General features: G+C 38.1%; 128 protein-coding genes, 1 tRNA gene, 1 pseudogene and 5 riboswitches (1 of these 135 only partly in view). Of the genes and pseudogenes, 116 read left to right on the forward strand and 14 right to left on the reverse strand.

The features are described 5' to 3' along the window. From QRX23_RS02790 to ribH, 8 genes are all read left to right on the forward strand, one after another. Window positions 1-225: the 3' portion of an FRG domain-containing protein gene (locus tag QRX23_RS02790; protein ID WP_330155870.1), read on the forward strand. The gene continues 831 nt to the left of window position 1, outside the view; 225 of the gene's 1,056 nt are visible here — the last part of the coding sequence; the start codon falls outside the window, past its left edge; it ends in the stop codon at window positions 223-225. Between the two features lie 391 nt (window positions 226-616). Further along, on the forward strand, window positions 617-1,201 hold the full coding sequence (locus QRX23_RS02795) for a hypothetical protein (RefSeq protein WP_330155871.1): 585 nt from the start codon (window positions 617-619) through the stop codon (window positions 1,199-1,201). A gap of 235 nt (window positions 1,202-1,436) precedes the next feature. Further along, window positions 1,437-1,796 (forward strand): hypothetical protein, encoded by a 360-nt coding sequence (locus QRX23_RS02800; protein WP_330155872.1) that lies wholly within the window; start codon window positions 1,437-1,439, stop codon window positions 1,794-1,796. Between the two features lie 820 nt (window positions 1,797-2,616). Then, complete coding sequence (locus QRX23_RS02805) at window positions 2,617-3,045, forward strand: RNA polymerase subunit sigma-70 (protein ID WP_330155873.1); 429 nt, start codon at window positions 2,617-2,619, stop codon at window positions 3,043-3,045. A gap of 188 nt (window positions 3,046-3,233) precedes the next feature. After that, window positions 3,234-3,376: riboswitch (FMN riboswitch) on the forward strand. Window positions 3,377-3,502: 126 nt separating this feature from the next. Continuing rightward, window positions 3,503-4,534 carry a bifunctional diaminohydroxyphosphoribosylaminopyrimidine deaminase/5-amino-6-(5-phosphoribosylamino)uracil reductase RibD gene (ribD, locus tag QRX23_RS02810; RefSeq protein ID WP_330155874.1) on the forward strand — a complete coding sequence of 344 codons (1,032 nt, stop codon included), beginning with the start codon at window positions 3,503-3,505 and terminating at the stop codon, window positions 4,532-4,534. Between the two features lies 1 nt (window position 4,535). Beyond that, on the forward strand, window positions 4,536-5,147 hold the full coding sequence (locus QRX23_RS02815) for a riboflavin synthase (RefSeq protein ID WP_330155875.1): 612 nt from the start codon (window positions 4,536-4,538) through the stop codon (window positions 5,145-5,147). After that, the gene (gene ribA / locus QRX23_RS02820; protein WP_330155876.1) at window positions 5,131-6,330 is read left to right on the forward strand and encodes a GTP cyclohydrolase II; all 1,200 of its coding nucleotides are present in this window, start codon (window positions 5,131-5,133) and stop codon (window positions 6,328-6,330) included. Before QRX23_RS02815 ends, ribA begins: the two co-directional genes overlap by 17 nt. A gap of 135 nt (window positions 6,331-6,465) precedes the next feature. After that, window positions 6,466-6,933, forward strand: coding sequence for a 6,7-dimethyl-8-ribityllumazine synthase (gene ribH / locus QRX23_RS02825; RefSeq protein ID WP_330155877.1), 468 nt, complete (start codon window positions 6,466-6,468; stop codon window positions 6,931-6,933). A 640-nt stretch (window positions 6,934-7,573) separates the two neighbouring features. Here ribH and QRX23_RS02830 read toward each other — a convergent pair. Continuing rightward, a tRNA-Arg gene (locus QRX23_RS02830) sits at window positions 7,574-7,645 on the reverse strand. Between the two features lie 167 nt (window positions 7,646-7,812). Between QRX23_RS02830 and QRX23_RS02835 the strand changes: the two genes are divergently transcribed. The 12 genes from QRX23_RS02835 to cls all read left to right on the forward strand — a co-directional run bounded on the left by QRX23_RS02835 (window position 7,813) and on the right by cls (window position 19,209). After that, window positions 7,813-8,199, forward strand: coding sequence for a helix-turn-helix transcriptional regulator (locus tag QRX23_RS02835; RefSeq protein WP_040760342.1), 387 nt, complete (start codon window positions 7,813-7,815; stop codon window positions 8,197-8,199). Then, window positions 8,186-8,641: a hypothetical protein gene (locus tag QRX23_RS02840; protein WP_330155878.1), complete on the forward strand. Its 456-nt coding sequence runs from the start codon at window positions 8,186-8,188 to the stop codon at window positions 8,639-8,641. Before QRX23_RS02835 ends, QRX23_RS02840 begins: the two co-directional genes overlap by 14 nt. Window positions 8,642-8,766: 125 nt before the next feature. Further along, a complete protein-coding gene (locus QRX23_RS02845; RefSeq protein WP_002827628.1) occupies window positions 8,767-8,979 on the forward strand; it encodes a hypothetical protein in 213 nt (70 codons plus the stop codon). A gap of 356 nt (window positions 8,980-9,335) precedes the next feature. Further along, window positions 9,336-10,346, forward strand: a complete 1,011-nt coding sequence (gap, locus tag QRX23_RS02850) for a type I glyceraldehyde-3-phosphate dehydrogenase (protein WP_002827627.1) — start codon at window positions 9,336-9,338, stop codon at window positions 10,344-10,346. A gap of 108 nt (window positions 10,347-10,454) precedes the next feature. Beyond that, complete coding sequence (locus QRX23_RS02855; protein WP_251940074.1) at window positions 10,455-11,675, forward strand: phosphoglycerate kinase; 1,221 nt, start codon at window positions 10,455-10,457, stop codon at window positions 11,673-11,675. A gap of 222 nt (window positions 11,676-11,897) precedes the next feature. Next, a complete protein-coding gene (locus QRX23_RS02860) occupies window positions 11,898-12,794 on the forward strand; it encodes a LysR family transcriptional regulator (protein WP_131473771.1) in 897 nt (298 codons plus the stop codon). A gap of 50 nt (window positions 12,795-12,844) precedes the next feature. Beyond that, window positions 12,845-12,946, forward strand: a riboswitch (TPP riboswitch). Window positions 12,947-13,056: 110 nt separating this feature from the next. Further along, the gene (gene thiW, locus QRX23_RS02865) at window positions 13,057-13,578 is read left to right on the forward strand and encodes an energy coupling factor transporter S component ThiW (protein ID WP_408068656.1); all 522 of its coding nucleotides are present in this window, start codon (window positions 13,057-13,059) and stop codon (window positions 13,576-13,578) included. Beyond that, entirely contained in the window at window positions 13,575-14,408 is an 834-nt protein-coding gene (locus tag QRX23_RS02870; RefSeq protein WP_330155879.1) for a PfkB family carbohydrate kinase, read from the forward strand. Before thiW ends, QRX23_RS02870 begins: the two co-directional genes overlap by 4 nt. Then, window positions 14,371-14,988, forward strand: coding sequence for a thiamine phosphate synthase (gene thiE / locus QRX23_RS02875; protein ID WP_330155880.1), 618 nt, complete (start codon window positions 14,371-14,373; stop codon window positions 14,986-14,988). The genes QRX23_RS02870 and thiE overlap by 38 nt, the downstream gene beginning before the upstream one ends. Window positions 14,989-15,226: 238 nt before the next feature. Then, a complete protein-coding gene (locus QRX23_RS02880; RefSeq protein ID WP_330155881.1) occupies window positions 15,227-16,147 on the forward strand; it encodes an ABC transporter ATP-binding protein in 921 nt (306 codons plus the stop codon). 10 nt (window positions 16,148-16,157) lie between these two features. After that, window positions 16,158-17,678 (forward strand): ABC transporter permease/substrate-binding protein, encoded by a 1,521-nt coding sequence (locus tag QRX23_RS02885; protein WP_251940078.1) that lies wholly within the window; start codon window positions 16,158-16,160, stop codon window positions 17,676-17,678. A gap of 82 nt (window positions 17,679-17,760) precedes the next feature. Continuing rightward, on the forward strand, window positions 17,761-19,209 hold the full coding sequence (gene cls / locus QRX23_RS02890; protein WP_330155882.1) for a cardiolipin synthase: 1,449 nt from the start codon (window positions 17,761-17,763) through the stop codon (window positions 19,207-19,209). A gap of 72 nt (window positions 19,210-19,281) precedes the next feature. Here the strand turns inward: cls and QRX23_RS02895 are convergent, their stop codons facing one another. Beyond that, window positions 19,282-19,908 carry a DUF308 domain-containing protein gene (locus QRX23_RS02895; RefSeq protein ID WP_330155883.1) on the reverse strand — a complete coding sequence of 209 codons (627 nt, stop codon included), beginning with the start codon at window positions 19,906-19,908 and terminating at the stop codon, window positions 19,282-19,284. 124 nt (window positions 19,909-20,032) lie between these two features. Between QRX23_RS02895 and QRX23_RS02900 the strand changes: the two genes are divergently transcribed. From QRX23_RS02900 to QRX23_RS02910, 3 genes are all read left to right on the forward strand, one after another. Beyond that, on the forward strand, window positions 20,033-20,170 hold the full coding sequence (locus QRX23_RS02900) for a hypothetical protein (RefSeq protein ID WP_164222536.1): 138 nt from the start codon (window positions 20,033-20,035) through the stop codon (window positions 20,168-20,170). Window positions 20,171-20,242: 72 nt separating this feature from the next. After that, window positions 20,243-22,066 carry a translation elongation factor 4 gene (gene lepA / locus QRX23_RS02905; protein ID WP_330155884.1) on the forward strand — a complete coding sequence of 608 codons (1,824 nt, stop codon included), beginning with the start codon at window positions 20,243-20,245 and terminating at the stop codon, window positions 22,064-22,066. A gap of 139 nt (window positions 22,067-22,205) precedes the next feature. Beyond that, window positions 22,206-22,448, forward strand: a complete 243-nt coding sequence (locus tag QRX23_RS02910) for a type B 50S ribosomal protein L31 (protein WP_002827614.1) — start codon at window positions 22,206-22,208, stop codon at window positions 22,446-22,448. 149 nt (window positions 22,449-22,597) lie between these two features. Here the strand turns inward: QRX23_RS02910 and QRX23_RS02915 are convergent, their stop codons facing one another. The 4 genes from QRX23_RS02915 to QRX23_RS02930 all read right to left on the reverse strand — a co-directional run bounded on the left by QRX23_RS02915 (window position 22,598) and on the right by QRX23_RS02930 (window position 25,290). Next, window positions 22,598-23,668, reverse strand: coding sequence for a site-specific integrase (locus QRX23_RS02915; protein ID WP_330155885.1), 1,071 nt, complete (start codon window positions 23,666-23,668; stop codon window positions 22,598-22,600). Between the two features lie 161 nt (window positions 23,669-23,829). After that, complete coding sequence (locus QRX23_RS02920) at window positions 23,830-24,483, reverse strand: Ltp family lipoprotein (protein ID WP_150222050.1); 654 nt, start codon at window positions 24,481-24,483, stop codon at window positions 23,830-23,832. Between the two features lie 50 nt (window positions 24,484-24,533). Beyond that, on the reverse strand, window positions 24,534-24,941 hold the full coding sequence (locus QRX23_RS02925; protein WP_150222049.1) for an ImmA/IrrE family metallo-endopeptidase: 408 nt from the start codon (window positions 24,939-24,941) through the stop codon (window positions 24,534-24,536). After that, complete coding sequence (locus QRX23_RS02930; protein ID WP_150222048.1) at window positions 24,934-25,290, reverse strand: helix-turn-helix domain-containing protein; 357 nt, start codon at window positions 25,288-25,290, stop codon at window positions 24,934-24,936. Before QRX23_RS02930 ends, QRX23_RS02925 begins: the two co-directional genes overlap by 8 nt. Before the next feature lie 159 nt (window positions 25,291-25,449). Here QRX23_RS02930 and QRX23_RS02935 point away from each other — a divergent pair, with 159 nt between their 5' ends. From QRX23_RS02935 to QRX23_RS03105, 35 genes and pseudogenes are all read left to right on the forward strand, one after another. Continuing rightward, window positions 25,450-25,644, forward strand: a complete 195-nt coding sequence (locus tag QRX23_RS02935; protein WP_150222047.1) for a helix-turn-helix transcriptional regulator — start codon at window positions 25,450-25,452, stop codon at window positions 25,642-25,644. A 35-nt stretch (window positions 25,645-25,679) separates the two neighbouring features. Then, a complete protein-coding gene (locus QRX23_RS02940; RefSeq protein ID WP_150222046.1) occupies window positions 25,680-26,423 on the forward strand; it encodes a phage antirepressor KilAC domain-containing protein in 744 nt (247 codons plus the stop codon). Window position 26,424: 1 nt separating this feature from the next. Beyond that, on the forward strand, window positions 26,425-26,580 hold the full coding sequence (locus QRX23_RS02945; RefSeq protein ID WP_166434746.1) for a hypothetical protein: 156 nt from the start codon (window positions 26,425-26,427) through the stop codon (window positions 26,578-26,580). Further along, window positions 26,561-26,695, forward strand: coding sequence for a hypothetical protein (locus tag QRX23_RS02950; RefSeq protein ID WP_275138274.1), 135 nt, complete (start codon window positions 26,561-26,563; stop codon window positions 26,693-26,695). Before QRX23_RS02945 ends, QRX23_RS02950 begins: the two co-directional genes overlap by 20 nt. Before the next feature lie 228 nt (window positions 26,696-26,923). Next, window positions 26,924-27,148, forward strand: coding sequence for a hypothetical protein (locus QRX23_RS02955; RefSeq protein ID WP_330155886.1), 225 nt, complete (start codon window positions 26,924-26,926; stop codon window positions 27,146-27,148). A 110-nt stretch (window positions 27,149-27,258) separates the two neighbouring features. Next, entirely contained in the window at window positions 27,259-27,630 is a 372-nt protein-coding gene (locus tag QRX23_RS02960) for a hypothetical protein (protein ID WP_150177403.1), read from the forward strand. 64 nt (window positions 27,631-27,694) lie between these two features. Then, the gene (locus tag QRX23_RS02965) at window positions 27,695-27,892 is read left to right on the forward strand and encodes a hypothetical protein (RefSeq protein WP_150177401.1); all 198 of its coding nucleotides are present in this window, start codon (window positions 27,695-27,697) and stop codon (window positions 27,890-27,892) included. Further along, entirely contained in the window at window positions 27,876-28,517 is a 642-nt protein-coding gene (locus QRX23_RS02970; RefSeq protein WP_150177399.1) for an ERF family protein, read from the forward strand. Before QRX23_RS02965 ends, QRX23_RS02970 begins: the two co-directional genes overlap by 17 nt. Beyond that, on the forward strand, window positions 28,517-29,227 hold the full coding sequence (locus tag QRX23_RS02975) for a putative HNHc nuclease (RefSeq protein WP_330155887.1): 711 nt from the start codon (window positions 28,517-28,519) through the stop codon (window positions 29,225-29,227). Before QRX23_RS02970 ends, QRX23_RS02975 begins: the two co-directional genes overlap by 1 nt. Beyond that, window positions 29,190-29,735: a single-stranded DNA-binding protein gene (gene ssb / locus QRX23_RS02980; protein WP_150222040.1), complete on the forward strand. Its 546-nt coding sequence runs from the start codon at window positions 29,190-29,192 to the stop codon at window positions 29,733-29,735. The genes QRX23_RS02975 and ssb overlap by 38 nt, the downstream gene beginning before the upstream one ends. Before the next feature lie 8 nt (window positions 29,736-29,743). Next, window positions 29,744-30,610 carry a phage replisome organizer N-terminal domain-containing protein gene (locus QRX23_RS02985; protein ID WP_330155888.1) on the forward strand — a complete coding sequence of 289 codons (867 nt, stop codon included), beginning with the start codon at window positions 29,744-29,746 and terminating at the stop codon, window positions 30,608-30,610. Beyond that, the gene (locus tag QRX23_RS02990) at window positions 30,597-31,322 is read left to right on the forward strand and encodes an ATP-binding protein (protein ID WP_330156120.1); all 726 of its coding nucleotides are present in this window, start codon (window positions 30,597-30,599) and stop codon (window positions 31,320-31,322) included. Before QRX23_RS02985 ends, QRX23_RS02990 begins: the two co-directional genes overlap by 14 nt. Window positions 31,323-31,324: 2 nt before the next feature. Then, window positions 31,325-31,483, forward strand: a complete 159-nt coding sequence (locus QRX23_RS02995) for a hypothetical protein (protein ID WP_166434745.1) — start codon at window positions 31,325-31,327, stop codon at window positions 31,481-31,483. Further along, entirely contained in the window at window positions 31,483-31,920 is a 438-nt protein-coding gene (locus QRX23_RS03000) for a dTDP-glucose pyrophosphorylase (protein WP_330155889.1), read from the forward strand. The genes QRX23_RS02995 and QRX23_RS03000 overlap by 1 nt, the downstream gene beginning before the upstream one ends. A gap of 43 nt (window positions 31,921-31,963) precedes the next feature. Next, window positions 31,964-32,245: a hypothetical protein gene (locus tag QRX23_RS03005; protein ID WP_150222036.1), complete on the forward strand. Its 282-nt coding sequence runs from the start codon at window positions 31,964-31,966 to the stop codon at window positions 32,243-32,245. Window positions 32,246-32,378: 133 nt separating this feature from the next. Next, window positions 32,379-32,525, forward strand: coding sequence for a hypothetical protein (locus QRX23_RS03010; RefSeq protein ID WP_166434744.1), 147 nt, complete (start codon window positions 32,379-32,381; stop codon window positions 32,523-32,525). A gap of 112 nt (window positions 32,526-32,637) precedes the next feature. After that, window positions 32,638-33,309, forward strand: a complete 672-nt coding sequence (amaP, locus tag QRX23_RS03015; protein WP_330155890.1) for an alkaline shock response membrane anchor protein AmaP — start codon at window positions 32,638-32,640, stop codon at window positions 33,307-33,309. 11 nt (window positions 33,310-33,320) lie between these two features. Further along, window positions 33,321-33,509 (forward strand): DUF2273 domain-containing protein, encoded by a 189-nt coding sequence (locus QRX23_RS03020; RefSeq protein ID WP_330155891.1) that lies wholly within the window; start codon window positions 33,321-33,323, stop codon window positions 33,507-33,509. Between the two features lie 24 nt (window positions 33,510-33,533). Beyond that, window positions 33,534-34,016 carry an Asp23/Gls24 family envelope stress response protein gene (locus QRX23_RS03025; RefSeq protein ID WP_150222033.1) on the forward strand — a complete coding sequence of 161 codons (483 nt, stop codon included), beginning with the start codon at window positions 33,534-33,536 and terminating at the stop codon, window positions 34,014-34,016. 273 nt (window positions 34,017-34,289) lie between these two features. Next, entirely contained in the window at window positions 34,290-34,433 is a 144-nt protein-coding gene (locus QRX23_RS03030; RefSeq protein ID WP_166434743.1) for a hypothetical protein, read from the forward strand. 187 nt (window positions 34,434-34,620) lie between these two features. Continuing rightward, entirely contained in the window at window positions 34,621-35,133 is a 513-nt protein-coding gene (locus tag QRX23_RS03035; protein WP_150222032.1) for a GNAT family N-acetyltransferase, read from the forward strand. A gap of 58 nt (window positions 35,134-35,191) precedes the next feature. Then, window positions 35,192-35,512, forward strand: a complete 321-nt coding sequence (locus tag QRX23_RS03040; RefSeq protein ID WP_150222031.1) for a DMT family transporter — start codon at window positions 35,192-35,194, stop codon at window positions 35,510-35,512. A gap of 121 nt (window positions 35,513-35,633) precedes the next feature. Further along, complete coding sequence (locus QRX23_RS03045) at window positions 35,634-36,074, forward strand: DUF722 domain-containing protein (protein WP_150222030.1); 441 nt, start codon at window positions 35,634-35,636, stop codon at window positions 36,072-36,074. A 339-nt stretch (window positions 36,075-36,413) separates the two neighbouring features. Continuing rightward, entirely contained in the window at window positions 36,414-36,659 is a 246-nt protein-coding gene (locus tag QRX23_RS03050) for a GlsB/YeaQ/YmgE family stress response membrane protein (protein ID WP_002828450.1), read from the forward strand. Window positions 36,660-36,757: 98 nt separating this feature from the next. After that, window positions 36,758-36,964, forward strand: a complete 207-nt coding sequence (locus QRX23_RS03055; protein WP_002828449.1) for a CsbD family protein — start codon at window positions 36,758-36,760, stop codon at window positions 36,962-36,964. 203 nt (window positions 36,965-37,167) lie between these two features. Continuing rightward, window positions 37,168-37,422: a hypothetical protein gene (locus tag QRX23_RS03060; protein ID WP_150222028.1), complete on the forward strand. Its 255-nt coding sequence runs from the start codon at window positions 37,168-37,170 to the stop codon at window positions 37,420-37,422. Window positions 37,423-37,505: 83 nt separating this feature from the next. Next, window positions 37,506-37,634, forward strand: a complete 129-nt coding sequence (locus QRX23_RS03065) for a hypothetical protein (RefSeq protein ID WP_275126623.1) — start codon at window positions 37,506-37,508, stop codon at window positions 37,632-37,634. Window positions 37,635-37,640: 6 nt separating this feature from the next. Further along, window positions 37,641-38,492: a terminase small subunit gene (locus tag QRX23_RS03070; protein WP_330155892.1), complete on the forward strand. Its 852-nt coding sequence runs from the start codon at window positions 37,641-37,643 to the stop codon at window positions 38,490-38,492. Then, window positions 38,485-39,765: a PBSX family phage terminase large subunit gene (locus QRX23_RS03075; RefSeq protein ID WP_150222026.1), complete on the forward strand. Its 1,281-nt coding sequence runs from the start codon at window positions 38,485-38,487 to the stop codon at window positions 39,763-39,765. The genes QRX23_RS03070 and QRX23_RS03075 overlap by 8 nt, the downstream gene beginning before the upstream one ends. A gap of 1 nt (window position 39,766) precedes the next feature. After that, window positions 39,767-41,344, forward strand: a complete 1,578-nt coding sequence (locus tag QRX23_RS03080) for a phage portal protein (RefSeq protein WP_330155893.1) — start codon at window positions 39,767-39,769, stop codon at window positions 41,342-41,344. Further along, window positions 41,328-41,900: a hypothetical protein gene (locus QRX23_RS03085; RefSeq protein ID WP_330155894.1), complete on the forward strand. Its 573-nt coding sequence runs from the start codon at window positions 41,328-41,330 to the stop codon at window positions 41,898-41,900. Before QRX23_RS03080 ends, QRX23_RS03085 begins: the two co-directional genes overlap by 17 nt. After that, a pseudogene (locus QRX23_RS03090) lies at window positions 41,893-42,097 on the forward strand (phage holin); the annotation flags it as partial. The gene QRX23_RS03085 and the pseudogene QRX23_RS03090, both read left to right, overlap by 8 nt. A 90-nt stretch (window positions 42,098-42,187) precedes the next feature. Beyond that, entirely contained in the window at window positions 42,188-43,291 is a 1,104-nt protein-coding gene (locus tag QRX23_RS03095) for a GH25 family lysozyme (RefSeq protein WP_150222007.1), read from the forward strand. Between the two features lie 625 nt (window positions 43,292-43,916). Next, window positions 43,917-44,393, forward strand: coding sequence for a TspO/MBR family protein (locus QRX23_RS03100; protein ID WP_150222006.1), 477 nt, complete (start codon window positions 43,917-43,919; stop codon window positions 44,391-44,393). 1,753 nt (window positions 44,394-46,146) lie between these two features. Then, window positions 46,147-47,502 (forward strand): Na+/H+ antiporter NhaC family protein, encoded by a 1,356-nt coding sequence (locus QRX23_RS03105; RefSeq protein ID WP_330155895.1) that lies wholly within the window; start codon window positions 46,147-46,149, stop codon window positions 47,500-47,502. On the opposite strand, the gene QRX23_RS03110 is transcribed toward QRX23_RS03105, so the two are convergent. Continuing rightward, the gene (locus QRX23_RS03110; RefSeq protein WP_330155896.1) at window positions 47,483-47,875 is read right to left on the reverse strand and encodes a ribonuclease HI family protein; all 393 of its coding nucleotides are present in this window, start codon (window positions 47,873-47,875) and stop codon (window positions 47,483-47,485) included. The two genes, QRX23_RS03105 and QRX23_RS03110, sit on opposite strands and share 20 nt — an antisense overlap. Window positions 47,876-47,972: 97 nt before the next feature. On the opposite strand from QRX23_RS03110, the gene QRX23_RS03115 reads away from it, so the two are divergent. The 30 genes from QRX23_RS03115 to QRX23_RS03260 all read left to right on the forward strand — a co-directional run bounded on the left by QRX23_RS03115 (window position 47,973) and on the right by QRX23_RS03260 (window position 77,345). Beyond that, window positions 47,973-48,353, forward strand: a complete 381-nt coding sequence (locus QRX23_RS03115; RefSeq protein ID WP_330155897.1) for an EbsA family protein — start codon at window positions 47,973-47,975, stop codon at window positions 48,351-48,353. Then, window positions 48,346-49,260: an RluA family pseudouridine synthase gene (locus tag QRX23_RS03120; RefSeq protein WP_002827610.1), complete on the forward strand. Its 915-nt coding sequence runs from the start codon at window positions 48,346-48,348 to the stop codon at window positions 49,258-49,260. The genes QRX23_RS03115 and QRX23_RS03120 overlap by 8 nt, the downstream gene beginning before the upstream one ends. Before the next feature lie 197 nt (window positions 49,261-49,457). Continuing rightward, the gene (gene pyrR, locus QRX23_RS03125; protein ID WP_131473759.1) at window positions 49,458-49,970 is read left to right on the forward strand and encodes a bifunctional pyr operon transcriptional regulator/uracil phosphoribosyltransferase PyrR; all 513 of its coding nucleotides are present in this window, start codon (window positions 49,458-49,460) and stop codon (window positions 49,968-49,970) included. A 63-nt stretch (window positions 49,971-50,033) separates the two neighbouring features. Next, complete coding sequence (locus tag QRX23_RS03130) at window positions 50,034-51,119, forward strand: carbamoyl phosphate synthase small subunit (RefSeq protein WP_330155898.1); 1,086 nt, start codon at window positions 50,034-50,036, stop codon at window positions 51,117-51,119. Further along, window positions 51,116-53,584, forward strand: a complete 2,469-nt coding sequence (locus QRX23_RS03135) for an ATP-binding protein (protein ID WP_140837092.1) — start codon at window positions 51,116-51,118, stop codon at window positions 53,582-53,584. The genes QRX23_RS03130 and QRX23_RS03135 overlap by 4 nt, the downstream gene beginning before the upstream one ends. A 69-nt stretch (window positions 53,585-53,653) precedes the next feature. Then, window positions 53,654-54,769, forward strand: coding sequence for a peptidylprolyl isomerase (locus QRX23_RS03140; RefSeq protein WP_330155899.1), 1,116 nt, complete (start codon window positions 53,654-53,656; stop codon window positions 54,767-54,769). Between the two features lie 140 nt (window positions 54,770-54,909). Further along, a complete protein-coding gene (gene purB, locus QRX23_RS03145) occupies window positions 54,910-56,205 on the forward strand; it encodes an adenylosuccinate lyase (protein WP_330155900.1) in 1,296 nt (431 codons plus the stop codon). A 121-nt stretch (window positions 56,206-56,326) separates the two neighbouring features. Continuing rightward, on the forward strand, window positions 56,327-56,566 hold the full coding sequence (locus tag QRX23_RS03150) for a CsbD family protein (RefSeq protein WP_251940098.1): 240 nt from the start codon (window positions 56,327-56,329) through the stop codon (window positions 56,564-56,566). A gap of 233 nt (window positions 56,567-56,799) precedes the next feature. Next, the gene (fabZ, locus tag QRX23_RS03155; RefSeq protein WP_040760323.1) at window positions 56,800-57,261 is read left to right on the forward strand and encodes a 3-hydroxyacyl-ACP dehydratase FabZ; all 462 of its coding nucleotides are present in this window, start codon (window positions 56,800-56,802) and stop codon (window positions 57,259-57,261) included. Between the two features lie 2 nt (window positions 57,262-57,263). Further along, on the forward strand, window positions 57,264-57,722 hold the full coding sequence (locus tag QRX23_RS03160) for a MarR family winged helix-turn-helix transcriptional regulator (protein WP_002827601.1): 459 nt from the start codon (window positions 57,264-57,266) through the stop codon (window positions 57,720-57,722). Between the two features lie 11 nt (window positions 57,723-57,733). Further along, window positions 57,734-58,705, forward strand: a complete 972-nt coding sequence (locus tag QRX23_RS03165) for a beta-ketoacyl-ACP synthase III (protein ID WP_002827600.1) — start codon at window positions 57,734-57,736, stop codon at window positions 58,703-58,705. Between the two features lie 49 nt (window positions 58,706-58,754). Further along, the gene (locus QRX23_RS03170) at window positions 58,755-58,994 is read left to right on the forward strand and encodes an acyl carrier protein (RefSeq protein ID WP_002827598.1); all 240 of its coding nucleotides are present in this window, start codon (window positions 58,755-58,757) and stop codon (window positions 58,992-58,994) included. Between the two features lie 30 nt (window positions 58,995-59,024). Further along, window positions 59,025-59,972 (forward strand): DUF561 domain-containing protein, encoded by a 948-nt coding sequence (locus tag QRX23_RS03175; RefSeq protein ID WP_251940100.1) that lies wholly within the window; start codon window positions 59,025-59,027, stop codon window positions 59,970-59,972. 16 nt (window positions 59,973-59,988) lie between these two features. Beyond that, window positions 59,989-60,918, forward strand: coding sequence for an ACP S-malonyltransferase (locus QRX23_RS03180; RefSeq protein WP_330155901.1), 930 nt, complete (start codon window positions 59,989-59,991; stop codon window positions 60,916-60,918). Between the two features lie 11 nt (window positions 60,919-60,929). Continuing rightward, window positions 60,930-61,652, forward strand: coding sequence for a 3-oxoacyl-ACP reductase family protein (locus tag QRX23_RS03185; RefSeq protein ID WP_140837086.1), 723 nt, complete (start codon window positions 60,930-60,932; stop codon window positions 61,650-61,652). A gap of 87 nt (window positions 61,653-61,739) precedes the next feature. After that, complete coding sequence (gene fabF / locus QRX23_RS03190; protein ID WP_002827594.1) at window positions 61,740-62,975, forward strand: beta-ketoacyl-ACP synthase II; 1,236 nt, start codon at window positions 61,740-61,742, stop codon at window positions 62,973-62,975. Then, window positions 62,975-63,439, forward strand: coding sequence for an acetyl-CoA carboxylase biotin carboxyl carrier protein (gene accB / locus QRX23_RS03195; protein ID WP_330155902.1), 465 nt, complete (start codon window positions 62,975-62,977; stop codon window positions 63,437-63,439). The genes fabF and accB overlap by 1 nt, the downstream gene beginning before the upstream one ends. 11 nt (window positions 63,440-63,450) lie before the next feature. Then, window positions 63,451-63,882, forward strand: coding sequence for a 3-hydroxyacyl-ACP dehydratase FabZ (fabZ, locus tag QRX23_RS03200; RefSeq protein ID WP_002827591.1), 432 nt, complete (start codon window positions 63,451-63,453; stop codon window positions 63,880-63,882). 2 nt (window positions 63,883-63,884) lie between these two features. Then, the gene (gene accC / locus QRX23_RS03205) at window positions 63,885-65,261 is read left to right on the forward strand and encodes an acetyl-CoA carboxylase biotin carboxylase subunit (RefSeq protein WP_002827590.1); all 1,377 of its coding nucleotides are present in this window, start codon (window positions 63,885-63,887) and stop codon (window positions 65,259-65,261) included. 10 nt (window positions 65,262-65,271) lie between these two features. Continuing rightward, entirely contained in the window at window positions 65,272-66,117 is an 846-nt protein-coding gene (locus QRX23_RS03210; protein ID WP_330155903.1) for an acetyl-CoA carboxylase carboxyltransferase subunit beta, read from the forward strand. 2 nt (window positions 66,118-66,119) lie between these two features. Next, window positions 66,120-66,905, forward strand: a complete 786-nt coding sequence (gene accA / locus QRX23_RS03215; protein ID WP_150177485.1) for a carboxyltransferase subunit alpha — start codon at window positions 66,120-66,122, stop codon at window positions 66,903-66,905. Window positions 66,906-67,132: 227 nt separating this feature from the next. Beyond that, window positions 67,133-67,822 carry a ribose-5-phosphate isomerase RpiA gene (gene rpiA, locus QRX23_RS03220; protein WP_164223388.1) on the forward strand — a complete coding sequence of 230 codons (690 nt, stop codon included), beginning with the start codon at window positions 67,133-67,135 and terminating at the stop codon, window positions 67,820-67,822. An 84-nt stretch (window positions 67,823-67,906) separates the two neighbouring features. Next, window positions 67,907-69,631: a phospho-sugar mutase gene (locus QRX23_RS03225; protein WP_330155904.1), complete on the forward strand. Its 1,725-nt coding sequence runs from the start codon at window positions 67,907-67,909 to the stop codon at window positions 69,629-69,631. A 430-nt stretch (window positions 69,632-70,061) separates the two neighbouring features. After that, window positions 70,062-70,631, forward strand: coding sequence for a LemA family protein (locus tag QRX23_RS03230; RefSeq protein WP_150177497.1), 570 nt, complete (start codon window positions 70,062-70,064; stop codon window positions 70,629-70,631). A gap of 13 nt (window positions 70,632-70,644) precedes the next feature. Next, window positions 70,645-71,535: a zinc metalloprotease HtpX gene (htpX, locus tag QRX23_RS03235; RefSeq protein ID WP_002827583.1), complete on the forward strand. Its 891-nt coding sequence runs from the start codon at window positions 70,645-70,647 to the stop codon at window positions 71,533-71,535. A 232-nt stretch (window positions 71,536-71,767) separates the two neighbouring features. Beyond that, window positions 71,768-73,135 carry a 23S rRNA (uracil(1939)-C(5))-methyltransferase RlmD gene (rlmD, locus tag QRX23_RS03240; RefSeq protein ID WP_330156121.1) on the forward strand — a complete coding sequence of 456 codons (1,368 nt, stop codon included), beginning with the start codon at window positions 71,768-71,770 and terminating at the stop codon, window positions 73,133-73,135. 131 nt (window positions 73,136-73,266) lie between these two features. Then, complete coding sequence (locus QRX23_RS03245; protein ID WP_330155905.1) at window positions 73,267-73,815, forward strand: cysteine hydrolase family protein; 549 nt, start codon at window positions 73,267-73,269, stop codon at window positions 73,813-73,815. 132 nt (window positions 73,816-73,947) lie between these two features. Beyond that, the gene (locus QRX23_RS03250) at window positions 73,948-74,943 is read left to right on the forward strand and encodes a Gfo/Idh/MocA family protein (RefSeq protein WP_330155906.1); all 996 of its coding nucleotides are present in this window, start codon (window positions 73,948-73,950) and stop codon (window positions 74,941-74,943) included. 25 nt (window positions 74,944-74,968) lie between these two features. Next, on the forward strand, window positions 74,969-76,264 hold the full coding sequence (locus QRX23_RS03255; protein ID WP_330155907.1) for a DEAD/DEAH box helicase: 1,296 nt from the start codon (window positions 74,969-74,971) through the stop codon (window positions 76,262-76,264). Between the two features lie 445 nt (window positions 76,265-76,709). Next, window positions 76,710-77,345: a redox-sensing transcriptional repressor Rex gene (locus QRX23_RS03260; RefSeq protein ID WP_040760308.1), complete on the forward strand. Its 636-nt coding sequence runs from the start codon at window positions 76,710-76,712 to the stop codon at window positions 77,343-77,345. A 72-nt stretch (window positions 77,346-77,417) separates the two neighbouring features. Here the strand turns inward: QRX23_RS03260 and QRX23_RS03265 are convergent, their stop codons facing one another. Continuing rightward, the gene (locus QRX23_RS03265; RefSeq protein WP_002827576.1) at window positions 77,418-78,074 is read right to left on the reverse strand and encodes a metal-dependent transcriptional regulator; all 657 of its coding nucleotides are present in this window, start codon (window positions 78,072-78,074) and stop codon (window positions 77,418-77,420) included. A 187-nt stretch (window positions 78,075-78,261) separates the two neighbouring features. Here QRX23_RS03265 and QRX23_RS03270 point away from each other — a divergent pair, with 187 nt between their 5' ends. Then, window positions 78,262-78,576, forward strand: a complete 315-nt coding sequence (locus QRX23_RS03270) for a hypothetical protein (protein ID WP_277361926.1) — start codon at window positions 78,262-78,264, stop codon at window positions 78,574-78,576. Window positions 78,577-78,720: 144 nt separating this feature from the next. Here the strand turns inward: QRX23_RS03270 and QRX23_RS03275 are convergent, their stop codons facing one another. Further along, on the reverse strand, window positions 78,721-79,260 hold the full coding sequence (locus QRX23_RS03275) for a folate family ECF transporter S component (protein WP_330155908.1): 540 nt from the start codon (window positions 79,258-79,260) through the stop codon (window positions 78,721-78,723). Between the two features lie 37 nt (window positions 79,261-79,297). Further along, window positions 79,298-79,390, reverse strand: a riboswitch (THF riboswitch). Window positions 79,391-79,609: 219 nt separating this feature from the next. Between QRX23_RS03275 and rbsR the strand changes: the two genes are divergently transcribed. Together rbsR and QRX23_RS03285 are read left to right on the forward strand one after the other, a co-directional pair. After that, complete coding sequence (gene rbsR, locus QRX23_RS03280) at window positions 79,610-80,602, forward strand: ribose utilization transcriptional repressor RbsR (protein ID WP_330155909.1); 993 nt, start codon at window positions 79,610-79,612, stop codon at window positions 80,600-80,602. A 38-nt stretch (window positions 80,603-80,640) separates the two neighbouring features. After that, on the forward strand, window positions 80,641-81,663 hold the full coding sequence (locus tag QRX23_RS03285; RefSeq protein WP_330155910.1) for a DUF3114 domain-containing protein: 1,023 nt from the start codon (window positions 80,641-80,643) through the stop codon (window positions 81,661-81,663). Between the two features lie 241 nt (window positions 81,664-81,904). Here the strand turns inward: QRX23_RS03285 and QRX23_RS03290 are convergent, their stop codons facing one another. Further along, window positions 81,905-83,260, reverse strand: a complete 1,356-nt coding sequence (locus QRX23_RS03290) for an aspartate kinase (protein WP_330155911.1) — start codon at window positions 83,258-83,260, stop codon at window positions 81,905-81,907. Between the two features lie 109 nt (window positions 83,261-83,369). After that, a riboswitch (Lysine riboswitch) is annotated at window positions 83,370-83,542 on the forward strand. 91 nt (window positions 83,543-83,633) lie between these two features. Between QRX23_RS03290 and alr the strand changes: the two genes are divergently transcribed. The 8 genes from alr to QRX23_RS03330 are packed head-to-tail and all read left to right on the forward strand — an operon-like array spanning window position 83,634 to window position 91,916. Beyond that, window positions 83,634-84,749, forward strand: coding sequence for an alanine racemase (gene alr / locus QRX23_RS03295; RefSeq protein ID WP_330155912.1), 1,116 nt, complete (start codon window positions 83,634-83,636; stop codon window positions 84,747-84,749). 20 nt (window positions 84,750-84,769) lie between these two features. After that, a complete protein-coding gene (gene lysA / locus QRX23_RS03300; RefSeq protein WP_330155913.1) occupies window positions 84,770-86,056 on the forward strand; it encodes a diaminopimelate decarboxylase in 1,287 nt (428 codons plus the stop codon). Between the two features lie 30 nt (window positions 86,057-86,086). Then, on the forward strand, window positions 86,087-86,797 hold the full coding sequence (gene dapD / locus QRX23_RS03305; RefSeq protein ID WP_330155914.1) for a 2,3,4,5-tetrahydropyridine-2,6-dicarboxylate N-acetyltransferase: 711 nt from the start codon (window positions 86,087-86,089) through the stop codon (window positions 86,795-86,797). A gap of 11 nt (window positions 86,798-86,808) precedes the next feature. After that, the gene (locus QRX23_RS03310; protein ID WP_330155915.1) at window positions 86,809-87,960 is read left to right on the forward strand and encodes an N-acetyldiaminopimelate deacetylase; all 1,152 of its coding nucleotides are present in this window, start codon (window positions 86,809-86,811) and stop codon (window positions 87,958-87,960) included. 14 nt (window positions 87,961-87,974) lie between these two features. Further along, entirely contained in the window at window positions 87,975-88,850 is an 876-nt protein-coding gene (dapA, locus tag QRX23_RS03315; protein WP_330155916.1) for a 4-hydroxy-tetrahydrodipicolinate synthase, read from the forward strand. Between the two features lie 4 nt (window positions 88,851-88,854). Beyond that, entirely contained in the window at window positions 88,855-89,595 is a 741-nt protein-coding gene (gene dapB, locus QRX23_RS03320) for a 4-hydroxy-tetrahydrodipicolinate reductase (protein ID WP_330155917.1), read from the forward strand. Window positions 89,596-89,634: 39 nt separating this feature from the next. Continuing rightward, window positions 89,635-90,816 (forward strand): aminotransferase class I/II-fold pyridoxal phosphate-dependent enzyme, encoded by a 1,182-nt coding sequence (locus QRX23_RS03325; RefSeq protein ID WP_131473747.1) that lies wholly within the window; start codon window positions 89,635-89,637, stop codon window positions 90,814-90,816. A 29-nt stretch (window positions 90,817-90,845) separates the two neighbouring features. Next, window positions 90,846-91,916 carry an aspartate-semialdehyde dehydrogenase gene (locus tag QRX23_RS03330; RefSeq protein WP_330155918.1) on the forward strand — a complete coding sequence of 357 codons (1,071 nt, stop codon included), beginning with the start codon at window positions 90,846-90,848 and terminating at the stop codon, window positions 91,914-91,916. Window positions 91,917-92,177: 261 nt separating this feature from the next. On the opposite strand, the gene QRX23_RS03335 is transcribed toward QRX23_RS03330, so the two are convergent. Continuing rightward, window positions 92,178-92,915 (reverse strand): M15 family metallopeptidase, encoded by a 738-nt coding sequence (locus tag QRX23_RS03335; RefSeq protein WP_330155919.1) that lies wholly within the window; start codon window positions 92,913-92,915, stop codon window positions 92,178-92,180. Window positions 92,916-93,150: 235 nt separating this feature from the next. Here QRX23_RS03335 and QRX23_RS03340 point away from each other — a divergent pair, with 235 nt between their 5' ends. The 12 genes from QRX23_RS03340 to QRX23_RS03395 all read left to right on the forward strand — a co-directional run bounded on the left by QRX23_RS03340 (window position 93,151) and on the right by QRX23_RS03395 (window position 105,739). Then, on the forward strand, window positions 93,151-94,344 hold the full coding sequence (locus QRX23_RS03340) for an aminotransferase class I/II-fold pyridoxal phosphate-dependent enzyme (RefSeq protein ID WP_131473744.1): 1,194 nt from the start codon (window positions 93,151-93,153) through the stop codon (window positions 94,342-94,344). A gap of 196 nt (window positions 94,345-94,540) precedes the next feature. Next, window positions 94,541-95,155 (forward strand): ECF transporter S component, encoded by a 615-nt coding sequence (locus tag QRX23_RS03345; protein ID WP_330155920.1) that lies wholly within the window; start codon window positions 94,541-94,543, stop codon window positions 95,153-95,155. 168 nt (window positions 95,156-95,323) lie between these two features. Next, window positions 95,324-96,136: a shikimate dehydrogenase gene (gene aroE, locus QRX23_RS03350; protein ID WP_330155921.1), complete on the forward strand. Its 813-nt coding sequence runs from the start codon at window positions 95,324-95,326 to the stop codon at window positions 96,134-96,136. A gap of 1 nt (window position 96,137) precedes the next feature. After that, entirely contained in the window at window positions 96,138-97,118 is a 981-nt protein-coding gene (aroF, locus tag QRX23_RS03355) for a 3-deoxy-7-phosphoheptulonate synthase (protein WP_002827554.1), read from the forward strand. A gap of 9 nt (window positions 97,119-97,127) precedes the next feature. Continuing rightward, window positions 97,128-98,192 (forward strand): 3-dehydroquinate synthase, encoded by a 1,065-nt coding sequence (aroB, locus tag QRX23_RS03360; RefSeq protein WP_330155922.1) that lies wholly within the window; start codon window positions 97,128-97,130, stop codon window positions 98,190-98,192. A 3-nt stretch (window positions 98,193-98,195) separates the two neighbouring features. After that, a complete protein-coding gene (aroC, locus tag QRX23_RS03365; protein WP_330155923.1) occupies window positions 98,196-99,374 on the forward strand; it encodes a chorismate synthase in 1,179 nt (392 codons plus the stop codon). Window positions 99,375-99,399: 25 nt separating this feature from the next. Further along, window positions 99,400-100,692: a 3-phosphoshikimate 1-carboxyvinyltransferase gene (gene aroA, locus QRX23_RS03370; protein WP_277361207.1), complete on the forward strand. Its 1,293-nt coding sequence runs from the start codon at window positions 99,400-99,402 to the stop codon at window positions 100,690-100,692. A 1-nt stretch (window position 100,693) separates the two neighbouring features. Next, window positions 100,694-101,221: a shikimate kinase gene (locus QRX23_RS03375; protein WP_330155924.1), complete on the forward strand. Its 528-nt coding sequence runs from the start codon at window positions 100,694-100,696 to the stop codon at window positions 101,219-101,221. Beyond that, entirely contained in the window at window positions 101,196-101,927 is a 732-nt protein-coding gene (aroD, locus tag QRX23_RS03380; protein ID WP_330155925.1) for a type I 3-dehydroquinate dehydratase, read from the forward strand. Before QRX23_RS03375 ends, aroD begins: the two co-directional genes overlap by 26 nt. Further along, window positions 101,920-102,618, forward strand: coding sequence for a hypothetical protein (locus tag QRX23_RS03385; RefSeq protein WP_330155926.1), 699 nt, complete (start codon window positions 101,920-101,922; stop codon window positions 102,616-102,618). The genes aroD and QRX23_RS03385 overlap by 8 nt, the downstream gene beginning before the upstream one ends. A gap of 334 nt (window positions 102,619-102,952) precedes the next feature. Then, complete coding sequence (locus QRX23_RS03390) at window positions 102,953-104,560, forward strand: peptide ABC transporter substrate-binding protein (protein WP_330155927.1); 1,608 nt, start codon at window positions 102,953-102,955, stop codon at window positions 104,558-104,560. Window positions 104,561-104,575: 15 nt separating this feature from the next. Further along, window positions 104,576-105,739 carry a metal-dependent hydrolase family protein gene (locus QRX23_RS03395; protein ID WP_131473736.1) on the forward strand — a complete coding sequence of 388 codons (1,164 nt, stop codon included), beginning with the start codon at window positions 104,576-104,578 and terminating at the stop codon, window positions 105,737-105,739. Between the two features lie 77 nt (window positions 105,740-105,816). Here QRX23_RS03395 and QRX23_RS03400 read toward each other — a convergent pair whose 3' ends face one another. The 3 genes from QRX23_RS03400 to QRX23_RS03410 are packed head-to-tail and all read right to left on the reverse strand — an operon-like array spanning window position 105,817 to window position 108,461. Continuing rightward, window positions 105,817-106,485 (reverse strand): energy-coupling factor transporter transmembrane component T family protein, encoded by a 669-nt coding sequence (locus QRX23_RS03400; RefSeq protein ID WP_131473735.1) that lies wholly within the window; start codon window positions 106,483-106,485, stop codon window positions 105,817-105,819. Next, window positions 106,478-107,893, reverse strand: coding sequence for an ABC transporter ATP-binding protein (locus tag QRX23_RS03405; protein ID WP_330155928.1), 1,416 nt, complete (start codon window positions 107,891-107,893; stop codon window positions 106,478-106,480). The genes QRX23_RS03400 and QRX23_RS03405 overlap by 8 nt, the downstream gene beginning before the upstream one ends. 4 nt (window positions 107,894-107,897) lie before the next feature. Then, entirely contained in the window at window positions 107,898-108,461 is a 564-nt protein-coding gene (locus tag QRX23_RS03410) for an ECF transporter S component (RefSeq protein WP_040760294.1), read from the reverse strand. Window positions 108,462-108,580: 119 nt separating this feature from the next. Further along, window positions 108,581-108,672: riboswitch (TPP riboswitch) on the reverse strand. Between the two features lie 172 nt (window positions 108,673-108,844). Here QRX23_RS03410 and QRX23_RS03415 point away from each other — a divergent pair. The 5 genes from QRX23_RS03415 (at window position 108,845) to QRX23_RS03435 (ending at window position 114,189) form a co-directional block, all read left to right on the forward strand. After that, window positions 108,845-109,816: a ribose-phosphate diphosphokinase gene (locus QRX23_RS03415; protein ID WP_166434906.1), complete on the forward strand. Its 972-nt coding sequence runs from the start codon at window positions 108,845-108,847 to the stop codon at window positions 109,814-109,816. Window positions 109,817-109,849: 33 nt separating this feature from the next. Continuing rightward, a complete protein-coding gene (locus tag QRX23_RS03420; RefSeq protein ID WP_330155929.1) occupies window positions 109,850-110,839 on the forward strand; it encodes an aldo/keto reductase in 990 nt (329 codons plus the stop codon). A gap of 92 nt (window positions 110,840-110,931) precedes the next feature. After that, window positions 110,932-111,855 carry a ribokinase gene (gene rbsK / locus QRX23_RS03425; RefSeq protein ID WP_131473731.1) on the forward strand — a complete coding sequence of 308 codons (924 nt, stop codon included), beginning with the start codon at window positions 110,932-110,934 and terminating at the stop codon, window positions 111,853-111,855. 2 nt (window positions 111,856-111,857) lie between these two features. After that, window positions 111,858-112,346 (forward strand): DUF1456 family protein, encoded by a 489-nt coding sequence (locus tag QRX23_RS03430; RefSeq protein ID WP_330155930.1) that lies wholly within the window; start codon window positions 111,858-111,860, stop codon window positions 112,344-112,346. A 448-nt stretch (window positions 112,347-112,794) separates the two neighbouring features. After that, window positions 112,795-114,189, forward strand: a complete 1,395-nt coding sequence (locus QRX23_RS03435) for an Nramp family divalent metal transporter (RefSeq protein ID WP_150190530.1) — start codon at window positions 112,795-112,797, stop codon at window positions 114,187-114,189. The last annotated feature ends 91 nt before the right edge of the window (window positions 114,190-114,280 follow it).

Here is a 114,280-nt window from a genome sequence, read left to right on the forward strand (position 1 = left end):
TTGTTACCAGATGGTCTTGATGATGAAGGAAATAATAATCCTGAGATAGCATTGAAAACAGCTGCTAGGGATATCCAAGAAAAATTAACGTCATTTAATTATATGAATGCTGATCTTTTTCCTGACTTTTATAAATGTTTAGAAATGATTAAGTTAAAATATACCCAGGGTAACGGTACGGAACAACCATGGTATAAAATTTTTTATCACAAAATTGAAAAATAATAAGGTACATATATATTTAAAGCCCGCTAGGTTATTTGATTGAATAGCTTGGTGAGCTTTTTTTATTGGTTTTCGACAGAAGTGTCGAACCTGACAAAACCTTTTTTGAAATGAATGGGGATGTTCAGGAACGCCCGCATTGTTAGTCATTACAGAGTTGTCCAATTTGGGGTAACAATGACCTAGATAGTAACTAGATCGTCTTTCTGCCACTGTTGATAGAAAGTGCTCAAATGTAGGTATGACATCATATATTTCTCACAGCCGAAAATTCGGTTATGAGAATTACACATTTTTACATGAAATTAAAAAATGATGCTATATAAACGTATTTAGAACCACAAAACAGCCACTAACCTATATACTTGATAGTGAAAGGGTGGTTAGAGCTATGACTTCAAGACAAGAACGGGCAAAAGAACAACAACAACATAAAAAATTTAAAAATCGGGTTATTGTAATTGTTATCTTTATGTTAGTTGTTATTAGTAGTGGTGTATTTACTTTTCATCAGTTGAATAAGCAAAATAAAATATATACGCGGGAAACAACATCCCCGATAAAAAAGCATGCGGTAGTTAAGGATAAGCATGAAGAATCTAATGTTAGCCCATCAAGTTCTGTAAGCAACGATAGTGAGGTGGCTGATGAAGTAACGAGCTCACAAAGTGGTGTGACAGAAGAAAATCAAGAAGTTAATGCTTATGGACATTCGGTTAAAGACAATCAGCAGGATAATACAGGTATTGCTGAAAGCGATCGACAACGAAATGAAGATTTAGAAAACTTAGATTATATAGTCACAGCACCTTTAACGTATGAACAAAAAATGACTCAAATGGAATCCTGGGGCTTTTCTTTTACACCAGCGCCACCATCAAAAAAATTAGTTATTTGGGGGCAAGATGTAAGGTCAAGTACTGTGTCAATTGGCATCATTTATCCGGATGGAAGTGTTGAAAAAACAACTAATTAAGATACTTATAATGAACAATGGTGATTAAGCACTAGCATTAATTTGTTAGTGCTTTTTTGCGCTTTATTATCACTTTTGTACTATATAAATAGGTTCATTGAATGTTATTGAATGTAATCGCTAGTTATCCATTTTTTAAAAAAAGGAGACGGGGCGATTAATAAAAATCAATGATATTTTTTGTATAATAATTAAGTAATGACCTATTCCATTATGGAATGAAGGAGGTGCAGAAGTGGAACAAACACAGCAATTAATTAGAGATTATTTTAGTGGTAGATTGAAAGTTAATATCAAAGCGACTAAGCTCAACATGGCTTATGAGCAAAGTACGGATGATACCAAGCTAAAGATGTATGAACATCAACTAGAAACCGTTGAAAACATGTTATCAGAATTGCCAGCTATCCAATTAAGGGCTATGACAATGCATGAGAAAGACAAAAAGACATGGCAACAGATTAGTTATCAGTTTGATGCTAAGTATAGTGTCGTAGCTAATTGGAAATATCAATTTAATAAGCAATTACAAAAGAGGTTAGCCGAGAAGTCGGCCAACACAAAGCCAGATATGGACATGGCTGTTAGAGAATAGGGTGGCAGAAGTTTCGGCCATCTCTTTTAGGTCTCGTCGATATTAACGATACCCGATCAGACATTTACAGGGTATAGCCAATATTGGGCAGACCCATTTGAGGCTTGTTTATAATTAAGCAGACCTATTGGGGGTTTGCCGAGAAGTCGGCCAACCTAATTTATTGATTAACGAGCGCAGATTTGAGCCCGGCATATTCAAACAAGTTAAATGGTCATAGCTGGCCAATTGATTAAATGCAGAATAACGAGACAATTTGTAAACGAACAAAACGACTATTTTGATGATTTAGGCAGGTACGTTTGCCTCGTTTTTTAGTAAGTAAAAGTTCGTGTTGATGTCAAGAAATGTCAAGGTAGGATGCTAGGAAATGCTAGGGCAAATGCTAAGAAATGCTAAGGTAAAATGTTAGGAAATGTTAGGATGCTATGCTGGAAAATGCTGTAGCAGATGTTGGAAAATGCTGGACTAAAATGATGGTAAATGATGGTGTGAGATGCTAGCATTTGCTAGCCTAAAATGCTAGTCTTTAAACGTTGTCGCAACGCTGTTAGATGTTAAGAAATGTTAAGGTAACAAGCTGGTTTGGAAGCTATTTGAAAGGGCTATGAAGCTCTGATTTAACAAGAAAAAGCGTTGCAACGAATGCAACAAAATGCAACGCAACGCAACAAAAACGTTGCAACGTGTTGCACTAAAACGTAACGCTAAATTTGCGTACAAAATCAAAAAGTACGCACAAAAAGTACGCACACAAAACACAAAAAGGGTGCACATAAAACGGTTATAATTTCATGATTTAATAGAGGATAATTTTTACATGTTGTCGATATTAGAACAAGAAAAAGAATTAGATGTTAAGCAGAAACAAAAGAACGTTAAAGAATTTTTTGAAAAAGAATTACCAATCATTATGATCAGGGCGCACACAAGTTATATTGATTTAGAAAGTCCGCTTATTGATGATATGCCTAAAGTTAAGCACAATGACAACACCACCGATACAAAACTAACGGTTTATATGCAGTCGAAGATATGGCTAAGTCAGATATTAGAAGCTATGCAAGCAGTACCAGAGCGGCCAAGAGCCTTTTTAAAGTATCAGTACTTACAGAGACTAAAGTGGCTAGAGATTGAAGACATAACAGGCTACAGCAGTAGGAGCGGACTACATTTTTTAAATCAGGGTTTTATATCATTCGCCAATGCTTTTGTAGACATATATGATTTTCGAGCATGGTTAAATTAGTTACTAATAATGAGTATGACAACGATAAAATGACAAATTATAAACGAGAAAAAGCCATTCACTCAATGTATCTAATAAATATGTATGATTTCCACGAATTGCTGATTATATTAAATTAATGAAATTTTGAAATATTAGAAAAATTTGACAGAATTGAAATTCCAGTGTAAAGTCCTACATGTTAAATAATTAATCTTCGGGGCAGGGTGAAATTCCCGACCGACGGTAATGGTACGATGTACCTCAGTCCGTGACCTACATACCGTGGTATGTAGTTGACACAGTGTGATTCTGTGACCGACAGTTAAAGTCTGGATGGGAGAAGATTTAGAATAAGCTGGTTTTTTTGTGTGGATTTTTTCATAATAGAGACTGGTTGTTTTAAATTAATCTAAAAATAAACCCGATGTGTTTTTTTAAACATATCGGGCTTTTTGCTCCAAAAAAGGAGGAAAAGATGGATGATTTAACATTTATGAATATGGCTGCACAAGTTGCTAGTTTAGCAGACAAAGCACTGACATTTGAAAATCCGCGTGTTGGTGCCGTAGTCGTTAAACATGGAGAAATTTTGTCTATTGGATATCACAAAAAATTTGGGGAATCTCACGCAGAAATCAATGCTTACAATCAATTATCTGATAAGTCCCAAATTAAAGGTGCGACAATGTATGTTACCTTGGAGCCATGTGCTGTTCGTGGAAAAGTTAATTCTTGTGCTGAAACCATGAAAGATTGGGGATTAAGACGTGTTGTTATAGGTTCTATTGATCCAAATCCCAGGACTAGAGGACAAGGAGTTGCTATTTTAAAAAATGCGAACGTTTTAGTTTCCATATTAAATACGCAACATAGTCGGGAATTAAATCCGGAATTTCATCAATATTTTGAGAATAGGTTACCATATATTCAACTGAAGGTAGCAACGTCTCTTAATGGCTTTGTGTCAACATCTAATCAACAACGAGTTAAATTAACTGATGATCGAGCGGATAGTGATGTGCATCATGAAAGAGCTACGCGGAGCGCTATTATGATTGGAAGTCAAACTTTCTTAACGGATTTACCGAATTTAACTGTGCGACATAGCGTGATTGATCATAAACAACCTGCTCGCATCGTAGTTGATCGTCGAGGTAGATTAAAAACATTACCATATAGTTATATAAAGGATTGGATTGTTTATACTGAAAATGAAGAGTTTGCTTCATTCTATGAAAATATTATTTTAATGCATGATGGTTTAATTGGGATATTGAATGATCTATTTGATAAAAAAGCTCAATCTGTCATGGTGGAAGGCGGACCAACATTTATATCATCGTTTTTGACAGAAAATTTATGGCAAGAAATGATAGTCTATAAGACCAATAAAATTTTGAATAATAATAGTTTGGCTGCAGTATCACCAACGATGAAGCCAGTCAGGCAAACTAAACTTGGTAATGCTATAAAATCGGTTTATATTAATCAGAATTGGAGATTTTAAAATGTTCACAGGTATTACACAAAGTATTGGAAAATTGAGTGCTATACATTGGAAAAATAATCAGGAATTGCGATTGAAAGTTGAGACAAGCAATGATTTTTTTAAAAATGTTAGTTTGGGTGACAGTATCATGTTAGATGGTATCTGTTTGACTATTGTTGATTTTTCATCTAGTGAAGCACAATTTGAAATTATGGTACCAACTTTTACCACAACTGCAGTAAAAAATTATAAAGTTGGGCAAAATATAAACTTGGAAAAAGCGATGCCAGCTTCAGGAAAATTTGATGGGCATTTTGTTTTAGGACATGTTGATGGAATTGGGACAGTCGTGCGACGACAGCAGGTTGATAGTACAATTTTGTTAACTCTGCAACCAGATGATCAAGAGATTATGAAGCAAATTGTGAAAAAGGGATCAATTACAATTTCAGGAGTTAGTCTCACCGTTATTACGATGTCAAAAAAAACGTTTCAAATTGGATTAATTCCATTAACGATCCAAAAAACTAATTTAGGAAATTTAAATATTGGTAATGAAGTAAATATTGAGACGGATATTTTAGCAAAATATTTAATGAAAGGCGATATTATACATGGAAATCAAAGATAGTATCAATAAAGTGACTAGGGCAATTCAAAGTCTAAAACGTGGTGAATTGGTTATCTTAACTGATGATGAAAATAGAGAGCATGAAGGCGATTTAGTTGGATTGGCTGCGTTTGCTACACCAGAAGCAGTAAATTTTGCACTAAAAAAGGCAAGGGGTGTATTAACAGTACCGATGTCAAAGGACCGTGCACTTAATCTTGGGTTAACACAAATGGTGGAAAATAATACTGAAAAATTTGGGACAAAGTTTACAATTAGCGTAGATCATATAGCAAGTACTACTGGTGTTTCAGCATATGAACGAGCTAATACAATTAAACAGCTAGCAAATCTAAGTACAAGAAAAAATGATTTTGAAGAACCAGGACATGTATTTCCATTGGTAGCTGAGGATGGCGGTGTCTTAACTCGTGTAGGGCACACTGAAGGGGCCGTTGATTTGGCACGTTTAGCAGGAGTTACACCAATTGCGTATATTATCGAAATTTTATCTGACGATGGTAATATGGCCCGAGAAAAAGAATTAAATAAACTTGCTGAACAAGCAAGTTTATTACAGTTATCGATTCAAGACATTATTAATTATAGACAATATATTGAAGAACGAAACATAAAACCTGGAATAACAGTTCATTTACCAAGCAATTATGGTGATTTTAATTTGACTGAATTTAATACAGAAAATGAACGACCTAACATACTTATTGAAAGTCGTGGAGCACACCAAAATGATGTTCCGCTTGTTAGACTGCATTCTGAGTGCATTACTGGTGAAGTTTTTGGATCTTTAAGATGCGAGTGTGGTCCACAACTACATGCAGCGCTAAAGACAATAAATGAACAAGGAGGAGCGATTGTTTATTTACCTCAGGAAGGACGAGGTATTGGTTTGTATGAAAAATTAAAATCATACGTTTTACAAGAAAATGGATACGATACTTATGATGCTAATGTTGCTTTGGGACATCAACCAGATGAAAGAGATTATAAGCAAGCTGCTGAAATTCTAAAATTAGTGGGGATGACTAAAATTCGTTTGTTAACAAATAATCCAGAAAAGATTCAAGCATTGACTGATAATGGTATTGAGATTGTGGAACACGTTCCTTTAATTACGGGGGTAAATAATATTAATAAAAAATATATTCAAACTAAAAGGGAAAAATTTAAACATTTATTATAAAAACTAACAGCTGGTAATATATAGGCTATTGATAAAAATAATTTATTACTTTTTATCAATAGCCTAATCATAAGTGACAGCACTTACTTTATAGTAATGATCACGTTAATATAATGACTTTCAGGAGATTAAAGTATGATTTATAGAGGAAACTTAACACAAAATGAAAATAGAACCATTGCAATTATTGCGAGTCGCTTTAATACATTAATTGTCGAACAACTCATTATAGGAGCAAAAGAATCCTTGAAGATGCAGGGTATTATAGAAGAAAATATTGATATTATATGGGTGCCGGGGGCTTTTGAAATTCCATTAGTGGCAAAGAAGGTATCAGAAAACAAGAAATATGATGGCATTATTACATTAGGCGCCGTAATTAAAGGGGAAACAGATCATTATGATCTAGTTATTAATGCGTCTGCTAATGGTATTTCGGAAATTGGTATACACACTAATACACCTATTGTATTTGGGGTTCTAGCAACTGATACATTAGAACAGGCTCAACAAAGATCGGGGGGGAAATCTGGTAATAAAGGGTCTGAAGTGGCTTTAGCATTGCTAGAAGTAATCAGTGTTCTGCATAAATTAGAGAATTAGTTAGAAGAATAGTTCTGTTTTCGTGTAATAGCATGAGAACAGAACTTTTTTATATATGTAGACTATGGTATAAAAGGTACGATTAATTTAGGGTTTTGGCTAGTTAGTGTACACGATCAAGCATCACATACCTTTCGATAATTTTGCATTTTCTGCATAAAAGCTGAATTGCAATTGTTGACGGCTGATACTGATTATAAATACTTTTTCGTCAATACTTTGGTATAAAAATGATCTAACACTTGCATAACAATTTTGTGTGCTGAACTATGAATTTTTTATGTCATGATATAAAACTTTCGTTTCTAATTATTTGAGTCTGAATATCCCTATTAATACAGAAACAAGGACGCTTTTGACTAGGGCCATTATCATCCACTCGCATAGAAGGCGGTTTTGTTTCTGCCGGTTATTTCCCAAATACAACTGATTTAAGTCTTAATAAAAAACGCCATTCACTTAAAGCGAACAGCGACATATAACAAGGTGTGGTTATCCATTGATTTTTCTAGGTACACATTAGGTACACATTTAACTCTATTTCCATGTAATTCTATGACATTGTGTGTACTTAGGTGTGTACCTGAATGCCTGATGTAAAGGCAAAACGTTGATACAAAGGCATTTCTAAACCTTACTATGAACCCGGGGGGAATCGAACCCTCATCTCCGGAACCGGAATCCAACGTGATATCCATTACACTACGGGTCCACAACAGATTAAATTATAGCCTATTAAATTTGTATTTGCAACATTAACAATGGCTTCGATGTACCTAATCGTTAGGTTAAACCTTGCAATTAATTAAGTTTAGCTTTATTATAGTAATTGTAAAAATAAAAATAATTCAAAACTTTAAAATAGAAAAGGTGGAGCATATGGCATCATCAGAAGGAAAGGCCACGATGGGCCGAAATATAAAAAGATACATTAAACAAAATGAAATGACGGCAGCACACCTTGCTGAAGTTATTGGTGTATCAACCGCAACTATTTCTGATTGGTCAAATGGAAAAACATATCCGCGAATTGATAAAATTGAAGCAATGGCTGAATTTTTTGGCATATCAAAATCAGATCTTGTCGAAGAGCCTAACCAATCTTCAAAAGCAGTGGTTACTGATGAACCAGTCTTAATGGCTGCCCACTGGGGACTAGATATTTCTGGTTTACCAGATGAAGAACGTTCACGAGTTATTGATAGAGCTAAGTCTTATATTGAAGGACTAATTGCTGATTATGAGGATCGGAATGGGAACAGATAGTTATGATGATCTTCTAATTAGGGTGGAGAATGATCTACTTGGTTTGGGGATGACACCGGTTATCTTAGACACAATGCCACTTAAAGAAAATTCTGGGTTAGATGGCGTTGCTTACTTAAAAGGGAATAAGGCGTATATTTTTGTAGACAAAACGTTGTCAATTTTTGATAAAGCGAAGACCTTGGTTGAGGAATATCATCATGCGATTTCAGATATTGGTAACCACATGGATTACGATGCAACACTTGCTCATAACGACGAAATCGATGCACGCGAGTCGGTAATTAAATATATGACACCTGAGAAAGTTATATTAAGGCTTGCACATGAATATGAGGATCAACCATTCGAGGCCTGGATGTTGTGTGAATATTTAGGATATCCATTAGATTTTGCGCAAGAAACTGTTAGCTTATATAGAAGAAACGGGTTGTTAAGTTAAATATAAAATTTATCCTTGAAATTAATTTAAACCTAATATATACTAATAATAGTCCTAAGGAATTGTACTTAGGACTATTATTAACAAATAACATTAAGTTTAAACTAATTGTCAGGAGGCAATTTATGAGTAATGATATGATAACGTTCTTAATCATCTTGGGGACACTGACATGCATGTGGATTGTGGTAATGGCAATTATTTCAATGATTGAGTTTTTAATTGATGGAAATGTTCATCGAGTGGTACGTGGTGTCAAGTTATTATTACGTTATAGTCTAATTAGGCTAGGGGGCGTTGATGGTGAAGAGGCACATCGGATTCTATTAGGTAAATAAAGTGTGAAATTTCACAAGTGAGTATGTTTTGTTGTCTGTAATATGTCAAATTAACGATTTGAAAACCGATAATAATAAACTATTATTTTGTAATTAAGTCAATACGGTAAGTGAACTAATGTTCAAGCAAATATAACGAAATTTGTTCCTGCTTATCGTATAATACTTGTAGTGGGTGACATTTGAATACTAGATGATATTCACTAATTCATCCTTCATAATATTAATTTCAATTGATATGAAATTAATACGTAACAATAGTTGGTGGGTTTGTTTGCGAAATTGTAAACAAAGTCGTATAATAATTCATGTAGAAACGTTACAAAAGAATTTTTTCTGGGAGGAATCTTAATAATATGACTGTTAAGATTGGTATCAACGGTTTCGGCCGTATTGGTCGTTTGGCATTTCGTCGTATTCTTGAATTAAAGGATACAGCGGACGACATTGAAGTTGTTGCGATTAACGATTTAACTAACCCTGCTATGTTGGCATACTTGTTGAAGTATGATTCAACTCATGGTACTTTGAACGCTGACGTTTCAGCTGACGAAGAAGGAATTATCGTTGACGGTAAGAAGATCCGTGTATACGCTGAGCGTGATGCAGCTGACTTGAAGTGGGTTGCTAATGACGGTGTTGAAATTGTATTGGAATCAACTGGTTTCTATACTTCAGCAGAAAAGTCACAAGCACACTTGGATGCCGGCGCAAAGAAGGTATTGGTATCAGCACCTGCTGGTAAAGTACCAACGGTTGTTTACGGTGTTAACCAAGATACATTGACTGCAGATGACAACATTGTTTCTGCTGGTTCATGTACAACACAATCACTTGCACCATTGGCAAATGCCTTGGACAAGGAATTCGGTGTTGAAATTGGTTTGATGACTACTGTTCACGCCTTTACTGGTACTCAAATGCTTTTGGATGGACCTAAGGGTAAGAAGTTGCGCTCAAACCGTGCAGCTTCTGTAAATACAATTCCTCACTCAACTGGTGCTGCTAAGGCTATTGGTCTTGTTGTTCCATCAGTTGCTGGTAAGTTGGATGGTCACGCACAACGTGTTGGTGTTGTTGACGGTTCTGTTACTGAGTTGACTGCTGTATTGTCAAAGAAAGTTTCTGCTGAAGAAGTTAACGAAGCAGTTAAGAAGTATGAAAATGCTTCATTCGGATACAATGATGATGAAATTGTTTCATCAGACATCATTGGCGACACACACGGTGCCGTATTTGATCCAACTTTGACTAAGGTTATCACTGTTGGTGATAAGCAATTAGTACAAACTGCTGCTTGGTATGATAACGAGTATGGTTTCACTTCAAACATGATCCGTACTTTGTTGCACTTGGCAACACTTTAATAGTTACTTACACTATTATTTGAAAACGGATGGTTTAGTAATAGTCTGAACCATCCGTTTTTTATATAAGATTTGTAGTATTTGAAGTAAAAAAGAAAGAGGGATTCCATGGCAAAGTTGACAGTTGAGGATCTAGAATTAAAAGGTAAAAAAGTATTGATGCGTGTTGACTTCAATGTTCCACTAAAGGAAGTTGATGGACAACAAGAAGTTGCAAATGATAATCGTATCGTTGCAGCATTGCCAACAATCAAGTATGTTTTGTCACACGGTGGACGTGCGGTATTGTTCTCACATTTGGGACGTATTAAGAGTGAAGATGATAAGCCAGCGCTATCAATGAAGCCCGTTGCACAACGTTTGGCTGATCTACTTGGCCAGCCTGTGACATTTGTACCAGCAATTGAAGGTCCAGAGCTTGAAGATGCTATTAACAAGTTAGAAGATGGTCAAGTATTAATCTTTGAAAACACACGTTACGCTGATGTTGTTGATGGTGAAGTTGTTAAGCGTGAATCAAAGAATGATCCTGCCTTGGGTGCTTACTGGGCATCATTGGGTGACATCTTTGTTAACGATGCTTTCGGTACTGCACACCGTTCACATGCATCAAATGCCGGCATTGCTGCAAATATTGCTCAAACTGCAGCTGGTTTCCTAATGGAAAAGGAAATTAAGTTCTTAGGAGGCGCTGTTGAAAATCCAGAGCGTCCATTTGTTGCCATTATTGGTGGTGCTAAGGTATCTGATAAGATTACTATTATCCAAAACTTGTTGGAAAAAGCTGATAAAGTCATTGTTGGTGGAGGAATGGCATATACATTTGCTGCTGCCAAGGGTGAGAAAATTGGTAACTCATTGTTTGAAGAAGACAAGGTTGAACTTGCAAAGCAATTAATTGCAGATGCTGGTGATAAGTTAGTATTGCCAGTTGATGCTGTTGCTGCTGATAAGTTTGCAAATGATGCTGATTCATATGTTGCAGAAGGTGACATTAAAGATGGTTACATGGGACTAGATATTGGTCCTAAGTCAGTTGAACTATTTAAGTCAGTTCTTGCGGACGCAAAGACGGTTGTTTGGAACGGACCTATGGGTGTATTCGAAATGCCTAACTTTGCCAAGGGAACCTTAGCCATTGGTGAAGAACTAGTTAAGGTAACCGAAAAGGGTGCAACAACGATTGTTGGTGGTGGTGATTCAACTGCTGCTGTTCAACAATTAGGTGTTGCTGATCAATTGAGCCACATTTCAACTGGTGGTGGTGCTTCTCTTGAATACCTAGAAGGTAAGACATTGCCAGGAATTGCAGCAATTTCTGAGAAGTAATTTTAAGATAATCAATGAAGAAACTGGAACATTAAATTGTTCCAGTTTTTTTCGTCATATGACCAAGAATCACATGATTAGATTTAGAAACAGTGATAGTTATTTAGTGGTCTTTCAAATATTTTTCAAAAATTAACTAGGTATTGAATAAAATTTACATATGACAAATTTAACTAAAATGTGATAAACTATTCCAAATAGTAATAATTGGGGAACTGTATCATGGATATACATAAATTTAAGGTCTTTCTAGATTTAGCTGAAACAGGTAATTATTCAGAAACTGCTGAAAGATTATATACAACGCAGGGTAATATTTCTAAGCAAATTTTATCTTTGGAAAAGGAACTAAAAACGCAATTATTCAAACGTGAGCACCGCCATATTTCCTTAACTGAGTCAGGAAGAATTACCGAAATGTATGCAAAAAAAATTTTGCATGAATTTGACGCATTACAACAGACTTTAGTGCAACATGATTCAGAGTCAGATAACGTGCTGACGATTCATACAATGCCAACATTTTCGAATTATCGTGGTTTTTCATTAATGAGTGACTTTCACAAAAGTCATCCTGAAATTACGCTGCACTTCTCTGAAACTAAAGATAGTTTATTACTTAACTCATTAAATGATAATCAAGCAGATATAATTTTTGGTCACTATACACCAGATGTTAGTAATAAACTTGAGACGCTGCTGACCGATCAAGACAACTTGATTTGTGTATTACCCGCTAATCACCCATTGTCAGCAAATCAAGTTATTTCATTAAGCGATTTAATGAAGGAAGAATTATTGCTACTAGAAGGCGAAGAGACAATCATTTTCAACAAATTTGGCTCTGCTGGAGAAAGAAGGCAATTGATGTCTGCAGTTGCCTATCAAGGTGAGCGAATCGATATTATTTTAAACATGGTATTAAATGGTATGGGTATCGCTTTGATGATGGAAAAAAGAGTTGATATGACGAATGATGGGCAAATGGTAAAGCGTAAAATCGCAACACACACAACAAGTGATTTTGGCTTTATGAGAATGAAACAAGTTCATGAATCCAAAGCTAATGAATTATTTTGGAAATACATCACACAATCACTTAACCATGATATTATTTAAAAATACATTTTAATCGTATGTGTGATAATATTATAGTATAAAAATTAAATATAATCACAAAGGGGAGCCAATCTGGCTGAGAATGAGATAGAATCTAGACCCTTCGTACCTGTTTTAGTTATTTAAGCGTAGGAATTGTGTGAATGTGTCAATTAATGGCCTCTTTGTGATGATTTTTTTATTGCGAGGAGGTTTTTTTATTTTGCATCTATTCTTGGATTAATGAAATTATATTGTCTAAATTTACTAGGGGAAAACAATAATGAATTCGAAAGTTAGAAAAATAACATATTTAGCTATGATGATTGCACTAGACGTGGTGTTGTCACCAATTTTACGTATCGAAGGAATGGCACCAATGTCCAGTGTGATTAATATTTTAGCTGGTGTACTTATGGGGCCATTGTATGCAACGATTATGGCGACTTGTTGCGGAATTATTAGGATGATGATGATGGGTATCCCACCATTGGCATTAACTGGGGCCGTTTTTGGCGCCTTGTTAGCAGGGTTAGGTGCCCGTTGGGTACATAGTATTTATGGGTCAATTGTTGGTGAGATTATCGGTACTGGAATAATCGGATCTTTACTATCTTACCCAGTTATGGTGCTATTTACGGGCACCAAGACAGATTTGTACTGGTTACTGTATACACCAAGATTCTTAGGTGCCACATTTATTGGTGCAGTAGCAGCTTGGCTCATTTGGCAACAAGCAAAAAAGATATCTTTGTTCAAAGACATGATGCGAGTTTTTAATGGCGAGGAGCGTATTATAAGATGAAAAAGATCACCATTCCGTTGCAAACAGCACCACTCATTCATTGTATTACTAATGCTATCTCAGTAGAGACTGTGGCAAACACACTCCTTTATATTGGTGCGAAGCCGATTATGACAGAAGACATTCGCGCCTTTAATGATTTGGCATTGCAGACAAATAGTTTGTTGTTAAATTTAGGAAGTCTGTCACTTGATAAGGAAAAGAGCATCTTAGCAGCCAGTAAATTAGCGATTGGCAAAGAACCAGTTGTACTAGATGTGGTTGGAATTGCGAGCGCTAAATTTGCCATGAAAGTCGCTAAAAAAATCATTGCAGATCAACCAACAATTGTCCGCGGTAATATTTCAGAAATGCGTGCACTTTGTGATTTACAAACGCATGGACGAGGTGTGGATGGTAGTTTATTAGACCAGACAGATGAAGAATTAATCAATTTAATTACGGCACTTAAGCAGTTACCTCAAGAATCGGTTTATGTTGCTACTGGGACAAAAGATATTGTTGTGGCTAGGAATAACGTTTGGGTTCTAAGTAATGGTGTACCAGAATTAGATCGTTTTACAGGTTCAGGAGATACTTTAAGTGGCCTGTTGGCAGCGTTATTGGGAGAAGGTGCTTCCCCCGAAGATGCAGCGATTCAAGCAATCAGCTATTTGAACATTGCAGGGGAGACCGCAAAAAGCAAAACTGTGACCTCAGGAATTGCAGAATTTCGACAGTTATTCTTAAATGAGCTTTCATTATTAGGGGTTGAAGATTCTGACTGGATAAATAAGATAAGGGGAACAAAAAATGACGAAACAATTATATTTAGTGACAGCGAGATATGACGAATCAGAAAGTGAATTTTTAAATAAAATTGAAACCGCTTGTGCTAACGGGGTTACAGTTGTGCAATTGCGGGAGAAAAATTTATCGACAAGGGATTATTATGAATTAGCGCTAAAAGTAAAAAAAATTACAGATAAATATGACTTACCATTAATTATTGATGATCGAATTGATATTTGCCTGGCGGTTGATGCGCGTGGTGCCCATATTGGTGATGACGAGTTACCAGTCAAAGTTGCTCGGAAATTGCTTGGTAAGGATAAAATCTTAGGTGTGTCAGCAAAAACAGTTACACGTGCAACTGAAGCGGCATCAGATGGTGCAAATTATTTAGGAACAGGTGCTATTTTCCCAACACAGACAAAAGTTGTTACGAAGCAAACGTCAATTGATACACTCAAGGCAATTACTGCAGCTGTTAATATTCCGGTTGTTGCCATTGGCGGCATTACAGAAGAACGTATTGATGTCTTCAAGGGAACAGAAATTGTTGGTGTGGCAATTGTTAGTGAGATTATGAAGGCAACAAACATTGCTCAAAAAGTGCAACGTTTAAAAAAGGCGCTTGAAACGTTATAATGTATCAAAGGAGAGCGAGACAAAAGTTGTTTTGAATCCGGCGTAAATTGCTTTACATTGAGACTTCAGACTTTTGGAACGCGTTTATGCTATCAAACTGACATGCTTTTAATTAAGATATTTTTAGCAAAAAAGTTGGAACATTTTCTTTTGTCCCAACTTCTTTTTTATATTCCTTTGATTTTGAAGAAATTATTTTGTAGATGGCAATTAGGTGCTAAATAAAGGAGTCATAGCAATGATAGAATTCAGTGATGTGGTCAAGACATATCAAGAAAAGCAAGTCGTTAATAAACTCAATTTAACCATTGCCTCAGGTGAATTTTTTGTTTTGGTTGGACCAAGTGGTAGTGGGAAAACGACAATTTTGAAAATGATTAACCGATTGATTTCCCAATCTGATGGTCAGATATTGATTGATGGGGTGGACACTAATCAGGTGGATAGGGCCAAGTTGAGAAAAAATATTGGTTATGTTTTACAGAATATTGCGCTGTTTCCAAATTTAACAATCAGTCAAAATGCCGGTATTTTATTAGAGGCACAAGGTATTAAACGAGAAAAACGACAAACATTGGTCAATGAATTGTTGGATAGAGTTGGCTTGCCTCATGAGCAGTATAGTGATCGAATGCCTAGTGAACTATCAGGTGGTGAACAACAACGTGTCGGAATTGTTAGGGCGTTGATTACAAAACCAAGTATCATTTTAATGGATGAACCCTTTAGTGCATTGGACCCATTATCTCGCAAACAATTACAGGATCTTATTTTAGAGTTACATAAAGAATTTAAGCCAACGATTTTATTTGTTACTCATGATATGCAAGAAGCACTAAGATTGGGGACCAGAATTGGTGTACTTGTTAATGGACGTTTACAGCAAGTTGGAGATCCAAATACGGTGATTAATCAGCCAGCTAATAAAATTGTGTCATCACTATTTAACAATCAACGGGTTACATTGATTTCGGATTTAAAATTGGCGGGCTTATTTCATTTATTAAAGTCAGACCAAGTGATCCAGGCGCCACATTTGTCGGAAACGCAGACAATTCAAGAATTAGCAATGGTTTTACGAGAATATCATCAAGTAATTATTGATCAGCAATATTTTGTTACTGCAGATGATTTACTGCAGTATATCAGTCAACAATAAAGGAGATTGCATGTTAAACGATTTGGTAAATTTACTGACAACGCAGTCAGGTGATATTTTGGTTGCGTTGCGTGAACATGTGTTACTCTCACTAGCAGCCATTCTCATCGCAGCGGCAATTGCCGTGCCATTGGCAATTGCCTTAATGAATCATCGTCGAGCGGGTGAGCTAGTTTTACAGATAGCAGGTGTGATTCAAACGATTCCTAGTTTAGCTGTTTTAGGAGCATTGATTCCATTTGTTGGTATTGGAACAGTGCCAGCAATAATTGCCTTAGTTTTATATGCAATTATGCCTATTTTTCAAAACACGTATGCAGGTTTAACTGAAATTGATCCAAATTTAACTGAAGCGACCGAAGCATTCGGCTTTTCGCGTCCGTTTAAGTTATTCAAAATTCAGTTACCGCTAGCTATGCCAATGATTTTATCAGGCTTAAGGATTGCAACCGTTATGGTAATTGGTACCGCTACATTAGCTGCCTTGATTGGTGGCGGTGGTCTTGGAACTTTTATCATGATTGGTATACAAACTAATGATAATGCACAGCTTTTGCTAGGTGCTATTTTGTCAGCTTTGTTGGCGCTAATTTTCTCTTGGGGAATTAAGTTGATTGGGAAGCTTTCTTTGAAAAAGATTGGCATTCTTTTAGCTAGCCTTGTTGCAATCGGTGGTATCTATATAGGTGGTCAAGCAATTTTACAACCCAAAGGAACAATCACGATTGCGGGCAAGCTGGGTGGCGAGCCAGAAATTTTAATCAATATGTATAAGGAACTCATTGAAGCAGATAACCCACGTTTAGATGTAAAATTGAAACCAAATTTTGGCGGAACAACCTTTATTTATAAAGCCTTAAAAGGTGGTGATATTGATATCTATCCAGAATTTACAGGAACCGTTTTACAATCCTTGGTAAAAGGGGAACATGTTAGTCACCAACCTGCACAAGCTTTTAAAGATGCGCAGCGTGCAATAAAAAAGCAAGATAATCTCACATATCTAGCACCTATGAAGTATCAAAACACATACGCATTGGCTGTTCGGCAATCAGATGCGAAAAAGTATCACTTAAAAACGACAAGTGATTTAGCCAAATTATCACCTCAGTTAACGGCTGGGTTTGATCATGATTTTTATGAATTAAAAGATTCGTATCCAGGTATGAAACAGGCATATCAATTACAATTTAAAAAAGTTACCAGCATGTCATCAAATTTGCGTTATAAAGCTTTAGTAAACAAACAAATTGATGTTACAGATGCCTATACGACGGATCCACAATTAAAAGCCTATAAGCTGGTGGCTTTGAAAGATGATCGGAAATATTTTCCACCTTTCCAAGGAGCACCGTTGGTTAGAACGGCAATTCTAAAGAAATACCCAAGTATTCAAAAGAGTTTATCTCGACTCGATGGAGAGATAACCAATAAGGACATGATTGAGATGAATTATCAGGTAACTGTACAACATAAACAGGCTGATGAGGTAGCCCATCAATACCTAGTCAAACATCACTTATTAAAGTAGTATTGAGTTTTTTGCATAATTTAATATGTTGATGCAACATAAAACTGTTAGAATAATAGTACTATTCAAAAGGAGTGTGGGTATGTTTGAACATTGGATGGTATTGATAGTGGAGTTTGTGTTCATAATTAACACACTGGCTGCTATTTTAACCGTTTTTAGAGATCGCTACCGTGATATTACAGCAATCTGGGCATGGATGTTGGTTTTGCTATTATTCCCAATCGTTGGATTTTTAATTTATTTTCTGTTTGGTCGAAAGTTGTCGGGAAACCATATTTTCACGATGCAGACACAACAAATCATGGGTATTGATCGAATCGCAGCAAATCAGAAACAAGAAGTACTGTCGGTATCGGATCCCGAGCATTTTGTTGAAGAACAATCATTTATTAGATTGTTTTTACAGAATGAACAAGCAATTTTTACAAATCAAAATGAAGTTGATATCTTAACAGATGGTCATGACATGTTCGAAAAATTATTTTCGGACATTCGTGCTGCAAAACATCATATAAATATTGAGTTTTATACTATTTATAATGACAAAATTGGTAATGAACTAGTTGATTTACTGACTGAAAAAGCTAAAGAAGGAATTCGGGTTCGTGTCATTTTTGATTCATGGGGATCGGGTGGAAAGAATGCAAAACTATACAAGCGACTACGAGCAGTTGGTGGACAGGTTGAAGCGTTTTTAATGCCAAGATGGCATCTCTTTTCATTACATGTTAATAATCATGACCACCGTAAATTAGTAATTATTGACGGAAATATTGGTTATATTGGTGGGTTCAATGTGGGTGATCAATATCTTGGTCGTTTAAAAAAGTTCGGGTATTGGCGTGATACACAACTCCGCGTGGTGGGTGATGGTGTTTTAGCCATGCAGAGCCGCTTTTTTACCGATTGGAACGCAACGACAAAAAATGAAAAGTTGGAGTTTAGTGAAAATTACTTTCCATCAACGAATGCAAGCGGGGATGTTGCGATGCAAGTCGTCTCTTCAGGACCTGATTCTGATACAAGGCAAATTTATCAAGGTTATTTGCGGATGATTTCGATGGCGCATGAAAGTATCACGATTCAATCGCCATATTTTATTCCGAATTCAGCCATTATGGATGCAATTGAGGTTGCTGCCAGATCTGGTGTGAGAGTAAGGGTGATGATTCCATCAAAACCAGACCATATGTTTGTTTATCGTGCAACTGAGTATTATGCTAGCGTCCTTGCGCAGGAAGGTATTGAAGTTTATGCTTACGACAAAGGATTCTTGCACGCTAAGACAATTGTGATTGATGATAAAATCGTAACCGTTGGTAGCGCGAATATGGATATCCGTTCTTTTGCATTGAATTTTGAGGTGAATGCCTTTTTGTATAGCCAGAGTTTGGCATTAAAAATGAATAATATTTTTGAACACGATTTGGCAGATGCGACCTTATTGACACCAAAGTATTTTGCTAAGCAATCAGGGTGGTTAAGATTTAAGCAATTTTTCTCAAGATTATTAACACCTATTTTATAAATTATGAATAAAAAAGACAGAACACTTCATTATGTAATGTGTTCTGTCTTTTTGTTATTGATGTTTGATAAATTATGCTGGTTGATTCAAATCATTTTTGCGACTAAAGAAACTAACTAGTAGGAAGAAGATACCTAACAAGTCTGTATAAACACCTAAAATAATTTGCATATCATGGGTTGAGTAACCTGTGAACAATACTAGGAATAACCCTAGGAAAAGACCGATTGCACCAATCACTAAACCAACGAGACGTTGCCAACCAATTAATAACTCGGGTACCCAAGTTTGGGCTAAATTACTCGTGGCATTGAATAAAATCCAAAATCCAAATACCAAGCCAATAAAATCTTTTGCAACATCTTGCCGAAATAGGAGAACTAGTCCCATGACAGTACTCAACAAGGCACTCATTAAGTGTGAACCACGTAGATAGGTACTGTGACCAAATAGTAAAATATCAATTAGCGCAATAAAAATCGAAAATAGTCCAAATAGAATTGATACCGCTAATAACCATTCAGGATTAAAGACAAAAGCAAAAATTCCTAAGATAATTGAGATAACACCTGCGGCAGCTAACAGTTTACGCACGAAGTATGAAATAATTGGTTTTTGTGGGTGTTGTTGCTCTGAACGTCTTTGAGGATTCTTCTCACCATCGACATCAGGTTGTTGAACTTCTGGCAAATTATTCATTGCTAAGCCTCCTTATAGTTTAAGTTGTTTAAATTGAGTGTAATTGAAAATAGAGTAAAATACAATTGAAGACTAATTTAAAATAAAAAATATTAGATATTTATAAAAAAAGGAAATATAAAAGATGATTGAAGTTATTATTCTCCTTGTACTATTGGCATTATTTGGTTATACACAATATCGTCAGAAAAAGTTTGATAGATCAGTTGATCAAAAAGCAAAAGAATTAACTGATAAATTAAAGGATAAGAATGACCATTAGTGGCACTACCATGATGATAAGAATACTTGTATAATAGTATGGACAGAAAATACAAAGAACAGGAGCGCAATAATGAATATAGAAGAAATGCAGGCGCGCCAAAAACATATACGAAATTTTAGTATTGTTGCTCATATTGATCATGGGAAGTCAACGATTTCAGATCGTATTTTGGAAGCGACACATACGGTTACCGAACGAGAAATGCAAGATCAATTGCTGGATACGATGGATTTGGAACGTGAACGTGGTATCACAATCAAAATGAACGCAGTTGAGGTCCATTATCGTGCTAATGATGGTGAAGATTATATTTTTCATTTAGTTGATACACCAGGTCATGTGGATTTTTCTTATGAAGTATCTCGCTCATTAGCAGCAGCTGATGGTGCAATTCTGGTTGTTGATGCCGCCCAAGGCGTTGAAGCGCAAACGTTAGCAAATGTCTATTTAGCGATTGAAAATGATCTGGAAATTTTACCAGTTATTAATAAAATAGACTTACCAGCAGCTGATCCTGAAGCTGTTCGTAAAGAAATTGAAGATGTCATTGGTATTGATGCATCTGACGCCGTATTAGCTTCAGCCAAAAAGGGTATTGGTATTCCAGAACTTTTGGAAAAGATTGTGAAGGATATTCCAGCGCCTGAGGGAGAACTTGAAGCACCCTTGCAGGCACTGATTTTTGACTCAGCTTATGACTCATATAAAGGCGTTATTTTAACCATTCGGGTGAAGACTGGTGTATTGCAGCCAGGCGATAAAATTAAATTTATGAACTCTGGTGCAGAATATGAAGTCACTGAGGTTGGTGTTAATTCACCAACACCAATCAAACGTGATTTCTTAATGGCTGGTGATATTGGCTATGTTGCTGCATCAATTAAAAACATTCGTGATGCTCGCCCGGGCGATACGATTACTCATTTGAAACGACCTGCAGCAGAACCATTGCCTGGATATCAGCCAATGACGCCAATGGTTTATTCTGGATTATATCCAACTGACAATGCAAAATATAATGATTTGCGTGACGCCTTGGAAAAATTGCAGCTAAATGATGCTTCACTGGAATTTGAACCAGAAACATCACAAGCACTTGGCTTTGGCTTCCGTACGGGCTTCTTAGGACTACTTCATATGGATGTGATTCAAGAAAGGTTGGAACGTGAATTCGATCTAGACCTGATTACAACTGCACCATCGGTAACCTATCATGCTTATACAACAGATGGTGAAATGGTGGAGGTTGCGAATCCATCTGAGCTACCAGATGTTTCAGAAATTAAATCAATCGAAGAGCCATTCGTACACGCACAAATTATGGTGCCAAATGATTATGTGGGTGCTGTAATGGAACTTGCGCAGTCAAAACGTGGTGAGTTTGATACCATGGATTACTTAGATGAAAATCGTGTTAATGTTAAGTATTACATGCCATTGTCTGAAATTATCTTTGATTTCTTTGATAAATTGAAGTCAAGTACTCGTGGCTATGCTTCATTAGATTACGAAATTTCAGGTTATCGACAATCTGAACTAGTTAAGATCGATATTTTATTGAATGGCGATAAAGTGGATGCATTGAGTTTCATTGTGCATCGTGATTTTGCACAAGAGCGTTCACGGGTTATTACGAAAAAGTTAAAGGAAATTATTCCACGACGAAACTTTGAAATTCCAGTTCAGGCTGCCATTGGATCAAAAATTGTTGCGCGGTCAACGATTAAAGCCTACCGTAAAGACGTGACTTCTCGTATCCATACAGGAGATCCAGATCGTCGTGCAAAGCTATTAGATAAGCAGAAACGTGGTAAGAAACGAATGAAGGCAGTGGGAACAGTTGAAGTACCACAGGAAGCTTTCATGGCAGTTCTTAAGACAGACGAAGAGTAATCACGCTAATAAAAGAATTAGCCGATTTTTAATAGCTTTTCAGTTAAAAACTATCATTTTATAGTTTTTTATGTTAATATATTCTAGTTAAATAAACTGACTCTGGTTTTTAGAAAACTAGGGCGATAAGGAGAAAATAATGAAGGCTGATATTCATCCAGATTACCACCAAGTGGTTTTCGTTGACTCAACTACTGGTTACAAGTTCTTGTCAGGTTCTACTCGTACAACTGATGAGACTATCGAATTTGAGGGTGCTACTTACCCAATGATTCGTGTTGAAATTACTTCAGATTCACACCCATTCTACACTGGTAAGCAAAAGTTTATGACTGCAGATGGTGCTGTTGATAAGTTTAACAAGAAATACGGACTTGCTTAATCGCAAATTCCTACAAATGCCGTTGCATAGCGCTAAATGCCTGTGGGACGGCTTTTTTGTGCGTTTTTTAAAAGTGTTTTCCTGTATCAAAATGTGTCGAAAAGTGTCGAAATTAGGGAACTTTTGGGAACTTGGGAACTATTTGGGAACTATTTTTGAAACAAATTCAGCATCTTTTTTTCTTCATTTTCTCGTGCCTTATTAAGAAAATGGAAGTAAACTTTTTGAGTTACATTGACTGAACTGTGACCTAATCTTTCGCTGACGTAAGCAATATCAACTCCGTTGTTAATCAAGATGCTTGCATAGCTATGTCGCAGTCCATGAAATGAAATTGGTTTGATGTCTAACTCTTTGGTAAGACATCTTAAACGATAACTGGGTACTGATTGAGAAGTTCTTTCGCCAAATATATGTTCATCTGTGTCAGGAAACATTTGTTTAAAACGATCTAACTGTTCAAAATAATGAGTTGGCATTGTTATTTCACGTATTGACTGTTTAGTCTTTGGTGTAGTGTACTGATAAGGCACCCGATTAGTCTTTGATTTAGTAACTAATATTTTGCTATTTTTCATATCAAAATCAGCATAAGTCAGCGCCAAAATTTCGCCTGCACGCATTCCTGAAAGGGCAGCAGTGTATATCATGAAATTAGGTGCAGTCATGGGGGTATCTTCAATATATTTAACTAGCTTATTAAATTCATCTTCTTCTAAAAATTTTAGATCAGTTGGTTTGCTTTCATGAGTGCCTTTGAATTTTAGATTAAACGTTGGGTCTGTTTTGATAACACCATCACTGAAAGCCTCTTTTAGGCACATACCAACACGCATAGATATTTGATGCACAGAACTAGCTGTTCTCGTTGTACTTAGCTCATCTAAGAACTGCTGATACCTTTTGCGGGTCATTTGCTCCAAAGTGATATCTTGTAAGTGTTCATGAACGATAGTTTGTGTGGCTATATGATTAGCAATTGTTTGTTGTTTGATACCCGACTTAATATGATTATCCAGCCACGTATCATAGAAGTCTGTAAATAGTTGTTTACTAGACTCAATATCGTATCCCTGATTGAGTTTTGCTTTAAGCATTGTTTCATAAGCCAATGCTTCCGATTTGTACTTAAAACCACCTTTGGTGGCTTTCTTACGTTTTCCGTCAGCTTGATAGCTGACAATTGCACGCCAAGTTTTACTTTGTTTTTCCACTGACATTAGCTTAAACCTAACCTTTCGTTTAAAAAATATAGATAGTTTATCGACATACCTAGGTCGTGTTATACTAGATACGTTAAATAAAGCGCATAAAACCGCTTGTTAATATGTGAATGCACGTACACTACTGTTTGGCGATAGGGGTGTGCGTGTTTTTTATTTTAATTACCTAAATGTTGGATAGCGTAATCAGCTTCTTCTGATGTGAATTTTTCACCATAATCAGATGTTAGTTGTTCTCTAATTTCATCTGCACCCATACCTTGTTGATTTTTATAATCTCTAGCTTTGTTCAAAGCGTTCTTATTATAATCAGCTTTTAGATTATCAACGGCATATTGTGCTTCCTGTTCTGTAAACTTATCTCCAGCAGTAGCCATTAATTGTTGGCGAATGCCTTCTTTAGACATGCTTTGTTGGTCAGAATATGCCTTAGCGGTCTTTAAAGCGTTAGCGTTATAGTCAGCTTTCAAGTGGTCTACTACATATTGTGCATCTTCATCACTATATTGATCACCAGCTGATGCTGTTAATTGAGCAAAAATACCTTGCTTAGACATGTGCATCATTGATGAGTATGACTTAGCTTTTAGCAACGCACCTAATTGACTTTTTGTGGCACCTGTAGTGTCTACTGTTTCGGCGCTGCTTGAACTTTTACTGCTTGCGTTAGAAGAACTAGATGTATCTTCCTTATTTGCTGTCGTGCTTTTATCTCCACCCATTGAGCCAAAAGCTGCAATAACAACAATAATAATAACTACCCATACCCAAATTCTTTTGAAAAATGGTTTCTTTTCTTTGTTGCGTGCCATTTTATCTACTCCTAAAAGCTTTTAACGTGGATCATTATTGCACGTAATTGTTATATTTCTTTAATTATATTACGAACCATATTCTCAAATGAAGATGGTAGCCCAAACTCGTTCATGAAATTTATATAATTACGATATTCAACTGGTGTATCTGCGTATACAAATTTGCCCAAAATTTTTACAGCGTTCTCATTTGCTTCACGTTCGCTTGCTCTACGAGTGCCGATAGAAAACTGATAAACACAATTCTCTTCGTAATTGCCAAGCATAATGTGTGAAATCTCGTGTGCTAATCTAAACGCTACTTCAATGTGCGTATCATAGTTAGCGTTAATGATTATTTTTCTTTGAGAAGGTACGCTGATGTCTGGAATGGAGCTATCTAATTCATCTGATATTTTGTAGTTAATACCTAAATCTCTACATAGGTAGAGTAGGTAATCAAAAATATCAATCATCCATGTCCTCCAAAATGCGTTTAATAATTTTCATCTCTGCATCAGGTATTTCTTTACCATCAAACTTCAAAACAGGATGCTCATCAAAATAATCTTTTAGATCATTAGTAGTTTCTTCTTTTAACGGGTTATTACCACGTTCTTCTACTAAGTCAGATTTATCAATACCAAAATAGTTTGACATCATCTCTATTTTATCAATGCGTGGATATGTTCGTGCATTTATCCAATCGTAAACGGTTGTTGATTTAAACTCTAAATCACGAATCATATCGCTGGCTGATTTTGCATTCTTAGCAAGATAGTATTGTATGTTATCTGCCATGACTTGCTTATTTCCAAGTGCCATAATATCTCCTTAATAAATTCTTAACTATTAATGTATACATTGATTTTACGGATTTTTTCGGCATTTGTACAGTAAAAAGTCCGTTTAAAACGTAATATTATATTGTTTTTCGGTTTTGTACGGTTTATGATAAACACATCAAATGAAAGGAGCAAGCGAATGGGAGTAAAAGTTACACTCAAAGCATTACGAGTTAATCGTGAGTTAACTCAAAAACAAGCTGGGGATAAGGTTGGTGTATCAACTGATACATGGTCATCTTGGGAACACGCAAAGACATTTCCAGATGTTAAGCAACTTCAAACTATCGAAAAAGAGTTTGATGTTCACTATGATGATTTGATTTTTTTGTAAATCATATTTCGGTTTAACCGTAAAGGAGAAATTTTATGACAAGTGAAGTGATCAAAGTACAGGAAAATGAACAAGGCGAGCAACACGTAAGTGCTCGTGAGTTATACAAAGGGTTAGGAATTAAAGAACGTTTTAGTCTTTGGTTCGAACGTTATGAAGATATGTATGTCAATAGCGTTGACTATGAGGGTGTAGGTTTGCCTACACCCTACCGAAAAGGGTCAAGTAAAGTTCAAATTATTCAAGACTATTCATTATCAGTCGATATGGCTAAGCACATTGCCATGATGACCAAGACCGATAAAGGCAATCAAATTCGTGATTACTTCATTGAAGTTGAAAAAGAACACAAGGCATTGATGAATGATCCACGTATTCAAATGGCAATGGGTTTGCAGTCGGCGCAATTTCTACTAGACCATAAAGATAAAATCATTGAGGAAATGAAACCAAAGGCAATATTTGCAGATGCGGTAAATACAAGTAAGCAGTCAATTCTAGTTGGCGACTTAGCAAAGTTGATTTCACAAAATGGTGTGAAAATCGGGCAGAACAGATTATTTGCTTATATGCGTGACAATGGTTATTTGCACAAATCAGGAAGTCAATACAACCGCCCAACTCAACGTTACATTGACCAAGGACTATTTGAAGTTAAGGAAAGTTCGCACACAAACCCAGACGGGTCAACACGATTGACGTTTACAACCAAAGTTACTGGCAAAGGGCAACAATATTTTGTAAACAAATTTTTAGCAGATAAAAACGAGGAGAAATAACATGACTGAACATAAATTTGTATCACACCCAGCATTACAAACAGACAACTATGTGCGAGCAACAACACTTGTTCCTGACAAGTACGGCATTATCCAACTATCAAGCGATTTATCAAATTGCTATGCACGAAGCGGATATGAGCAGCTTAAAAGATGACACAATGGAAGATGTAAGTCTAAACGCAAGTGTCATGGATAATTTCACACAACTAACTGACGCAATGGAAGATTTAGCTAAGGATATGGGTATTGAAGCTAAATTTAAATTTTAGAAAGCAGGCAGTTTTATGGAACCAGATAGCAACCGCAAGGTCACGCAAAAAGAGGCGTGCAAGATTTTAGGTGTTAGCGTGAACACTTTCAGATTTAAGATTAAGCCCACTGAATTGTTTCAACGCAACGTTCCTGACAAAACACCTGATGAACGTACTATCACATATTCATATCATGATGTGGTGCGGTACAGCAAATTAAGTCATTGGTATTAGGAGGAATAAGACATGGCAGAAGCAGCATTCTTTTGGAAATTGTTAGAAGCAGCATTACCACCAGCAATTGCACTGACAACGGTAATCATGACATTGGTATTGGTTATTCGCAATTATGGTGGGGCAATCATTCGCTACATTGGACGTTTCGTTAAGTGGTTCGTGATGATGTTATTCAACGAACCAGAGGCAGCACAACACGTTAAGAAATCATGGCGTGATAGTCACGCTAACTAATTAAATAAACGGTTGACCGTCGACACAGGTTGAGATGTGAAATAAAGATTTTACACGGGTCCATATACGCATTTTAGCCGGTGTGGACGGTCAACCAGAAAGGAATAAACATGGGTGATTATGATACAGGTTCAACTGGTGTAGGTAAGTTGCATATCAGTTTTGCCAAGCGTGAAGATTTGGTGGAACTACCAATTGCTAACAATGCGCAGTTAATCAATGGTTACAGAGCTATTAAGTTCAACAAGCAAAATACAGTTGGTAAATCACGTATTCGGAATGTTAAATCACACATTGTCTATGAAAAGAATTATCAAATTTTCAAAGACTGGCGTGATAGATACCCAAATGCGCAAGGCTCTAATTTACAAAAGTTGTACGAAAAAATATCAATGGAAAACGGTATTGCCACAGGCACATTGAGTGGGAAAAGCTACGAATACAGATGGAGAGATGAAAAAACGCCTAACTATTGCGAGTAGTTAGGCGGTGGGTAAACAAAGGTAATTGCTATTACCCTCTAAGAATAACACAAGGAGGCGTGTCGTGCCAGAAGACTTAATAGATCCACCAGAAGATGAAATCTGGGGATACACAATATATGGTGAAGAAATTCAAGTAGGTGAATTAGACATTCGAGAAACAGTTGATGGCTATTTAAAACCGGAAGAATTTGACCGCTACATGATGGATAACAGTACCAAAGTTGACACGGAGGAAAGACTAAATGATTACACGGAATGAGTTGAACCCAACGCCAGAGCTAAACGCAGATTTAGCAAAAATGCAAATGAACATGGTCCAACCGACTAAGACAAAAAACGGACATTTCGGAAAATATGCAGATTTATCTGATATTGATAATGCGGTGAGGTTAGCTATCAAAACTTCAAACGTACCGATCACTTATACCCAATCAATTATTGAGGGCCTTAATGCGAATGGTAAACGTGAAATGCAAGTTGTAACTAATATTATTCATTCATCTGGTGAGTTCATGCAGGTTGAGGGGCTACCAGTTGAAACCGGTTCTACACCGCAACAGACGTTGGCTAACACCACGTATGCACGACGCGGTAGTTTGGCGTCAGCGTTTGGCATTGTCGCAGATGATGACGACGATGGGCAGTCTATTACAGCCTTGAAGCAAGAGCAAATCATACAAGACCAAATGCGTAAAGCAATCATAGCTAAGCTCAAAGAAGTATTGAAAAATGCTCCTAAAGAAAAAGTACCGCAAATATTTGCCACGGCGGGTATGACTGAAAAAAATAATAACACTAGTGATCTAGATAAATTATCAGCTGATAAGGCATCTGTATTGGCTGGAGCAACGATATTCGCAATTAATGACGCAGGTATTCAGTAATGGAACTTTGGGGACGAATTACAGCGATTAAAGGTAACCAAATAGCGGTCACGCTTGAAAGCCGTGAAGAGCTGGCAAGCTTGTCCCTGTTTACTACCGAAGACCAACCACAGGTTGTGGTTAATGTACAAGATGAACGACATTTGAGCAAAATTCAACGCAAAAAGGCTTATGCGATTATTGGCGAAATTGCTAGGTGGTCAGGTTATGTACCAGAGGAATGTAAGGAGTGGTTGAAATACTACTTCACTGCTGAAACCGGGACACCATATTTCAGTTTTGCTAATGCTGATATGACAACTGCAAGAGAATTTATCACATTCTTACTTGATTATGCAATTAGAAACCACATACCAATGCAACATAGCGGGCTAACTTATCAAGATGATTTGGATATGTATATGTACCAATCATTGAAATATCGGTCATGCGTTATTTGTGGCAAGCACGCTGATATTCACCATCTCGACACAGTTGGAATGGGTAACGACCGTAATTTAGTTGACCACCGTCAAAAGCATTTAATCGCTTTATGTCGTGAACATCATCAACAAGCACATCAAATGGGCTGGCAAACGTTCAAAGAACAATATCATGTCAAAGGAATTTTGTTAGATCCACAAATATTAAATCAGCTAGGCATCATGACCTACAAACGAATCGAGGAAATAGATGATAAACAGCACCGTACTAACTGGCAGACTAACTAAAGACATGGAGTTGAAATACACCACGTCAGGTACAGCCGTAGCCAGTGCAACATTAGCAGTCGAACGCTCATTTACTGACGGTAATGGCGAACGAGGTAGTGACTTTATTAACTTTGTTATTTGGCGTAAGAGCGCTGAAAACATGGCAAATATGACGGCTAAGGGTTCGTTGGTTGGTATTGAGGGACGGCTAAAAACTCGTAGCTATGAGAACCAACAAGGACAAAAAGTATTTGTTACCGAAGTTGTCGTTAATAATTTCTCGCTATTAGAAAGCAAGGAAGTTACTGACCAACGTAAGCAGGGCGGGGTTAGTCAACCGCAGCAAAATAATTTTAATCAGCAACAGGCGTCACAGGGCAATTTCAATCAGGGTAATAACTTCAATCAAGGTAATTACCAAAACAAGCCGCAAAATCAGTCACAACCAAGACAACAACAGACTGGTTTTACCTCTGGTCAAATGTATGGTAACGATCAGAATTTTGAAGACCAATTACCATTCTAGGAGGGAATATGGCAAACAAAAAATTCTTTTGGATAAAACTGAAACAAGATTTTTTCAATGATCCATATATTAAGTTGTTACGTCGTATGGCTGGTGGTGACACCTACACGATTATCTATCTTGAAATGCTAGTTAAAAGCGCCTCAACAGGTGGCATGTTGTATTTCCAAGGTGCAGGACAAGATATTGCAGAAGAGTTGTCCTTGATACTAGATGAAAATGTTGAAGATGTGCGTGCTCTACTTGCTTATCTTGAAGCCAAAAAACTTATTACACACCCTGAAATTAAAGAAGATGTATTTCTTGTTGCGAGCGCTGATTTAACAGGTTCAGAAACCGACTCGGCAATGAGAATGAGAAAGTTTAGAGAGCGACAAATGTTACATGGTAACGGCCAAGCGTCACTTAGTTACGCAGATGTGACAGACCGTTACGATAAGAAAGAGATAGAGACAGAGTTAGATATAGAGACAGAGAGAGAACAAGAGACCGAAAACAAAAAGTCGTCTGTCGTCACTCCTGCCAAAACAATGCTTTTGAATTCTTTACAAGCAAACGTTTTTTTTGTCAGTCCTAACTCAATGGCTTTTGATAACCTAATAGCTTTCCATGAACAAGACGGTATGGAAATTGAAGTTGTGATTAAAGCAGTTGAAGATGCTAGTGCGGCAGGTAAAAGTAACGTTAGCTATATCAACGGAATTTTGAATAACAAGTTATCGAATGATATCAAGACTCTTGATCAATACAACCAAAGTGAAAAAGTCTGGCAGAGTAAGCAATCTAATCGCCAAGCAGAGAGTGATTTAACGCCTGAACAAGCTAAATGGTTAGCCGACCGTCAGAGAAAGCGTGAACGCAATGCCACTAGCTGAAAATTGGGTTAAGCAATTAGAAAAACGAGGTCTTGAACCTATTCATTTAACGCCTGAACAACGGGCTGAAAAAGAAAAACAAGACGCTGCTAGATTTACGAAGCAGTGGCAGGCACAAGACCGTGTGAAATATATCAATGCCAGTCTGTGGGGCGAAGAACGGGCACGATCATTTAAATTCACTGATTGGTTACCTGAAAAACAAGCTAACGAACAACGAGCCAAAGAGGTCGGCAATCAAGCCTATCGCATTATGCGCCAATTAGTAGAAGAACCGTTTAATGTCTTTTTGAATGGTGCAGCTGGTACAGGTAAGACATCCCTTGCGTTGGCAATCATGGACGGGTTAGGTGATAAGCATACGAATATGTTCGTGTCAGTGATTGAATGGCGAGACATGACATATCAATCGTTCCATGATGAAAAAATGCAACAACAATTAGCAGTCATTGAAAAATATATGCGTGATGTTGATGTCCTGATACTTGATGATTTTGGTAAAGATACGCAAAAGGAAGCTAAAGAAAAAGTAGCCAGTATGTTGTTTCGCTTAGCAGACGCTAGGAAAGGTAAAACGACAATTATCACATCAAATGATAATGAGTTAGCTTTAACGAAAAAATATGATATGGCAACGTTGTCTAGGTTAATTCCTAGCAACCCACAACATATTATCGACATGAATGGTATGGAAGATGTCAGGGAGGTGTAACAGTGGACGAAGAACCAAGATATGAATTGCACGCCCATGTTTTGAACGCAGATAGATATTGGGGTGCATATCCGTTGAAACAGGTGGCATACCAACAAGAATATTTAGCCAGTGTTTACGGCATGAAATCAAGTGATTTTAAGATTGTGATGGTGGGTTAATGGCAAAGTTAATCATTCCACTAACGGCATTTATCTTGCCAATGAAAAAGCAGGGCAAAATGCGGTTAGTCAAAATGACATTAAACAATTGGATCATGATACACGGTATGAAAGCTGGTCGAATTATTGCCAACAAACGCAAGCATCAAATTCAAGCAAAAATCATTCCGTTAGTTGATCAAGGAATTATTGATGGACTGGCACCGATTGATAAACACACGAAGTTCCATTTCAGTTGGTATTTTCCTGACAGACGCACAGACTTAGACAACTGGACGTTCACACATAAGTTCATTTTTGATGCGTTTCAGGCTAGTTCAGTTCGTGGGCAGGTATTTATGCCAAACGACAATTTAAACTTTGTGGTGGCGACGTATGACGATTTTATGGGGGTTGATAAGAATAACCCCACAGTTGAAATAAATTGGGAGAACTAACAACAAACAGCCAAGGGTGAAAAGACTGTGAGCCCGTTGATGAATGGTTTTAAAAAATGCAAGTGAAGCTAGGAAACTAAGCACTAAAAATCATGATGAAAGCGTAGAAAAAAGAATTTTTGATTTAAAGCAAGAAATTGCGGGCCAAATTGATACGGCTATCGACAGCGGTAAATTTAGTTTAAAAATTTCCACTAGCTATAATGACAACAACTTGGTTGACTCTATAAAAAAATGGCTAAATATAAACGGCTACAAGGTGACCTTTGAAACATATTCAATAATGTTCAATCGTACGGTGACATTCAAAATATATTGGGAGTGAAGATGGTGATAAGTATGAAACAACTAAATGAGTTTGCTGAAAGTCGTGGCTATCAAGATTGGGCAGAGTTTGAACATGAAAATGATGAGTTCACAGTTCATGAGGCGCTCAAGATGATTAGGAGGGGCTACTGATGAAAATAAGCAAACTAATTAATGAGCTTGAAAATCGCAAACAAAATTATGGTGATATGGACGTGTTTGATATTACAGGACGTCCATTCACGCATACAGTCATGACTTATGAAGATGATAAGATAACGTTACAGATACGTAGTTAAGCAGTTAGACATAGTTGCATGGTGTGATTTAAAAATGCAATACTGACGTGTTTATCAGGTCAAAGTAGAGTCATATTATTTTTATAATACAAAGTAATATGTTAACATCTATGTGTCTAGAGTAAGCGCTATCAATTTTACAAAGGGGGAATTTATATATGATTTAGGTATTAAGAATACGTATATCTATGTAATTGATGCTATTGTTAATCGAATGGTTACTACGCGAAAGAGGATTGCTATGGGGAGGATAAAGAAGTTATTATATCTAATTTTAATACTCATCAATGCATTAGTTGTGATAGTAAATACATGGCCATTTATAATTGATCGGATAAATGGTTGGTTAAGTTATTTGAATATAGATTTCGAAATAGAAAGCAAATTTTTAGTATATTCATCTATCTTTATATTGTTCATAAACTTAGTGTTTTTCTTAGTTATAATTTTTTTTCCAAAACAGAGAAAGGGCGTAATATTATCGAATGATCTAGGTGAATTAGTAATATCAAATGAAAGTATTATTAGTTATGTTAAAACTAGTTTGGGAGAAAAAAACTTTACTGATGTCTCTGTGAAAATTAAGAATTGGCGTAATAAAGTTACCATAAATGTCGAAGCCAAAACCAATTTTTTTCAGAAAGAGTTTTCCAATTTGGAAGATTCACGGTTGGCTTTGCAGAAGCAAGTGACAGATTTATTGGCATCTAAGAAAAAAATAGAAGTGAAATTAAAAATTAATAGAAAAAGCAAAAATACATCTCACAAATCACGAGTAGTTTAAGAGGTGATTTAATGGAAAATTCTAAATTTTGGTGGACACTTATTGGTGGAGTTGTTGGTGTTATATTAGCTTGCTTAATATGTGTTTTTGGATTTTTAAAAACATTGTTTGTTATCACATTGTTTATTGTTGGATGTGTTATCGGATATTTATTGTTTCATATACGACACATCATCGAAAAAATTGGCAAATCTCTTTGAATATTAGAATGAGGGGAATTAATTATGACAACACAAAATAACAGCGTTTCAAATGAAGTTAAAGGTAATTTAACCTTTGATGATAAAGTTATTCAAAAAATTATTGGGCATGCAATCGAAAATGTTAAAGGGCTCTTAGATGTAGATGGGGGATTTATTTCAAATATAAAAAATAAGTTGGTCAATTCAGACGATGTAACTGATGGTATTGATGTCGAGGTTGGTAAGGAACAAGTTGCAGTTGATTTAAAGATAATTATGGAATTTGGATATAATGCGCGCAATGTATATGATGAATTGAAAAAATTTGTAGCAAAGGACATTAATGATACTACAAATTTAGATTTGGTAGAGTTAAATGTTGAAGTTGCGGATATACAAACTAAACGTGAATATGAACAGAATAGTACTACAGTTCAAGATAAGTTGTCGGATGTAGGGTCTTCAATACGTGAAGGAGCTAAAGATAGTACAGAATCTATGTCTCCCGATAAGAGAGTTGAATAGTTGAAAGATAAATGTGTATTGATAGATTTAAGCCGTTAATATTTATATAGCGGCTTTTTATTTAGTTTAATTATTCCATTTAAAAATAAGTTAGTTGCATGATGTAACTGAAGATCCATTCCAGTACTGTTTGATCTGATTGAAGCATAGACTCGAAGACTTATTCCTTTATCCAGAGTTATAATCCATATTAAATATCAAAAGGTGTTAGATTTAGTATTAACAGGATTTCCAATCAAAAAATGTTGAAAATTTAACAGGAAGAAAAATTTTATGGATGATAAAATAAATGCCGAGCGGATGATGGAATTAGTTCAGCTGCTTGAAAATAGATATGGTAGTTTGTCAAAAGTTTCAGAAGATGATGTACAACTTAGTGAGCTAAGAAGCTTAGTCAAAGTGAGAGAATTAGAGTAAATAGTAGTCACTATATGGATATGTGTTGTAGCCTTCATTGTTTTTATGTATCTATGATATAATTACTGAAATTATGGTTCCACCGGGAACATTGCTTAAAAATAAGCAGTTGATTGCATTTCATTAGGTCTTTGAAGAAATGTAATCGACTGCTTTTGTCTTTTATTAAACAAGGGAGAACACAGATATGCACATCAAAAAACTAGATTTAACAGATATCAATGAACTACAAAAAGTTAGTGTGGAAACTTTTTATGATACTTTTGCGGATCAAAATACAGAAAAAAATATGCAAGACTATGTGTCAAATAGTTACAAACTCGAGACATTAACTGAAGAACTAAAAAATAAAAATTCATTTTTTTACTTCGTACTCAGTGATGAAGATGACATTATGGGGTATCTGAAGTTAAATATAAGTGATGCACAATCGGAAGATGATTTTGAAAATGCTCTTGAAATTGAACGAATCTACATTCGCAAAGAGTTTCAAAAACAAGGATTGGGTAAAATTTTATATAATATAGCACTGACAAAAGCAACTGAGTTGGAAAAACAGCGTATTTGGTTAGGCGTTTGGGAATTTAACCAAAACGCTAAAGCATTTTATCAACACCTAGGCTTTGAATTTGTTGGAAGTCATATCTTTAATATGGGTGCCGACCCGCAAACTGATTTAATTATGGTTAAAAGCATTTAATCTATAACTCTGTAAACTAATTATAATATTTGCTTTTTATTTTTACTGGAGGCCTTTTATGACGTGGTTTTACCTTATTCTAGCGGGTTTGTTTGAAGTTGTTTGGTCAAGTACTATGAAGCTGAGTGAAGGATTTACTCAAATTAGTTGGACAGTAACAACGTTTATTGGTATGTTTGCTAGCTTTGGATTCTTGTCCTTGGCACTGAAATATCTGCCATTGAGTTTAGCCTATCCTATTTGGACCGGTGTAGGTGCAGTAGGAGCAATTGTTGTGGGAGTCTTCTTGTTTGGAGACAAAATATCAGCAATTACTTGGTTTTTTGTAATTTTGTTAGTAATTGGAATTATTGGAATTAAAGTAACGAGTGGTCATTAAGTTAAAAAACTGTTTCATTTGAATATGAAATGGTTTTTATTTTTTAAAATACATTCCATTTAAGAATATTATTTCGTAAATGATATAATAATGGAATAGTAAAACACTGGGAGGTGTGCATATGGCGGATAAATTAGATCATTTATTGAGTGATTACTTTACAGGTAAATTAGATGTGGCTATTCAGTTACGTCAAATGGAATTAACTTATGGACATGGCACACCAGATGAAAATATTGGTGGTGGTCGGAAACAAAATGATTACAACAACGCTGTCGAGTCTCAAATGATCCATGAACAAAACGACCCAGAATTAAAACGGCTGCGTTATCAAAAATCAGTTATTAAGATGATGTTTGACTGCCTGATCAAAAGCCACCAAGATGTACTGATTGATAAGTACGGTAATAAAAAGAGTTGGGTGACGATTGGCATTGATAATCATATAGATGAACGGACTGCTAGAGAGTGGCGTGATGACTTTAAAGAAGGGATTAAAGGATATCTTTATACGACGTTTGATATAGCCACCCGTTTTAGAACCGTCTACGCCCCAGTTTAGACCCGATTGAATGCCAAAAACAGCCTAAAAACAGGGCATAATTAGTAGTGTGGAACTGTTCAACAGATATGATAAATTTTTTGTTTTTACTTTAAATCTCATGTTATTTCTTCTAGCTGTTCCTTATTTTAAAATTAAAGCTAAGTTGGTTAACAGGCGATTTTCTAAATCGTTGCTAGTAAAGCAATTATAGATTCGAAAATTATCTATTGTGTATTCTTAAGTGTTAGCTATCAGAAAGTATCTTTTTAGTAGATATACATTTTTTATTATGTTATTATTATCTCGTGAAATATATTTTACTTATAGTAAATCATATTTTTTATTGGAGGTAATATTATGATTTGGTCATTGATTGTGGGAGCTATCATAGGAGCAATTGCGGGAGCAATTACGAATCGTGGAGCTGCCATGGGATGGATTGCAAATATTGTTGCGGGGTTAGTTGGTGCATGGATTGGTCAAGGCCTTCTTGGAACTTGGGGACCCTCACTAGCAGGCATGGCACTTATCCCTTCAATTATTGGTGCTGTTATTCTGGTGCTTATTATTTCAGCAATTTTTGGCATTAGAGCAAAAAAATAAACAGTTTTGTCTGAATATTTTAGACATATACAATTATTTGATGGATTATCTTTTTGTTGAAATTTTTTCGAGAAAGTATTTATAGGGGGAATTTAGATATGGCTTTAGAAGATAAATTTGATAGTACCAAGGACAAAGTGGCTGGTAAAGCTAAAGAAGTTGAAGGTAAGGCTACCGGAAATGAATCACGGAAGGCAGAAGGTAAGGCCCAAGGGATTTTAGGTAAGGCAAAGGAAAAGCTTTCGGATGCTAAGGAATCAGTAGAAGACGTAGCTGAAGATATTAAGGAAAAGCTTAAAAAGTAATTACTAATTAAGGTAACAGTCAGAAGATTGTTGCCTTTTTATTTTGCATAACATAAAAGGAAGTGAGAATATGGGATCATGAATGGTACCGTTAAAAACTCAGATCATTGATACGGTGGATAATCGGGGAAAATAAATTTGAATATCTCTTTACAGCTAAAAGTGATTCTATCGTATAATGGTTAGAAATAAGGAGGTATATTATGATTGGTTTACATGTGTTTTTTGGTGTGATGATTGTTGTAGGTGCTGTTATGACCGCAATTTCATTTCAAGGTGATACAGATAAATTAACTAAGTGGCAAAAGATTTCATTAATTGTAACAACGTCTGCTATTGGATTAACAATAGTTTCCGTTATTTCTGTATATGCATCGATCTATATTGGATTACTATTATTTGCATTATTAGCAGCATATGAATATTTTGCTTTCGTACGAGTAGTTCGAGAAAAATAACTATTACGTAGTTAATTACGAGCGTTATTTCAATTATTTGAAATGCGCTTTTTTTATTGCAGAAAATTAAGAGGAAATATGAGATGGGACCATATTATAGAAACGTTGAAGCCTCCATTATTGGAAAGTTGGATGCACAAGAACGAAAAAAATTAAAGAAGCAAGCCAAGATTAAGCAACATAAGTCAGTTAAAAAGAAGCGAGGTGGGTGATATGTAATGACTGAGAAGTGGGAAAACGCAGAAGAAGATTATAACGCTGGTATGAAGTACAAAGACATAGCCGATAAATATGATGTGGCATTGAGTACCGTCAAGAGTTGGAAACAACGTTATAGTTGGTCCAGAAATAAGGATGCACCACCTAAAAAAAGTATGCGTACAAAATTCAAAAGTACGCATACAAAAAATGAAGTGGAACAGGTCATTGATGAACTAGCTGATAGTGAATTGACTGATAAACAAAAAGCTTTTGTTATCGAATATGTGAGACTATTCAATGCCACGCAAGCATATATCAATGTGTATGATGTGGGCTATGAAACGGCTAAAGCCAATGGTCCTAGAATGCTTGCAAATGCTAGAGTTAAATCGCTTATTCAAGAGATGAGGCAAGCACGCTTACATGACTTAGGTGCTAACAAGGAAGATATCTTAGCAGACCTGATGAAACAGTCGTTTTCAGATATTGGCGATTATTTAGACTTTGGAAGAACTGATATTTACGCTAAAGATTACAAAGGGAACAAGGAACTTGATGTTAACGGTAACCCAATAATCAAACATTCATCATGGGTGCAACTCAAGGATAAATCAAAGGTTGATACAAGCCTAATAAAAAATGTGTCAATTGGTCGTGATGGTGTTGTCCTTGATTTGTACGATAAACAAGCTGCACAAAAGAAGTTGCTTGAAGAGTTAAATAAGCTCATTCCTGATGATATGCAAAATGCACAGGTACGCAAAGCAAAAGCTGAAGCTGATATGGCAGAGAGCAAAGCTAAGTTAATGAATGATGATCGTGGATCACTTGAAACTAAGATTGTGATTGGGGAGTTCGAAGATGAATAAAGGTATTACATTAGAATTTCCCAAGCCGCAAAAGGTATTCAACAAGCAAATATACAATAATCTAACTGATTACAGTTCACGCATTGATCTTTGGTATGGTGGTGCTGCAAGCGGTAAATCACATGGTGTCGTTCAGAAAGTCATCATTAAAGCATTGCAACAATGGCAATATCCACGCAGAATATTGGTATTGCGTAAGGTTGGGGCAACAATTAAAGACTCAATCTTTCAGGACTTCCTAGAGCGATTAAGCGATTGGCAGATACTAGACTATTGCAAGGTGAGTAACACAGATAGGCGTATCATACTACCGAACGGCGCAGAGTTCTTATTCAAGGGACTAGATAACCCAGAAAAGATTAAGTCAATTAAGGGTGTGTCTGACATCATTATGGAAGAGGCAACCGAGTTTACACTTGATGATTTCACACAACTTAACTTACGTTTGCGTGAGAAAAAGCACGATAAAAAGCAAATATTTATCATGTTCAACCCAGTTAGTAAAGCTAATTGGGTTTTTAAAACGTTCTTTGAAAGTACGTTTGATGATACAAAGATACATCTATCAACGTATTTAGATAATCGGTTTATTGACTCACACACTAAGGACACGATTGAGCAACTAGCACGCACAAACACCGCCTATTACAAGATATATGCACTGGGTGAGTTTGCTACGTTAGATAAGCTTATCTTCCCTAAATATGAGACACGATTATTAAACCCACGTAGTAAAGAACTGGTAGGCATACCATCATACTTTGGACTAGATTTTGGATATGTGAATGATCCGAGCGCTTTGGTACATATCAAAGTCGATAAGAAACGCAAGATATTGTATTTCATGGACTGCTATGTGAAACAGGGTATGTTGAATGATGAAATTGCTAATGTGATTAAACAAATGGGATATGCCAAAGAACAAATTGTAGCTGATGCAGCTGAAAAGAAATCAATTGCTGAAATCAGACGATTAGGCGTTCCACGTATCACTCATGCCAAAAAAGGTGTAGGTAGTGTGTTATTTGGCTTGAATTACATGTCACAATACAAATTAGTAATTGATGAACGTGCTAAGCCCATGTTTGAAGAACTAGACAATTACGTATGGCAGAAAGATAAATCGACAGGTGAGTATATCAATGAGCCGGTAGATGCGTTTAATCACGTTATTGATGCCACTAGGTATGCTATGGAACGTTTGGCGTTAATGGATAATGTATCAACAACGCAGAAGATAAATAAATTACAGCAGTTAGGACTAGGTAGATAGAATGGAATTTTTAAAGAAAACACGGTTCGACACCGAAGCCAATGCAGTGTTTAAGATGTCGGCTGCGGAGTTCAATAGTATTGATGATTTCGGTTCAGAAAAATTTATTAGTCGATTGAACGATTACATTACTGAATTTAAATATAGCCAGTTACCACGATTACAAGAGTTGAAACGCTATTACTTAGCAGATAACAACATCAAGTACCGTGATACTGATAGAGACAGCGATAGAGCGGATAACCGTATTGCTAGTGATTGGGGTAAATACATTACTGTATTCATGCAAGGCTACATGTTAGGTAACCCTGTGAAGTATGTGAGTGATGATGATGCACTGGTCGAAAAGATTGAAACGTTTGGTAAGCAGAATGGCGCTGATTATCATGACGGCTTATTAGAAACTGATTTGAGTATTTATGGACGTGCTTATGAACTGGTTTACACGGACAGTGAAGCGCAGGAACGCATTACTAAATTAGCATCTGAACAAACATTCGTGGTGTATGATGATACGATCGCTGAAAATTCGTTGTTTGGTGTACGTTTTTATCAAATCAAATACAACAAGACTGAAACAAATAGCTTTGTTGAAGTTTACACAGATAATGCGATTTATTATTACAAATCAAATAGCAAAGAGTTTGAGAATATCGCCCTTGTGGATAGTGCGGAGAGCCGTTTTGATGGTGTGCCTATCAATGAGTATAAGAATAACGAAGAGCGCTTAGGTGACTTCGAGAGCGTACTAGATGGCATTGATGCTTACGACTTATCTCAATCAGAATTAGCTAATTTCCAACAGGATATGAATGATGCTTATTTGGTAATCAAAGGAAACCCTGCCACTGGAACGGCTGAACCTGAATTTCAAACTGATGATGATGGCGAACCAGTATTAGATGAGTACGGCAACCCTAAGATGGTTACTAATTCAAGTAGTGATGTGATTAGGCAAATGAAAAAGGCACGATTACTTGTGTTGGATAATAACAATGATCCAGATGGTCCTGACCCTGATGCCTTCTATTTGACTAAGACGTATGACGCAACTGGCGCAGAAGCTTATAAGAAGCGTTTAGTTGATGACATTCTACGGTTTACTTTTACACCTGACACAAACGACCAGAACTTTGCTGGGACACAATCAGGCGAGGCTATGAAGTACAAGCTCATGGGTAATGATAACTTGCGTAAGACCAAAGAGCGGTTGATGACACGGGGTATCATGAGACGTTTGCGCCTACTAGGTAACGTTTGGAGTATTAAGAATAGCGTGTCAACAGTCAATAAGTCAGCCAGTTTGTATGACAAAATCAATGAGATTGAAGTACAGTTCACACCTAACATTCCACAGAATGATGAAGAGCGTATTTCACAGTTAAAAGAGCTGTACGGAGTTATTAGTGATGAGACGTTGTTAGAGACATTCACAGGCGTTGATGCAGCGGACGAGATGAAACGATTAGCTGACCAAAAGGAAAAGGCTGACAGCGAGTTCCAAGCACGTCAGGAACAAGCAACCTATCCTAATCTAAATATAGATGATGGCGGTGATGATAATGGTCAACAAGGATAATTATTGGGAACAACGCACGCAAGACATCATGAAGCAACTTGATAAGCAAGACCCAGAATTAACTAACGAAGTGTTAGCTGAATATAAGGCTGCTTATGATGATATTCAAGGCAAGATATATGACTTCTACGATAAGTACGCCAAAGATAAGCATATTTCATACGCTGATGCTATGAAACGTGTTCGTTCCACTGATTTAGATGATTATGTGAAGCGTGCTAATCAGTATCGCAAGGAACATAAGAAGAACCCTGAATTATTAAGACGTATCAATGCACAGTATGTGACATCTCAAATTAATCGTTTGGAGTTATTGAAGTTAGAAATCGAATTTCGTATGATCCAAGCCAGCAATGAACAAGATGTGGCGTTTGGTACATATCTATCCAAAGAAAGTGCTTATGTTTATGGGGCATTACAAGCAGGCGAAGCGGATAAGCAAGAAATTCGTATTAATGCCATTGACGAACGCTTAGATAAACATGATCGTAAACTGGAACGTCATGATGAAAAACTAATCAACCTTTCTAAGGAGGTTTTCAAACACAATGATTAAAAAATTAAATAATTCGCTTAAGAACGCAGACGGTAGTTACTCGGGAAAAGTAATTGCCGGTCTGCTTTCTTTGTTAATCGTGCTAACTCAACAGTTATTTGCAGCTTTTGGTATCAAATTTACTGGCGATTGGAACGCCATTGCCGCCATTGTTAATATCGTGCTGACTATCTTAGGTATTCTTGGTGTGGTATCGGGCGGTGGCGTTGTTGAGGCGGAAGCAGAGGCACCAGTTAAAGTTACTCAAGTATCTGATACGACTAAACAATTAAAATAAGGGAGATGTTATGAATAAATTAAAGCAAGCACTTGTTGTGACAGGTGCTTTTTTAGCGTTCGCAGGTGTTGGCTATGTATCATCTGATACTGCCCATGCTGATACACCTCGTGTGGATATGGTCGACGTATCTAATCACAACGGACAAATGACAGCGCCAGAATTTGTTTATATGCGTAATAATTACGGTATGAAAGCTGTCGCAACGAAAATTTCAGAAGGGACAAGCTTTCATGATTATACAGCACCGGGTAACATTGCGGCGGCTAAGGCTGCTGGTGTTTATATTAATGGATATCATTTCCTATCATCAACAACAGTAGCCGGGGCAATTGCCGAAGCTGATTATGCTGCAAGAATGGCAAAAGCTGATGGGTTGCCAGTAGGTGCTGTCTTGGCGGTTGATATTGAGAACTCCTATCAATTGTCAATGGGTTCACGTATGCAACCAGTTGCGACAGCTTTTGAGAACCGTGTGCGGGCATATGGTTACCGCTCAACCACTTACACTGGTGGTTACTCATCAAGTGTCAGTCCTGCTGGTGAGAAAGCATGGTTAGCACAATATCCATACGTACCCACATCGGCTATGAAGCTTTACAATACCGAACATGCTTGGCAATGGACGTCAAACCAAACCTTTGCCAGCTCACTAGGTCGTTTTGACGCCTCAATTTTGTACGACAACTTCTTTACAGCTGGCACTGATAAAGATGCAGTTGTGCCTAATGTGACACCAAATGATAAGGTAGTAAACAAGCCAGATACGTCAGCAATTCAACAATTTAAGAATGCTGGTAACAAGTTCACGGCTTATAAGTCATTCAAGGTTGATAAAATTGCCTACGTCAATGGTATGTGGCAGGCTATTAACTATGATATGGCAGGAGGTAAAGATGCTAGCTGGACGGCTAATGGTATTCCGCTTGCTATGTTGGATAATGTGACTCGTGGTAACTATGCAGCAACTCGCGTAGGTGATCAGGTTAAGTTCAAGACTGGTTACAATTACGGTACGATTGACCAATATGACAACAACTCAAATGGTGCTGGTATTGTTGAAGGACGATATGGCAACGTTTGGTACAACGCCAATTTACTATTAAATAAATAATTGTAAAGTAACTATCAATAAACTATAATCTAGTTAACTTGATAGCTAATCTCCAAAAATTAAAAGCGATAATTATTTGCATTAAACAAACAGTTATCAAGTTAAAAGCCCACTAGGTTATTCGATTGAATAGCTTGGTGGGCTTTTTTTATGTGTTATGATTATTATATAGAGCTTAGTATCTCTTCCAGCTGCTCTATAAGTAGTTATGTGTTGATTAAGTCATATGACTATTAAAACCGTGATATCTTACCATTTTGTATTTGCTCTTCATGGTTCAAACCACCAGATTATGCGACTGGTGGTTTTTTTACGGGTTCTTTAAAAGATTGTGTTAAAATATTTGTATAGATATTTGGTATATTTAACCATCTATCTAATTGTCTTGATTAGATTCTTCTAGATTTTGTTTACTGACTACAATTTTCGTTTTGTTTTATCTCATCTCATTAGTTTGTTAAAATTAGAGTAGAACATTTTAAAAGGTCCCACTGGGTAGAGTATGCACTCTATTTAGCGGGGCTTTTTTTGATGACAGGGGGTTGTGAGTAATGTATCATAAATTTTGATAATATTAGTTTTGTTGCCTAAATATATGAATTAAATTATTATGAGGTGTAAATATATGAATAAAGTGGTAAAGGGAATAGTTAGTTCGATAATAATAATACTTTTTGGAGGGTTTTCAGCGTTTAGCGTTGAATGGATAAAAGGGGTAGACATAGCTAGTATATATGCGACTCTTAGATTACCTCCTTTTTCTCCGCCTAGTTGGCTTTTTGGTCCAGTGTGGACTGTATTGTATATATTTATTGGTATTTATTTATCTAATCTTGCCTCTCTTAGACTTAATAGAACCAAATTATACTTATTAACGTATATTCAATTGGTTTTAAATATTTCATGGACAATTATATTTTTTGCCTTTTCGAACTACTTATTAGCGACATTTATGATTTCTATTATGGATATAATAGTTATATTTATGTTATTTATTGATTATCGAAAAATAAAGTGGTTATTAGTTCCGTATTTAATCTGGTTAATATTTGCTTCATACCTATCACTTGGTGTTTTCTGGCTGAACAGGTTATTCGATTAAATGGTTTAACAGACTTTTAATTTGTCAAAAATTTTTGATAGAATATAGATGGCTCGATGACTTATTCTCTCGGCAACTTCAAAAGTTAAAACAACAACTGGCAAGTCAAATTAAAACCACTGGTCATTGCGACTAGTGGCTTTTTTTGTGCTATGATGATGAAGTGCACTTGGGGGTTAAACCAAAGTAGTGTTTATATGTACTTATGGCTACACTTATTTCTCTTTCCTTTCTTTGACGGTTGTGGGAAGAGATACATATATTACAAACTAATTATAGTTAACAATAAGATTTTTAACAAAATTTGTGATATAGTTACGGTGTAAATATCAACTCTACTCTTGGTGTTTGCAAGCAAATTGATGTTTTTGAAGTTAGTAACCCTTCTAGGATTTCATTTTTGCTCTTCCTTGACGTGATATCTTCCTCTTAAAGGATGTCATGGAAAATCCAGCTAGGTTATTCTAAGGGAATGACTTGGCTGGATTTTTAAAAATATGTTATAATTTTTACGTAGAATGTAATGGTTGTCTGACTGACTACTTTGAATTATCTCTATGAATAGTTATTTGTTGATCGAGGCATATGACTATTGTGAACCATGTATTTTCATGCCTATCTCAGTTTAAAAATCTCATGGTTTAAGCTACCAGTTTATATGACTGGTAGCTTTTTTTCTTGTACTTTAAAGCATTGTGCTAGAATGGATACGTAGGTATTTGGTAGTCAGTATTGTCTGCTAATTATCTTATTGAAATTCCTTTAAAGCTCCTTGACTTTACGTATTACAGGTTTTGTTTTATCTCATCTTATTAGTTCTTTGTAACTAGGATAGAACGTTTATTAAAATCCCCGCTGAACAGAGTATATGCTTTGCTTAGTGGGGATTTTTTACAGCTTTATTGTGGTATGGATAAGACGATGATTTTTAATGTAGACTACATTTTTGTGCATTTAGTAACTATTAATATAGATATTTATGGTCATTCACAATACGCTTTTTAATCGAATTTATGTTAACATTGTGATGTAAATATCAATCTTACTTTTACCAAACCTACTGTTGGTCTTTACGTTCAAATTGATATTTTAAAGCAATTTAGCCTTTCAAAATATCAGTTTGTTTTTACTTCACGTGATTTTCTCTTATCAAGAAGTGTCACAAAAAAATCTCGCTAAGTTATTCTAATCGAATAGTTTAGTGGGATTTTGTCTTGTTGGGAACTAGTAGGGAACTATTTATGCTGAAACTGTTGATACAAAAGCATTCTTAAAGTTTAACAAGAAATACGGACTTGCTTAATTGCAAATTCCTACAAATGCCGTTGCATAGCGCTAAATGCCTGTGTGACGGCTTTTTTGTGCGTTTTTGAATTGAGGTTGACAAAGACTTAATCGATGCGTAAAATAGCGGATATTGGTAGGATACTTCATTGTATGTCAGAGAAGCTACGGGAGCTGTGAGTAGCGCAGGTGGAGTAACTGAACTATTTGAAACAGTTAAATAAACTTAAGAGAGTTGATCCGCAGTGACCAACTAATTTTTGGGTGGTACCGCGGAAAAATTTCGTCCCAGTGATAGGTTAAAAACCTTGTCGCTGGGACTTTTTTATGCAGAGAGGAGCAAAAAACAATGGGGTACTAAAGCATACCGGACATGTCGGAGGACTTAACCGTTATCAATTATCAACTTATTTAGGAATAACATGTTGAAACAAAAAATTATTTCATTTAATTAGAGGAGAAGTTCGATATGGTTAAAACAATGACATTTAAACAAAGTCTTTCAATATTATTAGTATTAATTTTCATTTTTAGTTGGAGTATTCTTGGGTTTGGTTTATCCCCCAATGTACCATTAGTTATTAGTATTATTGTTGTCATGGTATTTGCCAGGATTCGTAGGACCACTTGGCAAACAATTCAAGATCAGTTATTAAAAGGGATTAAAACTGCATTGGCACCATTATTCCTATTTTTGCTCATTGGTATGCTGATTGGCCTATGGATGGGAACCAATACCATTCCATCTTTATTGTGGGTCGGTTTGAAAATTGCCAATGTGCAGTGGTTTCTGTCAAGCGCGCTATTGATTATGGGCTTAATGGGTACAATGATTGGGTCTGCTTTCACAACATTGGCAACAGTCGGGGTAGCATTAATGGGCGTTGGAACAGCCATCGGATTTGATCCGGGTGTGGTAGCTGGTGCAGTATTATCAGGCGCAATCTTTGGTGATAAAAGTTCACCATTATCAGATTCAACAAATCTAGCATCGTCGATTGCAGGCACAGACTTATTTGCGCACATTAAGAACATGATGTGGACGACAATTCCAGCGCTAGTGGGGTCATTAGTGATCTTTACGATATTAAATCAACAACAGACAATTAAGGGTAGTGTGAACGATTTACAAAAATTGGCTGGCTTATTATCTCCCACTTGGTGGTCAGTCATTCCAATTGCATTGTTATTTATCATGGCATGGCGACATATTCCGGCAATTCCAACGTTATTGGTTAATATTGCTGTGACTGGCAGCATGTTTATGGTGAACCATAACTTGCAACAATTGTCAGATGTCATTATGAACGGGTCAAAAACAGCCATCCATAACAAGTTATTAGTAGCATTATTGAATCGTGGGGGGATGCTTGCCATGATGCCCACGGTCATAATTATTATGTTGGCATTAGCATTAGGTGGATTATTAACAGAACAGGGTGTCTTAAAATCAGTTATGACACCGTTAGTTAATCGTATTAAAACGAAAGCTGGTGTGATTACTGGTACGTTATTGACTGGTATTTCCGCTAACTTTTTAATTGGTGAACAATATTTAGCAACCATTTTACCTGGACAACTTTGGCATGATACGTTTACTCGCTTAAGTATTAATCGATTAACACTAGGGAGAACGTTGGAAGATTCAGGTACGGTTATTAATTATTTGGTACCTTGGGGTGTGGCAGGAAGTTTTGCTGCACAGACATTGGGTGTTTCGGTAACAACGTTTGCACCGTTTACGTTTTTTGCCCTGCTATCACCAATCTGCTCATTAGTCAGTGCGTGGACAGGTATTGGTCAACTTAATGTTGATGATGAATAGCTTGCCATGCAAGTTGGTGGGCACCATGGTTTTGCTTTTCCGGCAGCCATGTCGCAATGATTAGGTGATAACGGTCATAGTAAGTTAGTAACTGCGCTAATTGCGGTCCGAAATGTTTCGCATAGCGTTTATGGATGCTATCGATAACAATCTTTGAATCTGCATAATACATGATCGTATCAGTTTCATTGCTGAGAGTGGCTAAAACTTGAAAAGCCCAAATAGCAGCTGCAAATTCGGCCTCATGATTTGACATGTTTCCTAGATAGCGATGCTGCTGAATTTGCTGACAATTATATAGAATGACAAGCCCAGCACCACTATTACCAGGATTTCCTTGACTAGCTGCATCTGAGTAAACTTTGATTAACATGACAAGTACCTCCAATTTCATTATACTAGACGGTAGGGACATTCTCAGATGATTTACAAACGCTTTGATTATTTGGTAAATCAGAAAGGACATAAGAATGAAGGGATATTATCAACCAGCTGGCCTGATCGGCTGGGTTAACTGGCTGTGGATTCTAATGATTGCCTTGTTTGGCCTCATTATGCAATTAGAGGTAACACACCTTAATGTATGGACATACGGGGCAGTGGCTGCCTTTATTGCGATTGCATTATTGACTTATTTTAGACGCAGAGTTGCGCTAACCCAAGAAGCCCTATGGATTTTACCTATGTTTGGGGTGCATACGGATAAGTTTCGCTTTTCTGAAATGGCACATGTGCAATTTACAAAACGAACGATTTTATTTAGTTATGATGGTGAGCACTATAGCTTTTGGATGAATCAACGCTTTTTAAACAACTTAAAAAAAGAAATTGAAGGACAAACAAATGACTGAGGAATCACTAACAATTACAGACCAAGAAGGCCGTTTGGATAAAGTTGTTGCAGAGGCATTCACGGATTACACGCGAACACAAATGTCAAAATGGATTGATGATGGTATTTTAACAGTTAACGGCGAAACTAAGAAGGCAAAGTATAAAGTGCATGCTGGTGACGTGATTTCGTTTGTTGTACCAGAACCAGTTGTTTTGGATATTAAGCCAGAGAACTTGCCTTTGGATATTGTCTATGAAGATGATGATTTATTGGTTGTCAACAAGCCACAGGGGATGGTGGTTCATCCTGCTGCTGGCCATCCAAATGGCACGTTAGTTAATGCATTGATGTATCATACTGAATTGTCATCAATTAATGGTGTCATTCGGCCAGGAATTGTTCACCGCATTGATAAAGATACATCAGGTTTGTTGATGGTAGCCAAAAATGATCAGGCTCACGAAGCTTTATCCGCAGATTTAAAAGACAAGAAAAATCTGCGTCAATATTATGCGCTAGTGCATGGTGAGTTTTCTGAGAATAAGGGGACCATTAAAGCGCCATTAGGACGTTCGAAGACAGATCGTAAGAAACAAGCAGTGATTGCTGGTGGTCGAGATGCAGTTACTCATTTTGAGGTCGTGAAGAGATATGTCGGGTATACCTTGTTACGAGTAACGCTAGAAACAGGACGTACACATCAAATTCGCGTACACATGGCCTATATCGGTCATCCAGTGGCTGGCGATCCATTGTATGGCCCAAAGAAGACCCTTGCTGGTAATGGTCAATTCTTACACGCTGCGACATTAGGGTTAACACAACCAACAACTAAAAAAGAATTAACATTTGAAGCACCATTACCACAATATTTTGTTGAAACATTAGCACAATTACAACCATATGCGGAAGAAAACAACTGATAGTACGCAAATAACGTTGAACATGCTAAAATAGTTTTAGATAAACGAAATGAAAATTGTAACTTTCTTAAAGTAATCCTGTGAGGTTATTAGGAGGTAGCGTGGTAAACATAATGAACGAGACGTTACCCTTTTTAGAGGAGGTAGTGTCTCTTTTTATTTATTAACTGAAATCAACTAGAGAAAAGGAATAAATTATGGCAAAAGAAATTGTTGACGCAATGGCAATGCAGCGAGCACTCACAAGAATTACATATGAGATTATCGAAAAAAATAAGGGTGTTGCCAATCTTGTGATTGTTGGCATCAAGACACGTGGTGTATTTATTGGTCAACGTATTGCAGAACGTCTTCAACAATTAGAAGGTGCAACAATTCCCGTTATACCTCTTGATATTACACATTACCGTGATGATGATACAGATGGCACCGGTGAAAAATCATCATTCAATGTTGATATTGATAATAAACGAATTATTTTAGTTGATGATGTCCTTTTTACTGGGCGAACAATTCGTGCGGCCTTAGATGCCATTATGGATAACGGACGACCAGCAGCCGTTAATTTAGCAGTTTTGGTTGATCGAGGACACCGTGAATTACCAATTCGTGCTGATTTTGTGGGCAAAAATATTCCAACAGCGACTTCTGAAAAAATTCGTGTAAACATGAAAGAATTTGATGGCATGGATGGTATAGAAATTCGTTAATTTTTCAACGGTTAGACGGGAAGGAGGGATCGTTTAGCAAAACTGTTAAACGAGATCTACGTCATGACAACACGTTATTTAATTTTACAAGATGGCACTGTGTATGCTGGTGAAGCTTTTGGGGCACCTGCAACAACTTTTGGTGAGTTAGTTTTTAATACGGCTATGACTGGTTATCAGGAGATTATTACTAATCCAATTTATTACAATCAAATTGTGATGTTCACTGCACCAACGATTGGGGCAGCCGGCATTAATCACTATGCGGATGAATCAATTGTGCCCGCAGTAAAAGGGGTTGTTGTACGTGAAATTGCAGAAATTTCGACCAATCGACTACAAGCGCTGAGTTTAAATGATTACTTAAAAAGGCACAATATTCCAGGAATTTCACAAATTGATACGCGTGCCTTGACGCGTCATTTACGGGAAACAGGTGTGCAAAAAGCATCAATTGTTGACCAACCGGATGATCATGCTTTTGATCAATTACGGGCGATGGTGTTGACAAATCAACAAATTGCACAAATTTCGACGCCCAAAGCATATGCTAATCCCGGGCGTGGAGCAAATGTTGTTGTATTGGATTTTGGCCTTAAAAGTGGTATTTTACGGATGCTCAGCGATTTTGATGCAAATGTTACAGTATTACCTTTTTCTGCCACAATCGATGAAGTTGCTAATCTTGATCCTGATGGTATTGTCATTTCATCGGGGCCGGGTGATCCAGGGCAAGTTCCTGAGACAGCATTAGATATTATTCGCGAGTTTGAAAAACGCATACCATTATTTGGTATTGGGCTAGGTCATGAATTATTTGCAATAGCTAATGGTGCTAAGGTCGGTGAACTTGCATCAGCCCATCATGGGATGAATCATCCTATTCGTGAGCAGATTACCAAAGATATTATGTTTGCTACCCAAGGTCAGGCATATTATGTGGATAGTGAGTCGATTAAGAATACACCTTTATTTGTGACCCATATTGACATTACTGATAACCAGATTCAAGGGTTACGGCATCGAGATTACCCAGCATTTAGCGTACAATTTTTTCCAGATGCGGCACCAGGACCATTAGAAGAGACTCAGGCATTTGCTGAGTTTATGGAAATGGTGATGGCACGTCGAGGAGGTGGAACGATATGACAGAACGAGTCTTAATCATTGGTGGTTCTGCTAACGATTTTGGCCGAGAAACTGAGGGTGATGTTGCTGCTTATCAGGTTGTTCATGCCCTAAAGCAATATGGGCATGAAGTGGTGGTTGTTGATGACAATCCATACTCTTTTACCAGTGCACGGCATGATATTCAAGTGATTGAACAAACATTGACCGTTGAAAACCTAATTAAAATTATTAATGATGAGCATATCACAGCCATGATTACTTCGGTTGGTGGTTCAACAGCGATTCGCCTGGGGGCAGACATTCTTAAACTAATGGGAAATGGTGCCCCAACCGTTTTGGGATTATCATTGCCAGTGATGCAAGCAACCCAGAATACAAAATATTTGCATGAACGTTTGACCCAGTTAAAAATTCCAACGGTACAGTCACGCCTTGCTAGTAATTTGAATGAAATTTTCGATGCAGCTAGAGATTTTGAGTTGCCTGTTGTTATTCGGCCAGTTGCGCCAATGGGTCAGACATTGCGACTACAGGTTGAAGATACAGATGATTTAGAAGAGGCAGCAGAAACCGCACTTAGTCGCTCAATTACCCATCAAGTGAATATTGACAAGAGTATTCGTGGCTATCAAGAAATTTCTATGTTAGTTATTCGCGATAAAAGTGATTCAACGATTTTAATCGGTGGTGTTGAGGATATGGATCCGGTTGGAATTCATTCAGCGGATTCAATTGCCATTACACCAATTCAAACATTACCCGATCCCGTGTACCAAAAATTACGTGCAGCGGCATTTACAGTTATTCGGGGATTTGATGTTGTGGGCCTATTAGAAGTCCGTTTTGCTGTTGATCCAAAGAATAATGAGTATATTATTACTCGTGTGACACCTTATTTTGATCGGACGGCCGCATTATTAGTAGCCGCAACAGGTTATCCTTTGGTGCCAGTGGTTATTCGATTAATGCTGGGTGAAAATCTTGAGGATGTTAAAACACCAGTTATCGGTGCCAATCATACAGCATTATTGGAGCCAACGATGGATCATATCGTGATTCGTTTTCCTATTTTTTCATTTGGTGATTTTGAGTCAAATGGTGTGAAAACAGAGCATCGACTGAATACAGTCCAAAAATCAGTCGGTGCGACGATGGGTGTTGGAAGAAGCGTTGAGGAAGCCTTAGAAAAGGCTATCCGTGCTGCGCATTTTAATAACCGAAATTTTTCACCGACTGTGATGAATGCGCTAACAGATAACGAAATAATTGAACAGTTGATTCACCCCCGAGATAACCGTATTTTTGTGCTGATGGAAGCATTGCGAAGAGGATATACAGTTGATGAATTGGCAGAATTAACAAAAATTAATGCCTTTTACTTCTATAAATTAGATCAGATTAATAAATTAGAAGAAACTGTAAAAAATAACGCTTGGCAAACGGATGTTTTAAAATTGGCAAAGTATTACGGCTTGTCAGATGGATTGATTGCCCGTTTATGGCATGCAAAGTTTGAGGAAGTCCGTCGTTACCGATGGGATAATGGTATTTTGCCAACGTTTAAGGCGTTCGAGCCATCAGCAGGTGAATTCGAAGAGGCAGCTAATCAGTATTATTCAACCTTCGAATCAGAAAATGAAAGTAATCGATTGGGACGACGGTCGGTATTGGTTATTGGTTCTGGTGGATTCCGCCTAGGAGATGGTGCAGCAGCGTCCTATGTGATGGCAATGGTCGTCAAAGAACTGCAAAGTCAGAATATTGACACTATTCTCATGAATAACAATCCAACTGATTTAATGTTTATGTCACAGTTGGGTAGTAAAAAATATTATGAGCCTTTAGAAATTTCTGATGTCATGAATGTGATTGAAATTGAACAGCCAACCCAAGTATTCGTCCCTGGTAATCGAATCAAATTGATCAATAGTTTACGCCAGAATGGGATTAACGTTCAGGTAATTGCTAAAGAAAAATATTTACCAAGTAGTATGAAAGATGATTTACCACATATCGTGATTAATTATTTTTATGATGGGCAAACGATTTACTTAATTGGGTTAGGCTATCAAAGTAATCAAGGTATCATTTTAGATCAATCGTTAATGTCAGAAGAATTATGGGAAAGGTTACCGCGACCACAAATGAGCTCTGAGACACCAGGATTGTATCAATTGATCATTAATCCATTACCAAGTTATGATGAAAATCCAGCAATGATTGTACGACCAATGCCATTTACAATGGTCGCTTTTTTGGATAAGGTAACGGGCATAGACTGGTTACGATTGGTAATTCGTTATATGCTAAATCGGCAAACTTATTCAGAACAACAATTTTTAGCGCAACTGAAGTCGTTGACCTGGCGAGTTCCCAGAGCACAACTCGAGTATTGGGATGCTGATTTTGCTGAACATATGGAAATTGATGAAGAATTAGACAATGGTCGTTATGCGATTGGGGCAACTTACCGTATAATTTAAGTATCAATTGTGTTTATATGATAAACTAGACAAGTTGAATTAAAAATTTCGAGAAAGAAGGCACTACCGATGTGGAAAAAAGTATTAGGCGTGCTCGTCGTAATTGCGGCGGGTGTTGGGTTGGCTGCTTGGGGAATTGGCCCAAAGTCACTCGTAACGACCGATGCAGGTAATGTTTCACAAGCTGAATATTACAAAAAATTAAAAAGCTCTCCTGAAGGACAAAAGGAATTGGCCAATATGATTATTCAAAAGGTTTTGGATAAGAAATATGGAGATAAAGTTTCAAAGAAATCTATTGAATCACAATACAATGACGCTAAGTCACAGTATGGTTCACAATTCTCACAAGTTTTGTCACAAAATGGTATGACGGAGGATAGTTTCCGTGATTCATTGCGTATACAAGCTTTGGAAAAGCAAGCAGTAATTGCTGATAAGCATTATTCAAATAAGCAATTGCATAAAGCTTACAAAGAATATCAACCAAAGGTTAGTGTATCAGTTATTTTGACTTCATCAGAGGATGATGCGAAAAAGATTATTACACAACTTGATAAAGGTGGTGACTTTGCTAAGTTAGCAAAAGAAAAGTCAATCGATACCAATACCAAGAAAAATGGTGGTAAGATGACTAGTTTTGATTCAACTGATACAAATCTTGAAGATGATTTCAAAACAGCTGCTTTCAAGTTGAAGAAGGGTGAATATACAAAGACACCTGTAAAATCAACATCATCGCAAGGATACTTTATTATTAAGATGGACTCAAAGAGTGATAAGAAGTCATTTAGTGCTTTGAAGTCAAAAATGAAGAGTATCTTGGTTGAAAAGACAATGTCAGATACGACTGAAGTTCAAGCAATTGTTGGTGAAGAATTGGGTAAGGCCAATGTGAATATTAAGGATTCAACATTACAAAATGTTTTGTCTACGTATACACAAGCTGCCGCAACTGCAAAGACTGCAAAGAGTAGTTCATCTTCTGAGAGTTCAAGTTCTTCATCGGAAGCATCTTCAAGCTCTTCATCTAGCTCTTCATCAAGTTCATCAGCATCGTCAGATAGCTCAAGTTCTTCATCGGAAGCATCTTCAAGCTCTTCATCTAGCTCTTCATCAAGTTCATCAGCATCGTCAGATAGCTCAAGTTCTTCATCAAGTGCTAGTTCGGAAAGTAGCAATTAGTTAATCATAAAAACTACAGATTTTTTTCTGTAGTTTTTTTATTTGATAAAATGCTGAAAGAAATTCGGATTTACGTTACAATAGTTGTTGGATATAATAATTTGTTCGGCTTTTCGAAAGGGAATAAGAGGTTAAAAAGGATGCTTGATCGTTACACACGCCCAGAAATGGGACGTATTTGGTCGCTTGAAAATCAATACCAGTCATGGTTAGATGTTGAAATTGCCGCTACTGCCGGTTGGGTCTCAGTTGGGCATGTGCCAGCAGACGACTTAGCTGCCATTCGTGCAAATGCAAAATTTGATGTTGCACGTATTGCAGAAATTGAACAGTCAACGCGTCATGATGTCGTTGCTTTTACCAGAAATGTTTCAGAATCATTAGGTGAGGAGCGGAAGTGGATTCATTATGGATTAACTTCAACAGATGTTGTTGATACCGCACAGGCTTTGAGATTACGCCAAGCTAATCAGGTCATTAAGGATGATTTGCAGGAACTGAAAGCAACGTTAGCAGAGTTGGCTTTAAAATATAAAGATACGGTTATGATGGGACGTACTCATGGTGTCCATGCTGAGCCAACGACCTTTGGATTGAAAATGGCTCGATTCTACCAAGCAGCTGTACGTAATATCGAACGTTTTGATCGCGTTGCTGCAGCTATTGAAACCGGAAAACTTTCAGGTGCTGTGGGAACCTTTGCAAATATTCCACCGCAAGTTGAAGAAGTGGCGATGAAAGAATTGGAATTAACCCCACAACCAATTGGTTCACAAGTATTACCGCGTGACTTACATGCCGATTATATGACAACGATTGCTGTAATTGGTGCTAATTTAGAAGAACTGGCAACAGAGATTCGTGGCTTACAACGTTCAGAAATTCATGAAGTTGAAGAAGGTTTCCGTGGTGGTCAAAAGGGATCATCAGCGATGCCTCATAAACGTAATCCGATTGGATCTGAAAATGTCGTTGGTTTATCACGTGTCTTACGAGGATATGCAGTTACTGCACTCGAAGATGTGACATTGTGGCATGAGCGTGATATTTCACACTCTAGTGCCGAACGAATCATTCTCGTTGATGGCACAACCGTTCTAGATTATATGTTACATCGTTTGACAAATATTTTACGCAATTTGCAGGTTTTCCCAGAAACGATGAAGAATAATATGACGCGCACATATGGGTTGATTTATTCACAACGTTTACTATTGAAATTAGTTGATGCGGGATTGTCACGAGAGGCAGCATACGATACAGTTCAACCATTAACGGCCCAGTCTTGGGATAATCAGTTACAATTCCGTGAATTGGTAGACGCTGATGAAACAATTCAAGCCAACTTAACGCCTGCAGAGGTAGATGATGCATTTGATTACCATTGGCACCTTAAGCACGTTGATGATATCTATAAGCGTCTAGGTTTGCTATAAGGAAATATTTGTATTGCTTTAGCTTAATTTGTTATTAATTTTATTGTTTAATAGATATTATTTGCACCTTTTGCGAATACCAGTTATTATAGAGAAAATATAGAAACGGGGGATTATATTTATGGCAGTAGAAGATGATGTAAAAGGTAAAGTTGATGAAGTTTCTGGTAAGGCGAAGGAAGTTGCTGGTGTTGTTTCCGATGACGAAAAGTTAGAAGCTGAAGGAAAAGCACAAGGGTTAGCTGGTAAAGCACGTGGCCTTTTCGGAGATGCAAAAGATAAGGTTGAAGATTCAGCCGAAAACCTTAAGGATAAGGCAGAAGATGCAGTTGATGATCTGAAGTCAAAGTTCAAGAAGTAATAATTTACCAATAATAAATTTAAAAGTACAGCGGTCAAGACAATGATGTTTGTCTTGGTCGTTTTTTGTTAGAAAATTAATTATAGCGGCTTGATTTGATAGCGATAATTTTAATGAAATATTAGATAAATTCGATTAATCTGTATAATAAGTTGACATTTATGCCAAAAAGCAATAACATTTGAATATCGAATATTTCGATGTTCGAAATAAATTTTGGAAGGAGCACGACTGTGGCAGTTCTATCTACGACAGAGATTATGGATTTAATTCCAAATCGTTATCCCATCTTGTATATGGATTATGTTGATGAAATGACCCCAGGGGAATCATTAATTGCAACAAAAAATGTAACAATTAATGAACAATTTTTCCAAGGACATTTTCCAGGTAATCCAGTTATGCCAGGCGTTCTAATTATTGAATCACTGGCACAAGCGGCTTCAATCTTGATTTTATCATCACCACAATTTGTTGGTAAAACAGCTTATATGACTGGTATTGATAATGCCAAGTTTAAGAGAATGGTTAAGCCAGGCGATACAGTGAAGTTGCATGTTGAATTTGGTAACCTACGTGAAAATATGGGAACAGTAAAAGTTAAGGCAGTAGTTGATGGTAAATTAGCTACTAGCGCTGAACTAATGTTTGTCGTTTCACCTGAAGACAAGTCAGCTAGTGACACGGAGAAATAAGTATGACCGCACATGAAGAGGATTCTTTTGAAAAAATGAATGAGTCATTAGTAGATGTCTTCAATAATGTGATGTGGATTGAGGAAGCCTCATTGCGCAAATCACGCTTTAAGGATATTTCTATTAAAGATATGCATACGATTGCGGCGATTACTATGTATGATACGCGGACGGCATCCCAATTAGCTCAAACGATGCATTTAACACCTAGTGCAATGACTAGTGTAATTGATAAGCTTGAAAAAAAGGGTTATGTCGTTCGTACGCGTGATACGAAAGATCGACGTGTGGTTCGCATTGGATTGACGCACAAGGGTCGTACGGTTTTTCGTGCCCATGAAGCATTTCATCGAGGTATGGCCCATTCATTGTTTGATTCATTAGAGGAAGGTGAAGCACCTGCGGTTGAAAAAGCCGTTAGTGATTTACAAGATTATCTTCGTGAGCTAATACAGTTTTAATTGAGGACATTATGGAACGATTTACAATTGTTGAGTCTGCCCACGTGGTGCCTGAGCGTGTCGTCACAAACGATGAATTAGCAACGTTTATGGATACGTCAGACGAGTGGATACACTCTCGCACAGGTATTCATCAACGACACATTGTGTCAAATGAAAGCACGAGTGATTTAGCAACGACTGTTGCAGAAAAGCTTTTGGCACAGGCAAATTTGTCAGCAAATCAATTAGATTTTATTATTGTTGGCACAATGTCACCAGACTACTTAACGCCAAGTGTGGCACAACAAGTCCAAGGACGAATTGGTGCAACGAATGCTTTTGCATTTGATTTGTCGGCCGCATGTTCCGGGTTTGTATATACACTTAGCATGGCTAGTAAGTTACTAGCGACCAAGTATCAACGTGGTTTGGTAATTGGTGCTGAAGTACTAAGCAAGCTAGTAGATTGGGAAGACCGGTCTACTGCAGTCCTGTTTGGAGACGGTGCTTCAGGTGTTTTGTTACAACAAACAGTAGAAGATACTGGTCTGTTAGCAGAAGCGCTAAAAACATACGGTGATCAATCTGAGTTTTTGACGGCAGGTCGTCAGCGAAATAGTAATCATTTCGTTGGTGATATCGTTGCAGCTGATCCTTACTTTCATATGAATGGGCGTGAGGTTTATAATTTTGCAACACGTCAAGTGCCAGCTGTCTTATCTCAAGCATTAGAAACGGCACAATTAACTGCAAATGATATTGATGTATATGTCTTACACCAAGCAAATGCACGAATTATTGCAAGTATTGCGAAAAGATTTGGACAACCGATTGATAAATTCCCAACCAATGTTGTCAACTATGGGAATACAAGTGCTGCAAGTATTGGCATCTTGCTTGATGAATTACGGGCAACAGGCGTTGTTCATCAAGGTCAGAAAATTGCATTAGCTGGTTTTGGTGGTGGTCTGACTGCAGGTGCGCTAATTATCCAGCTATAATTTATAACAACTAATTTATTATTAATAAGACAAAAAAGAGGAAAATAACATGACTGAAACAGAAATTTTTAACAAAGTAAGCGAAATCTTGGTTGACCAATTCGATTTGGAAGATGATGAAATTAAGTTAGATACAAACTTAAGTGAAGATATCGATGCAGATTCACTTGACTTGTTCGAAGTTTTGAACCGTGTTGAAGACGAATTTGATATTAAGCTTGCTGTTGCTGAAGAAATTCAAACAGTACAAGATTTGGTTAACAAGGTAACAGAACAAGTAAACGCCTAAGTAGTCGACGTAGTTAGAAGGGACGATATTATGAGCTTTAAGCTAAATAATCCACTTTTTGAAAAGTTGGGCATGAAATATCCTATTATCCAAGGCGGTATGGCTTGGGCTGGAACAGGTCATTTGGCTGGATCTGTTTCAGAGGCTGGTGGATTAGGTATTATCGGAACTGGGTACTGGAAGGCTGACAAAGTTCGTGAAGAAATTCATCGTGCGCGTGAAGTGACGGACAAACCTTTTGGGGTTAACGTGATGTTGCTTTCACGTCACATTCGTGAAGTGTTTGATGTTGTGATTGAAGAAGGTGTAAAGGTCGTTGCCACTGGTGCAGGTGATCCATCACCTTTTATTGATGAATTGCACAGTCACGGCATTCTAGTTATCCCAGTTATTCCATCAGTTGGTCTTGCTAAGATGATGGAAAAGAAGGGTGTTGATGCCGTTGTTGCCGAAGGTATGGAATCTGGTGGTCATATTGGTAGTTTAACAACCATGACGCTTGTACCTCAAGTTGTTGATGCTGTGAATATTCCAGTTATTGCAGCTGGTGGTATCGGAGATGGTCGTGGTGTTGCAGCCGCCTTTATGCTCGGTGCTTCAGGTGTTCAGATGGGAACACGATTCCTAGCTTCTGAAGAATCAGAGGTACATGAAAACTTTAAGAATGCAGTTGTCAAAGCAAAGGATATTGATACTTTAGTAACTGGCGAAATCATGGGAAACCGTGCGCGTGTACTAAAGACAAAAATGTCAAAGAATTTCGTTAAGCAAGAACGAATCGAAATTCAAAAGCCTAAGCCAGATGCTGATGCAATTGAGGATCTAGAGAACGGTTCATTACGCCGAGCTGTTATTGATGGTGATAAGACAACTGGTGCTTTCATGGCTGGACAAGTTTCTGGTTTGATCACTGAATTGAAGCCAGTCGCACAAATCTTGGAAGATACTTGGTCACAGGCAGAAGATCTTTTGAATTAACAATATTGGAGGACATATGAAACTTGGAATTTTAATGAGCGGACAAGGTGCTCAAAAGGTTGGCATGGGTGCTGATTTATATGAGCAAGTACCAGCTTATAAAGAAACCATTGATGAGGCTAGCCAAGTGCTAGGTTATGACATCATGTCAACTATTGTTAATGATGAAGAGAATGTAAAGCAGACAAAATTCACGCAACCTGCAATTCTAGCAATGAGTACTGGTATCTATCGCGCATTGGCGGATGTCATGCCAGCACCACAAGCAACGCTGGGGCTTAGCCTTGGTGAATACAGTGCTTTGGTCGCCGCTGATGTATTAACTTTTGATCAAGCCATGCGGATTATTAAAGACCGTGGTGCATACATGCAACAAGCGGGTGATGATAATCCAGGTAAAATGGTCGCTGTGATGACAGAAGATCAAGACTTGGTTATTGCAACTATTAACAAATTGCAAGCAGCGGGTAAGCGTGTTTATCCAGCGAACTATAATACATTTAATCAATTAGTTATTGGTGGTGTAGGTGCTGATGTTGATGAAGCAATTGCAGCACTGACAGACGCAGGTATTGAACGATTGGTTGAGTTACCAGTTTCAGGACCTTTCCATACGCCATTAATGCAATCGGCAGCCGATCAATTGACGACACGTTTGGCAGATGAGCCATTTTCACCAATGTCATTTGATGTTTATTCAAATACAACTGGTAAAAAATTCTCAGATGTTAAAACAACATTGTTAGACCAAATTGTTTCACCAACTTACTTTGCGCAAGCATTGCAAGCGATGGTAGATGATGGGGTTGATACGTTAATTGAATTTGGTCCAAGTGATACACTTTATAAATTTGCTCGTAAAATTGTCGGTAAAGATATTAAGCGTTATAAGGTTACTAATTTTAAGACGTATCAAGAAGTTCGTGAAATGTTAGCAGCAGAATAGGAGACGAAGTGATGAATCTCGAAGGGAAAACAGTTTTAGTTACAGGGTCAACTCGTGGTATTGGTTTGGCCATTGCACACGCTTTTGATGATGCTGGCGCACGTGTTATTTTACACGGTCGTTCTGCACCAAAGGCAGAGGTGTTAGGTGAATTTAGCGAAGGTACCATGGCCATCACAGCAGATATTGCAGATGATGCTAGTGTAAAGACAGCATTAGACGGATTATTTGCTGAAATTGAAGGCATTGACATTCTAGTTAACAACGCTGGTATTGTGAATGATAAACTCACAATGGGGATGAAACCAGCAGATTTCGCACAAGTTGTAAACACAAACTTAAATGGCACATTTAATGTGACACAACCTGTTTTTAAGAAAATGTTGCGTGCCCGTACTGGACAGATTATTAATATGGCTTCTGTTGTTGGTTTGATGGGAAATGTTGGTCAAGCTAATTATGCTGCTTCAAAGGCAGGTATCGTTGGGTTAACAAAGTCATTAGCTAAAGAAGGCGCAATGCGTGGTATTCGTGTGAATGCCATTGCTCCAGGGATGATTGTCTCAGATATGACCAATGCCTTGTCAGATAAAGTGAAAAATCAAGTGCTGGAAGCAGTACCATTAAAACGTTTTGGTGAAGCAACTGAAATTGCAAATACAGCTGTTTTCTTGGCTCAAAACGATTACATTACCGGCCAAACAATTACGGTCGATGGTGGGTTATATATTTAAGCAACGCATACGTGCGCTTTTGCACTTATTTATTTTTACTTACTTTTTTCGTACGTATAAAATTGCTAAAACATAAAGGAGAACAAGATGACACGAGTTGTTATTACAGGTTTAGGTGCTGTTACCCCTGTTGGAAATAGTACTGAAGATTTTTGGAATGGTATTTTTAATGGTGAAGTTGGTATTGCGCCAATCACTAAATTCGATGCAACAGAGACTGGTATTACTGTTGCAGGTGAAGTAAAGGATTTTGATCCTTCTGCTCGCGTTGGTAAACGTGAATCACGTAAGATGGATCTATTTTCACAATATGCTGTTCATGCTGCTGGTGAAGCACTTGAGCAAGCTGGATTAGCTGATGGTGTTGATAATCCAGACCGTTTTGGTGTAATTATGGGAACTGGTATCGGTGGTTTGACAACGATTGAACAACAGGTTATTAAAATGCACGACAAAGGACCACAACGTGTTAGTCCAATGTTCGTACCTAATGCAATCCCTAACATGGTTTCTGGTAATGTCTCAATGCGCTATGGTGCAAAAGGTGTTAACTACACAGTATCAACAGCTTGTGCCAGTGCAACCAATGCAATTGGTGAGGCTTTCTGGCGTGTACAATCAGGTAAAATGGATGTTATGATCACAGGTGGTGCAGAGGCTTCAGTGAATGAAATGGGAATTTCTGGATTCGCAGCTTTGACAGCTTTGTCGACAGAATCTGACCCACTAAAGGCTTCAACACCATTTGATGTTAACCGTCACGGATTTGTGTTAGGTGAAGGTTCAGGGGTCTTAATTCTTGAATCATTAGAACATGCACAAGCACGTGGTGCCAACATCATTGCTGAGGTTGTCGGTTACGGTTCAAATTCTGATGCTTATCACTTAACAAGTCCAACTCCTGATGGTTCAGGTCCTGCTGGCTCAGTTAAATTAGCCTTAGAAGATGCAAATATTCAACCAAGTGATATTGACTATGTTAATGCACACGGAACAGCTACCGGAGCAAACGATGCCGCAGAGTCAAAGGCAATGGAATTGGTCTTTGGTAAAAATGGTGTCCTAGTTTCTTCAACAAAGGGTATGACTGGTCACCTATTAGGTGCTGCCGGTGCCATTGAAGCCATTGCTGCAATTGGTGCAATTGTTCGTGAAGAGTTACCAGTGAATATTGGTTTAACTGAACAAGACCCTGAAACAGCAGGTGTAACCCTAGTTAATGAAGAAAATAAGCATGTTGCACCAAATTATGTTCTGTCAGCCAATTACGGATTTGGTGGACATAATGCAGCAATTATTTTTAAGAAGTGGAGTGAAAATTAATGAGTTTGCAATTAGATGAAATTCGAACATTGATGCAAGATTTAGAAAATAGCTCATTGCGTGAATTTTCATTACAATCAGAAGATTTTAGCTTACATTTAAGTAAGAATGAAATTTCTCAACCAGTTGTGGCAGCAACCACACAACCCGAAACAGCTGCACAAACTGCTGTTTCTGAGAAGAAAGCAACAGAGGGAACTGCTGATTTAGGTACTGATAACAGTGTCTTGGTTGAAGCACCTTTGGTTGGAACTGTCTATTTGAAGCCAAAGCCTGATGCAGCTCCTTTTAAAGAAGTTGGTGATCATGTGCAAGTTGGTGAACAGGTTGCAATTATTGAAGCAATGAAACTGATGACACCAGTGAAGAGTGAAGTAACAGGTGTTATTAAGGAAATCTTGGTTGAAGAAGAAGATGTTGTCGATTACGGACATGCATTATTCCGTGTTCAACCGGATGCCTAGGAGGATTTGATATGTCAGTATTAAATACACAACAAATTCAAGAAATTTTGCCTCACCGTTACCCAATGTTGATGTTGGATACAGTAGAAGAACTTGTACCTGGCGAAAGTGCCGTTGCTATTAAAAATGTAACAATCAATGAAGAGATTTTTCAGGGTCATTTTCCAAATAACCCAACTTTTCCAGGTAATTTGACGATTGAAGCCTTAGCACAAACTGGTGCTGTTGCTTTGTTGTCAATGCCTGAACATAAAGGAAAGACAGCTTACTTTGGTGGTATTAAGAAGGCACGTTTCCGTAAGATGGTTCGTCCAGGTGACCAAGTAAGATTAGAGGTTAAGTTAACTCGTTTACGTGGCCCTATTGGTGAAGGTAAGGGAACAGCATATGTAGATGGCAAGCGTGTCACTACAGCTGACTTAACATTTATTGTTGGAGATTAAGTATGTTCAAAAAAGTTTTAGTGGCGAATCGAGGAGAGATTGCGGTTCGTATCATTCGTACACTGAAGGAAATGGGCATTAAATCTGTTGCTATTTATTCTTCAGCTGATGCGGATAGTCTTCATGTGCGATTAGCTGATGAAGCCATTGCTGTTGGTGGTCCTAGATCAAAAGACAGCTATCTAAATATGAAAAACATATTGAGTGCAGCTGTGTTGACTGGCGCTGAAGCCATTCATCCTGGGTATGGATTCTTATCAGAGAATGAAGCCTTTGCTGAAATGGTTGGTGCAGTTGGTCTCAAGTGGATTGGACCAAGTCCTAAAGTCTTGGAGTTAATGGGAAATAAGGCGAATGCACGTGAGTCAATGCGTGAAGCTGGTGTACCAGTGATTCCGGGATCTGAAGGTTTTATTCATAATGCTAGTGAAGCTAAAAAAGTTGCTGAACGGATAGGTTATCCTTTATTGTTAAAAGCTGCTGCTGGTGGTGGTGGTAAAGGGATGCGTTTTGTTTATTCAGAAAATGAATTAGCTGAAAAGTTTGATGATGCGCAACGTGAAGCAAAAGCTGCTTTTGGGGATGGTCACATGTACGTTGAAAAGGTGATGACAAATGTGCGTCATATTGAGATGCAAATTATTCGTGACCAACAAGGCAATGTCCTATACTTCCCTGAGCGTAATTGTTCATTACAACGGAATAACCAAAAAGTAATGGAAGAAAGTCCAGCCGTTGGCGTGACTCAAGCAATGCGTGATGAACTGGGAGCAATTGCAACGCGTGCGGTTAACGCATTGGATTATGAGAATACTGGAACATTGGAGTTCTTGGAAGACCATGATGGCAATTTCTACTTTATGGAAATGAATACTCGTATCCAAGTTGAACATCCAGTAACTGAATTAGTAACTGGTGTTGATTTGATTAAGATGCAAGTGCAGGTTGCGGCCGGCGAGGCATTAACTTTGCGTCAAACGGACATCAAAGTTAACGGTCATGCAATTGAAGTACGTTTAAATGCTGAACAGCCTGAACGTAACTTTGCACCAAGTGCGGGTAAGATTAATTTTGCCTTTTTGCCAACTGGTGGCCCTGGTATTCGCATCGATTCAGCAATTTATTCTGGTGACATTATTCAACCATTTTACGATTCAATGATTGGAAAATTGTTGGTACATGGTGATGATCGTGCTGAAGCAGTTGTTAAAATGAAACGTATTCTAGATGAAATGGTTATTGATGGTGTCAATACAAATGCTGATTTCCAAGAAGCGTTGTTAAATGATGATGTTGTTGCAGAGGGCTTGTTTACAACACAGTACCTTGAGCATGACTTTTTACCAAAATGGCAAAAAAGTTTGACATCAGGTGAATAGGAGGCAAATAATGGATTTATTTAATAAACCAAATGCCAAATTACCTAAAATTAAAAAAGACGCGCATGTTGATGCTCAGATTCCAGATGGTTTATTTCTAGCATGTCCATATTGTGGGGCACAATTGTATTCTAAACAATTAGGCGAACACCGTGTTTGCCCAAATTGTGGTTACGGGTTCCGTTTGCAAGCGTACGAGCGTGTTCACTTGATGACAACGGCGTTTGAGGAATGGGACGCAGACTTAACATTAGAAAATCCAGAATTTCCTGGATATGCTGAAAAGTTAAGTCGAGCAAAATCACAAACTGATTTAAATGAATCAGTCTTGAATGGTAAAGCAGTCCTTGAAGACGAAACCGTTGCCTTAGGAATTATGGATTCTTACTTCATGATGGGTTCGCTAGGAACAATGACTGGTGAGAAAATTACTCGTTTGTTTGAAAAGGCAACTGAGCAAGAATTACCAGTTGTTCTATTCACTGCTTCTGGTGGTGCTCGTATGCAAGAGGGAATTAATTCCTTGATGCAGATGGCTAAAGTATCTGCTGCTGTTGCCGCGCATCAAGAGGCTGGATTACCATATTTCGTGGTGTTAACTGACCCAACAACTGGTGGTGTGACAGCTTCATTTGCGATGCAAGGGGATGTCACATTGGCTGAACCGCATGCTTTAGTTGGCTTTGCTGGTAAACGTGTGATTGAACAGACAATTCACGAAAAAGTACCCAAGGACTTTCAACGGGCCGAAACGGTTTTGGAAAATGGATTTATTGATGCAGTTGTGCAGCGTAAAGAACTACCTAAAGTCTTAGCACAACTTGTTAGATTCCATCAACCACAAGGAGGTCGTTAGTCATGGTAAGTTTATTTAGACGTGAATTAACACCCGTTCAAATTGTGAAACGTGCACGTGAAGATCGATTTATGGCGCGTGAAATTATTTCAGGTGTCTTTACTGACTTCTTTGAACTGCATGGTGATCGCTATGCTGGTGATGACCAAAGCGTTATTGGCGGGCTTGCTAACCTGAATGGTCGCCCAGTGACCGTTATCGTGATTGACAAAGGATCAGATATCAATGATAAGTTAGCTAAACGGAATGGTTCACCTGAGCCATATGGCTATCGTAAAGCGACGCGCTTAATGAAACAGGCAGCGAAGTTTGGTCGTCCGATTATTACTTTTATCAATACACCAGGGGCTTTTCCAGGTAAAACTGCGGAAGATCAAGGTCAAGGTGAAGCGATTGCGCAAAGTATTTTGGAAAGTTTGAAATTGCCAGTTCCTATGATTGCCATTGTCTATGGTGAAGGTGGTTCTGGTGGTGCACTTGCACTAGCAACTACTGATCAAGTGTGGATGTTCCAAAATTCAACTTATTCGGTCCTTTCACCTGAAGGTTTTGCATCAATTCTGTGGAAAGATGCGAAACGACATGATGAAGCAGCTGCAGTCATGGGCCTAACACCAAATGACTTGTTAGATAATCACATTATCGAGTACATCATACCCGAAAGTCGTTCACATACACGTGTCTTCTCATTAATTCGTGCAAAATTGGATGAAGAAATTCAAAAGTTGGCAAATATGCCAGCAGATAAGTTAATTGCACAACGACGCGCACGTTTTCGTAAATTTTAGTAAGAAGAGTTTGGAACATTTTCTTTTGGCCTAAACTCCGTTTAAAAACATCAAGTTACCACATTAACAACGGTAGCTTGATTTTTTTTAGTCTAAAAAATTTTATGATTCAGATTCTTTTGGTTATAAATATTGGTTCGATAGTAAACACGTTTATTGCTATCTTTTTTTATGCTTTATCGGTAAAATTAATTTACTGTCAGGGGGAAAAGGAGGAACACATAGTGATTGATCAACAAATTATTCAAAAACAGCAAGCTGGCGAATTTGCAGCGACTTTAATTACTGATGGCATGATTGTTGGTTTGGGAACAGGGTCGACCGTACGTTTTTTTATTGAAGCGTTGGCTGCCAGAATCAACAATGAAGGTCTGAATATTACTGGGGTGACAACCTCAAATAAAACGTCATCATTAGCAAAATCATTGGGGATTAAGCTTGCTTCTGTTGACGAAGTACCAATGATCGATTTAACGATTGATGGTGCAGATGAAGTTGACCATCAGCTAAATGGTATTAAGGGTGGTGGTGCAGCGTTATTATTTGAAAAAATTGTGGCTTTGAATTCGAAGAAGAATATTTGGATTATTGATGAATCAAAGTATCATGAGGTCATCGGCCAGTTTCCATTACCTGTTGAAGTGGTGCCTTATGGTAGCCACCATCTGTTGAAAAAATTTTTGGCAGCAGATATGCAGCCTACTTTTCGTCGGACAGCGACTGGTGAACGGGTTACAACTGATGTTGGTAATTATATTATTGATTTACACTTGAATCGTATTGAATATCCCCAGAGTTTAGCATATTTTTTGGAACAAACGATCGGGGTTGTTGAACATGGTTTGTTTTTAAAAACGGTTGATGAAGTGATTATCGGTGGTAATCAACCAACATTAATTTCTAATACGAAGCCATAAGGTTGGACTAAATAACTGAATAATCCTATGGTACAATGAAATTAGTTATATTGGGGAACATAATAATAAAGGAGAATGACAGAGATGACTTGGCAAGATAATTTTCAAGTATGGACAAAGCGTAATGATTTACCAGAATATTTAAAAAATGAGATGGATGCATTAGCAAAGGATGATCAACAAGCAGAGGATGCTTTCTATCAACCATTATCATTTGGAACCGCCGGTATGCGTGGTCTGCTAGGGGCCGGAATTAATCGCATGAACATCTATACAGTGCGACAAGCTACTGAGGGATTAGCACGTTTGATGGATTCATTATCTGAAGACGTAAAAGCACGTGGCGTTGCCATTTCATATGATTCACGTCATTTCTCACAAGAGTTTGCTTTTGAATCAGCTAAGGTATTAGGGGCACATGGTATTAAGGCGTATGTTTTCGAATCATTACGTCCAACACCAGAGTTATCTTTTACGGTACGATATTTTAAGGCTTATGCGGGTATTATGATTACAGCTTCGCACAATCCAAAAGAGTATAACGGATACAAGATTTATGGTGAAGATGGTGGTCAAATGCCACCAAAGGAGTCTGATATCATTACGGCATCTATTCGTGAAGCAGATATGTTTGCGGTGCCAGTAAAATCACAAGCTGAACTAGAAGCAGCTGGATTGTTGGTAACTATTGGTAAGGACGTTGATGATGCTTATTTGTCTGAAATCAAGACGGTAACAGTTGATCAAGAATTGGTCAATAAAGAGGGACGTGATATGAAGTTGGTTTACTCACCACTTCATGGTACTGGTGCGTTGATTGCAGGTCAAGCTTTGAATAACGCAGGTTTCAAGAATGTTACAATCGTGCCAGAGCAAGAGCAACCAGATGGTGATTTTCCAACAGTAACTTTGCCAAATCCTGAAGATCCAGCAGCATTAGCAATGGGCATTGCATTGGCTAAAAAGCAAGGGGCTGATGTTGTGATTGGGGTTGACCCGGATGCTGATCGTATGGGAACGGCTGTTCGCTTGCCATCAGGTGAGTATCAATTGCTAACTGGTAATCAAATTGGTGCAATTTTGTTGCACTACTTATTAACTGCTAAAAAAGCAGCAGGAACATTACCAGCTAACGGTGTTCTTGTTAAATCAATTGTATCATCAGAATTCGCAGCAGATATTGCGAAGAGTTTTAATATTGAAACAATTAATGTATTGACAGGATTTAAGTATATTGCGGAGCAGATTCAAAATTATGAATCAACACATGAGCATACCTTCTTATTTGGTTTTGAAGAATCATATGGATACTTAGTAAAATCATTTGCTCGTGATAAAGATTCTATTCAAGCAACTGTTTTGCTAGCAGAGGTTGCAGCTTACTACAAGTCACTTGGTAAGACATTGTATGATGGTTTGCAAAATTTGTTTGCAGAGTATGGTTACTTTGTAGAAAATACACAATCACTAACCTTTAAGGGGATTGATGGGGCAGAAAAAATTGCTGCCCTAATGGCAAAATTCCGTGCAGAGCAACCAACTTCATTTGGAAATATTGCAGTGACAAAATTTGCTGACTTTACATTACAAACTGAGACTGACGTCCAGACAGGTGTGGAGACAACAATGTCATTACCAAAAGCTAACGTATTAAAGTACTGGTTGTCAGATGGCTCATGGGTAGCTGTACGTCCTTCAGGTACTGAACCCAAAATTAAATTATACGTTGGTACTAATGGAACAACCCAACAAATAGCTGATGATAAGTTAGCAGCTATTCAACAATCAATTGCTGATTATGTCGATTAATATCAACTATTTTTAAACATTAGATATTCGTTTAGAGAGCGAGACAAAAGTCGTTTTGAAGCCGGTGTGTAACGTAGTTTTCGTCATTTTTGGCCGAAGCAAAGCGAAGGACAGAAATGACGTAAATTGCGTTACATTGAGGCTTCAGACTTTTGGAACGCGTTTATGCTGTCAAACTAACATGCGGTTAATTAATATCTTTTAGCACAAAAATTAGAGGCTGAGACAACATCTGTCCCAGCCTCTTTAAACATGTTCCAAAAGACAGCAGTCGATTGTTACACTTTCTTTCCAGAATGACATCGCAATATTTGGTCATTTTTTATAAAAAAGTAAATATTAAACAATGTAAATTTTGGGGCATGGTACAATGTATATTAGATAGACTATAAAGCATCTTATGAGTAATTCATAAAGAATGGAGAAAATGATGATTGGATGGATTATTGTCGGTATCGTGATTGTTCTAGCTTTGTTATGGGTCGGCATCTATAACGGACTGGTGCAAGCACGTATGCGTACACAAGAGTCATGGAGTCAAATTGACGTACAATTAAAACGACGAAACGATTTGATTCCAAATTTGGTTGAGACGGTTAAAGGATCAGCTAAGTTCGAACAAGGAACTTTGGAAAAAGTGGTTGGACTTCGTAATGCACTAACTCAAACACCAACTGATGACCATCAGAAAACAATGGCACTGTCTGACCAATTGACGAGCTCTTTAAAGTCAGTTTTTGCAGTTGCAGAAGCTTATCCTGATTTGAAAGCATCAAATCAATACAATAAGTTAATGGAAGAATTGACAAATACAGAAAATAAAATTGCTTACTCACGTCAATTATTTAATACGACAACTGCCACATATAATACAAAGTTACAGTCGTTCCCAACGAATTTTGTGGCTAAGATCCACAGTTTCAAGCCTAGCGAATTCTTGGAAACACCAGCTGAAGAACGAGAAGTGGTCAACGTGTCATTTGATGATCGTGGCCTTTAAGAGGTAATTGACCATGTTATTTGAACAAATTGCAAAAAATAAGCGCAAAACGATTGTGTTATTTATTGGATTCTTTTTGTTCATGGGAATTGTCGGTGCAGCACTAGGATATTACTTGCTCGGTGAATGGGTACCAGGTGTCATTATTGCGATCGTGACGGGGATTGTTTATGCTGTTTATATGTTTAGCCAGTCAACTGACGTTGTGATGAGTCTAAATCATGCCCAAGAAATTACGAGTGCGGATCAAGCGCCTGACTTGTGGCACATTGTAGAGGATATGGCGTTAGTAGCTAACGTTCCGATGCCACGAGTATTTATTATTGATGATCCGAGTCCAAATGCATTTGCAACAGGTAATGATCCTGAACATGCTGCGGTGGCAGCGACTTCAGGTATTCTGTCAGTATTAAACCGTGAAGAATTAGAGGGCGTTATGGCGCATGAGATGACTCATGTTCGTAATTATGACATTCGTATTCAAACAATTGCGGTTGCCTTGACGTCAGCAATTGCGATGCTGGCAAATTTTGGTACTCATTTTTGGTATTTCGGTGGTGGTAATCGAAATCGTGATAATAAAGATGGTAATATTATCGCCATGATTGCTTCAATTTTAGTTTTGGTATTGGCACCGATTGCAGCAACGTTAGTTCAACTAGCAATTTCACGTAATCGAGAATTTCTTGCCGATGCGGGGGCGGTGGAGTTAACACGAAATCCACAGGGATTGATCAATGCGTTAAATAAAATTTCGCAAAGTGAACCAATGTCGGATGAAAATGTTTCACCAGAAAGTGCGGCGTTGTACATCGCAAACCCATTAAAAGAGAAGAAGTTAACAAATCTTTTTGCGACGCATCCACCTATGTCGGAACGCATTGCGGCATTGCAAAAGATGTGATAATTGTTGTTACAGTAAGAATTAAATATTTTGGCATGCGTTTATGAGGTTGGGACAAAAGACAATGTTCCAACCTTTTTTAGCTAAAACTAAAAATGTAACGCAATTCGTGCCGACTTCAAAACGACTTTTTTCTTGCTCTCTTTTCAATATTTCCTTTTCGTTTTGTCTGACGCTGTGATACAATGAAATGACTGTTGGTCGTCGAAAAGGCCAAAAGAAGGAGAAAATGATGAAAAAGAAAGCCCCTGTGGTTAAGAATCAAGAATTTGATGCTGAAGTTATTGATTTAACCTATCAAGGAAATGGTGTTGTTAAAGTCGATGATTTCCCAGTGTTTGTGACAAATGCTGTCCCTGGTGAAAAAATTCGTGTGGGGATTACAAAGGTTACTAGTAACTATGCCTTTGGACGAGTTGTGAAGACGATTGAGTCATCACCAAACCGTAATCATGAAGTCAATACAGCAGCACTAACAACTGGTATTGCACCACTAGCACACTTGAAATATGATGCGCAGTTGAAATTTAAGCAACAACAGATTGCTGAATTATTTAGTAAGCAACACATTGATGTTAATGTTGCACCAACTATTGGTATGGAAAATCCAACAGGTTACCGTAACAAAGCACAAATTCCAGCCCGTGAAATAAAGGGACAATTAACTACGGGATTCTTCCGTCGTGGCTCACATCGTTTGATGCCAATTGAAGATTTTTATATTCAAGATCCGGAAATTGATAAAGCAATCGTTATTATTCGTGATATTTTACGAAAGTTCCATGTGCCTGCTTATGATGAAATCCATCATAAAGGTGTTATTCGTAACATTATGGTCCGTCGTGGATACTATTCACATGAAATGATGGTTGTGCTAGTAACGCGTTCAAAGCGTATTCCTGGCGCAAATATTATTATTCCACAAATTAAAGAAGCGCTACCAGAAGTAACTTCAATTATTCAGAATGTTAACCAGGATAAGACGAATGTTATTTTGGGTGATGTTAACCATGTTCTATGGGGTAACAAAGTTATTAAGGACACTTTGTTTGATAAGACCTTTGCTATCGGTCCAAATTCTTTCTACCAAGTTAATCCACAAACAACTGAAATCCTATATAAGTTAGCAGCTGATAAAGCAGAATTAACAGGTAATGAAACGGTCATCGATGCTTATTCAGGTATTGGAACTATTTCATTAACGATTGCTGATAAGGTAAAGTCAGTTCTTGGTGTAGAAGTGGTACCAGGAGCGGTTGATGATGCAAAACGTAATGCTGATTTGAATAATGTCCATAACGTTAAATTTGAATTAGGTAAAGCGGAAGAAAAGATGGTTGCTTGGCAACAAGATGGTCTAAAACCAGATGTTATCTTCGTTGATCCACCACGTAAAGGACTAACGACTGAGTTAATTGATGCCGCTTCAGCTATGGCACCAAGCAAAATTGTGTACATTAGCTGTAATCCGGCAACCTTGGTGCGTGATGTTGCTCAGTTCAAAGAAAATGGCTACACAATCAAAGGGGATGTTCAACCAGTTGATCAATTCCCACAAACAACGCATATCGAGTCAGTGACAGTACTTGAGCGTAACTAATTAAAGATACTTATAGCTGCCAATCCATCCAATGAAAATGGTTAGATTGGCAGCTATTTTTATATCAGTTTGTTACTTTTAAAAAAGTGAGTTAAGGGCATGATATAATTAAAAGAGGAGGGTGACAAGACATGACAAAAGCTTTAGTAAGTATTGATTATACAAATGATTTCGTTGCTGATAAGGGCGCTTTGACTTGTGGTAAACCGGCACAAATTTTGGAAGATTATATCGTTCACCAAGCACAGACTTTTTTGGAAAATGGGGATTATGTCATTTTACCAACCGATGCGCATTTCAAGGATGACATTTATCATCCCGAACACAAGTTATTTCCACCACACAATATCGTTGGTACTTGGGGCCAGGAATTGTACGGTGACTTACAGCATTGGTATGAAAAGCACCAGGGAGATAAAAAAGTTTATCAATTTAATAAAAACCGCTATTCTGCATTTCAAAATACTAACTTAGATAATTTCTTAAGAGAGCGACATGTGAATGAACTTTGGTTAGTAGGAGTATGCACCGATATATGCGTTCTTCATACGGCAGTTTATGCTTACAATTTAAACTATCAATTGACTATTCCAAGTGAGGGCGTGGCAACATTTACACCTCATGGTCAAGAATGGGCTTTGGATCATTTTAAGAATAGTCTAGGAGCGCAAATTATTTAAAATAGCCTTCGTTGGTATTTAAATAATTTGATTTTGAGTTATTTATCAGTCAAAAGCTAGCAGTTTTTATTATTGATGATGATATAATTAATACTAACTAAACGTATATGCGGTATATAAGGGAGACTAATTATGGCATACAAACTTGGAATAATTGGAACCAATTGGATTACAAAGCAGTTCGTACAAGCGGCTCATGAATCAGGTCAATATGCATTAACTGCAGTATATTCACGCCACGAGGATACTGGTCGGCAGTTTGCGCAAACATTCAATGTTGATGCAGTTTATACTGACTTAGAAAGCTTTTATACCAGTGGCATCAATGTTGTTTATATTGCCTCACCGAATAGCGTACACTTTGAACAGGTAAAGGCAGCTATCAGCCATGATATTCATGTAATTGTGGAAAAATCAGCATTTTCTAATCCAACTGAATATGCAGCTATTTTAGAATTATTACATGACCATCCAGCTGTGCGGTTATTTGAAGCAGCACGTCATATTCAGCAAGCAAACTTTAAAATTATTGAAAAGCAAATTGCCAAAATGGAAAAAATTTCAGGGGCAACATTTGTGTATGAAAAATATTCTTCACGCTTCGATGATTATCTAGCAGGTAACGAACCTAACGTGTTAAGTCGTCGCTTTAGTGCCGGTGCTTTGACTGATTTGGGTGTGTATCCAATTTATGCAGCAATTAAGCTATTTGGGGCACCAAAACAAAGTCATTATTTTGCTACACCGTTACGCAATGGTGCTGATGGTCGTGGTATTGCGATTCTACGCTATAACGATTTTGATGTAACAATTGAATTTGGTAAGGGGTCTAATAGTCATTTGACCTCAGAAATTTTAGGGCGTCGTGATACCTTAGTTATTGGGGATATCGCTGAAGTACTTAATGTAACTTACTATGATGATGGCGGTACTGCTCATCAATTAAGTCAGGAACCATTATCAAATCCAATGATTGCGGAAGTTGTTAAGTTTGCTGACATGATGACTAATCCAAATGAAACAGTTGAGGCATATCAAGAATTATTGACTTTGAGTCGAACAGTGAACCAAGTTTTGTTTGATTTACGCCAAGATGCAGGCATTGTATTTCCTGCTGATGAACAATAAATAAACACAATATAAAGGAGACAAAATGGATTCCCGTTTTGAAGAACGATTAACTAGTGTTGGGTTTACCACACTAACACCAATTCAGGAAGCTGTCGCTGAACCGCTAGCAAGTGGCCAATCGATTGATGCACTTGCACCAACAGGGACAGGGAAAACATTGGCTTTCACGTGGCCATTGCTACCTGAATTGGTGCCAGAAGATGGTGAACAGCTATTGATCTTGGCACCATCACAAGAATTAGCCATGCAGACAACTCGTGTTATCCGTGATTGGGCGAATGTTTTATCGTTGAAGGTATTATCCTTAACAGGTGGTGCAAATATTAAGCATCAACTGGACCGATTAAAAAAACATCCAGAAATTTTGATTGGTACGCCAGGACGTGTTAGTGAATTAATTGCAAATGGTAAACTAAAATTGGAACGTTTACGTACGTTGATTTTAGATGAAGCAGATGAATTGTTACGCGATGACACAGCAAATCAAATTGACCTGATTTGGGATGCTATTGATGACGATGATGTACAAGTTGCATTATTTGGTGCAACAGAAGTTGATCAGTCAACAGCAAGTGGTTTGTTTAACCGCGATTTTTTGCGTATCGATCAACGTCAGGTTAAAATTCCGACAGCAATTAAACATGAATTTTGGCCAACAGCACGTGATCAACGCCAAAAAAGATTGCGCCAATTGGCAACGCAAAAACATTTTCAAGCAATCGTATTTTTTAACACAACGAAGCAATTAAAAATAACGGCAAGCTTTTTAGCCCATGAACATGTTGCAATGGCTACGCTGGTACGTGGTGATTCTAGTACGACCAGATCAAAATCATTAACGAACTTCCGTCAGGGGAAAGCAAAATTTTTACTCACAACAGATGTGGCTGCTAGAGGCCTTGATATTCCTGATTTACCGGCAATTATAAATTTTGATTTACCACGTGATGGAGAAACATACACACATCGTGCTGGGCGTACTGGGCGTATGGGTAAGGCAGGTACGGTAATTTCCTTTGGAAACGATCATGATTATCGTGATTTAAAAAAAATGGTAACAGTTGATATTCAGACCATTTCTGGTAATCATGTATTACCAAGTAAAAAAACAGCGATTGTTGCTGAGAAAATAGCACCACGCAAGCCGGCAACGCCTAGTTCATCTTCAACATCAGACAAGCCACGGACTAATAATAAGGCAACACAACGTAAGAAGTCTGAGGTGACAAACGTTATTTCACGTCAGGAGCGCTTTGATAAAGAAAAGCGCGCAAAGCGTAAGCATCGTAAAAATAAGGGTAAGCCAAAACATAATTAATACATTTTTAGCCAAAAAAGACAGCGAGACAAAAGTCGTTTTGAAGCCGGTGTGTAACGTAGTTTTCGTCATTTTTGGCCGAAGCAAAGCGAAGGACAGAAATGTCGTAAATTGCGTTACATTGAGGCTTCAGACTTTTGGAACGCGTTTATGCTGTCAAACTAACATGCGTTTAATTAATATCTTTTAGCACAAAAAGAAGAGGCTGAGACAACATCTGTCCCAGCCTCTTCTTTTTTAAGGTTATCACCGAAGTTTCAGTCACTTTTTTATCAAAAATCCAGCATTCCGGAAACGCTTACAGAAAATGGTGGTTTGTGAATTAATAATTGTTATTTCGTTCACATAATGTGCTATATATGGTATGATTATAACTAATAAGAGGTTCACAATGTTGGAGTTAGATTGTGAAATAGTTAAAATTTGGAAAAAGAGGTCGAACAAAATGGTTGAACATGATATTCCTAGAGCAACGGCAAAACGATTGCCAATTTACTATCGTTATTTGAAGTTGTTGTTAGATTCTGGGACTGTCCGCGTTTCATCAAATGAATTATCTGATGCAGTAAAGTTTGATGCTGCAACAATTCGACGTGATTTTTCTTATTTTGGAGCACTAGGAAAACGTGGGTATGGGTATGACGTGGAAGCTTTGATGAAGTTTTTTGGTGAAATTTTGAATCAAGATACTTTAGCTTCTGTTGCATTAGTCGGAGTAGGAAATCTAGGACAAGCTTTGTTGAATTTTAATTTTCACCAAAGTTCAAATGCACGCATTGCAGCAGCATTTGATGTTAATCCTGATATTGTTAATACAATTCAATCAGGAATTCCTGTATATAGTTTAGATGATTTAGAGAAGCAAATTACAGATCAACGAATTGACGTTGCAATTGTCACCGTACCTGCTGATGTTGCGCAAGACGTTGCTAAGCGCTTGGCAACGGCAGGCATTCGAGGTATTTTGAATTTCACGCCATTGCGTTTAGATGTACCAAAATCAATTCGCGTTCAGAACGTTGACTTAACAAATGAGTTGCAAACGTTGTTGTACTTTATTAATAATTTTGGTGAAAAGTAAATAATAAATACAAAAAAACATTGATGAAATGACATCAATGTTTTTTTGTGTTTTGTATATAAATGGGATAGTTTAGTCGTTGATATAGATAAAATCTGCGGCATGTTGTGTGACTTGGATTGTCCTATCGCCAGAAACTAACACCAATGGTCCATCAAATGGCAGGCGTTCTTTGATTGTCCAAGTGCTGTTTAGGTCTAGATGTAAAGTTTCAGTATATTGTAGTAACTCTAAATCCTCAGTAAAACTGTTAATAGTAACAGTTTCATTATCAGTTGCTTCACGCAATGTCCGTAATGATTTTGGAGAGTAGTGGTGGTCAATATCAGGAATGACAAGACCTTGGGGACTTAGTGATGGGAAATCTAAATATTTATCTAGCGCATTGATGAATTGATCATTTGCATCATGATCAAGATGATCAGCATTAGAATGAGCTTCGGAAATTGACAGTCCTAGTTTTGTGGCACCAAATGTCTCGATCAAACGATGTGATCGGATTAAACGTAAGGCAGTTTCACGTCCAGGTTTCGTTAATGTGACACCATAATAAGGGACCACGTCAACTTCGCCCGCTTCTTGAAGTTTTGCTAACATGTTTGAAACTGATGAAGGGGTTACATTTAAATGCTCAGCAATTTGATTATTTGAAATTTTTGTTGACTCATCGCCGCCGCTTAATTCTAAGATTGTTTGTAAATACTGGGTTTTAGAAATCGATTCGGTCATAATGTGAAAATTCCTCGTTTGTTGTGTAGTAGTTAAGGCTGTTAATTGTATGTTGAAACAGGTAGTCATGTTTTATTTCAGGAAAACAAAATTATATGTTTGTTAAAACATTTATGATAGGTTATCATAATTATGGAAAATTAAATAGTAACTGATACAAGTCAGAAACAAGTTTTGGAGGCTAGATATGCAAGAAGTACAAATGTGCCAAGAGAACAAGTTAGTCCAATGTGCTGTAATTCGGCAACTATTACAAAGCTCACGAGATATTCCAGAGCAGACTGTCTGTCAGCTGATTGCATCATTGGAATCAATGGTTGCTGGCCAGCAAGAAATTTTTGTTGGTCAAGTATATGACAGTTGTGTCTACTGGATTGGATGTGGTGATGTGTGTTCAGAAACGAAATTAACATTTGCCACACCAGATGTCCGTAATAAGTTTGCTAGTTCATTTGAGGTTGCCTGTCGAAAAATCGGGTTGCGCATTCATCGAAGTTACTAATGATAGGTTAAAAAATACTTTCTAATTTCTATAATTAGTCATTTTGATGATAACACTTTTTATGATTTAAGTAACAGAGATATTTCTTTAACAGCCGGTATACCAGAAAAGCCAGTCAATATTATGACTGGCTTTTCATTTGTTTTATATTTTTTGTTGTAATTGTTCAATCGTCTGATTGTTAAGCAAAAAATATAATAAAATACTTTGAATAGGTAAAAAGATAAGCTGTTTAATAATACGGATCCACAATAGAGAAATAATTGTGCCACTATTATGAATATTACCGATCATGGCAACCCATAGTGTGTTAAGAATCACATTAACAACGACCAAAACGATACTTACGGTAATGATTACTCGCAACCAAGATATTGTCTGTTGCTTATAGAAAGAGAAACCATAAATTGCAGCACCCAAGACAGCAGATAGGGTAAATCCCCAGAAATAACCATAGCCATTAATCAAACTACCAAGCACATCAGTAAAGATTGCGACTAGCATCCCCCAGGCAGGACCATACCATTTGGCAATGATTCCGACAATTAAGAAGGTAAAGCCAACTTTTACCGTGGCGGTACCCAATGAGAAACGACTGATGACTAATTGTAAGGCAATTAAAATCCCTAGCATTGTCAATTGCTTCGTTCGTAAACGTGGTAAACCATATTCTAATGTTTTCATTTGAAAACACCTCCTTTTTTTGGAGGGTTTCACTTCTTACAGTGAATGTGATCAAGACATCGCGGTAATCCTTCGTCCATGGCCCACATTCCGTTTCCATGGCACTTAACGCGTCTCAATCTACCCTGTGCATCTAACAATGTTATATTATACTGCAATGAAAATAAAAGTAAAATGAAATTTTTAAAAAGATAAAACAAGCAGCTTGGGGTTTAAAATGTTTAAAAAGTTGGTAAAATGTTTTAATAAGGATAATCACTGGGTTTTGACGTGGGTCAATATTGGGAGATAACAATAAAAAAACTTAGTGACAATGGGCTAAAATAAGTAGTAGATAAAGAGGTCGGATATGGGAAAAGTTTCAATTAGAGATGTTGCGAGCCTAGCAGGTGTGTCAATTGCAACCGTGTCACAAGTATTGAACGGTAAAGGCACAAGGTTTTCTGAAAAAACAAAAGCCAAAGTGTTTGCAGCTCGGGATGAAATTGGTTACGTTCCAAACGCCAGTGCACGCAGTTTAAAGCAAGACGCTAGAATTTTAGTCGGGGTGGTTGTACCTAGTTTACGTAACCCATTCTTTGGCGATTTAGTGCAACACATGCAAGAAAATATTCCTGATAATGTCTCGTTATCGATTATGACGGCAAGACAAGGACAGGCGGATCAAACAGTTGAGACTTTAGTTAATTCAGGAGTTCATGGTATTATCATGGCAAGTCAATTAGCGAAACCTGTTGCCGTAGCTAGTAGTTTAAAAAAACGTGGCATTGCTTTAGTTGTACTCGAGAATCATGACGAATTACTTGATGCAGATGCTGTTTATGCTTCTGATAAAAAAGGTGGTCGTCTTGTAGCTGAACACTTATTAGCATTGGGACATAAACATGTTGTTCTATTAGGTAATCAAGTTTATACTGATAATTTGCAATATCGGACAGCATCATTTAAAGCAACAATGTTAGCAGCCGGGGCCAAAGTTAGTGAGGTTGCTACTCGTAATTTAACGAAGCATGCTGGTCGGGCAGCGGCAATGGCAGTTTCTATTACACAGGCAACGGCTGCGTTTGCACTAAATGACGAGCTAGCAATTGGATTAATTTCAGGTTTGAATGCCCATGGTATCCGGGTACCTGAAGATATGTCAGTCATTGGTTATGATGATACGGATTATGCTGAGTTTTTTAGACCAGCACTAACAACCGTTGAACAGCCACTATGGTTAATTGCTGAGACAGCATTGCAGACGGTCATTGAGCGTATTAACCATCCGGATGCTGAACGCCGGGTTGCAGCATTTGATACAAAATTAATCGTGCGCGAGTCAACTGCATCAATATCATAAATATGGTAAGCTAATCGTAGCAAGGAGGTCATTTTATAATGACAGGACTGTTCAAACGAACACGTGAATTAATAAAATCGCCGACAGGGGTAGATAAGCGACAGGCTATTATGTCAGCAGCACTGTCAACCCAAGTAACACATTTAATGAATGATGGTTGGGTGCCAAAAGCCATTGCTGCTTATGTGGATGAGATTGTTAATAATGAGCAACTTAATGATCAAACAATGAATCGCATTTTATCAGAAAATTGGATAGAAGCACATCGGATTGGATCATCACTTTTTACGACGATGTTTACAGCTGGCTTTCATCGCGGAGGTGTGCCAGCAGCTGATCGGTTGGAAATGTTGTACGAGTTGTTTGGGATGACTGTAAGTCCAACTAATTTTGTGAGAATGTCACGGTTAGGGGATTGGTACTCGAGAGATAAAATTAAAGATGAAGATTTATATTATTTTCACCTTGAGACAATTACTGATGTGCAGGATTATTTTGAATTCATCAAACAAATTGCTTTTATGGTACGACTAAAGCATCATGCTTGGAACGGTATTCGCTCGAAATATGAAACAAGTCGTCAATTAAGTACGATTATGGATAATCAATTACGATATTATTTAAGTAAACCAGTTGTTGATTTTATTTTACGTAATCACTGGCATCAGACAGATGTTGCTGAGGAAATTCTACAGTTAACCGGAACCCCTGTTTCATATCCAAATGTGGACTTTCATAATCGAGGGGTCGTTAACAAAGATAATGTCAAGGTAGCATTACCGGGTTATCACTTAGAATTAATTTTCAATAACCAGGGTGAACTTGTATCGATGTGGCAAGCTTTAGAGGCTCATCAGACAGTTAATGAACGTGGGGTACTTGAATTTTCTGAATCATCTGAAGATTATTCATTAGCCGAATTACAAATGATTGCTAACACGGAATCAACAAATTATGCAAATGCTGGTGGGCAAATTCATCAATCATTAGATGTTAAGCCAGCAAACCGCCATGCTGGTCTTGAATCAGATTTACGTAATTACGCGAAGAATCAATTTTAGCAAGAAGAGAGCGAGACAAAAGTTGTTTTGAAGCCGGTGTGTAACATGATTTGCGTAATTTTTGGCCGTAGCAAAGCGAAGGACAGGGATTGCGTAAATTGTGTTACATTGAGGCTTCAGACTTTTGGAACGCGTTTATGCTATAACAAGTAAAGAGTACGATCTTATTAATTTAATAGCAATAGTATAAAGAAGAGGTTGGCACTTTTTTTGTGCCAACCTCTTCTTTATACTATTGCTATTAAAAAACGGCGTGATAAATAACATGCACAGCTTCATTCATGCGATCAACAGGAACGCCAATCATGGTTGAAATTTGTGAAGCTCCTTGATTAATCATGGGCAGATTAATACCAGCCTCAGACAATGCGGCAGTTATTTTGCTAAAGGTACCAATATGTTGTTGCATGCCTTCGCCAACAATCATAATAATGGCATAATCATCTAACCATTCTAGTTCATCTGGTGCAATAATTGCATAGATATCATGGCTAATATGGGCTTTAATTTCAGGGGTTAATTGTGCTTTATCAAAGATAATCGTCATATCGTCGATTCCGGATGGCATATGCTCATAACTAACATTGTAAGTTGCCAAAATTTGCAATATTTTTAAGGTAAATCCAACTTCACGATTTAGCAAATAGCGGTGTAAGTAAAGTGCTGCAAAACGATTATCATTTGCGATACCAGTTACGGGATTGCTAGGATTAACGGCATGATTAGGCATAATCATTGTCCCTGGCGCCTGGGGGTCATTAGTGTTTTTAACATTGATTGGTATATTTGCTTCAATGACAGGAATAATTGCTTCATCATGGAAAACTGCGAAACCAGCATAAGACAATTCACGCATCTCACGATAGGTCATTTCTGATATAGACTGTGGATGAGGCACAATCTTTGGATTAACAGTATAGATGGCTGATACGTCAGTAAAGTTTTCGTACAAATCTGCATGGAAACCACGTGCTAAAATGGCACCCGTAATGTCAGAACCACCACGGCTAAAAGTGGCAGCATAACCATCATTGGTATAGGCGATAAAGCCAGGAATAATTAGGAGGCGTGAGTCATCAATTTGATAATTACTAATGGCATGATAACTTTCTTGATCAAGACGTGCAGACCGTGGCGAACCTGTCACAGTAATTCCTAATTCAGCTGGTGATACAAAAGTGGCAGGCAAACCTTTTTTTTGCATGACAGCGGCAATTAATTGGGCATTTAGTAATTCGCCATGACCCATAAAAGCGGCGTATAGATGGTCAAATGATGGATAATGGACACGATTTAAATGAATGAGTTGTTGCTTAATCTGTGAAATAATCACATCATCTTCTAACAAAAAATGTGCAGCAATTTCTTGATAGCGAGCTAAAATGGTCATTAAAATTTCAGTTGTGTCAGCACCAGCAATCGTTTGATCAGCGTAAGATTTTAATAAATCAGTCACTTTTATATCACCATCAAAACGCTTGCCCGGAGCTGATACGACAACGATACGACGATCTTCATCTGCTTGAATAATGTCTAAAACCTTTTGTACCTGAGAACCAGTCGCTAGTGAAGAACCACCAAATTTTACAACTTTCATTATTTATGCCTCCAATTAAATTCCTAATTGGCACTAATTAAAAGTGAAAAAAAGATGAATGTCAAGGGTTGACATAGATATAAAATTAATATATTCTAATGTTACGTTAATGATTAATAGAGGTTGCAACCAACAAGAGTCGCTTAGTAGAGTCCACACAGACGGTGATATTAAGTAAAAGGGGCGGTTGCCGAAATGATACAGATTGTGTAACCCGTATTGTTGGGCTAATAGCTAATAACTATTAGACTGTCGCTGAATCAGCGGGGAGCTATTGTCACAGTCTTAAGGAATAGAAATGTGTCCGATTGACAGTGCAATAGTGCTGTTAATCGGTTTTTTTATGCAATTAAAAATTAAAGGGGCATTGATCATGGTAGTAGCAGTAACGAGACCAACAAGAATTAAAATATCACAAGCGGCAGTGACACATAATATGGCTGTGACTCGTCAGGCGAGCGGTGCAAAGTTCATGTTCTTAGCTGTGAAGGCCAACGCTTATGGATTTGGTTTGATACCAATGGCTCAAGCAGCAATCAAAGCAGGGGTAGATGGGTTAGCAGTTGCAGTTTTAGATGAAGCCTTAGCATTACGACAGGCGGGAATCACCGTGCCGGTTCTTATTTTAGGAATCACGTTACCACAGTATGCCAAGTTGATTGCTGATAATGATTTAATTGCAACAGTCAGTGATTTGGATTGGTTGCAGGCAGCACAGCAAAATCTGGCAGGTTCTCAATCGACGTTACAAGTTAACTTAGGTGTTGATACTGGGATGGGAAGAATTGGCTTTCGCAATCGTGAGTCGTTGTCTGAAGCTATCACATACTTGGCATCACAACCAACATTTTTTAAATATCAAAGTATCATGACTCATTTTTCAGAATCTGATTCATTAGCAACCGATTATTTTCAGAAGCAATTGGCAAATTGGCACCGGTTGACGGATGGGTTACCAATGCCACCAATGGTTCATTTGGCAAATTCTGGTGCAGCCATGTATCATGCGGATGAGATACCAACGGATTACATTCGTGCTGGAACAGTTGTTTATGGTATTGAGCCATCACGTGGTGAAGTATTACCAGATAATTATCTAAAACCGGTGCTTACATTAGAAACGGAACTCATATTTGTAAAACAAATGCCAGCAAACGTTGGGATTAGCTACGGGCATACGTACTATACACACGAGGGTGAGTGGGTTGGCACGGTACCGATTGGGTATGCTGATGGTCTACCACGGCCAATCCAAGGATTTGAGGTGTTGGTGAATGGTCAAAAGGCACCGATTATCGGACAGATTGCAATGGATCAACTGATGATTTCCTTACCAGAGAAATTACCAGTTGGTACGGTAGTTACAATCATTGGCAAGCAAGGTCAATATGAAAATACACTTGAAGATGTTGCGCAACATGTGGGCTTAGCACCTTGGGTGGTTGCTACAGGATTACAGGATCGGCTCATGCGCGTGCTTGTCGACTAAAAAGGGGAGAAATAGTAAATATGTCAGTACCATATCAAGTCAATCAAAACGGTGAACTTACAATTGGCGGTGTCACGGCGACAGAGTTAGCAAAACAATATCAAACGCCACTATATGTGTATGATGTTAATCACATTCGTCAACAAATGCGTTCTTTTAAAGAAGTATTTATGAATAGGCAAATTAATTATGTTGTTTCATATGCATCAAAAGCTTTCGCAACGATTGCCATGTATGAAGTTGCAGCACAAGAGGGGATTCATTTAGATGTTGTTTCAGGTGGGGAGATTCAAACAGCGCTTGCAGCAAATTATCCAATGAGTCAGGTATCTTTCAATGGTAATAATAAATCAATCGAAGAACTCGAAATGGCAATCGATAGTGGGTTAGGAACGATTATTCTTGATAACTTTTATGAATTGTCAGTTTTGCATGATTTGTTAAGCGAACGTGATAAAACACAAGATGTCTTATTAAGAATTACACCAGGTGTCGAGGCACATACTCATGACTATATCTCTACTGGTCAAACTGACAGTAAGTTTGGCTTTGATGTGAATAGTGGTCAAGCATATGCGGCCCTGCAAAAAGCGATCGCTGATCCCTATCTAAATGTTCTGGGAGTGTCAGCACACATTGGTTCACAAATATTTGATGTCACTGGCTTTAAAATGGCCGCAGAAAAATTGGTTGATTTAGTTCATGAATGGGGCTTTGATCCACAAGTGATTAATACCGGTGGTGGCTTTGGTATTCGCTATACGGCCGATGATAAACCATTACCAGCAACTGAGTTTGTTGAAGCAATTATTGATACGATCACAGAAAAAACAACATTATATGGCATGACAATGCCAGCCATTTGGATTGAACCAGGGCGGGCCATTGTTGGTCCAGCTGGTTATAATCTTTATACAATTGGTTCAAGGAAAGATGTGCCAGGTATTCGCACATATTTATCTGTTGATGGTGGTATGGGAGACAATATTCGACCGGCATTATATGAAGCAAAATATGAAGCAATTTTAGCCAACAACCCACAAGCACCAACTGAAGAAGTTGTGCGAGTTGCTGGTAAATATTGTGAGTCAGGTGATGTCCTTGTCTGGCAACAAGCTTTACCAAAAACGAAACCAGGTGATGTTTTGGCAGTCTTGGCGACAGGTGCCTATGGTTATTCAATGGCTTCAAATTATAATCGTAACCCACGACCAGCCGTTGTCTTTGTTGAGGATGGTCAATCACAATTAGTTGTTGAACGAGAAACATACGCTGATATGCTACGTTTAGATGAGCATTATCAATAAGTAGACAATGAGAGTAGGAGATAAACTAGAATGAACAATTTAGACGCCCAAGAAATTATTAATTACATCGCAACTGCCCCAAAGAAGACACCCGCTCGTGTGACGCTGGCAGGCGATTTGGCTGACATTGAATGGCCCACAACGGTGCAGGCTTTTATTGAAACAAAGACGGGTACGGTCATTGGTGATTACAAAGATATTCAACCGATTATTGCGGCAGCAGCTAATCAAATATCAGACTACCATGTTGAATTATTAGCTCGTAACAGTGGTGTCCCATTGTTAAACTATGAAGATGTTCCAGCCCGCATTGAACCAGGAGCGATTATCCGTGATCAGGTGTCAATCGGCGATAATGCCGTTATCATGATGGGAGCTGTGATTAATATTGGTGCCGAAATTGGTGCTGGTACGATGATTGATATGGGGGCGGTTCTTGGTGGTCGTGCGATTGTTGGTCAGCATAGTCATGTTGGTGCTGGCGCCGTTCTTGCGGGTGTTGTAGAACCAGCATCAGCGACACCTGTGACGATTGGTGACAATGTGTTGATTGGTGCCAATGCCGTTGTCATCGAAGGCGTACAGGTTGGTGATAATGCCGTTATTGCAGCGGGGGCAATTGTAACGAAAGATGTACCAGCAAACACGGTTGTTGCTGGTGTGCCAGCCAAAGTTATCAAAACAATTGATGAGCAAACACAGGCAAAGACCGCTTTAGTTGATGCCTTACGATCATTGTAAGCGAGGTAGACATGACGATTACAGATTTAAATCTAATTGATATTCGGCGTCATCTACATGCTCATCCAGAGCTGTCAATGGCTGAATTTGAGACACAAGCTTATTTGAAAAAAATCGTGACGTCTTGGCACTCTCCTTGGTTGACTATCAGAGAAATTCCAGCTTTGCCAACAGCTTTATTGGTTCGCTTAGCAGGTAAGCATCCTAAGCGGACAATTGGGTATCGTGCAGATATTGATGCATTACCAATTACAGAAGAAACGGGTTTGCCTTTTTCATCGGAGCGTCCAGGGGTCATGCATGCATGTGGTCACGATATTCATATGACAGTCGCATTGGGTGTACTAGCGCATTTTGCAGAACAGCAACCAGAGGATAACATGGTCTTCTTATTTCAACCAGCTGAAGAAGAACAAGCTGGCGGTAAGCAACTGTATGAATTAGGGACGTTTGTTAATGAATGGCGCCCAGATGAATTTTATGCCTTGCATGATCAACCTGCAATGCGAGCAGGTCAGATTGCAACTCGTAAAGGAACGCTATTTGCGGGGAGCACTGAAATTCATTTGACGATTAAAGGAAAAGGTGGCCATGCGGCATTTCCACATCGCGCACATGATGTAATTGTTGCTGCAGCAGCATTTGTGATGCAGGTTCAGACAATTGTCTCACGTAATGTTGATCCGGTTCACGGTGGTGTCGTTACGATTGGTATGTTACAAGCAGGTACGATTGGTAATGTAATTCCGAATGAAGCACAGTTAGCTGGGACTATTCGGGCGTTTAAACAACCAGATTTGGAAATGATGCAACAACGTGTACGAGAAATCGCACAAGGTTTGGAAACAATGTATAATGTGCAATTTGATTTACAATTGATTCAAGGTGGTTATTGGCCAGTTAATAATGACCCCGACACGACCAAAGCGTTTATTCAATATATGACAAATGATGATGAGATTGACTTTACAACTTGTGAGCCAGCCATGACTGGTGAAGACTTTGGTTATCTAATTAACCAAATTCCAGGCACGATGTTTTGGCTTGGTGTTGGTGATGATGCACATACGCTACATGACAGTCGATTAAGCCCAGATGAAGCAGCAATTGAAACCGGCGTTAAGGCAATTATTAAATATCTGTCTTGGCGTATGTCAGAATAGAAAGTGTGAATAAAATGTACGAAGACATTTCTTTAATTACAGCAATTATTACACCATTTACAGATGAAAATACGATTGATTACCAGGCATTAGATTCATTAACTGAACGGTTAATCGCAGAAGGTACACAGGGATTTGTTATTGGTGGCACGACAGGTGAATCACCCACATTGACGCATGATGAAAAAATTTCATTATATGCTTACTTTGCGGCGAAAGTGGGTGATCGTGGACCAGTAATTGCAAATGTTGGTGATAATAATACCGCTCATTCCGTGGCACTTGCCAAGGAAGTTAGTGCAATCACAGGTGTTGATGCAGTATTGGCAGTGACCCCTTATTATAGTAAGCCTAATCAAAAGGGGATGATTGCCCATTTTCAAGCAATTGCAGATGCTTCAAATGTGCCAGTCATGATTTATAATATTCCTGGTCGTACCGTGGTTGGATTAACTAACGAAAGTGTTTTGAAATTGGCTGAACATCCAAATATCAATGCGGTCAAGCAAGTAACCAGCATCGATGACTTGGCCTACCTAGTTGCACATGCGCCTGCGGGATTTAAGGTGTACACGGGTGAAGATTCACAAACACTAGCTGCCAAGGCAGTCGGTGCTGCTGGTACGATTTCAGTTGCTGCTCATTTATATAGTAAGGAAATGACGGATTTGTTCCAAGCACTTGCTGCTGGTGATGTGGCCAAGGCTGGTGAAAAACAACGTTGGTTAACACCACGCATGTTAGCATTATTCAGTTACCCATCCCCAGCACCAGTTAAAGCCGTGCTTGCACATCAAGGTGAGGTTCAGAATGTAACACGTTTACCTATTTTGCCTTTAGATGAAAGCGAGACGGCAGATGTGTTGGCCCAACTTGATCGGGAGGAATAATTAGATGACAACTGTATTTTTGGCAGGTGGTTTTGGTAAAATGGGCCTCGCCATTCAACAACTGATAGAAAATGAAACAGATTTAGAATTAGTTGGTATTTTATCGGGTTCGCTACATGAGAGTGAGTTACCTGTATTTACATCATTAGCAGACATTGATGTGACGGCAGATGTTTGGGTTGATGTGACGCAACCAGAGGCAGCTTTTGCTAACGGACAGTACGCTTTGACTCATGGATTCCAATTAGTGGTTGGTACGAGTGGTTTACAGGCAGAGCAACTGGCGGCTTTAAAAACATTGAGTGAAAAAGAAAGTCGTGCAACCTTGGTTGTACCTAACTTTTCATTGTCGGGCGTGCTATTGATGCAATTTGCAGCGCAAGCAGCGAAATATTTACCAGATGCTGAAATTTTGGAGATTCATAATCCGAAGAAGGTTGATGCACCTTCTGGGACGGCACGTGCGACTGCTCAAGCAATTGCAAAGTCCCGCCAAGCAGATCCAGTAAAAACAAATGTTAAGGATCCGGCACGCGGTGATCAAATTGACAATGTGACGGTTCACGCAATGCGCTTACCAGGATATGTCGCTGAAGAAGAAGTTATCTTTGGTGCACCTGGGGAAACATTGCGAATTAAGCAGACCTCATTTACCCGTGAGTCTTTCATGGGTGGGGTTGCACTAGCTATTCGCCAAATCAATACCATTCAAGGATTGCAAGTTGGATTAGACAAGGTATTATAAGTATTAAAAAAATAGGCGAAGAGCCAGGGAGATTAAGAAATGGTTGAATTAAGCGCAGCGTTAGCAGGACAACATAATAATATATTGGCAAAGATGGTGCCTTCACCAATCCGTGTGGTAGATGATAAGTTCTCAACGATTGATGGCATTTTAAAATTAACTTTGGGTGAGCCAGATTTTGCAGCACCCGAGCATATTAAACAAGCAATTATTCGAGATGTGCAAGCAGATGATTCACATTATTCATCTTCACAGGGCGTTTTGGCATTACGTGAAGCAATCTCTGATTATCTAGTCGATCGGTTTGATACGCCAAGATATGATCCAGCTACTGAGGTGAGTGTAACGGTTGGTGCGGCTGAGGCAATCAGTGCAACATTCCAAGCATTATTTAACCCAGGGGATGAATTGATTGTGCCAACACCAACTTTTCCGTTATATGCATCGGTCGCACAAACATTAGGCATTGAAGTCATTGGTTTAAATACTGCACCTGATTTTATCGTGACTCCTGCGAAATTAACGGCTATCTTAACTGCGCACCCAAATGCAAAAGCTATTTTACTTAATTATCCATCAAATCCAACTGGTGTTACTTATTCTGAGACGGAGCTAAAAGCGTTGGTAGCGATTTTACGCGAACATCAATTACTTGTGATTGCTGATGAAATTTATGCTGAATTAGTCTATGATGCCAAGCATACATCAATGGCTCGTTTATTACCTGAACAAACAGTACTGATCAGTGGTGTGTCAAAGTCACATGCGATGACAGGTTATCGTATTGGTTATGTCGTTGGTCCAGCAGAATTAATGAAGCAAGTTGGTAAGGCACACCAAGCGATGGTTGCGACAGCACCTGGCCCAATGATGGCAGGTGCATTAGAAGCGCTACGAAATGGTCGTGAAGATCCTGAAAAGATGCGCGTGGTCTATGAAGAACGCCGTGACTTGGTTTTGGCAGGGTTGGCTGAAGCAGGCTTTACAGCAGCACAACCTGGTGGCGCCTTTTACATTTTTGCAAAAATTCCGGACTTTTTGAATACAAATGATACTGAATTTGTCTATGATTTGGCAGATACAGTGAAATTAGGTGTGGCACCGGGTTCAATTTTTGGCGCAGGGGGCGAAGGATATATTCGTATTTCTTATGCTGCATCAACGGAGAATTTGAAATCAGCGATTACCCGTTTAAAGCATTATGTTGATTTGAGGAAATAAGTTCATACATTTAGACATTGGGGGATAACATGACAAGCGAAGCAGGGTATAATGTGGCCATCTTAGGTGCAACTGGAGCAGTTGGTACACGTATTTTAGCACAATTAGAACAATCGACGATTCCAGTTAAATCATTAAAGTTGTTAGCTTCTGTTCGTTCAGCTGGACAAACGCGTCAATTTAAAGGACAAGACATTGTGGTGGAAGAAGCAACACCAGATTCATTTGATGGGATTGATCTGGTTTTAGCATCTGCAGGTGGTAGCTTAGCAGGATCGTTGCTTCCCGAAGCAGTCAAACGTGGGGCAGTAGCAGTTGATAACTCATCACGTTGGCGGATGAATCCAAAAGTACCACTTGTGGTACCAGAAGTTAACCCAGAAGCTTTAGCAGATCACCAGGGAATTATTGCTAATCCTAATTGTTCAACTATTCAAATGGTAGTGGCGTTGGAACCACTACGTCAGGCATACGGTTTGAATCAAGTGATTGTTTCGACATATCAAGCAGCTTCAGGTGCCGGTCAACGTGCTTGGGATGAGTTGTTGCATCAAGCACAACAACACCTAGACGGTGAAGAAGAGACAGCGGATATTTTGCCAACCAAGGGAGATAAGAAACACTATCCATTGGCGTTTAACTTATTGCCGCAAATTGATGTTTTCCAAGAAGATGGTTACACTTTTGAAGAACAAAAGATGATGCAAGAAACCAAGAAAATTTTATTTGGTGATCCACATTCTAGTGAAGTGAAAGTGACCGCTACGGCTGTTCGCGTGCCAGTTCCAATTGGTCATGGTGAGTCAGTATATGTCTCAGTAGATGATGAAACAGCAACAAGAGAAGATGTGCAGCGTGTTTTGGCAAGTGCACCAGGCGTTGTTTTAGAGGATAATCCAGATGAACAACTCTATCCACAGCCAATCAAAGCAGAAGGAAAGCGCGAAACCTTTGTTGGACGTGTCCGTGCAGACATTGAAAACCCTGGTAGTTTCAATATGTGGGTAGTTTCTGATAACTTGTTGAAGGGTGCAGCCTGGAATACAGTTCAAATTGCTGAAGAGTTGGTCAAGCGTGACTTGATCCATAGTCAGGCGTGATAAAAGGAGAGCGAGACAAAAGTCGCTTTGAAGCCGGTGTGTAACGTAGTTTTCGTCATTTTTGGCCGAAGCAAAGCGAAGGACAGAAATGTCGTAAATTGCGTTACATTGAGGTTTCAGACTTTTGGAACGCGTTTATGCTATCAAACTAACATGCGTTTAATTAATATCTTTTAGCACAAAAATTAGAGGCCGAGACAACATCTGTCTCGGCCTCTTTAACGTGTTTTAAAAACTGTAACAACCATGAATTTTAATTTACTAGTATGCTTCGACCCATGGAAATACGGGTTTGGTTGCACCATATATGGCATAACCGTTGTTTGTCAGACTAGCCCAGTTTTGATTACCATAATCAAAATGCCACCACTCTTCACTGTAGTTAGTGAATCCAGCCTGCGTCATTATATGATATAACAAGCGACGGTTACGACGGGCAACGTCGTATGCGTCAGAAGTTTCTTCAGTTTCATAATAAGTGGTCTTCGCTCGCACACTGATATCATCAAATGGGCTGCCCATTTCTAACAAGCGACCGTCTTCATCAACGATAGATAAATCAATTGAGCCACCCGTATTATGAGGGGAAGGTTTCATTGGATCTGTTGATGGCAGTGCAACGATTCGAAGAGCTGCTTGTTGTACCTGTTCATCAGAATAGCCAGGATGATCACGTTGTACAAAGTGCTTCATTTGATCAAATAAGGCTTGCTGTGTTGGAATGCTTCGCCATGTATCAAAAATCACAAATTTATAGCCATAAGGTAATTTGCGGGCGGCACTAATTAATTTATTTTGTACTTCTAAACGTGTATATAACTCAGGGTATGACCCAGGTAAATTTTGAATGAAGTATTGCGGGCTAACAACCATTTTTTCTGGTAAATAACTTAATGAAATCAGTGGTTCGTCATTTTCCCGAATAGGTACTTCACGAATGGGAGACCAGTCCCAGTTTGTAACTGGTGTTTCAATTGGCGTGTCAGTAAAATCTAACATCGTATGCCTCCTTGTTAATTAAATGATTAAAAAATTATGTCAGTTAATGTGTATGACTTATGGCTATTTTAACATGAATTTTGCATAATGAAAGCGGTTCACAGTTGTTAAAAAAGGCACAAACAGTGTAGAATGTAGGTATTATACAAAAAAATCCAAATATTTTCCTAAAAATCGGATTTTATATTATAATGATATTCAATTAAAAAATAAAGAGAAATGTGAGTGAATTAAAATGACGAAAAATGAATTTGTACAACCACTTAATCCAAAGGTAACAAGTTTAGCAGCTGACGGTTTAATCGGCTTTCAAAAAAAAGTTCGTGATATTCCTGACTTATTGCGCTTAACTTTCGGTGAGCCCGGTTTCAATGTTGATGATGCAATCAAAGATGCCGTCATCTCATCAATTGCGAATGATAATTCACATTATAGTGATGCTCAAGGTGAACGTGACTTACGCCAAGCAGCCGTAAAATATTATGCTTCTCGTTATAATTTACCATTTGAAAGTGAAGATAATGTCATTGTGACTGTGGGTGCATCAGAAGCAATCAATGTTATTTTTATGACGTTATTAAATGAAAATGAAGGTTTGATTATTCCTGAACCAGCTTACACACCATATACTGCCTCACTTGATTTGGCTCATGGTAAGAAAATTACAATCAATACTCGTCCAACAGACTTTAAATTGACACCAGAACTAGTGGCTGAAGCTGTTGAACAGGCAAATGTTCCTGTAAAAGCCATCTTATTTAACTACCCATCAAACCCAACTGGGGTCACATATACTCGTGAAGAACTACAAGCTTTGGCTGATGTATTTAAGCGATATCATTTGTGGGTTATTTCTGATGAAATTTATGCCCAATTGACATATGATCAAGCACACGTATCGTTAAGTAGTTTATTACCAGAGCAATCAATTTTGATGACTGGTCTGTCAAAGTCACACGCGATGACCGGTTATCGAATCGGTTTCATTATTGCCAATCAAGCATTTATTGATGAAGCACAGAAAGTACATCAAGCATTGACGTTTGCCTTACCAAAGTTTATTCAAGATGGGGCAACGGTTGCTTTGACTACGGCAGCCGATGTTGCTGATGACATGCGTGACGTCTATAAGAAGCGTCGTGATTGGTTGGTGCCACATTTAGAAGAACTTGGCTTTGAAGTAGTTAATCCAGAAGGGGCCTTCTACATTTTTGCGAAGATTCCTGATGATATGGGGCATGATAGTGAGGCCTTTGCTTTGGATCTAGCAGAAAATGGCCATGTTGCCGTCATTCCAGGTTCTGCCTTTTCAGAATATACACCTGAATATATTCGCATTTCTTATGCTGCATCAGATGAAGATTTGCAAGAAGCAGTTCGCCGAATGCAAGCATTCTTTGCTGCAAAAAGAGCTAATGTGAACGTATAGTCAATAGAACATATTGAAGGGACGTCAATTTACCAAGCAAAATGGGTAAGGTTGGCGCCTTTTTAAAATAAAGCACTCTCTTTTTGGTATATAATAGACAAAATAGGTTAGTGTGTGCAATAATTTTATACGTTTGTTAGTCATGTGCTAACAAAAATTTATTAGTGTTAAAGTACGATAAATTTGGAGGAACGCGATGCAAACGCGTGTAAACAAAAGTCGACATCTGGTCTTAACAGCATTATTTATAGCAATTGTTTTGCTACAATCAATTGTGCCATGGTTAGGAACGTTGCCCTTAGGAGCTTTTGCAATTGGGGCGGCAGTTACCATTATCACCTATACGGTAGCAATTGGTGCAATGATTCTTGGACCGAAAACGGGTGCCTTATTAGGATTTGTGTGGGGTGCGTATTCACTATGGCATGCATGGTCTAGTGTTCCCAGCATTGGTGCGCTGATCTTTCGTAATCCAATAACTGCGCTTATTCCGAGAATCATGGTTGGTTTTTTGATTGGTTATTTGTATCAAAAATTTGTACAACATCGCGAATTGAAAAAACAAGGACCTTGGCTAGTTGTTTTAGGCGGTTTCTCAGCGTTGATCAACACGACTTTGGTATTGTTGATTACATGGGTGAGTTTTAAAGTCATGAATACATCTTTCACTGGTATTCCAAGTACTAATTTGGCGCAGTGGTTGATTGTTTCTATTGCCGGGTTTAATGGTATTTTTGAAATCATTGCGGGCGCAATATTGGTACCGCTGATTGGGTTACCAATATTGACTTATTTTAAAAACCGTATTTAAAAATTAAGGCTGTTAACGACAATTTAGAATCTATTCCGGTATTGAAAACTCTTCTGATTTTAGTACACTAAAAGAAGAGAAGAGTTTAGCAGTATCGTTAATGTTGAGAGACTGTATCTTTTCGGTCTCTTTTTTTATTGCTAAAAATATAAATTCCCGGAGATATTAATGACAGATCATTATGGACTAATTGGTTATCCGGTACAGCAATCCAAATCACCAGTTATGCAAAATGAAGCGTTTCGACTGGCTAATATTGATGCTGATTATCAGCTTTTTGCCATCGAACCACATCAACTTGGAGAAAAATTTAGTGAATTAGTTGCAAATGGCATGCGTGGTTTTAATGTGACGATGCCGTTTAAACAAGCAATCATCCCTTACCTTGACGAATTATCTGAGTTATCAAAAACACTAGGGGTCGTTAATACGGTGGTTGTGAAAGATGGTCATACGTTTGGTGACATTACTGATGGACAAGGCTTTTGGTCAACGATTAAAAAAACACCAAAAAATGTCGTTGTCTTAGGAACTGGTGGTGCAGCACAGGCAATCATTGTCAGCGCACCAAGTGAAAGTCAAGTACATGTTTTTAACCGTATGACACCAGCTTTTCGTGAGAAAGAACGAACACTGGCACCATTATTGCAAGAGTCGTTACATAATATTGCCTATGTCGACCAATTTCTATTAAAAGCAGATTTGATTATTAATGCAACAAATGTGGGTATGCAAAATAATCAATCGTTGCTTTCGCCAAAACAATTTGCATTAACACCAAATCACGTGCAAGTTGTCGATATTATTTATAAGTTGAACGATACACCATTTGTAGCAGCTGCAAAAAAGGCCAATCGGCAAGCAACCGATGGTCTCGCCATGTTAGTAGGGCAAGGCGCATTGAGTTTTGAAAAGTGGACAGGCATAAAACCTGATCAAAACGCAATGATGGCAGCAATTTTAAGAGAAGGAAGATATTGAAATGATCGTTATCATGGCAGATGTGTCTGCAGCACAAGCGACGTTAGCACAAGCAAAGGCTAATCACCTGGAACATGTTTATGCATGGAAAAATCGGGTGGGATTCGCAAACTTAAAGCGTATGAGCGAGGCACCATTTATTAATGAGCAACAGGTTGTTGATGTGATTTTGGATCATCCAGCCGCAATGCAAGTTAGTCGAACTTTTCAACCAGATGATACGGTTATTCAGACCAAGCATTCAATAATTGGCGGTCAGCATTTTAACTTAATTGCGGGACCAGATGCGATTGAGTCTGCTGAGCACGTCTTAGCCATGGGAAAGGCTGCCAAGGCAGCAGGGGCAACGATTTTACGTGGTGGTTCTTATAAACCACGGACAAGTCCCTATAGTTTTCAGGGCCTCGGTGAGCAGGGGTTAGTTTGGCATCGCGCCGCAGCTGATACATTAGGCATGGATATGATGACTGAAATTATGAGTCCAGCTGATGTTGAGTTGGTTGGTCAATATACGGATATTTTTCAGGTTGGCACGCGTAATATGCAAAACTTTTCCTTATTAAAGGCATTGGGTCGACAAAATAAACCGGTACTGTTGAAACGCGGGATGAGTGCAACTGTTGATGAATTTTTAAGTGCGGCAGAGTATATTGCATCTGAAGGTAATCAACAAATTATTTTGATGGAGCGTGGTATCCGCAGCTTTGACCAAAAATATTTACGAAACACAATGGATGTCAGTGTTATTCCAGTATTACAAAAATTAACGCACTTACCAGTGTTGGCTGATCCATCACATGCAGCAGGGGTTTCTGATCATGTGACACCAATTGGCTTAGCAGCGGTTGCAGCAGGTGCACAAGGATTGATGATTGAAATTCACGATCAACCAGCCAAAGCATGGGTTGATGGCAAACAAGCTCTCACACCAGATCAAATGATGACTTTATTTACAAAAGCAAAAGCAATTCATGAATTATGAGGTGATAATATGGTGACAGTTTCCGTTCCTGAAAAAACCTATCAAGTTCAGATTTTAAAAGGTATGCGTCATGAAATCGGCAAAATAATTCAACAGGTATGGTCAACTCGTCAGGTATTAGTGATGACCGATGAAAATGTTGCGGCACTTTATTTATCTGATACGGTGACCCAATTGCAAGCGGCTGGCTATCAAGTAACGACCCTTGTTTTACCCGCGGGTGAGCACTCAAAATCATTGGCATGCCTTGAAAAGGCGATTGCGCGTTTAGCTGAAAAACATTTTACTCGTGCGGATGGCGTAATTGCGCTAGGTGGTGGTGTGATTGGTGATCTAGCTGGACTAACAGCCGCAACATATATGCGTGGGGTTGCCTTTATTCAAATTGCCACATCACTGACAGCACAAGTTGATTCGAGTGTTGGTGGTAAGACGGCCATTAATTTAGGGCGAACAAAGAATATTATGGGGACATTTTATCAACCTGATTTGGTACTGATCGATCCGACCTATCTAAAAACTTTAGCAAATCGAGATTTAGTTGAAGGATATGCTGAAGTGGTTAAAAGTAGTGCATTAGCAGGTGGTGAATTCTGGCAACTAACAGGTAGGATTCAGACGGTTAATGATATTTTAACGAATGCGTCAGAATTAATTACACAATCTGTCACATATAAAGCAAAAATTGTGATGCAAGATGAGCGTGAAGCAGGTATTCGTAAGTATCTAAATTTTGGTCATACGATTGGTCACGCCATCGAATTACTTGCTGCTGGTGGTTTAAGACATGGCGAAGCAGTGTCAATAGGTATGGTTGCAATTACCAAGCGCTTTGTTGCCGAAAATGTTAGTTCATTTGAATTTTTACAGGCCTTAAGCCAGAGGTTACGAGTAGTTGGCTTACCAATTACGTCAGCTCTTGTTAGCCAACCAGCAATGATTGCGCAGTTAGCACATGATAAGAAGAATCTTTCAGGTATCTTACAATTAGTTGCAGTTAAAGAACCTGGCCAACCAGTAATTATCAAAAAATCATTAGCAGAGATGACAGAATTTATTGAAGGAGCATCATAATTTATGCGATATATGACAGCAGGAGAAAGTCATGGTCCAGAAGAGGTTGCCATTATTGAAGGTATTCCAGCTGGTTTAACAATTACGGCTGCTGATATTAATGAACAGCTTGCACGACGTCAACATGGTTATGGTCGCGGTCAGCGCCAAGTCATTGAAACAGATACTGTGACAATTATGTCAGGTGTCCGTCACCAAGTCACTTTGGGATCACCAATTGCTTTAAACGTCCACAATGATGACCATAATCATTGGTCAAAAATTATGGATCCAAATAGTCCAGCTACCGTTGAAAATAGCATGCGTAAAGTCATGCGCCCTAGACCAGGCCACGCTGATCTAGTTGGTGGTATGAAGTATCGTCATCAAGTGGATTTACGTAATGTTTTAGAACGTTCATCTGCTCGTGAAACGGTGATGCGAGTTGCCGTAGGGGCGGTTGCTAAAAAATTATTAGCTGCACTTGATATTGATGTTCATGGCTTTGTGACCAATATTGGACCAGCTAGTTCAGACTTGACACAACTTACCAAATATAAAACGTTAGCTGAATTACGTGCCATCACTGAAAGTTATCCCACACGTACATTGACTGCTACTGATGATGAAGCAATGCGTGAAGTGATTGATCAAACCAAACGTCAGCGTGATACTGTTGGTGGAACGGTGCAAGTGATGGCAACGGGTGTCCCTGCTGGCTTAGGATCGTATGTGTCAGCTGATGAAAAATTAGACGCTAAAATTGCCCGCGCTATTGTTGGTATTAATGCTTTTAAGGGTGTTGAATTTGGTGGTGGCTTTGCGAATGCGACCAAATATGGTAGTGAGCTGATGGATGAAATTTATTGGTCAGCTGAACGAGGCTTTTATCGTGGTGCCAATCATTTGGGTGGCTTCGAAGGTGGTATGACCACTGGTGAAATGATTGTTGTTCGTGGGGTTGTTAAGCCAATCCCAACATTATATCAACCAATGCAAAGTGTTGATATTGACACGCATGAAAATCACCGAGCATCAACGGAAAGATCAGATACAACGGCAGTAACTGCTGCAGCAGTCATTGCTGAGGCTATGGTTGCTATTGAGTTAGCAAAGGCGATACTAGATAAATTTGATACAGATAGCTTGTCACGATTGCAAGAGCAAGTGTCAGCATATCGTGAAGAAATCAAGCATTTTTGATTGGAAAAGAATTGTAGGTTAAATAATGGGCAAAATGAAGTTACAAACAGCGGGGAAACAACTGCGGGGAACTTTAACAATGCCTGGTGATAAAAGTATTTCACATCGAGCAGTTATGCTTGGAAGTATTGCGTCAGGTGATACAAGAGTACAACATCTTTTAGATTCTGAAGATGTACGTCGAACTGTGACGGCAATGTCGAATTTAGGGGTGACATTTAGTACCGAAAATCACGATTTAATCATTCATGGCAAGTCCTTGAATGAACTTGTTGAGCCAAAGCAGATGTTGGATATGGGAAATTCAGGAACAACAGCCCGATTATTAATGGGATTATTGGCGAATCAACCATTTGCGATTACATTTCGTGGTGACAACAGCTTGTCTAAGCGACCATTTGCACGTGTGATTAAACCATTACGTGCCATGGGGGTGAGCTATGTTAGTAAAAATGATCATCTGCCAGTTACGAAACTGGGCACCCGTTATCTTGAAGGGTTAGTTTATGAATTACCAGTTGCCTCTGCACAAGTAAAAAGTGCAATTATTTTAGCGGCATTACAAGCTAAATCACAAACAACAATTATTGAACCGATTGCGACTCGTGACCATACTGAACGGATGCTAGCAGCATTTGGCGTGATGGTGAAACGTGAAGGCAATCAAATTAAAATTGCACCTCAGACACACTTGAAGGCAACAACGATTCGCGTGCCGGGTGATATTTCTTCGGCTGCTTTTTGGCTTGTGGCCGGGTTACTCGTACCGAATAGTCAATTAACGTTGAAACAAGTCGGCATTAATCCAACACGTACAGGTATCTTAACGATTTTGCAGCGCATGGGGGCCCGGTTTATCTATCAGAATGAATCAAGTGATGGTGAACCAATGGCAGATATTCAAGTTCACTCACAATCATTAAACAGTACGATAATCACAGCGACTGATGTGCCAGCAATGATTGATGAAATACCGCTGATCGTGTTAGTTGCGACGCAAGCACAAGGGGATACAATTATTTCTGGTGCTAGTGAACTACATGTGAAAGAAAGTGACCGCATCGCTACGGTAACAACACAATTAAATAAGCTAGGTGCCAATATTGAACCTAGAGAAGATGGGTTTTATATTCATGGTGGGACACCATTACATGTTGATCAACCAACGACAATCGATTCTTGTGGTGATCATCGCGTGGGAATGATGTTAACGATTGCTGCCCTGATAACAACGGGAGAAGTTTCACTTGCAAATGCAGAAGCAGTGAATATTTCATACCCAGATTTTTTTAGAGACTTAAATGAGGTCGTAAAATAGGATGAAAGTAATTTTAATTGGCTTCATGGGAGCTGGTAAGACAACGGTAGGTCAATTATTGGCCAAAAAAACAAACCTAGCATTTTTAGATACGGATCAGTTAGTGAGTCAACGTACGGGTCAAACACCCGGTGAAATTTTTGCAACGGTTGGTGAATTAGGGTTTAGACAACTTGAGCAGACCATTCTGCAAGAAAATCTAGTTAAGCAGGGGGTTATGGCAACTGGTGGCGGCATTATTGAATTGACAGCAAACCGGCAATTATTAAAAAATAGTACGGTGCCAGTTATTTATCTATCGGGTTCTTTTGGCCAAACTGTTGAACGATTAGTCAAAGATAATTCACGGCCAATTGTTCGCAACAAGTCATTATTGGAACTAGCTGAACTTTGGGAACAGCGTCTAGCTAAGTATGCCGAGATTGCGACAGAAACCATCTACACCGATAACAAAACTGCTGCGCAGGTTGCTGAAGAAGTCAGACAGTACATGGAAGCATATCATGATGAAACGATTGAAAATAGGTAGTGCAGTAGCCACCGAACGGCGACCATTAGTGGCTGTGCCAATGGTTGACAAAACAATTGCTGCAATAAGATTAACTGCGCAAGCTTTGCGTCAAACACCTGCGGATGTTGTGGAATGGCGCATTGATTTCTTGTCGGATTTATCTGAATTAACAGTGACTAACATTCGCCAGGTGCACGAAATATTAAATAAACCGATGATTTTTACTTGGCGAACTGTTGATGAAGGGGGAAAATTAACCTATCATCATGATCGCTATCAAAGTGTCTATCATGACGCGATACAAGCTGGTGTTGAAGCCGTTGATATTGAGGTAACTTTATTAGCAGATCAGCAAGAGCTATTGAAATTGATACCTAAAGATGTCAAGGTTATCGGATCAAAGCATAACTTTAGCACAACACCTGCTCGTTTAGACGCATGTCTAGCACAGATGACAAAGCTACCAATCGACATTGCGAAACTTGCGGTCATGCCAAAAGATGCCACGGATGTTGAACGGTTACTGCAGGCAACGGCAACTGGTGCGAACGAAAGTGATGTGCCTTTGATTACGATGTCAATGGGTGAGTTGGGGATGGTGTCACGTGAGCTTGGTTATCAATTTGGCTCACAATTGACTTTCGCAGTTGTTAATGAGGCATCAGCACCAGGTCAAATGCCTTTAGCAACACTGTTACATAAATGGGGAGAATCATATGTATAATAGTCGTTTTTTTTCAGAAGATAGACAGGCTGTAATTAATAAGATACCCGGCACCATGGGGTATACGTTGATTACATTTCATGCGGTCGGTGATGATATTGCTCTAAATCAAGCAAAATTACGCCTTGATTGGCGAACACCTGATATTTTTAAACAGCACTTGGCTCAAGAATTAGCGACTAATCCACAGTTTGACCGGATTGGATATGTTACTCGTGTCGAAATGTTGCTAGGGCAGGCCATGCTTGATTATAATGGGCATTTTACTTTAGATACAACCACTCTAACGAGTGCCATTCAAAAGCAAGCCCAAGAACCTATGCAGTTAACTGCAATCGCTGCTGATTTGATTTTACCAATTGGATTAACTGATTTACGACATGTTGTTCATTTAACAAAATGGGTTCATGAGAACCATGTGGTTTATCATTTAGTAGCCGGATTGCCAGCACTAGAACAAAAAGTAGACAATTTACGCAATGCAGAAGTTTTTAAAAACAAGGGACCAGTATTAATCCATGAAACAGAGCTTGATTCACAAGCATTACTATTGTTTGTGCAAGATTTAATTCAAGATTATTTTGGTGTCGAAGTTGCGAAACTCCATTTGTCACAGGCAGCATTTGGTCAAGCAGATCCGGCAGATCAGTCTGCTGGTAGCCGTGTCCTGATTGCTGATTTTGAAAATTAAAAAATAAACATTTTTTAATTTTATTTTAATTATTTATTGATTTTTCTCATACCAGCGTTATAATTAAATAAATTCTAGTAAGACATGCAAGGAGAAATCATAATGTTATTAATTCATTCAGAAATTAATCAAGTTGTACTCTCAGCAACTATTTCATGGTGGTGGCCAGCGAGATAGTTGGCTATTTGTTGTGGGCTAGCTATCAGTTATGCATTAACGATAGCTAGCCGCTAGAAATTAACCTGTCATTTTTAAAAAGACAACGGCTAGTTAGCACATAATGTGCTGGTTAGCCGTTTTTGTTTAGTTAATTATTATTTAATGGAGAATATCTATGAGAATTAAAAAAATATCGTTTATATTGATGGTGGGGTTATCAACTGCGACTAGTATAAGTTTGTTTCAAGACAAAGCAGTCTATGCGAATCAAACGATAAACTGGACAGAATCTGCAGATTTGACAACAATGAATCCATCACAGGCGAATGATTCTACTGGTACAGAAATCATCACACAAACAGGGCAAGGGTTATATCGATATGGGAAGCATAATCAACCCCAATTAGCTGATGCTAAGTCGGTTGATGTATCTAAGGGTGGCCATGAATATGTTTTTCATTTAAAAGATAATTTAAGGTGGTCTAATCATGAAAAAGTGACAGCAAGTGATTATGTCTTTGGTATACAGCAGACTGTTGATCCAAAAAATAAGTCTAATGGGGCAACGTTAGCCAATAATATTAAAAATGCGGCAGCAGTGACAAATGGAAAGAAGCCTGCTTCTGACCTCGGTGTCGAAGCACTTGATAGTCAAACATTAAAAATTACCTTGAATAACCCTGATCCAGCATTTAAAAGTATTCTGACAGGGACAGCGTTCTATCCGCAACCTAAAAAATTTGTAATGAAAGTTGGTAAGGCATATGGTACATCAGCTGATAAATCATTGTCGAATGGGCCATTTGTACTAAAAAATTGGAATGGATCAGATAAGTCGTATCAATTAGTGAAAAATAATGATTATGAGGATAAAGGGAAAGTTACTACAAATAAAATTAATATTCAAACAGTGACTGATAATACAACTGGTTATAATTTGTATAAAGCAGGTAAATCTGACTATACATCACTAACTGCTGATCAAGTTCGAGCAAATGAGAATAATCAAGCATACCATAATATCAAGAATGGTAGAACTGACTTTTTAGGATTGAATTTGAAGAATAAATATCTGCAAAATAAAAAAGTACGTGTTGCAATCAAACAGGCCATTAATACGAAGGGATTAACAAATAAGGTTCTCAATGGAATTGAACGTAGTGGAAATGCCTTTACGCCTGAGAATACGATCAAAAATCCTGATAACCAGCGTGATTTTAGTAAAGATGCCAACAGCAAAAAATATACATTTAATAAGCGAGATGCTAAAAATAGTTTAGCTGAAAGTAATGTGAAAAAAATAAAATTAACGTTACTAGCCGATAATGACGATCAAAGTAAGGTCGAAGCACAATATGTACAGAGTCAGTTACAAAATAATTTACCCGGTGTTGAATTAACGGTTAAGTTTCAACCAAAGGCAGCGAGGGTTAAAGCGCAATTATCACATGACTTTGACATTGTGTTGACTTCATGGGGTGGAGAATATGCAGATCCAATGAGTTTTCTTAATATGATTCAAAGTGATAGTGGTATCAATATTTCTCAATTTAACGATAAAAAATATGATTCAGCGCTCGCACGAGCAAATGGGAATGATGTGAATCAGCCAGACAAGCGCTATCAAGATTTATTGCAAGCTGAACAAAGAATTCACAGTGAATTACCTGTCGTGACATTAGGACATCAGTCGATACCGGCATTGATTCGACCGAACATTAAAGGGTTGTTGGTGAATACTTATGGAGCAACGTTTGACTTTAAAGAAGCTTATAAGAAATAAAGGGAGATATGAGACATGACAAAAGTAAAGTTTATTAATGGAGAGATTTTTATAGCAGGTGAATTTAAAGCAGCAGACTTTACGGTCGATACAGAATCGGGTTACTTTACAATTAATGACAATTATTCTCAGGTTGTTAGTTTATCTGGTAAGTTTGTCATTCCTGGTTTAATTAATGCTCACACACATATTTCAGATTTAACTGCAAATGATAAAAAACAACTGACAACCATTACAAATGAAGCAGAATTAACAATTTATGCTATAAAACATTTACATGAATTGTTATCAGATGGTGTAACGACTATCAGAGAAGTTGGGGCAGCAAACAATATTGATATTAAATTAGCGAAATTGATTAAACAGCATGTTATAGAAGGACCAAATATTATTGCCAGTGGTGCTGCGCTAACAATCACTGGTGGGCATGGCGCAGGAGTCATTGGTAAAGAAGTGGATGGTATGGATGAGGTACGTAAGGCTACACGTCAGTTAATAAAACAAGGTGCTAAAAACATAAAGTTGATGGCGACTGGCGGGGTTACAAGCAATGATCAAGAGGTACCTGGAAACGTACAATTTAGTGTTAGTGAATTAGCAACGGCTGTCGAGGAAGCACATAACTATGGCATACCTGTAGCAGCACATGCACAAGGTAATCAGGGGATAAAAAACGCAATTAAAGCAGGTGTAGATTCAATCGAGCACGCTATTTACTTGGATGATGAGGCAATTGATATGCTGTTAGAAACAGATACGCCAATTGTCCCAACCCTTTCTGCACCAGATGCGATTCATGATCATAAGGAAGATATTGTCAAATGGATGTATGACAAGAATGAAGATGTATTGATAGCCCATCGTCATAGTATTGCAAAAGCCATAAAAGCGGGAGTAAGAGTTGTGATGGGGACTGATGCCGGTACGCCTTTTAATAATTTTGATGATGGCTCAACAAAGGAACTTGAAAAGATGACGTCACTCGGATTAACTTCTGGAGATGCTCTTTTGGCGGCAACTAGTAGTGCTGCAAAAGCTTTGAGAATTGATGACCATGTTGGGAAAATAGCACCTGGTTTTATGGCTGATTTTATCGTTTTGGACGAAAATCCATTGGCGAATATAAAGGTTCTGCAATATCCGAAAACTGTGTATAAATTTGGAAAATTGATTAACTGATTTTTAAGACTAAAAATACGCACCTTGTTACTGTAAAGTCAGTTGCATGGTGCGTATTTTGTATAGCTATTTTTTTATTACCAAGGTTTTATCACAATAGCGACAATAAAGTAGGCGAGCACTAATAGAAAGGCAAGACCCCATTGCCATTTTGGTAAGTGTTCTTGGATGGTTTGTGTCCTTGGAAAACCTTCTGAAAAACCATGTGAGGTCATGGCAATTGCCAAATCATCTGACCAATGTAGTGCACTCAGGATGGCCTTAAAGTAAATTTGTGGCTGCCATAAGTGATAGGTGATGCCACGTAAGGCACCAGCGTACCGAATAATTTGTACCTGTCGTCTAACACGGGGTACTAAATTAAATGCAGCTAATAAGCCGTATGTAAAAGTATTAGATAATTTTGCATGTTGGTTTAGGCTGAAAAGTAGATCTTTAACTTTGACAGTTAAAGTGACTGCTGCACCCAAAAGTAAGTAGGCATATAAACGAGTGGCATAAACAAGGGCGAGGTGATGGGTATCACCAGTACCAAAGGCAATAAATGACCACCAGGTTCCAAAGGCAACCGGAATTGAAATTAGTAACATCAAACCAATAACCTTTAAATTTGGTCGTTGTATTAATAGATAAATCAGGCTAATTAATGCAACGACGCCATTGAGAATGACAGAACGAACGAATGATGTTTCAATACCAATTCCTAGCATAATTGCAACAAGAATGGTTGGATTTAATTTAAGCATTTGGTGCCTCCCCAACAAGGTGTAAAGCTTGATTTTTAAAAACCAACTCGTAATCAATAAAATCAGCCAAACCAGAACGTTGGTGCGATATCATCAAAACACTCTGGTTTGTTGCTTGAATGCTATCACTGATTAGTTGCATAACTGCTTGTACTGAATCAATATCAAGACCTGCTAATGGTTCGTCCAATAATAGAATCGGTTGTCCCATGATAAGCATGCTAAGCACCTGTAACTTTTTTTGTTGACCCCCAGATAATTGATAAACAACGTGTTCAGTTAGATGGTTTAAATTTAGGCTTTTTAAAGCTGATTGAATCCGTTCTTCTGACCAATAAGCCGCTGCTAAACCATGTTGCTGTGACAACGTGATTTCCTCTTGCACGGTCATTGTAACAAATTGATCACTAGCTGATTGGAAAATCAAAGCAACTTTTTTTGCCCAATTTTTTAGTTTAATTTTGGTTGTATCCTCATTATGCCAAGTCACTTGCCCAGTATATTTGACCTGGTGACTTAGTGCTTTGAAAAGCGTTGACTTTCCAATCCCATTTGCACCTGATAAGAGACCAATTTGTCCAGTTGGTAATGTAAAGTTACTATTTTTTAGCAATTGACGACTTTTGCCAACGGTTAGTGTCAAATCTTGCCAACCTAAGGGACCGTTTGAATGGGGCAAACCATAAAAAGGGGTTTGCGCCGGTAAATCAAACAGTTTTGAAAGTGGTTGTTGATGCAATGTACCTGAAGCCGTATCGATAGCAAATAGATGATCAACCAATTCTTGATAACCTGATAAGTCGTGATCAGAGATAATAATTGTCTTATGTTGCTCTAATTGCATTTTCTTTAAATCAGTTAATAAGGCTAAACGTGCAGTTGGATCAACACTAGCAAATGGTTCATCAAGTAACACGATATCACTATCCATTGCTAGGATGATTGCTAGGGCAACTCGTTGTTTTTCACCACCTGATAATGTTAATAAATCTTGGTCAGCAATTTGCTCGAGATGTAAGGCGTTAATTGCTAAAGCGACGCGCTGATTAATTGTATCAATTGGCAACTGCAAATTTTCTAAAGCAAACACTAATTGCAAGCGTGCAGTGCGCATGGCAAATTGGCGGTCCGGATTTTGAAAGAGCATGGCGATGCGCTTAGCTCTTTCAAAAGGGGCCAGCGGCTGAATCGGTTCGTCGTTTAAAAAGACGTTACCAGCAGTGATGACACCACCAAATTTTGGTAATAGACCAGCCATTGCCTTAAGCAATGTTGATTTTCCTGAACCTGACGGACCAACTAATAGATTAAATGAACCTTCTTCAGGAATCCAATTTATCTGATTTAATACATTAGGTTGGTCAGCCTCGTAAGCAAAACTTAAATTGTCAACTTGTAGTTTTGTCATGAGCTTAACGTTTTAGTAATCCAGACTTTGTCACAAGTTTCTTGATGTAGTAAACTAACACACCACCAAAGAAACCGGCAGAAATCAAACGAATAATGAATAGGGTAATCATCATTCCTGGCTTATAATCGGCATAACCACTATTAAATAGGTCCCAAATGAACGTGACAATTGTTGTGGTCAATACAGAAAGGGCAAGGCCTAGTTTATCCCAGTTCTTGTAGCCAGTTGCAGCAAATCCCAATTCTGTCCCAATTCCTTGTACAAAGCCAGAAATTAAGTTGGCAGCGCCCCAACTTGAGAATAGTAGCATTTCAACAGCAGCGGCTAGTACCTCACCAATTGTTGAACTACCAACTTTTTGTAGAATCGCACCTGCTAATGGTCCAGCCATCAACCAAACACCTAAAGTTAAATCATTCGCGTAGGGTTTTAGCGGGGTAGCAGCGACCGCATAATAAGCCGCACTCCATAATTCAAAAATAACACCGAAAAAAATTGCGATGATTGCTAAGAAAATCACATCGCGTAGTGACCACTTAACCTTTGATTCATTAACTGTTTGCATAATAATTGCAAACCTCCTTAAAAATAAAATGTTATCGAATCGCTGAAGCTTTGGTAACAAAAAAAGCCCCAGTATCAATGGCGTTTGTACACACCGATACTGGGGTTCGTTTACTGTCATGGTAAACAAACCAAGCTCCCTAGCAACATTACCTTGCTCAGGTTCTATGGGTATTATCTCAGCCAGCTTTATGGCACCCCAGCTTGTTTGATTCGCTTATCCAAGTATAATAGTAATATTATAAATTTGCAAATAAATTATATTGTACCGATAATGCAATGCATAATAGGGGCAGATAATCGTATAAAGGATATCGTAAAGAACTATATTTTGTTAAAATAGATGTGACGACAGTTGATGGTGAGAAATGGAGGAGTTCACTCGTGGAATCTCAAATAAAGTTGTTAGGGTTAACTGCTAATCATGAACTAGCAAATGCAGTGGCAGAAGAATTACATATGCCGTTAACGCAGCTAGATATCAAGCGCTTTGCGGATGGTGAAATATATGAGCGAATATTAGAGAGTATTCGTGGCGACGATGTGTATGTCATCGCACCGATTGCTGAAGAGGTTAATGATGCATTTATGGAAATGATGATTGTTGTTGATGCGCTGAGACGTGCATCTGCGGGACAAATCACACTGGTTATTCCTTATTTGGGTTACGCTCGGCAAGATCGCAAAGCAAAATCACGCGAGCCAATCACTGCTAAAATGGTTGCTTCACTCATTGAAATGAACGGTGTTGATCGGGTTGTTTCAATGGATCTACATGCTGCACAATTGCAAGGCTTCTTTGATATTCCAGTTGACCATTTGCAGGCGGCACCACTGTTAACAGATTATTTCTATAGTCGCAATTTGACAGACGACTTGGTGGTTGTCTCTCCTGATCATACTGGTGCTGGTCGCGCACGTAAGTTTGCTGATTTACTTGGCGCACCATGGGGAATTGTCAATGACAATGTTGCCATGTCTGACCCAACGTCTGCTGATGCAATTGTTGGTGACGTGAAGGGGCGTCGGGCCATTATTGTTGATGACATCGTTGATACTGGTTATCGTGTGCAAATGACAGCTAAGGCGCTACTAGCTAATGGTGCAACTGAAGTCTATGTTGCAGCGACTCACCCAGTTCTGTCTGGACAGGCAGCTGAAAATTTGGCGGCTGATAAGAATATCGAACGTCTGATCTTCACAGATACTTTACGCATCCCTGAAGAAAAGCAGAGTTCAAAATTTACAACACTATCTGTTGCGCCTTTGTTTGCTGAGGCAATTCGTCGTATTCATGAGCACAAACAAATTGATGTGCTACTACGTTCAAATAACAAACCAGAAGTAAATCTATAATCTTAATCAAATTGAAATTTAGGGGGTACCGTAATGGTCTATGCAGCAGCAGAAAATCGTTATGAAGTCATGCCATATCGCCGGGTCGCAGATTCGGGATTGATTTTACCAGCGTTATCATTTGGATTGTGGCGTAATTTGGGAGACCAAAAGCCACTAGCTAATTCAAGAGAAGTGATGTTAAAAGCTTTTGATAATGGTATTTTTTCATTTGATAATGCTTCAAATTACGGCCCATCAGATGGTACAGCAGAAGAAACATTTGGCGCCGTTTATAAACAAGACTTACATCCTTACCGTAATGAATTAATTATTACAACAAAGGCTGGATACCACATGTGGCCCGGACCACTAGGACAGTTTTCGGGTAAAAAGACCTTAGCGGCCGCTTTGGACTTGTCATTGCAGCGAATGCATTTAGATTATGTGGATATTTTTTATGCGCATCGTTGGGATCCAAATACAAATTTGCGTGAAACTGCTGAAGCATTAGACTTAATGGTTCGTCAGGGAAAAGCATTGTACGTTGGTGTGTCTAATTATACGACTGAGCAAGTGGCAGAAATTAGTAAAATCTTTGATGAGTTACATACACCATTCATTGGTAACCAGATGTCATACAATATGTTTAATCGTGAAGCAGAAGACACTGATATGTTGGCAACCTTAGATCAACATCATGCGGGATTGATTGCGTATGGACCATTGGCTGAAGGCTTGTTGACGGATCGCTATTTAAATGGTTTTCCAACAGACATGCCATTACACCGTACCAATGCGTTTATCAAGGACGATCCTGAAGGTGCGGTAGCCAAATTAAATGCTCTGAATACAGTAGCGGCCGATCGTGGACAAACTTTAGCACAGCTAGCCATGGCTTGGTTACTTCGGGATAAACGTGTGCCATCAATTGTTATTGGTGCTTCTTCAGTTGATCATTTATTAGACAATGTGAAAGTTGCTGATAATATGACCTTATCTGCTGAAGAATTAACAAAGATTGATGCTATCTTAAAAGGTTAAAAATTTGATGTAAATGAATTGTTTATTTTCTAGATAGATTGACTGAAAATAAACAATTTTTTTGTGAATAGTCATGTTAGGAGGATTGAGGAATGACGAGAAAGGTAACAGTATTGGGTTCATTGAATTCTGATACGATTTTACATATTGATCATTTGCCTGTACAAGGTGAAACGATGGCGATGTCTGATGCGTCCACTGCACCTGGTGGTAAAGGGGCTAATCAAGCAGTCGCAGCACAGCGTTTAGGTACCCAAGTACATTTTATCGGTGCTGTTGGGCAAGATCAGAATGGTGAATTATTGCTGAATGCTCTAAAAGAAGATGGTGTGGATACAACCCATGTTGCCCAGCTTGCTAATGTCGGTACTGGGGCAGCATATATCTTATTAGAGAGCGATTCACATAATACAATTCTCATTCTAGGAGGCGCTAATCAATGCATTAGTGAAACAAACGTTGATGAAGCAAAAGAGACTATTCAATCTTCGGATGTACTGGTTGCACAATTTGAAACGCCAGTCGTCGCTACGTTACAAGCATTTAAACTTGCAAAATCAGCGGGTGTCATGACAATTTTGAATCCAGCACCCGGACGTAAAACAATTCCAAAAGAGTTAATGGAGTTAACTGATCTTATTACGCCGAACGAAACCGAAGCAGAAATTATTACTGGTATTCCAGTAAATGATGACCTATCGATGATTAATGCTTCCAATAAAATGCAAGAAATGGGTGCCAAAAATGTGATCATTACGCTTGGTGAGCGCGGTGCCTACTATCAACTGGCTAATGGCCAGCATGATTTTGAACCTGCTTTAAAGGTTAAGGCGGTCGATACGACAGCTGCAGGGGATACATTTATTGGTGCACTGGCGACTAAATTAACACCAGATATGAAAAATATTGTTGAAAGTGTTCGTTTTGCTAGTGCGGCATCTGCACTGACGGTACAAGGAGCTGGCGCACAACCATCGATTCCAACTCTTGAAAAAATGAAGGAAGTCCGGCATTAATTATGCATAATAACGATATTGTTCGAAGACTACAGTATATTTTCAATATTAATAGTAAAGATATGATGACGATTTTCAAACTAGGTGGACTGGTACTTGATAAGCAAACATATCTAGCTATTATGGCTAAACCAGATCAAGATAGTGCACGAGATGCACAATTATCACGACACGATTTAGAAAAGTTCATGAATGGATTGATTATTTCTCAGCGAGGACATAAAACAAATCCCGATGGTTCAATAGTTGCGCCAGATTATAGCATGCAACGTGATAATGATATTAATAACGTAGTAATTAAGAAAATCAAGATTGCCATGGCATATACAAATGAAGATTTACTTGGTTTTTGGGCAGCAGCAGATTTCAAAGTCACCAAAGGTGAAGTTGGTGCCATGTTGCGGCGCAAGTCACATCCTAAGTATCTAGTTGTTGGTGATCAATTCATGCGTAAATTACTAATGGGTATGGCTAATAGTTTACGTGGCTAAGTAAGATCGAGACAAAAATCGTTTTGAAGCCAGTGTATAACGCAGTTTGATACGTTTAAAGCTATCAATTTACCAATTAATTTGGTAGGTTGATGGCTTTTTTAGCAGTCTAAATTGCTACTTAAAGTACGACTTTAAGCAAATGTTTTAAGTGAAAACGTTTTAATTTTTAGTTAACGATAAAAATTAAAACCGTCATTGAATAAACTTTTTGATATTTTTGTGAAAAAAAAGTAAAAACGCGCAAAACAAATGGTTGCAACCACTGTTGTAAACGAGTAAAATACAATTTGCGGGTAAGGAGAGCCCCGGTTAAGTAAAAGTCATAAGCTTTCAACAACCAAGTTGAACGAAAATCTTTATGAATTCTATTTAGCACTATATACAAAAGTAAATAGTACACTGGGACTGCCTTGTTACGACATTTTACGTATCATGGGAGGTTGTCATGTCTGGAAAAGAAATGGCAAAAAATAGAACGCTGGTTCAAGACGCAGCTGCAGATGATAGTTTAGGCGATATCAATGGTTCTGTAGTTGTGCCAAAAGGCGGTTCTTTTTGGAGAAAATTGTGGGCGTTTTCAGGCCCTGGTGCATTAGTTGCCGTTGGATACATGGATCCTGGTAACTGGGTCACTTCGGTGGCTGGTGGAGCAACTTATCATTACACTTTGCTTTCAGTTGTTTTGATTTCATCATTGATTGCAATGATGCTACAATACATGGCTGGTAAGTTGGGGATGGTAAAGCATGAAGACTTAGCACAAGCTACACGTAATCGTACAAATAAGACAGGCGGCATTATACTTTGGATTATTTCCGAGTTAGCTTTGATGGCGACAGATATTGCTGAAGTTATCGGTGGTGCGATTGCGTTACACTTGCTATTTGGCTGGTCGATGATTGCGTCTGTACTGACGACGGCGTTGGACGTTGTGTTGCTATTGTTATTAATGCGCTTTGGATTCCGAAAAATTGAAGCAATTGTTGTAACACTTATTTTAACCATTCTATTTATTTTCGGATATCTAGTAGTTTCATCAAATCCTAATCTAACCGCATTATTTGGTGGTTATTTACCACAATTACAAACAGTTAGTACGCATGGTATTCATGGTGCAGATTCGCCATTAGTAATGACGTTAGGTATTATTGGGGCAACAGTTATGCCACACAACTTGTATTTACACTCATCAATTTCACAAACACGCCAAGTGAGCCGTGAAAACAAAGCAGAGTTAAAAGAGGGTGTGCGGTTTATGACATGGGATTCAAATATTCAATTGTCATTAGCTTTTATTGTTAATTCATTTCTATTGATTTTGGGAGCATCATTGTTTTTCGGACATGGTGATCAAGTTGGTACTTTTGGACAAATGTACAATGCGTTAGGTGATAGTTCAATTGCGGGAGCCATTGCTTCACCAATTCTATCAACACTATTTGCGGTTGCATTGCTAGCATCAGGACAAAATTCAACCATTACTGGAACTTTAACTGGTGAAGTTATAATGACTGGTTTCTTACATTTAAAGGTGCCAATGTGGTTACGTCGTGTGATTACCCGTGGTTTAGCCTTAATTCCAGTTGTTGCCTTTACGTTAATTTATGGCGGTAATGAAGGAAAGCTTGATCAGTTACTTGTTTATTCACAGGTATTCTTGTCAGTTGCTTTGCCATTTGCAATGGCACCATTAATTGCATTCACATCTTCGAAGAAGGTTATGGGTGAAGATTTTGCTAATCCAAAATGGATGACTTGGATAGCATGGATTGTCTTTATTGTTTTAACAGGGCTAAATATCCAATTAGTTGTCCAAATTGTTGGACAGATATTTGGTTAATTAATAAAGTTAATCATTTTAGAATGTAATTGAATAGTAAATGTATCAAGAGACCGAATTTAAAAAAATCGGTCTCTTTTTTTCGCTTTAG

This window comes from Weissella paramesenteroides (genome assembly GCF_036327715.1).
Lineage (GTDB): Bacteria > Bacillota > Bacilli > Lactobacillales > Lactobacillaceae > Weissella > Weissella paramesenteroides.

What these genes read in the sequence shown, in the direction of transcription:
- QRX23_RS02795 (WP_330155871.1), top strand. Translation starts at nt 617, where the DNA reads ATGACTTCAAGACAAGAACGGGCAAAAGAACAACAACAACATAAAAAA.
- QRX23_RS02805 (WP_330155873.1), top strand. Translation starts at nt 2,617, where the DNA reads ATGTTGTCGATATTAGAACAAGAAAAAGAATTAGATGTTAAGCAGAAA.
- ribD (WP_330155874.1), top strand. Translation starts at nt 3,503, where the DNA reads ATGGATGATTTAACATTTATGAATATGGCTGCACAAGTTGCTAGTTTA.
- QRX23_RS02815 (WP_330155875.1), top strand. Translation starts at nt 4,536, where the DNA reads ATGTTCACAGGTATTACACAAAGTATTGGAAAATTGAGTGCTATACAT.
- ribA (WP_330155876.1), top strand. Translation starts at nt 5,131, where the DNA reads ATGGAAATCAAAGATAGTATCAATAAAGTGACTAGGGCAATTCAAAGT.
- ribH (WP_330155877.1), top strand. Translation starts at nt 6,466, where the DNA reads ATGATTTATAGAGGAAACTTAACACAAAATGAAAATAGAACCATTGCA.
- QRX23_RS02835 (WP_040760342.1), top strand. Translation starts at nt 7,813, where the DNA reads ATGGCATCATCAGAAGGAAAGGCCACGATGGGCCGAAATATAAAAAGA.
- QRX23_RS02840 (WP_330155878.1), top strand. Translation starts at nt 8,186, where the DNA reads ATGGGAACAGATAGTTATGATGATCTTCTAATTAGGGTGGAGAATGAT.
- QRX23_RS02845 (WP_002827628.1), top strand. Translation starts at nt 8,767, where the DNA reads ATGAGTAATGATATGATAACGTTCTTAATCATCTTGGGGACACTGACA.
- gap (WP_002827627.1), top strand. Translation starts at nt 9,336, where the DNA reads ATGACTGTTAAGATTGGTATCAACGGTTTCGGCCGTATTGGTCGTTTG.
- QRX23_RS02855 (WP_251940074.1), top strand. Translation starts at nt 10,455, where the DNA reads ATGGCAAAGTTGACAGTTGAGGATCTAGAATTAAAAGGTAAAAAAGTA.
- QRX23_RS02860 (WP_131473771.1), top strand. Translation starts at nt 11,898, where the DNA reads ATGGATATACATAAATTTAAGGTCTTTCTAGATTTAGCTGAAACAGGT.
- thiW (WP_408068656.1), top strand. Translation starts at nt 13,057, where the DNA reads ATGAATTCGAAAGTTAGAAAAATAACATATTTAGCTATGATGATTGCA.
- QRX23_RS02870 (WP_330155879.1), top strand. Translation starts at nt 13,575, where the DNA reads ATGAAAAAGATCACCATTCCGTTGCAAACAGCACCACTCATTCATTGT.
- thiE (WP_330155880.1), top strand. Translation starts at nt 14,371, where the DNA reads ATGACGAAACAATTATATTTAGTGACAGCGAGATATGACGAATCAGAA.
- QRX23_RS02880 (WP_330155881.1), top strand. Translation starts at nt 15,227, where the DNA reads ATGATAGAATTCAGTGATGTGGTCAAGACATATCAAGAAAAGCAAGTC.
- QRX23_RS02885 (WP_251940078.1), top strand. Translation starts at nt 16,158, where the DNA reads ATGTTAAACGATTTGGTAAATTTACTGACAACGCAGTCAGGTGATATT.
- cls (WP_330155882.1), top strand. Translation starts at nt 17,761, where the DNA reads ATGTTTGAACATTGGATGGTATTGATAGTGGAGTTTGTGTTCATAATT.
- QRX23_RS02895 (WP_330155883.1), bottom strand. Translation starts at nt 19,908, where the DNA reads ATGAATAATTTGCCAGAAGTTCAACAACCTGATGTCGATGGTGAGAAG.
- QRX23_RS02900 (WP_164222536.1), top strand. Translation starts at nt 20,033, where the DNA reads ATGATTGAAGTTATTATTCTCCTTGTACTATTGGCATTATTTGGTTAT.
- lepA (WP_330155884.1), top strand. Translation starts at nt 20,243, where the DNA reads ATGAATATAGAAGAAATGCAGGCGCGCCAAAAACATATACGAAATTTT.
- QRX23_RS02910 (WP_002827614.1), top strand. Translation starts at nt 22,206, where the DNA reads ATGAAGGCTGATATTCATCCAGATTACCACCAAGTGGTTTTCGTTGAC.
- QRX23_RS02915 (WP_330155885.1), bottom strand. Translation starts at nt 23,668, where the DNA reads ATGTCAGTGGAAAAACAAAGTAAAACTTGGCGTGCAATTGTCAGCTAT.
- QRX23_RS02920 (WP_150222050.1), bottom strand. Translation starts at nt 24,483, where the DNA reads ATGGCACGCAACAAAGAAAAGAAACCATTTTTCAAAAGAATTTGGGTA.
- QRX23_RS02925 (WP_150222049.1), bottom strand. Translation starts at nt 24,941, where the DNA reads ATGATTGATATTTTTGATTACCTACTCTACCTATGTAGAGATTTAGGT.
- QRX23_RS02930 (WP_150222048.1), bottom strand. Translation starts at nt 25,290, where the DNA reads ATGGCACTTGGAAATAAGCAAGTCATGGCAGATAACATACAATACTAT.
- QRX23_RS02935 (WP_150222047.1), top strand. Translation starts at nt 25,450, where the DNA reads ATGGGAGTAAAAGTTACACTCAAAGCATTACGAGTTAATCGTGAGTTA.
- QRX23_RS02940 (WP_150222046.1), top strand. Translation starts at nt 25,680, where the DNA reads ATGACAAGTGAAGTGATCAAAGTACAGGAAAATGAACAAGGCGAGCAA.
- QRX23_RS02945 (WP_166434746.1), top strand. Translation starts at nt 26,425, where the DNA reads ATGACTGAACATAAATTTGTATCACACCCAGCATTACAAACAGACAAC.
- QRX23_RS02950 (WP_275138274.1), top strand. Translation starts at nt 26,561, where the DNA reads ATGAGCAGCTTAAAAGATGACACAATGGAAGATGTAAGTCTAAACGCA.
- QRX23_RS02955 (WP_330155886.1), top strand. Translation starts at nt 26,924, where the DNA reads ATGGCAGAAGCAGCATTCTTTTGGAAATTGTTAGAAGCAGCATTACCA.
- QRX23_RS02960 (WP_150177403.1), top strand. Translation starts at nt 27,259, where the DNA reads ATGGGTGATTATGATACAGGTTCAACTGGTGTAGGTAAGTTGCATATC.
- QRX23_RS02970 (WP_150177399.1), top strand. Translation starts at nt 27,876, where the DNA reads ATGATTACACGGAATGAGTTGAACCCAACGCCAGAGCTAAACGCAGAT.
- QRX23_RS02975 (WP_330155887.1), top strand. Translation starts at nt 28,517, where the DNA reads ATGGAACTTTGGGGACGAATTACAGCGATTAAAGGTAACCAAATAGCG.
- ssb (WP_150222040.1), top strand. Translation starts at nt 29,190, where the DNA reads ATGATAAACAGCACCGTACTAACTGGCAGACTAACTAAAGACATGGAG.
- QRX23_RS02985 (WP_330155888.1), top strand. Translation starts at nt 29,744, where the DNA reads ATGGCAAACAAAAAATTCTTTTGGATAAAACTGAAACAAGATTTTTTC.
- QRX23_RS02990 (WP_330156120.1), top strand. Translation starts at nt 30,597, where the DNA reads ATGCCACTAGCTGAAAATTGGGTTAAGCAATTAGAAAAACGAGGTCTT.
- QRX23_RS03000 (WP_330155889.1), top strand. Translation starts at nt 31,483, where the DNA reads ATGGCAAAGTTAATCATTCCACTAACGGCATTTATCTTGCCAATGAAA.
- QRX23_RS03005 (WP_150222036.1), top strand. Translation starts at nt 31,964, where the DNA reads ATGGTTTTAAAAAATGCAAGTGAAGCTAGGAAACTAAGCACTAAAAAT.
- QRX23_RS03010 (WP_166434744.1), top strand. Translation starts at nt 32,379, where the DNA reads ATGAAAATAAGCAAACTAATTAATGAGCTTGAAAATCGCAAACAAAAT.
- QRX23_RS03020 (WP_330155891.1), top strand. Translation starts at nt 33,321, where the DNA reads ATGGAAAATTCTAAATTTTGGTGGACACTTATTGGTGGAGTTGTTGGT.
- QRX23_RS03025 (WP_150222033.1), top strand. Translation starts at nt 33,534, where the DNA reads ATGACAACACAAAATAACAGCGTTTCAAATGAAGTTAAAGGTAATTTA.
- QRX23_RS03030 (WP_166434743.1), top strand. Translation starts at nt 34,290, where the DNA reads ATGGATGATAAAATAAATGCCGAGCGGATGATGGAATTAGTTCAGCTG.
- QRX23_RS03035 (WP_150222032.1), top strand. Translation starts at nt 34,621, where the DNA reads ATGCACATCAAAAAACTAGATTTAACAGATATCAATGAACTACAAAAA.
- QRX23_RS03040 (WP_150222031.1), top strand. Translation starts at nt 35,192, where the DNA reads ATGACGTGGTTTTACCTTATTCTAGCGGGTTTGTTTGAAGTTGTTTGG.
- QRX23_RS03045 (WP_150222030.1), top strand. Translation starts at nt 35,634, where the DNA reads ATGGCGGATAAATTAGATCATTTATTGAGTGATTACTTTACAGGTAAA.
- QRX23_RS03050 (WP_002828450.1), top strand. Translation starts at nt 36,414, where the DNA reads ATGATTTGGTCATTGATTGTGGGAGCTATCATAGGAGCAATTGCGGGA.
- QRX23_RS03055 (WP_002828449.1), top strand. Translation starts at nt 36,758, where the DNA reads ATGGCTTTAGAAGATAAATTTGATAGTACCAAGGACAAAGTGGCTGGT.
- QRX23_RS03060 (WP_150222028.1), top strand. Translation starts at nt 37,168, where the DNA reads ATGATTGGTTTACATGTGTTTTTTGGTGTGATGATTGTTGTAGGTGCT.
- QRX23_RS03065 (WP_275126623.1), top strand. Translation starts at nt 37,506, where the DNA reads ATGGGACCATATTATAGAAACGTTGAAGCCTCCATTATTGGAAAGTTG.
- QRX23_RS03070 (WP_330155892.1), top strand. Translation starts at nt 37,641, where the DNA reads ATGACTGAGAAGTGGGAAAACGCAGAAGAAGATTATAACGCTGGTATG.
- QRX23_RS03075 (WP_150222026.1), top strand. Translation starts at nt 38,485, where the DNA reads ATGAATAAAGGTATTACATTAGAATTTCCCAAGCCGCAAAAGGTATTC.
- QRX23_RS03080 (WP_330155893.1), top strand. Translation starts at nt 39,767, where the DNA reads ATGGAATTTTTAAAGAAAACACGGTTCGACACCGAAGCCAATGCAGTG.
- QRX23_RS03085 (WP_330155894.1), top strand. Translation starts at nt 41,328, where the DNA reads ATGGTCAACAAGGATAATTATTGGGAACAACGCACGCAAGACATCATG.
- QRX23_RS03095 (WP_150222007.1), top strand. Translation starts at nt 42,188, where the DNA reads ATGAATAAATTAAAGCAAGCACTTGTTGTGACAGGTGCTTTTTTAGCG.
- QRX23_RS03100 (WP_150222006.1), top strand. Translation starts at nt 43,917, where the DNA reads ATGAATAAAGTGGTAAAGGGAATAGTTAGTTCGATAATAATAATACTT.
- QRX23_RS03105 (WP_330155895.1), top strand. Translation starts at nt 46,147, where the DNA reads ATGGTTAAAACAATGACATTTAAACAAAGTCTTTCAATATTATTAGTA.
- QRX23_RS03110 (WP_330155896.1), bottom strand. Translation starts at nt 47,875, where the DNA reads ATGTTAATCAAAGTTTACTCAGATGCAGCTAGTCAAGGAAATCCTGGT.
- QRX23_RS03115 (WP_330155897.1), top strand. Translation starts at nt 47,973, where the DNA reads ATGAAGGGATATTATCAACCAGCTGGCCTGATCGGCTGGGTTAACTGG.
- QRX23_RS03120 (WP_002827610.1), top strand. Translation starts at nt 48,346, where the DNA reads ATGACTGAGGAATCACTAACAATTACAGACCAAGAAGGCCGTTTGGAT.
- pyrR (WP_131473759.1), top strand. Translation starts at nt 49,458, where the DNA reads ATGGCAAAAGAAATTGTTGACGCAATGGCAATGCAGCGAGCACTCACA.
- QRX23_RS03130 (WP_330155898.1), top strand. Translation starts at nt 50,034, where the DNA reads ATGACAACACGTTATTTAATTTTACAAGATGGCACTGTGTATGCTGGT.
- QRX23_RS03135 (WP_140837092.1), top strand. Translation starts at nt 51,116, where the DNA reads ATGACAGAACGAGTCTTAATCATTGGTGGTTCTGCTAACGATTTTGGC.
- QRX23_RS03140 (WP_330155899.1), top strand. Translation starts at nt 53,654, where the DNA reads ATGTGGAAAAAAGTATTAGGCGTGCTCGTCGTAATTGCGGCGGGTGTT.
- purB (WP_330155900.1), top strand. Translation starts at nt 54,910, where the DNA reads ATGCTTGATCGTTACACACGCCCAGAAATGGGACGTATTTGGTCGCTT.
- QRX23_RS03150 (WP_251940098.1), top strand. Translation starts at nt 56,327, where the DNA reads ATGGCAGTAGAAGATGATGTAAAAGGTAAAGTTGATGAAGTTTCTGGT.
- QRX23_RS03160 (WP_002827601.1), top strand. Translation starts at nt 57,264, where the DNA reads ATGACCGCACATGAAGAGGATTCTTTTGAAAAAATGAATGAGTCATTA.
- QRX23_RS03165 (WP_002827600.1), top strand. Translation starts at nt 57,734, where the DNA reads ATGGAACGATTTACAATTGTTGAGTCTGCCCACGTGGTGCCTGAGCGT.
- QRX23_RS03170 (WP_002827598.1), top strand. Translation starts at nt 58,755, where the DNA reads ATGACTGAAACAGAAATTTTTAACAAAGTAAGCGAAATCTTGGTTGAC.
- QRX23_RS03175 (WP_251940100.1), top strand. Translation starts at nt 59,025, where the DNA reads ATGAGCTTTAAGCTAAATAATCCACTTTTTGAAAAGTTGGGCATGAAA.
- QRX23_RS03180 (WP_330155901.1), top strand. Translation starts at nt 59,989, where the DNA reads ATGAAACTTGGAATTTTAATGAGCGGACAAGGTGCTCAAAAGGTTGGC.
- QRX23_RS03185 (WP_140837086.1), top strand. Translation starts at nt 60,930, where the DNA reads ATGAATCTCGAAGGGAAAACAGTTTTAGTTACAGGGTCAACTCGTGGT.
- fabF (WP_002827594.1), top strand. Translation starts at nt 61,740, where the DNA reads ATGACACGAGTTGTTATTACAGGTTTAGGTGCTGTTACCCCTGTTGGA.
- accB (WP_330155902.1), top strand. Translation starts at nt 62,975, where the DNA reads ATGAGTTTGCAATTAGATGAAATTCGAACATTGATGCAAGATTTAGAA.
- fabZ (WP_002827591.1), top strand. Translation starts at nt 63,451, where the DNA reads ATGTCAGTATTAAATACACAACAAATTCAAGAAATTTTGCCTCACCGT.
- accC (WP_002827590.1), top strand. Translation starts at nt 63,885, where the DNA reads ATGTTCAAAAAAGTTTTAGTGGCGAATCGAGGAGAGATTGCGGTTCGT.
- QRX23_RS03210 (WP_330155903.1), top strand. Translation starts at nt 65,272, where the DNA reads ATGGATTTATTTAATAAACCAAATGCCAAATTACCTAAAATTAAAAAA.
- accA (WP_150177485.1), top strand. Translation starts at nt 66,120, where the DNA reads ATGGTAAGTTTATTTAGACGTGAATTAACACCCGTTCAAATTGTGAAA.
- QRX23_RS03225 (WP_330155904.1), top strand. Translation starts at nt 67,907, where the DNA reads ATGACTTGGCAAGATAATTTTCAAGTATGGACAAAGCGTAATGATTTA.
- QRX23_RS03230 (WP_150177497.1), top strand. Translation starts at nt 70,062, where the DNA reads ATGATTGGATGGATTATTGTCGGTATCGTGATTGTTCTAGCTTTGTTA.
- htpX (WP_002827583.1), top strand. Translation starts at nt 70,645, where the DNA reads ATGTTATTTGAACAAATTGCAAAAAATAAGCGCAAAACGATTGTGTTA.
- rlmD (WP_330156121.1), top strand. Translation starts at nt 71,768, where the DNA reads ATGAAAAAGAAAGCCCCTGTGGTTAAGAATCAAGAATTTGATGCTGAA.
- QRX23_RS03245 (WP_330155905.1), top strand. Translation starts at nt 73,267, where the DNA reads ATGACAAAAGCTTTAGTAAGTATTGATTATACAAATGATTTCGTTGCT.
- QRX23_RS03250 (WP_330155906.1), top strand. Translation starts at nt 73,948, where the DNA reads ATGGCATACAAACTTGGAATAATTGGAACCAATTGGATTACAAAGCAG.
- QRX23_RS03255 (WP_330155907.1), top strand. Translation starts at nt 74,969, where the DNA reads ATGGATTCCCGTTTTGAAGAACGATTAACTAGTGTTGGGTTTACCACA.
- QRX23_RS03260 (WP_040760308.1), top strand. Translation starts at nt 76,710, where the DNA reads ATGGTTGAACATGATATTCCTAGAGCAACGGCAAAACGATTGCCAATT.
- QRX23_RS03265 (WP_002827576.1), bottom strand. Translation starts at nt 78,074, where the DNA reads ATGACCGAATCGATTTCTAAAACCCAGTATTTACAAACAATCTTAGAA.
- QRX23_RS03270 (WP_277361926.1), top strand. Translation starts at nt 78,262, where the DNA reads ATGCAAGAAGTACAAATGTGCCAAGAGAACAAGTTAGTCCAATGTGCT.
- QRX23_RS03275 (WP_330155908.1), bottom strand. Translation starts at nt 79,260, where the DNA reads ATGAAAACATTAGAATATGGTTTACCACGTTTACGAACGAAGCAATTG.
- rbsR (WP_330155909.1), top strand. Translation starts at nt 79,610, where the DNA reads ATGGGAAAAGTTTCAATTAGAGATGTTGCGAGCCTAGCAGGTGTGTCA.
- QRX23_RS03285 (WP_330155910.1), top strand. Translation starts at nt 80,641, where the DNA reads ATGACAGGACTGTTCAAACGAACACGTGAATTAATAAAATCGCCGACA.
- QRX23_RS03290 (WP_330155911.1), bottom strand. Translation starts at nt 83,260, where the DNA reads ATGAAAGTTGTAAAATTTGGTGGTTCTTCACTAGCGACTGGTTCTCAG.
- alr (WP_330155912.1), top strand. Translation starts at nt 83,634, where the DNA reads ATGGTAGTAGCAGTAACGAGACCAACAAGAATTAAAATATCACAAGCG.
- lysA (WP_330155913.1), top strand. Translation starts at nt 84,770, where the DNA reads ATGTCAGTACCATATCAAGTCAATCAAAACGGTGAACTTACAATTGGC.
- dapD (WP_330155914.1), top strand. Translation starts at nt 86,087, where the DNA reads ATGAACAATTTAGACGCCCAAGAAATTATTAATTACATCGCAACTGCC.
- QRX23_RS03310 (WP_330155915.1), top strand. Translation starts at nt 86,809, where the DNA reads ATGACGATTACAGATTTAAATCTAATTGATATTCGGCGTCATCTACAT.
- dapA (WP_330155916.1), top strand. Translation starts at nt 87,975, where the DNA reads ATGTACGAAGACATTTCTTTAATTACAGCAATTATTACACCATTTACA.
- dapB (WP_330155917.1), top strand. Translation starts at nt 88,855, where the DNA reads ATGACAACTGTATTTTTGGCAGGTGGTTTTGGTAAAATGGGCCTCGCC.
- QRX23_RS03325 (WP_131473747.1), top strand. Translation starts at nt 89,635, where the DNA reads ATGGTTGAATTAAGCGCAGCGTTAGCAGGACAACATAATAATATATTG.
- QRX23_RS03330 (WP_330155918.1), top strand. Translation starts at nt 90,846, where the DNA reads ATGACAAGCGAAGCAGGGTATAATGTGGCCATCTTAGGTGCAACTGGA.
- QRX23_RS03335 (WP_330155919.1), bottom strand. Translation starts at nt 92,915, where the DNA reads ATGTTAGATTTTACTGACACGCCAATTGAAACACCAGTTACAAACTGG.
- QRX23_RS03340 (WP_131473744.1), top strand. Translation starts at nt 93,151, where the DNA reads ATGACGAAAAATGAATTTGTACAACCACTTAATCCAAAGGTAACAAGT.
- QRX23_RS03345 (WP_330155920.1), top strand. Translation starts at nt 94,541, where the DNA reads ATGCAAACGCGTGTAAACAAAAGTCGACATCTGGTCTTAACAGCATTA.
- aroE (WP_330155921.1), top strand. Translation starts at nt 95,324, where the DNA reads ATGACAGATCATTATGGACTAATTGGTTATCCGGTACAGCAATCCAAA.
- aroF (WP_002827554.1), top strand. Translation starts at nt 96,138, where the DNA reads ATGATCGTTATCATGGCAGATGTGTCTGCAGCACAAGCGACGTTAGCA.
- aroB (WP_330155922.1), top strand. Translation starts at nt 97,128, where the DNA reads ATGGTGACAGTTTCCGTTCCTGAAAAAACCTATCAAGTTCAGATTTTA.
- aroC (WP_330155923.1), top strand. Translation starts at nt 98,196, where the DNA reads ATGCGATATATGACAGCAGGAGAAAGTCATGGTCCAGAAGAGGTTGCC.
- aroA (WP_277361207.1), top strand. Translation starts at nt 99,400, where the DNA reads ATGGGCAAAATGAAGTTACAAACAGCGGGGAAACAACTGCGGGGAACT.
- QRX23_RS03375 (WP_330155924.1), top strand. Translation starts at nt 100,694, where the DNA reads ATGAAAGTAATTTTAATTGGCTTCATGGGAGCTGGTAAGACAACGGTA.
- aroD (WP_330155925.1), top strand. Translation starts at nt 101,196, where the DNA reads ATGATGAAACGATTGAAAATAGGTAGTGCAGTAGCCACCGAACGGCGA.
- QRX23_RS03385 (WP_330155926.1), top strand. Translation starts at nt 101,920, where the DNA reads ATGTATAATAGTCGTTTTTTTTCAGAAGATAGACAGGCTGTAATTAAT.
- QRX23_RS03390 (WP_330155927.1), top strand. Translation starts at nt 102,953, where the DNA reads ATGAGAATTAAAAAAATATCGTTTATATTGATGGTGGGGTTATCAACT.
- QRX23_RS03395 (WP_131473736.1), top strand. Translation starts at nt 104,576, where the DNA reads ATGACAAAAGTAAAGTTTATTAATGGAGAGATTTTTATAGCAGGTGAA.
- QRX23_RS03400 (WP_131473735.1), bottom strand. Translation starts at nt 106,485, where the DNA reads ATGCTTAAATTAAATCCAACCATTCTTGTTGCAATTATGCTAGGAATT.
- QRX23_RS03405 (WP_330155928.1), bottom strand. Translation starts at nt 107,893, where the DNA reads ATGACAAAACTACAAGTTGACAATTTAAGTTTTGCTTACGAGGCTGAC.
- QRX23_RS03410 (WP_040760294.1), bottom strand. Translation starts at nt 108,461, where the DNA reads ATGCAAACAGTTAATGAATCAAAGGTTAAGTGGTCACTACGCGATGTG.
- QRX23_RS03420 (WP_330155929.1), top strand. Translation starts at nt 109,850, where the DNA reads ATGGTCTATGCAGCAGCAGAAAATCGTTATGAAGTCATGCCATATCGC.
- rbsK (WP_131473731.1), top strand. Translation starts at nt 110,932, where the DNA reads ATGACGAGAAAGGTAACAGTATTGGGTTCATTGAATTCTGATACGATT.
- QRX23_RS03430 (WP_330155930.1), top strand. Translation starts at nt 111,858, where the DNA reads ATGCATAATAACGATATTGTTCGAAGACTACAGTATATTTTCAATATT.
- QRX23_RS03435 (WP_150190530.1), top strand. Translation starts at nt 112,795, where the DNA reads ATGTCTGGAAAAGAAATGGCAAAAAATAGAACGCTGGTTCAAGACGCA.